105 protein-coding genes, 5 tRNA genes and 3 pseudogenes (1 of these 113 only partly in view) are annotated in these 115,343 nt (G+C 34.2%); 43 read left to right on the plus strand and 70 right to left on the minus strand.

All coding sequences use genetic code 11. The features are described from left to right. A protein-coding gene (locus tag ABWU64_RS00300) for a hypothetical protein (protein WP_015588029.1) crosses the window boundary here: on the minus strand, positions 1–228 show its start. Its footprint begins 510 nt before the window's first position; only the first 228 of its 738 coding nucleotides appear in the window; it begins with the start codon at positions 226–228; the stop codon falls past the left edge of the window. Between the two features lie 176 nt (positions 229–404). Beyond that, positions 405–1,832: a sensor histidine kinase gene (locus ABWU64_RS00305; protein ID WP_341815572.1), complete on the minus strand. Its 1,428-nt coding sequence runs from the start codon at positions 1,830–1,832 to the stop codon at positions 405–407. Between the two features lie 64 nt (positions 1,833–1,896). Between ABWU64_RS00305 and ABWU64_RS00310 the strand changes: the two genes are divergently transcribed. Beyond that, complete coding sequence (locus ABWU64_RS00310; protein WP_353279596.1) at positions 1,897–3,066, plus strand: aspartate aminotransferase family protein; 1,170 nt, start codon at positions 1,897–1,899, stop codon at positions 3,064–3,066. On the opposite strand, the gene ABWU64_RS00315 is transcribed toward ABWU64_RS00310, so the two are convergent. Continuing rightward, positions 3,063–6,761 carry a DEAD/DEAH box helicase gene (locus tag ABWU64_RS00315; RefSeq protein WP_341815570.1) on the minus strand — a complete coding sequence of 1,233 codons (3,699 nt, stop codon included), beginning with the start codon at positions 6,759–6,761 and terminating at the stop codon, positions 3,063–3,065. The genes ABWU64_RS00310 and ABWU64_RS00315 overlap by 4 nt on opposite strands. A 97-nt stretch (positions 6,762–6,858) precedes the next feature. Here ABWU64_RS00315 and rimM point away from each other — a divergent pair, with 97 nt between their 5' ends. From rimM to ABWU64_RS00330, 3 genes are read left to right on the plus strand one after another with little or no spacing between them, the layout of a single operon-like run. Further along, positions 6,859–7,359 (plus strand): ribosome maturation factor RimM, encoded by a 501-nt coding sequence (gene rimM / locus ABWU64_RS00320; protein WP_353279598.1) that lies wholly within the window; start codon positions 6,859–6,861, stop codon positions 7,357–7,359. Between the two features lie 59 nt (positions 7,360–7,418). Further along, positions 7,419–7,985, plus strand: a complete 567-nt coding sequence (gene efp, locus ABWU64_RS00325) for an elongation factor P (protein WP_108784257.1) — start codon at positions 7,419–7,421, stop codon at positions 7,983–7,985. Continuing rightward, positions 7,986–8,678: an inositol monophosphatase family protein gene (locus ABWU64_RS00330; RefSeq protein ID WP_353279600.1), complete on the plus strand. Its 693-nt coding sequence runs from the start codon at positions 7,986–7,988 to the stop codon at positions 8,676–8,678. A 287-nt stretch (positions 8,679–8,965) separates the two neighbouring features. Here ABWU64_RS00330 and hemA read toward each other — a convergent pair whose 3' ends face one another. The 15 genes from hemA to priA all read right to left on the minus strand — a co-directional run bounded on the left by hemA (position 8,966) and on the right by priA (position 25,663). After that, positions 8,966–10,162 (minus strand): 5-aminolevulinate synthase, encoded by a 1,197-nt coding sequence (hemA, locus tag ABWU64_RS00335; protein WP_341815568.1) that lies wholly within the window; start codon positions 10,160–10,162, stop codon positions 8,966–8,968. Positions 10,163–10,226: 64 nt separating this feature from the next. Then, positions 10,227–10,544, minus strand: a complete 318-nt coding sequence (locus tag ABWU64_RS00340) for a hypothetical protein (RefSeq protein ID WP_353279601.1) — start codon at positions 10,542–10,544, stop codon at positions 10,227–10,229. A gap of 126 nt (positions 10,545–10,670) precedes the next feature. Continuing rightward, positions 10,671–10,862 carry an ankyrin repeat domain-containing protein gene (locus ABWU64_RS00345; protein WP_353279869.1) on the minus strand — a complete coding sequence of 64 codons (192 nt, stop codon included), beginning with the start codon at positions 10,860–10,862 and terminating at the stop codon, positions 10,671–10,673. Then, entirely contained in the window at positions 10,796–12,061 is a 1,266-nt protein-coding gene (locus ABWU64_RS00350; protein ID WP_353279602.1) for an ankyrin repeat domain-containing protein, read from the minus strand. Before ABWU64_RS00350 ends, ABWU64_RS00345 begins: the two co-directional genes overlap by 67 nt. 150 nt (positions 12,062–12,211) lie before the next feature. Next, positions 12,212–12,433, minus strand: coding sequence for a hypothetical protein (locus tag ABWU64_RS00355; RefSeq protein WP_353279604.1), 222 nt, complete (start codon positions 12,431–12,433; stop codon positions 12,212–12,214). After that, a complete protein-coding gene (locus ABWU64_RS00360) occupies positions 12,400–13,986 on the minus strand; it encodes an ankyrin repeat domain-containing protein (RefSeq protein ID WP_353279606.1) in 1,587 nt (528 codons plus the stop codon). The genes ABWU64_RS00355 and ABWU64_RS00360 overlap by 34 nt, the downstream gene beginning before the upstream one ends. A gap of 69 nt (positions 13,987–14,055) precedes the next feature. Continuing rightward, positions 14,056–14,688 carry a hypothetical protein gene (locus tag ABWU64_RS00365; RefSeq protein ID WP_353279608.1) on the minus strand — a complete coding sequence of 211 codons (633 nt, stop codon included), beginning with the start codon at positions 14,686–14,688 and terminating at the stop codon, positions 14,056–14,058. Between the two features lie 211 nt (positions 14,689–14,899). After that, on the minus strand, positions 14,900–15,487 hold the full coding sequence (locus tag ABWU64_RS00370) for a hypothetical protein (protein ID WP_353279610.1): 588 nt from the start codon (positions 15,485–15,487) through the stop codon (positions 14,900–14,902). A gap of 39 nt (positions 15,488–15,526) precedes the next feature. Beyond that, positions 15,527–17,431: a molecular chaperone HtpG gene (htpG, locus tag ABWU64_RS00375; RefSeq protein ID WP_353279612.1), complete on the minus strand. Its 1,905-nt coding sequence runs from the start codon at positions 17,429–17,431 to the stop codon at positions 15,527–15,529. 158 nt (positions 17,432–17,589) lie between these two features. Beyond that, positions 17,590–18,792 carry a P-loop NTPase fold protein gene (locus ABWU64_RS00380; RefSeq protein WP_341815564.1) on the minus strand — a complete coding sequence of 401 codons (1,203 nt, stop codon included), beginning with the start codon at positions 18,790–18,792 and terminating at the stop codon, positions 17,590–17,592. Positions 18,793–18,964: 172 nt separating this feature from the next. Beyond that, positions 18,965–19,720: a hypothetical protein gene (locus ABWU64_RS00385; protein ID WP_353279614.1), complete on the minus strand. Its 756-nt coding sequence runs from the start codon at positions 19,718–19,720 to the stop codon at positions 18,965–18,967. A gap of 120 nt (positions 19,721–19,840) precedes the next feature. Further along, a complete protein-coding gene (gene recR, locus ABWU64_RS00390; RefSeq protein ID WP_179948599.1) occupies positions 19,841–20,428 on the minus strand; it encodes a recombination mediator RecR in 588 nt (195 codons plus the stop codon). Positions 20,429–20,559: 131 nt separating this feature from the next. Continuing rightward, positions 20,560–21,966 carry an ankyrin repeat domain-containing protein gene (locus ABWU64_RS00395; RefSeq protein WP_353279616.1) on the minus strand — a complete coding sequence of 469 codons (1,407 nt, stop codon included), beginning with the start codon at positions 21,964–21,966 and terminating at the stop codon, positions 20,560–20,562. Positions 21,967–22,530: 564 nt separating this feature from the next. Next, a complete protein-coding gene (locus ABWU64_RS00400) occupies positions 22,531–23,340 on the minus strand; it encodes a hypothetical protein (RefSeq protein WP_353279617.1) in 810 nt (269 codons plus the stop codon). A 115-nt stretch (positions 23,341–23,455) separates the two neighbouring features. Next, positions 23,456–25,663 carry a primosomal protein N' gene (gene priA, locus ABWU64_RS00405; protein WP_341815561.1) on the minus strand — a complete coding sequence of 736 codons (2,208 nt, stop codon included), beginning with the start codon at positions 25,661–25,663 and terminating at the stop codon, positions 23,456–23,458. A gap of 127 nt (positions 25,664–25,790) precedes the next feature. On the opposite strand from priA, the gene ABWU64_RS00410 reads away from it, so the two are divergent. From ABWU64_RS00410 to ABWU64_RS00420, 3 genes are all read left to right on the plus strand, one after another. Then, on the plus strand, positions 25,791–26,684 hold the full coding sequence (locus ABWU64_RS00410) for a hypothetical protein (protein ID WP_353279619.1): 894 nt from the start codon (positions 25,791–25,793) through the stop codon (positions 26,682–26,684). Between the two features lie 79 nt (positions 26,685–26,763). Beyond that, positions 26,764–30,180 (plus strand): ankyrin repeat domain-containing protein, encoded by a 3,417-nt coding sequence (locus tag ABWU64_RS00415; RefSeq protein ID WP_353279621.1) that lies wholly within the window; start codon positions 26,764–26,766, stop codon positions 30,178–30,180. 288 nt (positions 30,181–30,468) lie between these two features. Then, positions 30,469–31,629, plus strand: a complete 1,161-nt coding sequence (locus ABWU64_RS00420; RefSeq protein WP_353279622.1) for a hypothetical protein — start codon at positions 30,469–30,471, stop codon at positions 31,627–31,629. A 24-nt stretch (positions 31,630–31,653) separates the two neighbouring features. Here the strand turns inward: ABWU64_RS00420 and ABWU64_RS00425 are convergent, their stop codons facing one another. From ABWU64_RS00425 to acpP, 6 genes are all read right to left on the minus strand, one after another. Continuing rightward, complete coding sequence (locus ABWU64_RS00425; protein WP_353279624.1) at positions 31,654–31,794, minus strand: hypothetical protein; 141 nt, start codon at positions 31,792–31,794, stop codon at positions 31,654–31,656. A 204-nt stretch (positions 31,795–31,998) separates the two neighbouring features. Further along, positions 31,999–32,832 (minus strand): FAD-dependent thymidylate synthase, encoded by an 834-nt coding sequence (gene thyX / locus ABWU64_RS00430; protein WP_341815556.1) that lies wholly within the window; start codon positions 32,830–32,832, stop codon positions 31,999–32,001. Further along, entirely contained in the window at positions 32,825–34,111 is a 1,287-nt protein-coding gene (gene murA, locus ABWU64_RS00435) for a UDP-N-acetylglucosamine 1-carboxyvinyltransferase (protein ID WP_353279625.1), read from the minus strand. The genes thyX and murA overlap by 8 nt, the downstream gene beginning before the upstream one ends. A 4-nt stretch (positions 34,112–34,115) precedes the next feature. Further along, complete coding sequence (locus tag ABWU64_RS00440) at positions 34,116–34,253, minus strand: hypothetical protein (protein ID WP_158307661.1); 138 nt, start codon at positions 34,251–34,253, stop codon at positions 34,116–34,118. An 86-nt stretch (positions 34,254–34,339) separates the two neighbouring features. Further along, entirely contained in the window at positions 34,340–35,611 is a 1,272-nt protein-coding gene (fabF, locus tag ABWU64_RS00445; RefSeq protein WP_015588005.1) for a beta-ketoacyl-ACP synthase II, read from the minus strand. A gap of 6 nt (positions 35,612–35,617) precedes the next feature. Next, positions 35,618–35,878, minus strand: coding sequence for an acyl carrier protein (acpP, locus tag ABWU64_RS00450; protein WP_015588004.1), 261 nt, complete (start codon positions 35,876–35,878; stop codon positions 35,618–35,620). A 127-nt stretch (positions 35,879–36,005) separates the two neighbouring features. Here acpP and ABWU64_RS00455 point away from each other — a divergent pair, with 127 nt between their 5' ends. Continuing rightward, the gene (locus ABWU64_RS00455) at positions 36,006–36,788 is read left to right on the plus strand and encodes a polyprenyl synthetase family protein (protein ID WP_353279626.1); all 783 of its coding nucleotides are present in this window, start codon (positions 36,006–36,008) and stop codon (positions 36,786–36,788) included. Further along, the gene (locus ABWU64_RS00460; RefSeq protein WP_353279627.1) at positions 36,781–37,653 is read left to right on the plus strand and encodes an FKBP-type peptidyl-prolyl cis-trans isomerase; all 873 of its coding nucleotides are present in this window, start codon (positions 36,781–36,783) and stop codon (positions 37,651–37,653) included. The genes ABWU64_RS00455 and ABWU64_RS00460 overlap by 8 nt, the downstream gene beginning before the upstream one ends. 70 nt (positions 37,654–37,723) lie before the next feature. On the opposite strand, the gene hslU is transcribed toward ABWU64_RS00460, so the two are convergent. Together hslU and hslV are read right to left on the minus strand one after the other, a co-directional pair. Further along, on the minus strand, positions 37,724–39,175 hold the full coding sequence (gene hslU / locus ABWU64_RS00465; protein WP_353279628.1) for an ATP-dependent protease ATPase subunit HslU: 1,452 nt from the start codon (positions 39,173–39,175) through the stop codon (positions 37,724–37,726). Between the two features lies 1 nt (position 39,176). Beyond that, the gene (gene hslV, locus ABWU64_RS00470; protein ID WP_015588000.1) at positions 39,177–39,731 is read right to left on the minus strand and encodes an ATP-dependent protease subunit HslV; all 555 of its coding nucleotides are present in this window, start codon (positions 39,729–39,731) and stop codon (positions 39,177–39,179) included. Positions 39,732–39,810: 79 nt separating this feature from the next. Here hslV and gshA point away from each other — a divergent pair, with 79 nt between their 5' ends. Then, a complete protein-coding gene (gene gshA, locus ABWU64_RS00475; protein ID WP_015587999.1) occupies positions 39,811–40,965 on the plus strand; it encodes a glutamate--cysteine ligase in 1,155 nt (384 codons plus the stop codon). 3 nt (positions 40,966–40,968) lie between these two features. Here gshA and ABWU64_RS00480 read toward each other — a convergent pair whose 3' ends face one another. The 3 genes from ABWU64_RS00480 to ABWU64_RS00490 all read right to left on the minus strand — a co-directional run bounded on the left by ABWU64_RS00480 (position 40,969) and on the right by ABWU64_RS00490 (position 43,603). Then, positions 40,969–41,772: a hypothetical protein gene (locus ABWU64_RS00480; RefSeq protein WP_015587998.1), complete on the minus strand. Its 804-nt coding sequence runs from the start codon at positions 41,770–41,772 to the stop codon at positions 40,969–40,971. A 62-nt stretch (positions 41,773–41,834) separates the two neighbouring features. Further along, on the minus strand, positions 41,835–42,797 hold the full coding sequence (gene hemH, locus ABWU64_RS00485; RefSeq protein WP_341815552.1) for a ferrochelatase: 963 nt from the start codon (positions 42,795–42,797) through the stop codon (positions 41,835–41,837). After that, on the minus strand, positions 42,794–43,603 hold the full coding sequence (locus ABWU64_RS00490) for a hypothetical protein (protein ID WP_353279629.1): 810 nt from the start codon (positions 43,601–43,603) through the stop codon (positions 42,794–42,796). Before ABWU64_RS00490 ends, hemH begins: the two co-directional genes overlap by 4 nt. Before the next feature lie 114 nt (positions 43,604–43,717). Here ABWU64_RS00490 and ndk point away from each other — a divergent pair, with 114 nt between their 5' ends. The 6 genes from ndk (at position 43,718) to folD (ending at position 48,490) form a co-directional block, all read left to right on the plus strand. Beyond that, on the plus strand, positions 43,718–44,137 hold the full coding sequence (ndk, locus tag ABWU64_RS00495) for a nucleoside-diphosphate kinase (protein WP_015587995.1): 420 nt from the start codon (positions 43,718–43,720) through the stop codon (positions 44,135–44,137). Positions 44,138–44,259: 122 nt separating this feature from the next. Then, positions 44,260–45,438 carry an aspartate aminotransferase family protein gene (locus ABWU64_RS00500; RefSeq protein WP_341815551.1) on the plus strand — a complete coding sequence of 393 codons (1,179 nt, stop codon included), beginning with the start codon at positions 44,260–44,262 and terminating at the stop codon, positions 45,436–45,438. Positions 45,439–45,506: 68 nt separating this feature from the next. Next, positions 45,507–46,784 carry an HlyC/CorC family transporter gene (locus ABWU64_RS00505; RefSeq protein ID WP_353279630.1) on the plus strand — a complete coding sequence of 426 codons (1,278 nt, stop codon included), beginning with the start codon at positions 45,507–45,509 and terminating at the stop codon, positions 46,782–46,784. Between the two features lie 9 nt (positions 46,785–46,793). Further along, positions 46,794–47,051 carry a DUF2312 domain-containing protein gene (locus tag ABWU64_RS00510; RefSeq protein WP_006014634.1) on the plus strand — a complete coding sequence of 86 codons (258 nt, stop codon included), beginning with the start codon at positions 46,794–46,796 and terminating at the stop codon, positions 47,049–47,051. Beyond that, positions 47,044–47,619: a UbiX family flavin prenyltransferase gene (locus ABWU64_RS00515; RefSeq protein WP_353279631.1), complete on the plus strand. Its 576-nt coding sequence runs from the start codon at positions 47,044–47,046 to the stop codon at positions 47,617–47,619. Before ABWU64_RS00510 ends, ABWU64_RS00515 begins: the two co-directional genes overlap by 8 nt. Further along, positions 47,603–48,490 carry a bifunctional methylenetetrahydrofolate dehydrogenase/methenyltetrahydrofolate cyclohydrolase FolD gene (folD, locus tag ABWU64_RS00520; RefSeq protein WP_353279632.1) on the plus strand — a complete coding sequence of 296 codons (888 nt, stop codon included), beginning with the start codon at positions 47,603–47,605 and terminating at the stop codon, positions 48,488–48,490. The genes ABWU64_RS00515 and folD overlap by 17 nt, the downstream gene beginning before the upstream one ends. Positions 48,491–48,589: 99 nt before the next feature. On the opposite strand, the pseudogene ABWU64_RS00525 reads toward folD, so the two are convergent. From ABWU64_RS00525 to ABWU64_RS00580, 12 genes and pseudogenes are all read right to left on the minus strand, one after another. Beyond that, positions 48,590–49,338, minus strand: a pseudogene (locus ABWU64_RS00525) (cell envelope biogenesis protein OmpA). Positions 49,339–49,448: 110 nt separating this feature from the next. Next, positions 49,449–50,132: a hypothetical protein gene (locus ABWU64_RS00530; RefSeq protein ID WP_353279870.1), complete on the minus strand. Its 684-nt coding sequence runs from the start codon at positions 50,130–50,132 to the stop codon at positions 49,449–49,451. 120 nt (positions 50,133–50,252) lie between these two features. Further along, positions 50,253–52,712, minus strand: a complete 2,460-nt coding sequence (gene leuS, locus ABWU64_RS00535; protein ID WP_353279633.1) for a leucine--tRNA ligase — start codon at positions 52,710–52,712, stop codon at positions 50,253–50,255. Between the two features lie 4 nt (positions 52,713–52,716). Further along, complete coding sequence (locus ABWU64_RS00540) at positions 52,717–53,307, minus strand: murein hydrolase activator EnvC family protein (protein ID WP_015587989.1); 591 nt, start codon at positions 53,305–53,307, stop codon at positions 52,717–52,719. A 52-nt stretch (positions 53,308–53,359) separates the two neighbouring features. Then, positions 53,360–53,686: a MerR family transcriptional regulator gene (locus ABWU64_RS00545; protein ID WP_010402982.1), complete on the minus strand. Its 327-nt coding sequence runs from the start codon at positions 53,684–53,686 to the stop codon at positions 53,360–53,362. Beyond that, the gene (locus tag ABWU64_RS00550) at positions 53,683–53,982 is read right to left on the minus strand and encodes an integration host factor subunit alpha (RefSeq protein WP_108784330.1); all 300 of its coding nucleotides are present in this window, start codon (positions 53,980–53,982) and stop codon (positions 53,683–53,685) included. Before ABWU64_RS00550 ends, ABWU64_RS00545 begins: the two co-directional genes overlap by 4 nt. A gap of 38 nt (positions 53,983–54,020) precedes the next feature. Then, positions 54,021–55,217: an MFS transporter gene (locus ABWU64_RS00555; RefSeq protein WP_135352970.1), complete on the minus strand. Its 1,197-nt coding sequence runs from the start codon at positions 55,215–55,217 to the stop codon at positions 54,021–54,023. 1,109 nt (positions 55,218–56,326) lie between these two features. After that, the gene (gene uvrB / locus ABWU64_RS00560) at positions 56,327–58,261 is read right to left on the minus strand and encodes an excinuclease ABC subunit UvrB (protein ID WP_353279634.1); all 1,935 of its coding nucleotides are present in this window, start codon (positions 58,259–58,261) and stop codon (positions 56,327–56,329) included. 86 nt (positions 58,262–58,347) lie between these two features. Further along, a complete protein-coding gene (locus ABWU64_RS00565) occupies positions 58,348–59,112 on the minus strand; it encodes a cytochrome c1 (protein ID WP_341815545.1) in 765 nt (254 codons plus the stop codon). Then, a complete protein-coding gene (locus ABWU64_RS00570) occupies positions 59,112–60,338 on the minus strand; it encodes a cytochrome b (protein ID WP_353279635.1) in 1,227 nt (408 codons plus the stop codon). Before ABWU64_RS00570 ends, ABWU64_RS00565 begins: the two co-directional genes overlap by 1 nt. 129 nt (positions 60,339–60,467) lie before the next feature. Continuing rightward, the gene (locus tag ABWU64_RS00575; RefSeq protein WP_353274437.1) at positions 60,468–61,649 is read right to left on the minus strand and encodes an ankyrin repeat domain-containing protein; all 1,182 of its coding nucleotides are present in this window, start codon (positions 61,647–61,649) and stop codon (positions 60,468–60,470) included. A 266-nt stretch (positions 61,650–61,915) separates the two neighbouring features. Further along, entirely contained in the window at positions 61,916–63,043 is a 1,128-nt protein-coding gene (locus tag ABWU64_RS00580; RefSeq protein WP_353279637.1) for an ankyrin repeat domain-containing protein, read from the minus strand. 53 nt (positions 63,044–63,096) lie between these two features. Here ABWU64_RS00580 and ABWU64_RS00585 point away from each other — a divergent pair, with 53 nt between their 5' ends. After that, complete coding sequence (locus ABWU64_RS00585; RefSeq protein ID WP_157072273.1) at positions 63,097–63,273, plus strand: hypothetical protein; 177 nt, start codon at positions 63,097–63,099, stop codon at positions 63,271–63,273. Positions 63,274–63,297: 24 nt separating this feature from the next. Here the strand turns inward: ABWU64_RS00585 and ABWU64_RS00590 are convergent. Together ABWU64_RS00590 and ABWU64_RS00595 are read right to left on the minus strand one after the other, a co-directional pair. Next, positions 63,298–64,282, minus strand: a pseudogene (locus ABWU64_RS00590) (hypothetical protein). Positions 64,283–64,372: 90 nt separating this feature from the next. Continuing rightward, positions 64,373–64,624 (minus strand): J domain-containing protein, encoded by a 252-nt coding sequence (locus ABWU64_RS00595; RefSeq protein WP_225416266.1) that lies wholly within the window; start codon positions 64,622–64,624, stop codon positions 64,373–64,375. A 169-nt stretch (positions 64,625–64,793) separates the two neighbouring features. Here ABWU64_RS00595 and ABWU64_RS00600 point away from each other — a divergent pair, with 169 nt between their 5' ends. Both ABWU64_RS00600 and hisS read left to right on the plus strand, forming a co-directional pair. Beyond that, positions 64,794–65,366, plus strand: coding sequence for a NifU family protein (locus ABWU64_RS00600; protein ID WP_006015115.1), 573 nt, complete (start codon positions 64,794–64,796; stop codon positions 65,364–65,366). Continuing rightward, positions 65,363–66,586: a histidine--tRNA ligase gene (gene hisS / locus ABWU64_RS00605; RefSeq protein WP_341815540.1), complete on the plus strand. Its 1,224-nt coding sequence runs from the start codon at positions 65,363–65,365 to the stop codon at positions 66,584–66,586. The genes ABWU64_RS00600 and hisS overlap by 4 nt, the downstream gene beginning before the upstream one ends. Here hisS and surE read toward each other — a convergent pair. Continuing rightward, positions 66,583–67,353, minus strand: coding sequence for a 5'/3'-nucleotidase SurE (gene surE, locus ABWU64_RS00610; RefSeq protein WP_353279638.1), 771 nt, complete (start codon positions 67,351–67,353; stop codon positions 66,583–66,585). The genes hisS and surE overlap by 4 nt on opposite strands. A gap of 213 nt (positions 67,354–67,566) precedes the next feature. Continuing rightward, complete coding sequence (locus tag ABWU64_RS00615) at positions 67,567–69,009, minus strand: hypothetical protein (protein WP_353279639.1); 1,443 nt, start codon at positions 69,007–69,009, stop codon at positions 67,567–67,569. 136 nt (positions 69,010–69,145) lie between these two features. Between ABWU64_RS00615 and ABWU64_RS00620 the strand changes: the two genes are divergently transcribed. Together ABWU64_RS00620 and ABWU64_RS00625 are read left to right on the plus strand one after the other, a co-directional pair. After that, positions 69,146–70,420, plus strand: a complete 1,275-nt coding sequence (locus ABWU64_RS00620; RefSeq protein ID WP_341815539.1) for an APC family permease — start codon at positions 69,146–69,148, stop codon at positions 70,418–70,420. Positions 70,421–70,490: 70 nt separating this feature from the next. Beyond that, positions 70,491–71,777 carry an APC family permease gene (locus ABWU64_RS00625; RefSeq protein ID WP_353279640.1) on the plus strand — a complete coding sequence of 429 codons (1,287 nt, stop codon included), beginning with the start codon at positions 70,491–70,493 and terminating at the stop codon, positions 71,775–71,777. Positions 71,778–71,805: 28 nt separating this feature from the next. Here ABWU64_RS00625 and ABWU64_RS00630 read toward each other — a convergent pair whose 3' ends face one another. Then, positions 71,806–72,231, minus strand: a complete 426-nt coding sequence (locus tag ABWU64_RS00630) for a hypothetical protein (RefSeq protein WP_015587974.1) — start codon at positions 72,229–72,231, stop codon at positions 71,806–71,808. Between the two features lie 138 nt (positions 72,232–72,369). On the opposite strand from ABWU64_RS00630, the gene ABWU64_RS00635 reads away from it, so the two are divergent. Further along, positions 72,370–73,392 carry an aspartate-semialdehyde dehydrogenase gene (locus tag ABWU64_RS00635; RefSeq protein WP_015587973.1) on the plus strand — a complete coding sequence of 341 codons (1,023 nt, stop codon included), beginning with the start codon at positions 72,370–72,372 and terminating at the stop codon, positions 73,390–73,392. Between the two features lies 1 nt (position 73,393). Here ABWU64_RS00635 and ABWU64_RS00640 read toward each other — a convergent pair whose 3' ends face one another. Further along, entirely contained in the window at positions 73,394–74,470 is a 1,077-nt protein-coding gene (locus tag ABWU64_RS00640) for a 5-(carboxyamino)imidazole ribonucleotide synthase (protein WP_135353027.1), read from the minus strand. Between the two features lie 106 nt (positions 74,471–74,576). Here ABWU64_RS00640 and apaG point away from each other — a divergent pair, with 106 nt between their 5' ends. Next, complete coding sequence (apaG, locus tag ABWU64_RS00645) at positions 74,577–74,981, plus strand: Co2+/Mg2+ efflux protein ApaG (RefSeq protein ID WP_010402892.1); 405 nt, start codon at positions 74,577–74,579, stop codon at positions 74,979–74,981. A gap of 202 nt (positions 74,982–75,183) precedes the next feature. On the opposite strand, the gene ABWU64_RS00650 is transcribed toward apaG, so the two are convergent. After that, entirely contained in the window at positions 75,184–76,782 is a 1,599-nt protein-coding gene (locus ABWU64_RS00650; protein WP_341815537.1) for an ABC transporter permease, read from the minus strand. A 130-nt stretch (positions 76,783–76,912) separates the two neighbouring features. Here ABWU64_RS00650 and ABWU64_RS00655 point away from each other — a divergent pair, with 130 nt between their 5' ends. Beyond that, positions 76,913–77,758: a rhodanese-related sulfurtransferase gene (locus ABWU64_RS00655; protein ID WP_353279641.1), complete on the plus strand. Its 846-nt coding sequence runs from the start codon at positions 76,913–76,915 to the stop codon at positions 77,756–77,758. Here ABWU64_RS00655 and ABWU64_RS00660 read toward each other — a convergent pair. Continuing rightward, positions 77,755–78,168: a hypothetical protein gene (locus ABWU64_RS00660; protein WP_341815535.1), complete on the minus strand. Its 414-nt coding sequence runs from the start codon at positions 78,166–78,168 to the stop codon at positions 77,755–77,757. The genes ABWU64_RS00655 and ABWU64_RS00660 overlap by 4 nt on opposite strands. 137 nt (positions 78,169–78,305) lie before the next feature. Here ABWU64_RS00660 and ABWU64_RS00665 point away from each other — a divergent pair, with 137 nt between their 5' ends. Then, positions 78,306–78,464, plus strand: coding sequence for a type II toxin-antitoxin system RelE family toxin (locus tag ABWU64_RS00665; RefSeq protein ID WP_353279642.1), 159 nt, complete (start codon positions 78,306–78,308; stop codon positions 78,462–78,464). 538 nt (positions 78,465–79,002) lie between these two features. On the opposite strand, the gene ABWU64_RS00670 is transcribed toward ABWU64_RS00665, so the two are convergent. The 5 genes from ABWU64_RS00670 to ABWU64_RS00690 all read right to left on the minus strand — a co-directional run bounded on the left by ABWU64_RS00670 (position 79,003) and on the right by ABWU64_RS00690 (position 82,598). Next, positions 79,003–79,089 (minus strand) — tRNA-Ser (locus ABWU64_RS00670). 31 nt (positions 79,090–79,120) lie between these two features. Further along, positions 79,121–79,918 (minus strand): DUF2163 domain-containing protein, encoded by a 798-nt coding sequence (locus tag ABWU64_RS00675; RefSeq protein ID WP_353274431.1) that lies wholly within the window; start codon positions 79,916–79,918, stop codon positions 79,121–79,123. 48 nt (positions 79,919–79,966) lie between these two features. After that, complete coding sequence (locus ABWU64_RS00680) at positions 79,967–80,176, minus strand: type II toxin-antitoxin system RelE/ParE family toxin (RefSeq protein ID WP_353274429.1); 210 nt, start codon at positions 80,174–80,176, stop codon at positions 79,967–79,969. A 66-nt stretch (positions 80,177–80,242) separates the two neighbouring features. Then, complete coding sequence (locus ABWU64_RS00685; RefSeq protein ID WP_341815532.1) at positions 80,243–80,467, minus strand: TA system antitoxin ParD family protein; 225 nt, start codon at positions 80,465–80,467, stop codon at positions 80,243–80,245. 118 nt (positions 80,468–80,585) lie between these two features. Further along, positions 80,586–82,598 (minus strand): porin, encoded by a 2,013-nt coding sequence (locus ABWU64_RS00690; protein WP_353279644.1) that lies wholly within the window; start codon positions 82,596–82,598, stop codon positions 80,586–80,588. Positions 82,599–82,932: 334 nt separating this feature from the next. Here ABWU64_RS00690 and ABWU64_RS00695 point away from each other — a divergent pair, with 334 nt between their 5' ends. Beyond that, positions 82,933–84,246 carry a lipase family protein gene (locus ABWU64_RS00695; protein ID WP_353279645.1) on the plus strand — a complete coding sequence of 438 codons (1,314 nt, stop codon included), beginning with the start codon at positions 82,933–82,935 and terminating at the stop codon, positions 84,244–84,246. A gap of 42 nt (positions 84,247–84,288) precedes the next feature. Here the strand turns inward: ABWU64_RS00695 and ABWU64_RS00700 are convergent, their stop codons facing one another. The 4 genes from ABWU64_RS00700 to ABWU64_RS00715 all read right to left on the minus strand — a co-directional run bounded on the left by ABWU64_RS00700 (position 84,289) and on the right by ABWU64_RS00715 (position 86,666). Further along, positions 84,289–85,116: a 3'-5' exonuclease gene (locus ABWU64_RS00700; RefSeq protein WP_341815529.1), complete on the minus strand. Its 828-nt coding sequence runs from the start codon at positions 85,114–85,116 to the stop codon at positions 84,289–84,291. Continuing rightward, positions 85,109–85,993 carry a GTPase Era gene (gene era, locus ABWU64_RS00705; RefSeq protein WP_015587961.1) on the minus strand — a complete coding sequence of 295 codons (885 nt, stop codon included), beginning with the start codon at positions 85,991–85,993 and terminating at the stop codon, positions 85,109–85,111. Before era ends, ABWU64_RS00700 begins: the two co-directional genes overlap by 8 nt. A gap of 44 nt (positions 85,994–86,037) precedes the next feature. Next, positions 86,038–86,493, minus strand: coding sequence for a hypothetical protein (locus ABWU64_RS00710; protein WP_341815528.1), 456 nt, complete (start codon positions 86,491–86,493; stop codon positions 86,038–86,040). A gap of 100 nt (positions 86,494–86,593) precedes the next feature. Further along, a tRNA-Gly gene (locus ABWU64_RS00715) sits at positions 86,594–86,666 on the minus strand. A 150-nt stretch (positions 86,667–86,816) separates the two neighbouring features. On the opposite strand from ABWU64_RS00715, the gene ABWU64_RS00720 reads away from it, so the two are divergent. The 4 genes from ABWU64_RS00720 (at position 86,817) to ABWU64_RS00735 (ending at position 88,794) form a co-directional block, all read left to right on the plus strand. Then, a complete protein-coding gene (locus tag ABWU64_RS00720) occupies positions 86,817–87,437 on the plus strand; it encodes a ribonuclease D (protein ID WP_353279646.1) in 621 nt (206 codons plus the stop codon). Positions 87,438–87,516: 79 nt separating this feature from the next. Continuing rightward, complete coding sequence (gene trxA / locus ABWU64_RS00725; protein WP_007302120.1) at positions 87,517–87,843, plus strand: thioredoxin; 327 nt, start codon at positions 87,517–87,519, stop codon at positions 87,841–87,843. A gap of 39 nt (positions 87,844–87,882) precedes the next feature. Further along, positions 87,883–87,959: transfer RNA gene (locus ABWU64_RS00730), tRNA-Ile, on the plus strand. A 553-nt stretch (positions 87,960–88,512) separates the two neighbouring features. Continuing rightward, positions 88,513–88,794: a hypothetical protein gene (locus ABWU64_RS00735; RefSeq protein ID WP_015587959.1), complete on the plus strand. Its 282-nt coding sequence runs from the start codon at positions 88,513–88,515 to the stop codon at positions 88,792–88,794. 15 nt (positions 88,795–88,809) lie between these two features. Here the strand turns inward: ABWU64_RS00735 and ABWU64_RS00740 are convergent, their stop codons facing one another. Further along, positions 88,810–89,931 carry an alpha/beta hydrolase gene (locus ABWU64_RS00740; protein WP_135352986.1) on the minus strand — a complete coding sequence of 374 codons (1,122 nt, stop codon included), beginning with the start codon at positions 89,929–89,931 and terminating at the stop codon, positions 88,810–88,812. Between the two features lie 181 nt (positions 89,932–90,112). On the opposite strand from ABWU64_RS00740, the gene ABWU64_RS00745 reads away from it, so the two are divergent. The 7 genes from ABWU64_RS00745 to ABWU64_RS00775 all read left to right on the plus strand — a co-directional run bounded on the left by ABWU64_RS00745 (position 90,113) and on the right by ABWU64_RS00775 (position 94,137). Further along, positions 90,113–90,772 carry a CADD family putative folate metabolism protein gene (locus ABWU64_RS00745; RefSeq protein ID WP_015587957.1) on the plus strand — a complete coding sequence of 220 codons (660 nt, stop codon included), beginning with the start codon at positions 90,113–90,115 and terminating at the stop codon, positions 90,770–90,772. Between the two features lie 70 nt (positions 90,773–90,842). Then, positions 90,843–91,202, plus strand: coding sequence for a dihydroneopterin aldolase (locus ABWU64_RS00750; protein WP_353279648.1), 360 nt, complete (start codon positions 90,843–90,845; stop codon positions 91,200–91,202). After that, the gene (folP, locus tag ABWU64_RS00755; RefSeq protein WP_135352987.1) at positions 91,168–92,421 is read left to right on the plus strand and encodes a dihydropteroate synthase; all 1,254 of its coding nucleotides are present in this window, start codon (positions 91,168–91,170) and stop codon (positions 92,419–92,421) included. Before ABWU64_RS00750 ends, folP begins: the two co-directional genes overlap by 35 nt. Beyond that, positions 92,418–92,897 (plus strand): dihydrofolate reductase, encoded by a 480-nt coding sequence (locus ABWU64_RS00760; protein WP_341815524.1) that lies wholly within the window; start codon positions 92,418–92,420, stop codon positions 92,895–92,897. The genes folP and ABWU64_RS00760 overlap by 4 nt, the downstream gene beginning before the upstream one ends. Before the next feature lie 275 nt (positions 92,898–93,172). After that, entirely contained in the window at positions 93,173–93,508 is a 336-nt protein-coding gene (gene cutA, locus ABWU64_RS00765; protein WP_341815522.1) for a divalent-cation tolerance protein CutA, read from the plus strand. Then, positions 93,499–93,573: transfer RNA gene (locus ABWU64_RS00770), tRNA-Gln, on the plus strand. Before cutA ends, ABWU64_RS00770 begins: the two co-directional genes overlap by 10 nt. Before the next feature lie 135 nt (positions 93,574–93,708). Further along, on the plus strand, positions 93,709–94,137 hold the full coding sequence (locus tag ABWU64_RS00775) for a hypothetical protein (protein ID WP_341815521.1): 429 nt from the start codon (positions 93,709–93,711) through the stop codon (positions 94,135–94,137). On the opposite strand, the gene ABWU64_RS00780 is transcribed toward ABWU64_RS00775, so the two are convergent. Then, positions 94,134–94,424, minus strand: a complete 291-nt coding sequence (locus ABWU64_RS00780) for a hypothetical protein (RefSeq protein ID WP_341815520.1) — start codon at positions 94,422–94,424, stop codon at positions 94,134–94,136. The two genes, ABWU64_RS00775 and ABWU64_RS00780, sit on opposite strands and share 4 nt — an antisense overlap. A 524-nt stretch (positions 94,425–94,948) precedes the next feature. Further along, the gene (dapE, locus tag ABWU64_RS00785) at positions 94,949–96,145 is read right to left on the minus strand and encodes a succinyl-diaminopimelate desuccinylase (RefSeq protein ID WP_353279649.1); all 1,197 of its coding nucleotides are present in this window, start codon (positions 96,143–96,145) and stop codon (positions 94,949–94,951) included. Between the two features lie 42 nt (positions 96,146–96,187). On the opposite strand from dapE, the gene ABWU64_RS00790 reads away from it, so the two are divergent. After that, a complete protein-coding gene (locus ABWU64_RS00790; protein WP_353279650.1) occupies positions 96,188–97,462 on the plus strand; it encodes an iron-containing alcohol dehydrogenase in 1,275 nt (424 codons plus the stop codon). 554 nt (positions 97,463–98,016) lie between these two features. On the opposite strand, the gene ABWU64_RS00795 is transcribed toward ABWU64_RS00790, so the two are convergent. The 6 genes from ABWU64_RS00795 to dnaE form a co-directional block, all read right to left on the minus strand. Next, positions 98,017–98,088 (minus strand) — tRNA-Met (locus tag ABWU64_RS00795). Then, complete coding sequence (gene purB / locus ABWU64_RS00800; RefSeq protein ID WP_353279652.1) at positions 98,079–99,380, minus strand: adenylosuccinate lyase; 1,302 nt, start codon at positions 99,378–99,380, stop codon at positions 98,079–98,081. The genes ABWU64_RS00795 and purB overlap by 10 nt, the downstream gene beginning before the upstream one ends. A 128-nt stretch (positions 99,381–99,508) precedes the next feature. Beyond that, positions 99,509–100,063, minus strand: a complete 555-nt coding sequence (gene rplI, locus ABWU64_RS00805; protein WP_353279653.1) for a 50S ribosomal protein L9 — start codon at positions 100,061–100,063, stop codon at positions 99,509–99,511. A gap of 3 nt (positions 100,064–100,066) precedes the next feature. After that, positions 100,067–100,345, minus strand: a complete 279-nt coding sequence (rpsR, locus tag ABWU64_RS00810) for a 30S ribosomal protein S18 (protein WP_015587948.1) — start codon at positions 100,343–100,345, stop codon at positions 100,067–100,069. Then, positions 100,345–101,118: a 30S ribosomal protein S6 gene (gene rpsF / locus ABWU64_RS00815; protein ID WP_015587947.1), complete on the minus strand. Its 774-nt coding sequence runs from the start codon at positions 101,116–101,118 to the stop codon at positions 100,345–100,347. The genes rpsR and rpsF overlap by 1 nt, the downstream gene beginning before the upstream one ends. Positions 101,119–101,166: 48 nt before the next feature. Then, on the minus strand, positions 101,167–104,487 hold the full coding sequence (gene dnaE / locus ABWU64_RS00820; RefSeq protein ID WP_353279654.1) for a DNA polymerase III subunit alpha: 3,321 nt from the start codon (positions 104,485–104,487) through the stop codon (positions 101,167–101,169). A 200-nt stretch (positions 104,488–104,687) separates the two neighbouring features. Here dnaE and ABWU64_RS00825 point away from each other — a divergent pair, with 200 nt between their 5' ends. Further along, complete coding sequence (locus ABWU64_RS00825) at positions 104,688–105,608, plus strand: ankyrin repeat domain-containing protein (RefSeq protein ID WP_353279656.1); 921 nt, start codon at positions 104,688–104,690, stop codon at positions 105,606–105,608. A 218-nt stretch (positions 105,609–105,826) separates the two neighbouring features. Here the strand turns inward: ABWU64_RS00825 and ABWU64_RS00830 are convergent, their stop codons facing one another. Both ABWU64_RS00830 and lipB read right to left on the minus strand, forming a co-directional pair. Continuing rightward, the gene (locus ABWU64_RS00830; RefSeq protein ID WP_015587944.1) at positions 105,827–106,801 is read right to left on the minus strand and encodes an LD-carboxypeptidase; all 975 of its coding nucleotides are present in this window, start codon (positions 106,799–106,801) and stop codon (positions 105,827–105,829) included. Continuing rightward, the gene (gene lipB, locus ABWU64_RS00835) at positions 106,801–107,418 is read right to left on the minus strand and encodes a lipoyl(octanoyl) transferase LipB (protein ID WP_214241490.1); all 618 of its coding nucleotides are present in this window, start codon (positions 107,416–107,418) and stop codon (positions 106,801–106,803) included. Before lipB ends, ABWU64_RS00830 begins: the two co-directional genes overlap by 1 nt. A gap of 239 nt (positions 107,419–107,657) precedes the next feature. On the opposite strand from lipB, the gene ABWU64_RS00840 reads away from it, so the two are divergent. The 4 genes from ABWU64_RS00840 (at position 107,658) to ABWU64_RS00855 (ending at position 112,416) form a co-directional block, all read left to right on the plus strand. Continuing rightward, positions 107,658–109,235 (plus strand): hypothetical protein, encoded by a 1,578-nt coding sequence (locus ABWU64_RS00840; protein ID WP_353279657.1) that lies wholly within the window; start codon positions 107,658–107,660, stop codon positions 109,233–109,235. A gap of 291 nt (positions 109,236–109,526) precedes the next feature. Further along, entirely contained in the window at positions 109,527–110,702 is a 1,176-nt protein-coding gene (locus ABWU64_RS00845) for a phage portal protein (protein WP_353279658.1), read from the plus strand. Positions 110,703–110,754: 52 nt separating this feature from the next. Then, positions 110,755–111,756 carry an ankyrin repeat domain-containing protein gene (locus ABWU64_RS00850; RefSeq protein ID WP_353279659.1) on the plus strand — a complete coding sequence of 334 codons (1,002 nt, stop codon included), beginning with the start codon at positions 110,755–110,757 and terminating at the stop codon, positions 111,754–111,756. Positions 111,757–111,870: 114 nt separating this feature from the next. Further along, complete coding sequence (locus ABWU64_RS00855; RefSeq protein ID WP_015587941.1) at positions 111,871–112,416, plus strand: ankyrin repeat domain-containing protein; 546 nt, start codon at positions 111,871–111,873, stop codon at positions 112,414–112,416. Positions 112,417–112,458: 42 nt separating this feature from the next. Here the strand turns inward: ABWU64_RS00855 and ABWU64_RS00860 are convergent. Continuing rightward, a pseudogene (locus tag ABWU64_RS00860) lies at positions 112,459–114,988 on the minus strand (AsmA-like C-terminal region-containing protein). Positions 114,989–115,343 lie beyond the last annotated feature (355 nt).

A 115,343-nucleotide genomic window follows, 5' to 3' on the forward strand; every position in this document is an offset into this window, starting at 1 on the left:
ATACTTATTTAAACCAGAAGAACGAATTGTCTTACACACTCCCTCTTCCATATCCACTAATCCTTCTTGATATATTTCAAACGAGAGTCTATTTTGCTTTATTAGTGACAAAGTGAGGTTTAATATATTTCTAAACTTCTCAAATTGATAGAGATATTTGACATATTGTATTACGTTTTCACTATTTCCTACTTGAGTTGCTTGTTTTATTAAGTTCCTGATTAGCATGCTTCATTATTAAAGGAATTTTCTTTATGCTCAAGAATTATAAAGTGTTTTCAGGAAGTATAGCTAAAAAAGTTTAATTTACTTACATTCCGCTGCTTATTATTAGCCAAGAGGTATCACGTCAGTATGACTTAGGAATGTACTAGATATAAAAGTGCAATATCAAATATATTTTACTAAAAATCAATCAACTTTTCACATGTTTGCTCTTCATAAAAGAAGCTCAATATTATCGTAGTACCAAGTTTTGCTTCACTTTGAATGTTGAAAGTCCCACCCATTAACTCTACTAATTTCTTGCTTAGAGGTAATCCGATACCTGTGCCTTCGTTTCTATATCCCGAATCTGCTTGGCCAAAAACGGACATAACTTTATATATGTCCTGCTGCATTATCCCTATTCCATTATCATGAAACTCAATAGTTAATAAATTTTTTTCTATATTCTCTTTAATAATCATTCTTATTAAACCACCTTGAGGAGTGAATTTGATTGCATTTGATAACAAATTTATTATAACTTGCTTCATTCTTTTGGGATCGGCGATAACTAATAATTGTTTATCAGATATCTCTTTCTTTAAACTAATACCTGTTTCTTTTAGTTTAGGTGATAACATTTTTAAGCACGAATCTATTATCTTATTCAGATTAAACTTCACTTTCTCTACTGTTAAACTACTTGATTCAGCTTTAGAAAAATCGAGCACATCATTAATCAAAGCAAGTAAATGTGTACCAGCATTATATATATCGTCTACGTATTCCTTGTATTCAGAGTGATCTACCGAACCTAAAGTTTCATTTTTGATCAACTTTGCAAATCCAATAATAGCATTAAGAGGTGTACGCAACTCATGTGTAACACTTGCAAAAAATTTTATCTTATTTGCATTTTCTTGCTCTAATGCCTCTTTAACCCTTTGTAATTCAATATTAGTTTTATGCTGCTTGGCTAGCATTTGGGTGTTGGAAAGGTGCAAATAAAGCATTATTAGTATTAAGATAACTAGTAATAAGCCCATTAATATTGAAAATAGACTATATACCATAATATAAGAGTCATTATAGCTTTGAATGATCTTCAAAAAAAATGAAGGCTTAATGTCATCTTCATGAAATATAGGGAAAGTAGAAGTTAATGTATTTCCTGTAGCGTAAAATATTTCTTGATTGCTTAGCAATTTATCAATTTCATCATTTGTAAGCAACTGCTCATAGTCATGACCTTGAGTATTAAAATTACTGAAAATTACTCTGGCATTTTGATCATACAGTATTAAGCTAAAATTTCTTGCTTTGCTTACTGATTGTAACAATTCAGCACGCAATTTTACCAACTGGTTTATGTAATCAAAACTGTTATATTTAATATGATGTTTTTCTATTAGTAAATAATGATATTTTTTTATTATACTATTTTCCAATAGATCTTTTAAGTTTGCATTTGAATTGCGGTAAAAAGAAAGAAAATTATTCTTTAATGAATAATTGCGGTATATTGTGCCCAATAAAACCACAAAAATTAATAAGAATAGTGAGATAATTTTTGTATATCTATTTGTTTTTAGTGTAATAAACATTGATTTACTTAATTTATACATATTCTTCTCATTGTGAAATAACGTCTTTTATGGTATTAATAAAAAATTAGCATATCATACTTTTATGACAATTTCTCCTATCTTCCCAGTTTATTCTCCTATTAACATAAATTTTTCTTATGGCAAAGGTATTTACTTGTATGATATCGATAATAAGCGCTATATAGATTTTCACTCTGGAATAGCTGTTAGCAGTTTAGGTCATGCCAACCCACGATTAACTGATGTCCTAAAATTACAAGGAGAAAAACTATGGCATATATCAAATACCTATAATATATCTACTGCCAACAAATTTGCAGAAAATTTAATAAACAATAGCTTTGCTAATACTGTATTTTTTGCAAATTCTGGATCAGAAGCAGTGGAATGTGGACTTAAAATCGCTAGGGCCTATCAAAATGGAAAAGGTAATAAAAATCGCTATAGAATTCTAACATTTCATGGTGCATTTCATGGAAGGACATTTTTAACTTGTGCAACAAACGATAGACAGAAATTTTCTGAATTACTGAATCCTTATATTGACTGGTGTGATAACATAGAGCCCAATATTGAGAGTGTAAAGAAAGCAATTTCTAATGGCATGGGTGTTATATTAATAGAACCAATACAGGGACAAGGTGGTATTAAAGTAATGAGTGAAGTCTTCATGAAAGAGCTAAGAGAACTATGTAACGAAAACGACATACTGCTATTTTTTGATTGCGTTCAGTGCGGTGCTGGTAGGACGGGAAAGTTATTTGCATATGAACACATAGGAATTAAGCCTGACATACTTGCTCTTGCAAAAGGAATAGGAGGAGGTTTCCCTCTGGGGGCTTGTCTTGCAACTGAAAAGGTTGCTAAGTACATGGCGGTCGGTATGCATGGTTCTACTTTTGGTGGTAATCCACTTGCAACTTCAGTAGGTAATGCTGTATTGGATGAATTGCTCAGCCCTGGCTTCTTAGAAAATGTTGAAATTAGAGGTAAGTCTTTAAAAAATAAACTAGAGGACTTAGCAAGCAAGTTTCCAATGATAGAAGAAGTGAGAGGAAAAGGGTTGATGCTAGGAATAAAAGTAAAAATGAATAATCAAAAATTTGCAGAAGAGCTAAGTCACCGCGGTTTACTTACTGTTGGAGTAACATCAGATAACGTTGTAAGAATCTTGCCTCCACTCATTATCACTGAAGAAGAGATTGACGAAGGCATTGAAATCCTCACTCAGTATTTATCTGAAAAGTTCTAGTTAAAAACTAAACCTTCCTGCTCACTAGTTGTTGGCTGTATCAAAATTGCAGATAAAGCAGTAGCTACAACTTTATCAGCTACTTCATTTGTACACTTTGCCTTTTCCTGTTCTCTTATCAGTGTAAGCTCATTTATATCACTTAATGAATCAAATTTTGTTGCATCTTCAAATATAAAAGATTGCACGGCACTCTTCTCAACACCTAAGAAAGCGCCGTTACCAAACGATAATGCCACATCTAATAACTTCTGCATTAAACTGTTTTTAACAATGAATTTAAATAGCTCCCCTAACACAACTGGCACTCCAAAAGTAAAAAATGCTCCTCTCACTAAATAGGTCGTTATTTCATATAACAATGCACCACACAAGAATGTCAGTGGTCCAAATACTATAAAACCGCAAAGTAAAGGCAATGGCATGGTCTGACCTGATGATATTCTACCTATAAGCTCCATTGAAATTATAAACCCAATAAGTAACATAGCTCTACCTAGATATGTCCTTTCTTTAGAGCGTTTGTTAAAGTTTTTCTCACGTAACTTAGAAAAATCATTGTTAACTCTGACTTCAAAAATATTATGATTGGTTTTTAATTTGAGTTCCCAGTCCTCTATTCCATGATGCCACTTATGACACCTTACAATTTCATCAATTATCGTACTGACTTGATTATTGATTTTGTATAATTTGCTTTCTTGATATAAGTTGCCTTGATAATACTTTTCTCTAAATTCCACGCAGTTTAAATTCTTTAAATCACATAAAAAATCTTTAATTTCTTGTGCCATTTTATCAGTATTGCCTATGTAGCCTATAGCTTTTAAAATTGTTACCAAGTGTTTATTTTCAATTTGAGCAATTGTTCTATCTAATGCACGTATATATTGCTTAGATTGAAAATATGAGATGATTTTTTCTTTACATCTATCCTCATTGCCTTCGTACAAACTATTTCTTTTGAAACTGCTGTCATGTTCTTTGGCAATTTCTAATGCATGAGCCAATACATTTTGCGCCTTCACACTACTTTCACAGTGACAGTTTCTGATTATGTGTACATACGCTCTTGCACTGGTATCTCCAGATTTATCTATATTGTACGCTTTAGCCAAAAAGACTAAATAGTCAAACCCTGCCCAAAGATAATACATTACCTTTGTTATAGCACTCCCCACAAAAAATAAAGCTGAGCGTGTGCAAGATAATGTACCGTTGTTTTTAATTCTGTTCTCATATGAACGAAGGTATGCCTCTGTACTTTTTAAAATCCTATGTAAATCTTGTTCTGTCTTTTTGACATCAAAATCATTTATATCATGAATTTTTTCATACGTTTCTTTTATCAAATCACTAGAAAACTTCTTCAGAGCTAAATCATCAATATTTCCTAATGCATCAATATTTTTACTAATATAGATTTCTATTTTTCTTCCAAGTTCTTCTCCCATTCTATTTTTTAGCAACTTATTGTATTTATTAGTAGCTGGAAACAAAACTTTCTGACAAAATTTCTGTGGTTCGTTTTTAAAATTTGCTAAGATCTTATTCACAAATAGCTCAACTTTTTCACCTGCAGCAACGAAAAACCATGATTGTCTGCTCTCATTACGCTCTCTATTTCTTCCAAGATTCTGTAGGGCTTCAGATGGATTATTGAACTGACTAACCGAATCTGCAAATATTGATGCAACATGATTATATTCACTATCAAATCCACGACCTTTCGATCCATCTATAACCGTTGTCAACGCATATTTAGCCAATGAATCAAAATCTCTTTTTTCATAATCACAATAAAGAGTTCGATATCCACCTATCTGATTATGTATTATCGCTGAAAAGGGTCTGTTTTCTCCAATACCAAGATCATTTTTCCCAATTCCTGCAAAGATACATTTATTTTGTTTGCAGAAATCAATGAGACTATGTAGTATACCTTCCTCTCTTTCCATAAGGTCATGGAGCTCTTTGCTTAAGCGCCAATTATCAACTATTAACCTGCATTGCTCATTATCACCTTGACGCAATGCTTTAATTACTAACTTGATTTGCGGTAAGAGCTTGTTTCTAGCAAATTGCTCACTAAAGCCTTTTTCCTTTAGATAGCTTATAATATTGTTATCGTCAGTAGTGCTAACATTTATGAGCCTAAATAGGTAGTTTATACTATTGATAGTAGTACTAACATTACTTTTAACATCTTCTATTAACCCACCTAAATCTTCTCTCCTTTTTTTATCTAAGGTAATATTATCACACTTCATTAAATATGAGAGAGTAAGATCGATCATTGAATGCGTTACTCTATATTTTAGATATTCAGCAGTACTACTGAAATCCACCTTTTCTTTTAATTCAGATATCTGCTTTTCTGTCAAACTAGGATGTTGCTTTTTAACGCAGTTTATAAAGTTTAATTGACGTAATTGGAGCCTGTAGTCTTGATACGACATCCCTTCAGGCTTAAATTTATTATACACTTCATAACGCGTACCACCTTCATATACTAGATTATCCTTACCCTGCAACGCAAAGTTAAGATTAACCATACTATTCACATCATCAGCTAAAAGCAGAGCACTTTCTCCAATTGGGCTTTGCACATTCCATCTCATAGAAGTTAATAAATCATCGGTATCAACAAGCTTATTGTAATTAAAAACTTCTTCGCTTTCTTCAACATACTCATGAGCTGGGCTCGATTTTTCTCTAGTAAATAAGCTACTCACGTTAGCAAGAAATCTAGAAAGCAATTCTCTTGACTCTACCCCAGTTACTTTAGTTAGCGTCCACCAAACTGGCCACATTACCATACCAAATATAAACATAGAAATTGTATAATATAGGTTTCCAATCAAAGCAAAATAGAGCCAATAATCTGAAGTTAGACCAATTACAGCAGCAACATTACTATTTATAATAGGAAACAATATAGCTAAAGATATGATGGAGGTAGCAATGTTCACTACAAGTGCTTGATTGAAATTTGTTATCCTATTGGTTTTTGCAATAACACTTGCTGTTTCGATGGCGTTTGCAATACAACGTCTACTCAATCTTGTCGGGCTGATAACTTTTCCGCATCTATTTAAAATCCTTCTCTTTGGTGTTGCAGTGAGGTAAGTTGTAGGATATTCCTCATCAAGCTTGCACATGTTCTCAAAATCCTGCTGCTTGTTAATACTGTCTGCTTCATCAACACTAATCCACAACTTGGTATTTTGGTCTTTAAATTTACGATCATTTTCTTGCTGCAATAACAGGTCATGTGTCACTATAATTGTTGTAGGTTTAGTTGCCTTCAGTGCATTTTTAATTTCCTCAGCAGTTTTAGGTGTCCTAATGTTTACAGTAAATGCACTACTCATCATTTTTTTAGCTTGATTCACTAGGTCACTACTTGGTACTGCAACCAGATGATGAAACCCTGCTTGGGCTAGTACATGACTCCACAATCCAATATCATAAGTCTTGCCAAATCCAGTTTCTGCATCGATCATAACATTACAGTTAGTAGTGCAAGAGTTGCGTAGATGTTCTAATACCTCTTCAACAACAGGTTTACGACGTGCTACTATTATAGATTCCTTTGTATCATCAAGTTTTATAGATTCACCTTGCAAATTACAGTTGATTTCTTCTAAGCCACTTATAATACTTTGCTTTTCTTGATTGCTGATAGAACTCACACATTACCCACTATAATTATCACAATATTAATTGTATGTTAATTCAGTAAATTGTCAATTCTATAGACAAAAAGCTGATTTCAACTATCATATTAATATGAATATATGCCTCGGAATAATTACTTCTCCCCATGGAATCAAAGGAGCTGTTAAGATAAAAACCTTTACTGAAAAGCCCGAAAATATTTTCCTATATGGCGAACTAATAAGCGGAAGTGAAAATTATAAAATAAGCTTGGTGTCTGTTGTCAGTAATAATTTAGTAATAGCAACAATTAGCGGTGTGAACTCCCGTAATGAAGCAGAACTTTTAAGAAATAAAAAGTTATATATAGAGAGAAATAAGCTACCACAGTTAAATGATGAGGATGAATTTTACCAAGATGATCTTGTGAATATGGAAGCAAGACTAGAGAGTAATGAATTATATGGTTATGTGAAGTCTGTGCATAATTTCGGCTCGGGGGATATATTAGAAATTTTGGTTATCAGCACAAAAAAAAACATTATGTTATCTTTTACTAAAGAAGTATTTCCATACATCAACATGAAGGAAAGGTATATAGTAATCAACATGCCAGAATTCATTGGCCAATAAAAATTTTGATATTTGTATAAAGTTATTTATAATCATCAGACTAAATTAAAAGTGTAATTATGGCAGAAAGGGCTAATGATATCAGGCCAGGTCAGGTACTAGAACATAACGGTGGGTTGTTTTTGGTTGTAAGTATTATGCATACTCAACCTGGTAAAGGTGGTGCATATATACAAGCTGAAATGAAAAATATCCAAACAGGAGCAAAGTACTATGAGAGGTTTCGCTCTGATGCAACAATCAGAAGGGCAATTTTAGATGAAGAGGAATATGTTTATCTTTTTACTGAAGGGAATATCGTAAATCTTATGCATCCAAGTAGTTACGAGCAGATTGTTATAAATTTAGACTTATTAGGGGAAAAGAAGGCTTATTTGCAAGATAATATGAAAATTAAAGTAATAACTTATCAAGATAAAATAATTTCTGCACATGTGCCTGATCACGTTACACTAACTGTAAAAGAAACAGAGTCTGTTATCAAAGGGCAGACTGTTACTGCTTCTTATAAGCCTGCAATTTTGGAAAACGGAATACGTGTTAACGTGCCTCAATTTATAAAAGAAGGGGATAAAATTGTAGTACATACTCCTGATAACAGCTATTACGAAAGAGTAAAAGAGTAAATGGCCATTTCATCACCACGAATCAATGTGATGCTTGATTCTGTACGCAGTGCCTCCAAGCAGCTTATACGTGATTTTAATGAATTGCAAATTTCAAGCGTTAAGTCAGCAGACTTTATCAATAAAACTTATTCAAAATCCAAGCAACTTATATACGATTGCTTGAAAAACTACAACCAGAACTATGGCTTTATTTTTGAAGATGATGGGGGCCAAGATCTAAAAGACGGCGGTTATACTTGGTTTATTATGCCTATAGAAGGCAAGGAAAACCTTTTTAGTTGTATGGTTTATTTTGCAGTATCAGTTTGTCTCATTCATAAAAACAGAGTTGTAGCAGCTGTGATTGATGCTCCAGCCCTTAGAGAAACTTTTTGGGCAGAGGAAAAGAAAGGAGCTTTTCTTGAAGATTTCAAATCTCGCCATGTAAAAATGCGGATGAAAGCTCGTGAAGGGGGAATAATAGACATAAGTGGTAATTTGTTAAATAAATTACCACTTGACAATAATAATCTGCGCTCCCTTGGCTCAACGGTACTAGGTTTTGCATATCTTGCTGCCGGAAGATACAATGGAATAATTTACTCTGGAATTAATAAATATAAAACTTCACTCGGTAGGCTTTTTCTGCAAGAAAGCGGTGGGAGATTAAAGGAAGATAACGCGCTTGTCATTGCTGGAGATATAAACTAAAGTTCATTCAAAAGAGCAAAAGTCACGAGTGAAAATAATAAATGGTCTTACCTACCCCTCATTGCAGCAGGGTGGCAAAATAAGATAGACGAGAAAAGACAACTATAGGAACAAATAGTCAGTGTGTGACAATGGCATCTAGTCCTTTTGCACAAAAAACGTTGTAAAGTGTTTACCAATTTAGTTGGATACCCAGTGTCAGCTACTTTCATGACAAGAAATAAAGCACTGATTTTGTACATTAACCATGCTTTTAAATAGATACCTTATTCTTGGCAACTTTAAACTCAACAACAGACACAAACAGATAATTTCTCAAAAACTTTTACAAGAGACTCTGTTAAATTCTCTATCATTTCATTTGTATGGTAAGGCGTAGGGGTAATACGGAAGCGCTCAGTCCCCTTTGAAACTGTTGGGTAATTTATATGTTGTACATATATTCCATACTCATCAAATAACAATTTTGATGCTTTTTTAGATAACTCGGGGTTACCAATTATGATTGGAATTATATGAGTTTCTGTTTGCATAAAATCCACTCCTGCATTTCTCAGTGAGTCTTTTACTTTTTGGGCAGCCTGCTTTTGCTTCTCTCTTTCAACATTGCTTGATTTTAAATGTTCAACGCTTGCCTTTGCTGCTGCTGCTAAAACGGGTGACATTGCAGTGGTAAAAATAAATCCTGGAGCGGAACTTCTTATTACATCTACCAAGTTCTTTGAAGATGCTATATACCCACCCATCACTCCAAAAGCCTTTGATAATGTACCCTGAATAACAGTTATTCTATCCATCAAACCTTCTCTTTCTGCAATTCCGCCACCGCGCGGTCCATACATACCAACTGCGTGTACCTCATCCAAATAGGTAATTGCATTATACTGATCTGCTAGATCACATATCGCTTCAAGCGGTGCTACATCACCATCCATTGAGTATACAGATTCAAGTGCTATTATTTTCGGCGTTTTTATATCTATAGACTTTAGCAACTGCTCTAAGTGATCAACATCATTATGCCTAAATATGTGCTTCGGTCTTTTTCCTGATTTTATACCTTCTATCATTGAAGAATGATTTTTCTCATCTGAAAAAATTACCACACCCGGAATAACAGACGACAAAGTGCTAAGCGTAGTTTGGTTGGCAAGGTAGCCACAAGCAAAAGTTAAAGCAGCTTCTTTTTGATGCAAGTCAGCCAAAGACTTCTCGAGCTCAACAACTTCTTTTGTTGTACCTGATATATTTCTTGTTCCTCCAGCACCAACAGATGAATTTTGAATCGCAGCAATGACACTATCGTTTTGTGACATTCCCAGATAATTATTACTGCACCAGACAATAACCTCTCTATTTCTTTCATAATCCATAATATAGGGAAGTTTGCCAGGTAATGATGCAAAATGTGTGAATTCACGATAGCGCCCTTCTTCTTTTATATCTTTGATTTTACTTGAAAATATCTTTTCGTAGTCTACCAAGTTCTTATCTATTAATAATCAATACAATTATAATAAATTATTAAGTGATAGACTACTATATTTATTACTTAGACGGATATTCTTCTGTCTGCATAACCTTTTTGACCTGATTATCCTCAACTAAGCTTTTAGGCCTATGGCAGTACGTAATTGTAGCTGCAATAAGACAACAAACTGCAACTGCTATTCCTATTGCTAACATTTCCAAGTAAACTGCAACAGCTCCTCCTAAGGCAATACCAGTTATTGCAAGTGCAGAAGCAGCTACGACATACTTTTTTGTGTTTTGTGGATCATTCTTTGAATTGCTTGGTACGGTTGCTGAATAGCCTAAAGATGACGTAAATTCCAAAAATCCCTTATTTCCTCGTTTTTTTGCCATATCTAAAGAGCTTCCTTTCAAAAGAGTATCTAATGGTTTATTAATAATTGGATCGTTTTCTAAATACGGGCTTGTACCATTGTCTATTAGCAATTTTGCAGATTTTTTATGCCCTTCATTTATTTTTCAATTATAAGCTATAACATGCAACGCAGTACCAATATTATTGCTTTGCATATTAACATACCTTTCTTTATCTTCTGCTGCACTTATTAAGATGGCAACTACATCAGAATGACCATTATTAGCAGCTAAGTGCAATGCAGTTTCACCATTATGATGTTGTAAATAAAGATCTGCCTTTTTTTTAAAAGTAATTCCACCATTGCCGAATTACCTTCTGCAGAAGCATACATCAAAGGAGTAAGATTATATCGTTCTTTAGCATCAACTGTTGCACCGCGCTCTATTAGCAATTCCGCAACATCTAAATGTCCACTATATGCTGCTTCATGTAAAGGAGTTACTCTGCTGCCTGTACTGCTCACTGAGTTAACATTTGCACCGCTATCAAGTAAAAGCTTCACAAAATCTTTACGACCATTTCTAGCAGCTAAATGAAGTGCAGTGTCACCACCTACTTTTGTTTTTGATTTAATCTCAATATTTGCACCACATTCTAGTAAACGCCTGCCAAGCTCAACATCACCTTTTTGTGCTGCAACGTGTAAACGAATAAATCCATCATTATCATAATCTGTGAAACGTTCATTAATATCGTCTAGTAAACTTTCCCTACCAGCTTTTAATTCCTCAGGAATGATAAGTGTTACTTTACCATTTTCATACTCTACTTCACCATTATGAAATTTAAGTGTGAATCTAAGTAAACTGTCTAATTCACATATCTCCTTCTCTGGCTCATCAGAATTGCGTGCCACCATTGATGACTTATAGTTAATGCGTACATAATTCTCATCAGAACAATCGATGTACATGATCTTTTTGTAAGAATCGCTAGAAAGTACCTGATATTTTATTAATATACTATATATTCGGATAGCAAGGAAAGCCATATACCCCGCTTGATTACAACTTGTAGTTAATGCCTCTATGAGGGAATCATTCGGAACCTCTGCTTTAGCATGTTTAAAAATTTCCGTAAAAACATACTTTGCAAACAGACGTTTATCATCTCCCTCATTATATTTATCATATAACCCTTTAATGAAACTATTATCTATAGTGCGATCATTGATTACAAAAAAATCCGTTCTATATAGGTCTTGATAAGCTGTGTTACCAGACTTTACATCTTCATTATTCTCATTTGCCTTTACTTGACCCAGCAGAGATTGTGTTAGCTGAAATTCTAACGTAGTTACTGCACTAGATTTAGTATCAGAATTATTAACGCCAGATTCCTCTTGACTTTCATTACCTGAATCCTCAGAACGACGGCGCCCTTTTTCCTCTCGTTCTAAAATTTCAAACCCTTCTTCAGTGCCAGAATCCCTAGAATCTGATTTCTTTAAAATTTTGTTTGATTTCTGTGATACAAAATCTGAACCTAACATGTTTTTCCTCCTAATTAGTAGCTAAGCTAAGTGTAGCATTAAATGGCAATTTTGTCAACTTAGCAAGCATCTCTTCGTAGTCTACCAAGTTCTTATCTATTAATAATCAATACAATTATAATAAATTATTAAATGATAGACTACTATTTCTTAACTTGCTCCTACAGCAGCGTTACGAACAATCTCCTCAACATCTGATCCTTTAAGTGGACCTGAAGGTGCCTTATTATAATAATGTACAGCTATAGCAGCAACTATACAGAAAGCTCCAATACCTGCTGCTACTCCTGCTACTAGCAGACTAGTACCGAGAGCAAAATATGCAGCTGGTGCAGCAGCTAATGCAAGATTCCAGTTACTGCAAACATCCATGTAGCCACAGTAGGCCATTTAACGCTATTCTCTTTTGTGTAAATTTTGTTGCTATTACTAGCTTGCTTATTAGCTACTGATTTTAGTTGTATATTTTCGTTAGCAACTTGTTCTACACACTTGGCGGGTTTATTAGAAGTTTGCTTTTCTCTGTTATTATCAATTGATATTACGGTATTAACACTTTCATTTGCAAAACCTAATGATGATGATTGAGATGGAACAGTAAAATCTTCTTCATTGTGTGCAGTACCACATTGACTTTCGGGAATAGGCGATATACCCTCATCTACAGCTGTAGGTATTGTCAAATTCTGATTATCTTTTTCGTCATTTAGATCATCAGACTTTTCCTCAGTGACCATTGAAGGCATTTCTGCTGCAGTTTCAGGTACTTCTGTTTCAGAAATAATATCAAACGAAGGAGGATCTGAAGAAATTCTAGCAGAATCGTCACTTTCAAGTTTAGAAAAATCATCATCTTCAGAACTCAGTGATGGTGAATCCGGCTCGCTTTCTTTACGCTCCACTACAGGAATTTCTTGGCTACTTGCAGTAGCAGCTATATTACCACTCACTGATAATGCAGCAACATGCTCGAACTCTTTTTCAAGAAATATTTTAATTTTTGCGAGCTTGCTTTGAGATAGTTTATCTTTCTTACCAACTTCCGTCTTATTAGCGTCTTCTAAGGCTTTATTCAAGATTTGCTTTGTGTCTACACTATCGTCCTCTTTCCTTACCTTTTCCACTAAAGACATTACTTCTTCATAATTAAGAGCGAAGATAGCATTAGACAATTTCTCTTCTATATTTTTAGGCATTTTACCCCTCCTATAATTATTATTATCTATAGTTTCTTCTATTGAAACCTTTTTATTATTCATAATATTTTCTTCTTTATCAACAATACTCCTTTGTGGCCGTTGATTATCAATGTTTTTGGATTCTGGATCTTTTTTAATATTTAAATGCAAAGGTGTTTTATCATCTAAACCTTCAAGAAATTTTGTGATTTTTGATTCACTAGAAGATTTTTCCCTGTTTTCTTCCCTTGCCAAATATAAACTTTTCGTTCCTACCAGATCTAAAGCTGTTTTGCCATCTCTATCTTTAATGTTCCGATCAGCTCCCTTGTTTACAAGTAATTTTACTATTTCAAATTTATCATGGTAAGCAGCCCAATGTAAAGCTGTTCTGCCATGCCTCTCATCTTGAATATCAATTTCAGCGCCATTTCCAATAAGCAAGCCCATTAATTCTAAATTATTACGTGCCACAGCCCAATGCAAAGGTGCATGCCCTGAATTGTCTATACTATTAATATCAGCAATTTTATGATTAATAATAGTCTTTGCTACATCTATAAAATCTTGTTGTATAGCATAGTGCAAAAATTTTTCTGACATATCAGAAACTCTAGACCTGGCTTCAGTATCTTTAAATTTATCTAATACCGCTTTCACGCATTCTTGATTACGAATAGACAACGCCCTTCGAAGTTTTTCACATATGTTATTCCAAGGTAGAATAGTACTTCGATTTTTTTCCAAATCTTCTAATAAAAGCTTAGTATAGCGCTGTCCACCAACACCAATAAGTAGCCTATCGAGACCTTCATCTTACGTAAATAATATACTTTTATGCGTTTTTGCATATCTTTCCACAAGCGTATCATTAGCTGCAATGGCTAGTAGTGAAAGCTCTTTTACTGAATAATTATAATAACCATTTGTTTCATCATAACTATTATTCAACAGCACATTGTGCGTATGATCAGTCAAATTAAGCTGTTGAGAGCAAAAATCCTTCAAATTACCACAATTCAAATCAGTAATAAATCTATCGCTTTCCTCTATATTATTTATAGTTTTATCTAAATCTGCATAATCACCATAATTTTTTGCTTTATTTATAACATCTGTCAATTCATCAAAGGTTAAATTTTTAGGAATAATAGTAAATTCTTCCTCATTACGTCTTGGCTCTACACGAATTTGATCTTGAGGCCACAATAATTCCGTTGCTATTCCTGTACCAATTTCTGCAGCACCTATAAATACATTTACAATGTTACCCAAAATGCCTGGATCAGCCACTGCTCTAGTTGTTACTTCACTATTATCAGGTGAACTTTCAGTAATAGACAAATCTTCAGCAGAAAATGACTTAGGTCCTTCATTCATATTTTTCTCAAGAGTCTCTGTAATTCTATTATCCTCATCTTCGAAATGCCTATTTATTTCATCTAACAAACTTTTGCCATCAGCTTTGTAATTCTCTAATTGCTCAGGAATGATAAGTGTTACTTTATCATTTTCATACTCTACTTTACCATCCTGAGATTTAAGCGTAAACTCTAGCTTACTATCAGATTCATATTGTTCTAGTCGATCTGAATTTTTATAACTATAGTATCACTATACTCAACATTGACAGATTCTGCACTATTACAATAAAGACTTATTATTTTTTAGGGATTGTTGGTACTAGACTATGTTGACTAAATATAGGATGAATGTGGCTATACATTGCAAATTCATAACCAGCCTGATTGCAATTAGTAATTAATTCTTCTAGTATATTATCATTTGGAACTTCTGCTTCAGCATATTTAAACATTCCTGTGAAAACTTGTTTAGCAAATGTGCGATAATTTTCATTTAAAATTAAGTAGTTGTGCTGATAATATAACTCGCGCACATACTCTTTACTTATTGTTTGCCCATTAATTGCAAAATCCATTCTTTCTAGATCAAGTTGTGCTTGCTTGCCAGAATTTGCATTCCTATTATTCTCACTTGCCTTTACTTGACTTAGCAAAGATTGTGTTAGCTGAAATTCCAATTCAATTGCTCTGTTAGTATTTTGTCCTTCCTCAACCTCTGAACAATTGCCTGAATCTCCAGAATGACGATGCTCCTTAATTTCTTCTTGTTCTAAAATTTCGAATTCTTCTTCAGCACCTGAATCTCTGGAATGGCGACGCTCTTTTTCTTCTGCATGATTTGTTGTTGGCGGCATGAGCCCACCAAGTAAATTCCAACCACCCATGATTTACCCCCCTGACCATTAGCTAAGTTCATTATAGCATTAAACAGAAATTTTGCCAAGCAAATTATTGAGTCTTTTAGCAAACAGACTTACGTCTTCCATCTCTTCACCTTCCACTATACAAGCTTGATAGAACAATAAGTAAATCATATCTCCAAGTGTTGGATTTTCACCATTTTCAGCGTGAGATTCCATTATGTTTCTTATCAAAGGATGCTTAATGTTAATTTCAAGTACTTTTGGCGTGCGGTAATTTAGCTGCTTCTGTTCACGTAAAAAACGCTCCATACGAAGATCCATAGTTCCTTCATCAACTGCTAGACACACAGGACTGTCGGTTAATTTCTTAGAGATCTTTACACTTTTTACTAAGCTTCCAAGAACTTTGGTGAAGTATTCGAGTATAGAATCCGCGTTTTCTTCGCTTTTGTTTTCATCTGATTTATTTTCTTCATCTTTCTTACCTTCTTCTGAAGAGAATTTTTCTAAATCAACATCAGCACGGGTCACGGACTTAAATTTTTGATCTTTATATTCATGAATCACGCTAGTCCAGAAATCATCAACTGGATCAACAAATAGAAGCGCTTCCAATCCTTTACTGACAAATCCTTCAAGTTGTGGACTGTTTTTTACTGAATCGAGACTATTTCCTGTGAGATAATAGATATGTTCCTGTTCAGGCTTCATTCTGCTTATATAATCATCAATACTAACTAGCTTATCATCGCTGGTGCTATGAAATCTGCAAATGGAAAGCAATGCTTCTCTTTCATCAGTTGGCATAGCTTCGCAAAGACCTTCTTTTAACACCGCACCAAAATTGCCCCAGAATTTTGTGTATTCCTCTAAATTATCTTTTGCTTTTTTGCCGAGCTCTGATACCGCGCGTTTAGTTAGGGATTTCCTAATCTGCTCAACAACGCGATTATTCTGCAGTGTTTCTCTGCTGATGTTGAGAGGCAAATCTGGTGAATCAACCACACCTTTCAAGAAACGCAGGTATTGTGGTATAATTTGTACATTATCTTCAGTAATAAATACTTTATTGACATATAACTTTACAGAGCAGCGTCTATCTGGATGAAACAAATCATAAGGCTTGATAGAAGGAACATAAAGCAAATTCGTATATTCCATTGCACCTTCATTTTTATTATGCAGTATCATCCAAGGCTCACCACCTACATGCGCAACACCGCGGAAGAAGTCGTTGTGCTCTTCTTGAGTAACGTCATTTTTTGGCTTAGTCCAAATTGCAGCTTTGCTGTTTAATTTTTCACTTTTTCCCTCTTCATTTACAAACTCAACGGGAAAATTTATGTGGTCAGAGTAAGTAGTAACAATGTTTTCAATACGGAATTTGTCTAAAAATTCGCTTTCTTCAGGACGCATGATGAGCGTAATTTTTGTGCCACGAGAGATTTGACCATCTAATTTGCTGATTGAATATTCTCCATCTCCTTTAGATTTCCATACCCAAGACTCTTCTTCTCCGGCTTTCCTTGATTCTACTATAACTTCTGAAGCAACCATGAAGCTTGAATAAAAACCAACACCAAATTTTCCAATCAGCTCTACAGCTTGGCTCGAATCTTTATTATTCTTAATTGCATTCAAGAATTTTTGCGTACCAGAACTTGCAATCGTGCCAAGATTATCTATTAAATCTTGCCTGTTCATTCCAATTCCATTGTCGGTTATATACAGCTCATTCTTATCTTTACTGGAGCTAATAGTAATCTTCAACTCATCACTTGAATCTAATAAATCAGCATTTAATTGTGATTCATAGCGCAATTTATCACATGCATCTGATGCATTTGATATTAACTCACGCAAGAAAATATCCTTATTGGTATAAAGTGAATGAATTACTATATTTAGTACTTTGCCTACTTCAGCGTCAAATTTTAAACTTTCAGTTTCTTGTATGTTGTGCATTTTGAGCTCCATTATTAGCTTGCTATTCTAATAATTTAAGTATTGCAACGCGATCTTTCAAGGTCATGTATGCTAAAATTTACGTGAGCCAGCTTATGGTTCCAATGCTAAACTGGAATAAGCACAACCATTGTGTCATGCAAATTAAAAAGAAAGTGCTAGAATATAATATCTCTTATTTGCTTCAAAGATTTGTGAGTCTTTGATTCTTTTTCTTTAAAAATAGTCTCAAGAGAAGTTTTAAGCTTTTCCCATTCTTCCTGATCGTTTAGAATCAAAGCGCTCTCAATCTTCTCCAGTGCTTTCTGAGGTGATGAATATAATTCCTCATACAAATTAGTGTTTACTGACTGTAGTATTACTAAAAATGTAAATAAATTTGGATCAGCTTTCGCATAACATAGCTTTATTTTCTTTATGCAGTATTGTATTGCTTTTAATGATAACGAGAAGCTTTCTGCATAAAATATAAAGCTATCTATAATTAAGCTCTTTGATTTTTTCGGCAATTCAATATTTTGAAACAGCTTTCTTGTAAATTTCTCTATTGGCTGTTTTGGCAAATGCAAAGAGAGATCAGTAAAAGATTTTAGGCTGAAATTTGGTCCAAGTATTGTGCTGATTGCTCTTTGCACGTTACTTTTATCTTGACTAACAGAGATAATGAAAACCAATCCTTCTACATCAAGCATGTACTTTATCGATTCTAAAAAATCAACAATGAATTTAGGGCGGCATACATCAAGATCATCAACCATTATATAAATGTTTTTACCTTTTCTGATTTTGTTAACCACATCTGCTAGTTGTATTTTAAAATCTCTAATGTTCTCTTTTCTCCTTTGGAGAAGATTTAATTCACCCAAGACAAAACCTATGTCTTTCTTATCAGCCTCTTTTGCAGCATCGAGAAATACTGAAAGCATAGCGAGTGGAGATTTACTGATTAGCTTTCCTAATGTATTGAGAGAAAATAGTTCTTGGTTTATGTTTTTAAATTGCTGTATAACACTTCTTTTTACTTCGTATGATGCAAATAGATCCTCAAACAGGAAATGTAAAAAAGAAGGCAATGGTTGATCTATAGCACTAATATCCCATGCGCTGTAATAAGCTGCAATTTCATTTTGCTGCTCTAGATCCTTTACCCATTCTTTCAAAAAAAACGTCTTACCCCATTTATCATATCCTTCTAAGGATACAATAGAAAAAGACTTACCAATTGTCTTGATTATAGAACTAAATTTACTTGCAACTTGTTTATAGCCTAAGCAATCATTCTCCCAAATTATTACCTTGGGCAATTGCTCCTCTTCTTTTTTTCTGAATCTTACTAATGATATAAGTTTTTTAAAGCACATAAGATCCTTATGCTATATTTTACTATAGTATCTTATAAGTTAAGGGTCCAGACAATCATTTACCTATTAAGTAATCCATAACTTTCTATCACTGCATGAATGGAAAGGTTCTTCAAGCTGCTTTCGGGACTATATTGAATATCTATGCCGGTTAATTCTTTCACCCTTCCTTCTATATCTTTTTTAACCTTTTTTCTAAATCATCTATATTGCCGGAACTTACCATTTGCATAACAGGAAATTTTCCATTTGAAATATACTCCTTCTCTATAAGTGGAGATATTTTAATTATCCAACCTAGACTCTCACGATTGTTTATTGATAATTTACCTTCTTCTTGAAGTAGATATAACTTTTCTATCATCTCAGCTCTATTACCGGAGTGATTCCTTACAAGATCCTTTAATAGTTCTCCATGTTCATCTATAGGCACATGAACATACATTAGCCGCAAAAGAAGAACTAAGTCCGTATTATCTTTTGTTATTCCCTTTATTTCATGTGCCTGATTCATTGCATAAAAAACAGGATCTCTTCCACTACCATAAGAATAGCTAAACCCGCGTCCAACTAGATCTTCAATTCTCACTTGAATCACATTTTTCAGATTTTCAATAGATCTATGCTCTTGTTCCATTACTTTAAACATTTTTGAAGAATCTATTTTTGTGATATATGGGTCATATTTGATTTTAAATTTAGGTTCAATATTTATCAGATCTCTTTTTAGTTCATATTTGATTTCAAGTTCAGGCTCAATATTTATCAGATCTTTTTTAACCAGATGATCTTTTATTATATATCCAATTCGTTTACTATCTGCGTATTCTTTGTTAAACAACGCAATAAAATCAAGAGCGATTGATCTTAATTTTTTAATTAACCAATTATAAGTATTATATACTCCATCTAATAAAAAAGTTAACACAACTCCTCATTTTAAAACATTATGTTTTAAGTATACAATATTTTCAATTAGTAAAGCAAGTTTTTAGGCTGAAGTATGTTACAGTGTTTTTAAAGTGTGTTGCTCAGAAGAAATGGAATATTATTTAATATCCTGTCTTGAAGTAAGCGCTATCTTCAGCGTTCCTTCATCTAGGTAGTCAATTTCTCCACCTATCGGTATGCCACAAGCAAGGCGGGATATTTTTACATTTGAGTTCTTTAGCAATTCAATTATATATTGCGCAGTAACTTGGCCTTCTAATGTTGGATTAATTGCGACAATAACCTCTTCAATTTTAAATTCTGTAACTCTTTTGGGAATGTTATCAAGGTTCAGTTCTTTTGGACCTATGCCATTTATTGCTGATAGCCTTCCACCTAAAACATGATACATACCTGAATATATACTCCCTTTTTCAAATGCCCATAGATCACCCAATTCTTCTACTACACACATTAGCTTGGTGTCACGCTTTGGGTTAATACAAATAGAGCATGGCGATTTAGTATCTAGATTCCCACAAATCTTACACTCTATTATAAGATCCGCTAGTTCTCTAATCAAAGATGCAAGGGGTAGCATAACCCTATCTTTGTTTTGAAGCAGATGTATAACTAGCCTTCTTGATGATGATGGACCTAAACTTGGCAATTTAGAAAAAGCATGAACTAAATTCTTTATATTAATGTTCATTCAACAAATTCAGGATAGTGCATAAAATGATAACATCAAACCTTTCGTAAAGAAAGCTTGGTTTGATTGGCTATGAAAAAGATTTTCCACTTTTCTCAGAACTTATCTTAAAAAAAGTAATGTAATCACAATCTACTGCAGCTTGATTCTACTTCAGGTAGAACTGAAATTATCTCAGATATTTGCGTATTTGTTCTAGTATTTCTTTTTTGAAAATGACGCAATTTATTTTTCAACATATTTCTTTCTTCTACATAACTGTTTGATTCTTTATTCAAACTAGAGTTTTTTTCTTCATACTTGGAAAGTATTGTATCGATCAAATAATTAAAAAATAATATTAGACCTGTAGTGTTGGAAAGCAATGCAAGAGAATAATATAACATATCTTCACTCACTTTTTCATTTATTATGTCATGGGAATTTCCATACATTCTAAAACAAGAGCCAAAGGCTGCTAAGCATACACAAGCAAGTTTTGTTTTGCTTAGGACGCACTTAATTCGCGCTAATTTTTTATTATTATCTTCTAATTTTATACGCCACTCACTAATTTTACTACTATAGTGCTTAATAAATAATTCTATTGCCCCTTGGTCATTAGTATAATTAGATGCTTTGTAAGATTCCTTATCTATGAGTTCAGTATCTATATCTCTTGATTTCAGAAGCTCTTTGATTGCTTCACTTTTGCCAAGAAGCACAGCTTCGTGTAGAGGTGTGTACTCACTTTCAACATCTTTTCTTCTGTTAATATTTTTATCAGTTAAGTAGTTAAAAAGAGCTGAAATGCATTCTGAATTATTACCTTCAATAGCCAGAGTAATTGCATCTTTTCCATCCTTGTTCTTAGTATTAATAAATTTGAAAAGCGGCTTTTCATTCTCTTCCTTATGTTCAAAATATTTGTGCTTGTAAAACTCATTCGCACGGTATGGCTCCTTAAGAATACACAAAAGCTTTTTTACAAAATCAGCATGATTTTTTTTAATAGCCACATGTAAAGGTGTGTCCTGATTTTCTTCATCTTGCAACAATAAGGCATCATACAAACAACCCTCTTGATATAAAAAATTAATCTCTTGATCAAAAGAGATATCTTCTTCTCCGTTACAGATATTTAGTAGCCGTGACCCTATACTTTCTCTAGTACTGTAATCAATTGCAGAACTACGTTGCACTTTAGATTGATAAAGGTTTATGTTCATACTACCCCTGCCTTTAAATAACCCAGCTATACCTCTAAACAGCCCAGCTATACCTGATTCACTCCGAGCGGCACAAGGCGTTTCATCTTGAATGTTAATCTCAACGCTTTCATTAGAAAAAAGTTCTAAAACATGCGAGCTGCCTCTTCTACTGGAAAAAGGTACCTCATTCTTTTTATCTTTAGCTTTAACGCTATTCTCTAGCTTTGCATTCGAAGCACTTAGAGGATTAGCTAAATAATCAAGATCTGTAGCATTTTTAGACTCAAAGTCTTCTGCTTGAAAATTTGCTGCAGCGTTTATTTGACCCTCTATTGGTAACATAAAAAACTAATAATTAGATTACAGGTAGGGTATCTCATCTTTAAAAATTTTCAACTCTATTTAAATTTTTTTAAAATAGTTTTTGATAAAAATATTTATGACACTAACTTTTTGGTTCTCTTGTTAAACTCCTACAAGACAGAATTATTAGCTAAAAAATTACTTCCGCATATTTTAAATCTGATTACAATTACAGTTAGAGATATTTATTGAGCTCAAAAATCTATCTTCGGTCTGCAGACTTTTAAATCACACTCACTAAAAATGTAGCGTATCCTCTTCAGAGCATATCTGTCGTATGTGCACTGCATTTTTTCTAATCTTTTTTTCACAGGGGGATCTTATGTTCAGAATTCCAGATACTTGACCTTTACTTTAGCTAATAAAAACCAACTGGTACCTGCGGTTTTTATAGCTACGTTTTCTCAAACAAGGTTTAAATGAATAGATTTCTTGCATAAACAGATGTCATCCCAGTGCTTGACACTGGGATCCAATAAGTAAAATGCGCTGGAACTTTCGAATTCCAGTTATGCAAGAAATCTAATGTTAAAAAACTCACAGTTATTGTTTATCTTTTAGCATTGCTTCATTTGTATAAGCCTTTTTCTGCTCAACGGAAGAGAGTTGAGAATCAACAGCTTTTTCTATCGATTTAGCCTGTTTATAGTCTTGACTTAGTAAATATATAGCCACTCCAACTGCTATTCCAGCAACAAGAGCAGATACTGCGAGTGCGCATAATATAATAGTCATTGAAGGTACTAGAGCACTACCAATACCCAGTCCAACACCAAGAAAAACACCAGGTATGATACCAATCAAACCATTACATCTAGCACTTTCTTTTTTCGATTGAGCTTGGTCTTTCATAGATTTAATGAGTGCTTCTCTTGTTTTTTCTTCTTGAGCTAAATCTAATGGCATTTTGTCTTCTTTATTCCTTATCAAAGAATTTGCGCCATATTTCAAAAGTGCTTCTATTGCCTCAGTGTTATTACTTATAACAGCTTGGTGTAATAATGTATTTCCACTTTGATCTCGAAAATTGATCAATTTATAGAAATCCTCAAGAGTAATATAGTCATGTACTGCTTCATCTAGAATATTCATTGCGTTTTGAAATGACAATATCTCTCCTTTCTTAGACCTTGCACTATAGTGTTTAATACAGTGATGCAAAATAAGGTATATTTGCACTGCTTGTTCATTAATAAAATCTCCTTTTGTAGAGATTACATCTACAATAGCTGCTGAGAATAACTCTTTCTCAATCACAATTTTTCTATCATCAGTAAGATAATCTTTCAACTCTTGAATGTTTTTTTCAAGACTCTCGTTTCGATTATGAATAATCTTAATTAAATCACGCATACCATCTCCTTATTCTAATTATATCAATAATATAATAAATCGTAATAAAAGTCAAACTATTGATTAAAAAATTAATACAATTAATTCTGTGAATGTCAAATAAATTCAAATAACATCAAAAGAAACTCACAGGATCAACATCTATTGTTATTGCAATGTTTGAACTCAAGTTACAGCAATGTTTCAGCTTTTTCTTTATGAATAGACTATGGTTATTGTGTATTTTCAGTAACACTCTATAACGATATTTATTGTTTAAAAAATTTATTGCTGCTGGTGATGGGCCAAAAATTTCAAATTCTTTCAGCGTCAAGTGCTGAAAGGTAGTTGAACATTGATTATGTAAAAAGCTTGTTAGCTCACTTGCTGCTTTCTGCGTTGCAAATTGATCCTTATCACAAACTATAAGCGCTATTAATCTACTAAATGGTGGCATTTTAGCTTTGCGTCTTGACTCAAGTTCAACTTCATAAAACAAGTCCCTTTTTTGCTGCTGTAATGCTCTTATTATTAAACTTTCAGGATTATTGGTTTGCACTATTACCGTTCCTTTTTCGTTGAACCTCCCAGATCTACCCGCAACTTGATGCAATAATTGATACGTCTTTTCTGCTGCCCTGAGGTCAGAATTTTCAAGTCCTAAATCTGCATTTATCACTCCAACCAAAGTTAACTTAGGGAAATTATGCCCTTTGGCAATCACTTGTGTACCGATTATAATATTCACCTCTTCTTTCAACACTAAATCAATGACGTTACCAAGCGACTTCTGATCGCTGCTGATAATCGCAGTTTTTGCATTTGGTATTAATTTCACTATTTCTTCAACTAACCTTTCAATTCCCACACCATAAAGGAGCAATGACTGCTCACTTTGACAATTGGAGCATTTTTCTGGAAGTTTTGATTGATAAGAACAATGGTGACATAAAAGGACGTTCTTTTTCTTGTGGTAAGTAAGCCATACAGTGCAATTTGAGCAGGAAATTTTATATCCACATTTTTTACAAACCGCAAGTTGCGCATACCCCCGGCGGTTTAGAAAGAGCATAACTTGCTGTTTTTTCTCTATGGTTTGTTTTATTCCTTCGAAAAGTTCATTGGAAATCCATTGCTTATTATTTACTACTTTTATTTGTGGCAACTCTGCACCACCGAATCGTTTAGTCAATTTTACATGATTGTAATTCCCCTTTTTAACATGATAAATTGTTTCAAGTAGCGGAGTGGCGGATGACAAAATAATCGGAATATTTTCGAGTTTGGCTAAGATAATGGCCATATCTCGAGCATTATATATAATCCCCTGTTCTTGTTTAAAGGATGAGTCATGCTCTTCATCGACGATAATTAATTTTAGGTTTTTATAAGGCAAAAAAAGCGCTGACCGTGCCCCAATAATTATCTGCGCACTTCCATTTGCGATACTGAGCCAATTATTTCGGCGAGCTTTTGGAGTAAGTCCTGAATGCCACTCAGCTATATTTCCAGATGTCTGACTGCGAACGCGATTTACCAATTGTGAAGTTAGGACAATTTCTGGCAGAAGGATAAGGACTTGTGCATTACCTCCTTCTGTTGTCATTCCAGTGTGTAACCTTTTGGTGTTTGAACATTTGCAGGTAGTTTTAGTAGTAGATGATGTCATTCCAGTGCTTGACACTGGAATCCAGTCTTTATCGTACAAATGCTTAGTGTACTGATTTGAAATTAAGTTTTCTGGATCCCAGTGTCGGGGCACTGGGATGACATCCTTTTTGGTAAAAATTACTCTTATATTGTAACATTCGTCTAGTTGTGTATTGAACGCTGGAATATTCTTAATTAACTGTGCAATCACAGAGAGATAAACTTCCGTTTTTCCAGACCCGGTTTCACCGTCAAGTAAAGTTACTGAATACTCATTCAAATTACTTATTATTTTATCTCGAGCTGCTTGCTGCTCAGGGTTTAATTGGTAATCTATTTCACTTATTTCCTGCTTTTGTTTAGTGCAAACTAACTTATCTATTTGATTTACCTTTAATACTCCTCCCATTATCACTTTGGCAAGCATACCAATAGGTATTACATTATATTGAGCAACCCATTCTGCAAATTCGATCAGTTTTGGTCTGATGCTCGGCAAATCGACCTTTTGTTCAATAAATTTTAATTCTCGATCGCTTTTGCTACTTTTTCTCCAAACTATTCCAATCAAGCGTTTTCTACCAAACGGTACTACTACGTAATCTCCAATTGAAATTTCAGTGTTTTCTTCAACTATATAGGAAAATAGCTGATCAATTGGAAGTGGTAGTAATACATCAACTGCTTTCCTCATAGTAGCCTAAACTATTTTTGTAATTTTCAAATGAATCAGAAAAATCAGATACACAAAAAGACCTTAATGCTTTTTTCATAGTACACAATTTATAATCATAAATATTGGAAATGTGAGGAAATTCTGTATGTTTAGCGATAAAATAGTCCTAGACTTTGAAATAGAAAAAGGTGACCGAATAGATCGGTGTTACTTCTCTACACGCACCAAACTTACAGATAAGAGCAAAAGTTTTCTATGTGAAAAGCTCGGTAAACCTAACAATTTAGATGATTACTTTAATCTTAATCCTGAGAATTTTTATATTTATTACAACAAATATAGTGGTCACTATGGTATAAATGAGCTATATGTCAGAGATGATAATGGTAGATATTTAGCTACTAAACTTCCACTTGATCAGAGCGGATTTTCCATAAAGTCATCATTCGATGAGGTGAATTATGGTTTTTATCCTCTCTATGCAATCTATAACCCTAATCAATATGACAAAAAGCAGGAAAAGAGCTTCGAAGATAACGGTGAATTGCAGCCACTTGTGTCAAGTGTATTGGATTACTTTCTAAATGGCTTAACCATTCAAGATATGTTTTTGCAAATACAAAATGAGCTTGTCGAAAAAGAAACAAAATTAGAAGAAGACAGAAGAAAAGCAGAGGAAGAATTAAATCAAAAGAATGAAAAGTTAAGAGAACTCATAGAAAATGATGAGATTAAAGTACTTAAAGTAATAAAAGGCCATAGTATTGGGAATGGACGTTCAGCAGCAATTTTACAGCTTAATGGTGATCTTGATGCAAGTAAATACTACATAGCAGAGTATGAAGGCAATGAATACTTACATTGCACGAGCTCTGGTTATGACATATTGCTTGACCAGAGCGATTTATTTTTTGTTCTGAATAGCAGCTCTTATCTTGAACTTGCAAGCGGTTTTTACTCAATACCTGCTGCTGGCAGCTATGCTAAATATCTCAATACTAAGAATCGGCTTTTCAGCGATATCTCAGCAGTTATGTAAAAATCAAGTAAGGGCTGAATCTATGGTTAACACATTGTTTCCAAGACTTATTTATAGTGAAAATTTTTAAGAGGTGAATATGAAGTTCAAAATAAATTCTGGATCTGACAAATCACAGACGTTGATTAAAAATTTATTTCCAAATACAGAGAGTATAGTAATAAATGATCAGCTTACGATAGAAGTAAAATATGGGGGATTAGCTAGTTATACCCCTGAGTATATAAAACAAACTGTAAAAGATGCTTACGGAGCCTGGTCTGATAATTTCTATTCACAAAAAAGCGTTCATTCTGGTCCAGTAAAATTGCAGCTTTATGTGCTGAAAAATTACGATGATTACAAAGCTCACATCAAGGAACTTTCGGGTGGTAAGGACCATAGAGAATTATGGGGTGGTGGAACAGTAAGAGCACACGAAGCTGACGGCACGATAGCAAAGACTTTTATTGTTGGAGATGTAAATGGCTTACTTTGTGCAAAATCTAAAATTTTAATGGAAAAAATGAGCGATGCATTTCTTGAGTACTCTACCGGTAATATGGATACAGTACCTGAAGTTTTACGTACCGGTATGAAGCTTTTCATGTGGAGCTATGATGCAGCTAAAAAAGAAAGCACTCGCGATATGCATTATACAAAAGAAGCATACAATAAAATGCAGGAATCTGGTCATGATACACCATATAAAATAGCAAGTATGTCTAATGACTATAGAATGTCAGATTGCTTAGTGACATTCCTACAAGAAAAACATCCTCAATTCATAAAGCAATTACTTACTGAGATGTCCTTCAATAGAGTAGAAGCGATATCAAAATTCAAGCATCTTTTGAATAACTCAGAAGTTGAAAAAGAATTTAAGCAGTGGATGGATGTAAAAAGTGGCAATAAAATTGTGGCAGATCTTGTGCCCGATAGTGAAGTTATGACTTTCGGCGAACACAAGCTTCAAATAAATATAAAATATGATGATGAGGAATTAACTCAGAGCAAATTGAGTAGTGTAAAAAATGCTATCGAGAGTACTATAAAAGATTTTGATTCAGCATTTGGCATTAATAATTCTCAGCCTTGGCACAACATACCAAATAAAGTTAATGTTTTCGTATTTAATACAAAGAGTGACTACGAAAATTATCTTAAGGAGTTGAACGTTAACTATAAAGACGCTTCTGGCTTAACAGTTCAAGGGCGTGGCTCAGAAATTCATGTTTATTTTTATTTGCAGGACCAATTCAATGACTCATGTAAAACTTTAAAACACGAAATGGGGCACGCTTTAACTATTATTAACTCCTATTATGGTACAGGTGATGTCTTATCTAAGGCCATGCATGAAGGGGTTGCTAACTATATGGCAAGTTTGGAAGATGGTCGGCATGTCAATGATCACGGAGATAAAGAGGCCTTGATTGCAATAAAGAATAAAGATCTCAAACTAGATGAAATATTGCGCAATAATATTAGCAATAACAAAGGAGAACATTATCATTCAGATGCTGAACAAGTGATCAAATTTCTTGAAGATAAACACCCAGATATGATTGATAATTTGCTCAAGAGCCTTTCTAAATCTGGTGCAAATAGGTCTCAAGGTAATAAATTATTTGAGGATTTTTTGGCTGAGCTGAAAGGTTATGATCAAGAATTTAAACAATGGGTTAAGGCTGAGCTGAGTGGTGAACAACATATGGAATATAATGTTGTTGAATCTAACAGTGTTGAAAGTTCAACAAGCCAACAAAGTGCAGGCAAGGGTATATATGGTTACAGTCCAGTACATCATGTAAGTGGTACCAAGATAGAAAGTATCAGTAGAGAAGATGCTATGCAATCTGCTAAAAAAGCGAGTGCAGACGAACAAGGAAAAGCTGTTACAACAAAAGTTGTGAAGTATAATAAACAGCCTTTCTTAAAGGTGAATATTGACGACAATAATGTAGAAAACACCATAGGAAAAGTAAACGAGATAAATAAGGTGACTAGTTTACATTCTGCTGCTTCATTGGGAGATTTAAGCAAAGTAGCAACGCTTCTAAAACACAATGCATATATTGATGCAAGAGACCATAATGGACAAACACCACTACATTATGCCATTCAGTCAGGAAATACGGAAGTAGCAAAATATCTTATTGATTATGGAGCAAATCTCAACTCTCAAGATACTTACTACGAGGGAACTAATTACTCTTGCTTCAAGACACCTTTGCACTATGCCGTAAAATTGGGAAATATGGGAATAGTTAAGTACCTAGTGGAGCATGGTGCAAATTCTAATATTCCGGATGCTCACAATCTCAGGCCGCTTGACTATGCTATAAAGAATACAGCTTTAGTAAAATATCTTATAGATAACGGTGCAGATATTAATGTATGTAATCCGATATTTCATTTTGTTAAGGTAGGTGATCTAGATATGGTAAAATATTTAGTTGAGCATGGTGCAGATCTCAGTATCAAGAACACGTCAGCTCAAACGCTGTTGCACTATGCAATCGAACTAAAACACACGGAAATTGCTAAGTATTTAATAGATCATGATGTAGATATTGATGCCCGTGATATTAGCTCTGGTAAATCTCCACTACATTTTGCCATGCACATGAAAAATATGGAAGTAGTTAAATATCTCATAGAGCATAATGCGGATATTGATGTTCAGGATAGCTACGGCTTAACGCCTTTGCACCTTGCTGTTGATCTTGAAAATAAGGAAATAATAAAACATTTAGTTGAAAAAGGTGCGAATGTTAATGCACAGGATAATGATGGTTGGACACCTTTAGTTCATGCAGTGAGGCATGGAAAGTTAGATACAATAGAATATCTAATAAAAAACAAAGCTGACGTTGATGTTGTAGGCAAAGATGGCAGGACACTTATTGAACATGCTGAGTTATGGGCAGAAGGGAAAGGGCTAGAAAGAGATGTAATAGATAGCAAAGGCGATAATGATTCTTATTATCGTGAGCTTTCAAAAGAGGCTGCAACTTGGGAAAAAGCTGGAAAGGATATGCTTAGCTATCTCAAAAAAATTACTATGCAAGAGAACGATATAGACCAAATGCCAGCAGATCAACCTACAAGTGAAGAAAGGAATAAAAGGTCGCTAATAGGAGACGAAGAGAAGCAAGAGGAAACAATTGTTATAGATAATGTGAAAGAAGAATCACAACATCCTTTAAAAATCAAAGTGGGTGAGGCTGTTGAAATAGGGAAATATAAGGTAGAACTGCAAGTTACGTATGATGATGTAAGAAATTTTTATGACACTATACGTGGTAAATATCATGATGGTAGTGGATACAATTATGAGCAAGTAATGGTTTTGTACAATGAAATTGTTAGGCCAGCATCACAGCATCATGATGAACCATTTACTCTTGCTGAGTCCTATATTGCAGATGGGCATCTATTTATTAAAAATCAAGATTTTGGAATTTTGAATGATTTTAATGAGATGTTCTATAAAAGTGATGAGTTTATGTAACATAAAAGGTGGATGAGAATTAATTGATATAAGGAATGAAATCTTCTCCTGTCATCCCAGTGCTTCGACACTGGGATCCAGTTTTTCATATAATCTCATCACAAACGTTTATTTTAATTTAAGACCAATACCTAATTTAGAATCAAAATTCCTGGATAAGCACTGACCATCCACTATGTAATTTACTTTTTTATATAATAAATAATACTAATTTACTAATATATTAATTGACAAGTGGTGTGGGTTATACTATTATTAAGATATATAGTTAATATCTTAATAATTAATATGCCAAAATATGTTAATCGCATTGCTGAATCTATTGTATTAAAAGTCTATACTGACAAGAAAAACGCTAAAATTAGAGTGTTTTCTAAAACTAAAGATGGAGAAGTTGAAAAAACACTTTCAAAACAGGAAATTGCGGAGTTTTTAAATAAATTTGCCAACAGAGGAAAGCATAAAACTGCTATCAGTAAAAATGTAGAACAAGGTATAATTAAAGATATAGAAGGTATACATAGAGAAAATGATAGATATGTATATAAAGCACCAGATTTATCAGCTGAAGAACAATATAATAAATTATTTGAAAGTGAGCAAGCTATTCAATTTGATTTGAATGCTTTTATGTCAGAGAATATATCTAAAATTGCACAATTAAAAAATAGATTTGAAGAAATTTTAGATTTTGATCCCGAAGAAGGGTTATGTCACTCATTAAATTACTTTATTACCTTTATAAGATTAGAGAGTAGGAAAGATTTTGTTCAATTCCTCGAGTCTGGTAATATTATATCTGAACAAGATTTTATGGACTATATTGATGGAAGAAAAGAACAAACGATTGAGTTATTAATGATGCAGTTTTTATCGCAATTCTTACCTATTATTGATGTTCAGAGTATTAAAAGGCGAGAAGGAGCTCTATTTTATTTTGATGAGAAAATGCATGAGCAATGGTGTGATGGTTTATCTTCAACAAAAGTATGGATAGATACTGACCAAGAACAAATCAAACGTGTCTTAAATGATGTGGAGATAGGATGCTACTTGGAATTTAATTCTTTTTATCTTGCTAATAATGGAGCGGATTTCAAGGATGCTGGACATTCTATGTTGTTGTATAAAGCAGAGAGTGATAAATACATATTTTTTGACCCTAGTAAAGGAGCGGTTGGCTTTTGTCCTAATACAGGAGCTGCTAATTTTACATTAGAGGAAGTTAGTAGGGCAATAGAACTTGCTGTAAACCATTATTCATATAATATGTATGTTGAAAATTCTCCAGATTATTGCGAAATTTGTATTACGCTTAGAAATGCAACACTAATGTTAAAGAAAGCTAAAAAGCTTTATGAAACAATGGAAAGAACAAATTCAAGAATAATTGATATATCAGTTGATAAAGGTATGAATAAATTGTTGCTCACACCTGCAAGTCTGTGAAAGGACATAACTTGATCTTAAGGACTAGATTCCAGTATCAAGTACTGACCATCTACTATGTAATTTACTTTCAAAAATAAATGTTCCAGTGGTTTCATCTCCTCTCATCCCAGTGTTTCCTTCTCTTGTCATCCCAGTGCTCCGACACTGGGATCCAGTGTTCATATAATCTCATCACAAACGTTTATTTTAATTTAAGACCAATACCCAATTTAGAATCAAAATTCCTGGATTCCAGTGTCAAGCACTGGAATGACATCATCTACTATGCAAATTACCAAAATGTTTGTACAGCTGTGACTGGTTTGGGTTTTGTACAGCTATCCTGCAAACGCTATGTAAATAACAACTATACATTTATCTTCAAGATTATTTACCAAGTATAGACATCAGCTCATTCCATTCTCTTTTACCAATGCCACTTTCTTCTCTCGTAACATTTTCTCCTTTTATTAGCTTGCGAATTATTTCAAGACCAGTTTTTGAAATGCAGGCTGATTTTAGCGAGTATTCAACAAAAGCATTATAGGCCAGCGGGACCCATTTCTTTACTATGTCCAACATAACTTCTGCATAGACTCTAATTTCATATTGGGCGTGCTGATCAGCTCTAAGCCTTAAAAAGTGAAAAAGGTTATGTAAATCTATTTTCCAATAAAACTGAGTATAGTAATTAAGTGTTAGATTAGTTCGGGCAATTTCCCTTGCAAGGCCCTGTTCAATAAATTTCTCATAATGAGAATATACTAAATGAGAATCATTTATTAGAGAATCTATTATTTCTTTTGAAGTACTTGAGTCAAAAGCTTCACCGCTGCCTTGTTTATTATTATCAGATTGTTTTGCAACCTGTTCTGGTATATAAAATTCATTATCAAGTATCGAATACCTTCCGGAATATTCATTCACATTTGCAGTTCTGTGTCTTATCCACTGTCTTGCAATAAAAATTGGAAGTTTCACGTGAAACTTAATTTCACACATTTCAAATGGAGTTGTATGATGATGCCTCATCAAATACTTTATAAGCGCTTCATCTTGATTTATCTGTTTTGTTCCTTTTCCATAAGAAACACGAGCAGCTTGAACTATGGCGCTATCAGAGCCCATATAATCAATCACTCGAACAAATCCATGATCTAACACCTTATGTTCTTCGTATAGAATTTCATCTATCTCTTTTACTGTAGTTCGCTTATTCATAACATGTCCTCAAGGAAATATCGGCTCCACACGAATTGAGTTTTTCGTCCATTGCTTCATAGCCTCTCCATAAATGATGTGAGTTATTTATTATAGTTTCTCCTTTAGCCACCAAAGAAGCAAGAATTAAAGCTGCGGTTGATCTTAGGTCATTAGCATGCAGATTAGCTCCAGATAGACTCTTTGTTCCACTTATAGTAGCTTTACTTTTTTCGATGCTGATATTAGCACCTAATTTTCTTAACTCATTCGCATGTGCAAATCTACTTTCAAAAACATTCTCTTCAATGATTGATATTCCATCTGCAATGCACATAGCAGACATTAGTTGTGGTTGCATATCGCTGGGAAAGTCGGGGTATGGATTTGTTGTAACGTGAATAGATTTAATAGAGCCATTTTTTCTAGAAATAATCATACCATCGTCACATAACTCAACTCCGGCTCCTATAGTCTTCAATTCATTTGCAATACATTCCATATCAGACAAATTTACTCCTTCTAACTTTAGCTCGCCGCCGGTAATGACAGCAGCCAGAGCATAAGTACCGGCCTCTATGCGATCTGGTATTATTTTATGCTCACACCCATTTAATGCTTCAACACCTTCTATTGTGATTTTTGTATTATTAACTTCAATATTGGCACCCATACTCTTCAGAAATTCTATTAAATCAAGAACTTCCGGCTCAATTGCAGCATTGTTTATTATTGTTACTCCCCCTGCAAGTGTTGCTGCCATTATTATATTTTCTGTTGCACCAACACTCACTTTTTCAAATGTTATTTCTTTGCCTTGCAATTTCCCCTTTGTTGTTGCAGTTATATTACAGCTATCAATTTCAATTTTAGCTCCCATTGCTTCAAGTGCCTTAATATGAATGTCAACAGGACGTTTTCCAATATTACATCCACCAGGAAATACTGTTGAAACTCTACCAAATCTGCTGAGCATTGGACCTAGCATTAAAAAAGATGCTCGCAGTCTGCTTGCAATTTCATGTGATATTAAATAGTTATTGATATTGCTACAGTCAATTTCCAAAGTGTGATTTGCTTTATAGTCTTTATTGCATATAAAATTTACTTCTGCACCAAGACTCTTAAGCAGCTCAGACATCAAATTCACATCAATTAAATCAGGTACGTTATGCAAAGTTATTGAAGAATTACTAAACAAGCTTGCCGCCATTATTGGCAAGACGGCATTCTTTGAACCATTAATCTTGATTTTTCCAATTAAGGGCTTATGGTTACTTCTTACTAATATTTTATGCATTTAATCAAGCGATAGAACTTATCAAGTAAGTATAATAGGTTAGCGGTAAAAGACAAAATTTTGCTTTTTCTTCTTCTGTCATTCGAGTAGCTGACACTGGGATCCATTTCTTCATCATCATCAAAATGTTATATTTCAACATTACTTTTATGCTGACCAATTTAACTGGACTCCAGTTTCAGCTACTCGAATAACATTTTCGTAGTCGATTCAAAATAGCATAATTAACTACACCTTTCCAAAGATGAGAGACGCGTTGGTACCACCAAAACCAAATGAATTAGAAAGCGCATATTGAATTTTATGCTCTTGAGCTTTAAGTGGTACAAAATTTAAATCACACCCTTCTGAAGGTTTGTGTAGGTTTAAAGTTGGTGGAACAATTCCATTGTTTAATGCAAGGATACTAAATATTGCTTCAACACTTCCTGCGGCACCAAGTAAATGTCCTATAGAAGATTTAGTCGAGGAAACAGGTATTTTATAGGCATAGTCACCGAATAACTGCTTCATTGCTATTACTTCAACTTTATCCCCAAGTGTTGTTGAAGTTCCATGTGCATTGATATACCCAATTTGACTTGGGCTTACTTGTGCACTCCTTAAAGCAAGTTCCATTGCCTTAAGTGCGCCTCTTCCTTCTGGATGTGGTGCTGTGATGTGGTGCGCATCTCCTGTGAGTCCATATCCAGTGAGTTCTGCATATATTTTTGCTTCCCTTTTTTTTGCGTGTTCATATTCTTCCAGAACTAATATACCTGCCCCTTCGCCCATGACAAATCCATCGCGTTCTTCGTCCCATGGCCTTGAGGCCTCTTCAGGCTTATCATTGAATTTAGTTGATAGCGCCTTCATCGATGCAAAACCTGCAATTCCAACTCTGCATAACGCACTTTCTGCTCCGCCTGCAATCATAATGTCAGCTTCACCGAGTTTTATAGCTCTTGCTGAGTTTATAATCGCATGCGCACCTGTTGCACATGCAGTTACCGCTGAGTCATTTGGACCTATAAATTCGTATTTAATAGAAATATGACCAGATATCAAATTTATTAGACTTGCAGGAACAAAAAATGGGCTAACACGTCTAGGCCCCTTCTCCTGCATGGTAATTACATTTTCCTGAATTGATGGAAGACCACCTATACCAGAACCAATAGCTACACCTATTCGCTCTTTATTAATATTTTTATTTTCCAAAATTAGTGAATCTTCTACTGCCTGAACAGCTGCTGCAATTCCGTAGTGAATAAAACGATCTGTTCTTTTTAGGTCTTTTTCAAAAATATAATCTGGTGGATTAAAATAATGCTCAATGTTATCGGATTGCACAGGCACCTGCCCTGCAACCTGACAAGCAAGATCAGAAGAGTCGAACCTATCTGTATTGATTGCTTTGATGCCAGATTTACCTTCTTTCAGCTTTGACCAGGTGTTATTAACATCTGCTGCTAGTGGAGTAATTAAGCCAACACCGGTAACTACTACTCTTCTGCTCATTCAACATCAATTGTTTGCTTTGTTTACTACATATTCAACTATCTGTTCCATAGTTTCCATTTTTTGCGCATCTTCATCAGGAATCTCTATACCAAATTCTTCTTCAGCTGCCATGATTATTTCAACTGCATCTAAACTATCTGTGCCATGGTCTGAAAGCTTTGAAGAACTACCAAATCCCTCTACATCCTTACTGATGTGCTCTAGTATAATCTTCTTTACTTTTTCTTCTATATCTTCCCTAGTGCTTTTTGCCAATTCGTTCATTTCTTACTAAAAAATAACCTATTCTCTGATGTTATAAGAAATTTTGATGTTTGCAATAGCTTTTATGATTATATAAACTATTAAAAACTTCCTATCTCATAGCACTCGATAGTTAATAGATTTAAAAATGCTAGACGAAACAACAAAAAATTTGCTTGTTGTAGAAGTGAATAAGCTCTTACCTGAAAATAGTGAGAATAAACTTATATCAGCTATGCGTTATGTGCTTCTTGCTCCTGCAAAACATATACGTTCTTTTTTAGTTATAGCATCTTCGTCGATATTCAACATAAAGGTTGAAAAAGCAATAACAACAGCAGCAGCAATTGAATTTATTCATGCTTACTCCCTAATTCACGATGATCTGCCATGTATGGATAACAGTGATACCCGCAGAGGCCAGCCAAGCTGCCACAAAAAATTTGGTGAAGCAACAGCAGTACTGGCCGGAGATGCATTACTTACCCTGGCTTTTGAGATATTATCTGTGTTAAATTGTGAGATCATAAAAGTGCTCTCTCAAGCAACAGGAATGAAGGGAATGGTGGGAGGGCAGATTTTAGATATAGGTGCAGATTTTGACAAAATAAAAGAAATTCATTTGATGAAAACTGCAAAACTATTTGCAGCTTCATGTGAAATAGGGGCTATAATAGGAGGCGCTACAGACAAGGAGCGGGAAGCATTATATAACTATGGAATAAATCTAGGGCTTATTTTTCAAGCCAAAGATGATATCGAAGATTATGAGCAAGATAAAACAAACAATTTAATGTCCATGCTTGGAAAAAATGAAATGGAAAACTATATAGATAGTCTCTTTAAACAGGCCTCAGATAATTTAAGTACGCTTTCAGGGAATACTAATGACTTATATGATTTATTGAATCAAGTAAAGAAGGATGGTTAGAAAAATTATATTACAAATGTTTATCTCTGTAGTAATGATTCTCACTTTAGCTTCTGCTTTTATAATTACGATTGTTTATATAAACAAAGATAAACCAGAGAAAAGGGAAAAGCTTTACGAAATAAATGCTACACATGGTGGTTTGACACAGATGATAGCAAGTTATTTGGTCAGGCCGATACTTGAATCAGCTCTTGATCGTTATATTGAAAAGCATGGGTTAGCAGAATACTTAGAAGAAATAACACAGCAAAAAGAAGAAGAGATGATAAACTTTTATGAAATTACTGAAGGCAGTGGCAGTAAAGTTTTCTGTGGCCAAGAAGTTCTGCTACAAATGTACAAAGTCTCCAACAACCTAGCAACGCTACTTCCGACTGATGTCAATTTGAAAATAGGTCAGGATTACTTAAAAGAAGTGAATTTAGGGGTAATAGGTATGAAAGAAGGCGGAGAGCGTGTAGTTACTATTGCTGCTGATGACAACAAAATGAGTTTTAACTCTTATTACATCAAACTGATTGAAGTAAAAGATAAATATCCCGATTCAGTAAATAACCTGATGATTTTTAATGATTTAATTAACAAAACTGGAAAACGAGTAAAATGTGGCGATGAGATATCAGTTCAATATAGCATAAAGAGACATAATGGTGAGTATATAATCAAAGATCAAATAGTGCAGTTTAAGGTTGGTGACAAAAAAATACCACTTGCTATAGAGCTTGGAGTTGTGGGAATGAGAGCTGGTAATAAAAGAACAGTTCTTTCTCCACCTGACCTTTTAACTGATGTATTAACAAAAGACATAGATTTTGATATTGCAATAATTGATTTAAGCTTGAATTCTACTATTGAAAAATAGCTTAAAGAATTACGAAGTAAGAAAAAATAAAACCTCTTGAATGCTCTATATTACTTAAAGTAGGCTTCCTCTAAAGTATAAATTTAGATAAATCAAGCTGCTTTGAAATTGACTCTAGTTTATCTCTTACATATTTGCTATCTATAACAAATTTTTCACTATTTTTTTTAGAAGCGATAAAACTTATTTCATCCAAAAGCTTCTCCATGACAGTATGAAGTCTTCTTGCACCTATATTTTCCACTTCTCTATTAACTGTAAATGCTATTTCAGCTATAGTCTCTATACCATCATCAGTAAACTCAAGTGTTACATTTTCCGTTTTCATTAACGCTATATACTGTTTTAACAAACTAGATTCTGGTTCCTTTAATATTTTTATTAGATCCTCTTGAGTAAGCGCCTTAAGTTCCACTCTAATTGGCAATCTACCCTGTAATTCTGGTAAAAGATCAGATGGCTTAGATAAATGAAAAGCACCAGATGCAATAAATAATATATAGTCTGTTTTTACGGGGCCATACTTAGTTGAAACAGTTGTTCCCTCAAGTAATGGTAACAGATCGCGCTGCACTCCTTCTCTGTTGACTTCACCTTTTATTTCTGTACGTGCTGCAATTTTATCTATTTCATCTAAAAACACTATGCCTTCATTGCTAACAAGATCAATCGCTTCTTTAATTATCTTGTCTTCATCCATTAACCTTTCGCTTTCTTCATTAATCAATATTTCACGTGCTTCTTTCACTTTAACTGTAATAGTTTTTGTTTTTTTGCTCCCATTAAACATCTTGCCCACGATTTCTGTTACGTTCATCACACCAATTTGCCCACCTGGCATACCAGGTATATCAAAAGTGGGTAGCATACCCTTGCTCTCCCTGACGTTAATAGAAACTTCTCCATCTTCAAATTCCTTATTTCTCAGTCTTTCTCTGAAAACTTTTTTGCTTTCCTCGGTTGCATCTTCACCAACCATGGAGTTGACTATTATCTTTTCAGCCAAACCTAAAGCTTTTTTAGTTAAGGCTTTACGTGCTTTTTCCTTAACTAAAACTATTGCTGCGTCAACTAAATCACGTATTATCGAGTCAACATCACGTCCAACATATCCTATTTCAGTAAATTTCGTTGCTTCAACTTTTATAAAAGGTGCACCAGCAAGCTTTGCTAAACGGCGAGCTATTTCAGTTTTACCAACTCCCGTATGGCCTATCATGAGTATATTCTTAGGTATAATCTCTTCACGTAGTGGAAGTGGGACTTTATTTCGACGCCAACGATTTCTGAGTGCAATAGCAACAGCGCGCTTTGCATCATTCTGCCCGATTATAAATCTGTCTAATTCTTTAACTATCTTCTGTGGTGGTAGATCATCTAATAAAGCTTGTGAGCTTTGAATGCTGCTACTTCCTGTACCTTCATTTTCATAGAGGCTATTTTTCTCATTACAGTCATCATTATTATCAAATTGACCTACTACAGGTTGACCAGAAGAATTGGTACACAAAGTTCTTGACATATTACTCCTTTATTTTTTCAATAATTAGATTATGGTTTGTATAAACACATATATCGGCAGCTATCTTCATAGCCTTTTTTGCAATCTCCTCTATTGATATTCCTTCAACGTCAATCAAAGCTTTTGCTGCAGATAAAGCAAAATTTCCTCCAGAGCCAATGGCTGCAATGCCATCCTCAGGTTCAAGAACATCACCCGTTCCTGTAATGACCAATGAAATGGACTTGTCTGCCACGATCATCATAGCTTCTAATTTTCTTAGATATTTATCCATTCTCCAGTCTTTTGCAAGTTCAACACATGCCCTCATTAACTGTCCTGGGTGCTTATCAAGTTTAGATTCTAGCCTTTCGAAGAGAGTAAATGCATCAGCTGTTGCTCCAGCAAAACCGGCAATTACGGAGTCACCAGAAAGACGCCTAACTTTTTTTGCTCCAGATTTTATAACGGTATGGCCTAGCGAGACTTGCCCATCACCTATTACTACTACATTTTTGTCTCTTCTAATTGACAGTATAGTAGTACCATACATTTTACTGCTGTCATGATTAATCATTTTTTGTTATTTTAATTCGTTATATTATATAGATTATAACTTATAATATAGTACTTTTCTTATAACATTTAAAGTGTAGATGCAAAACATAATTCATCCAAATCTGGAAAAAGATATAAATAATTGGTTTGAGGCAAAATTTAACGGCCTTACATTGCCATTTTATAGCTCTATAGATCTTAGAAACTCCAGCTACAAAATTGCTCCAGTAGACGCTAATTTATTTCCTGCAGGTTTCAACAATCTGAGCGAGGTATCGAGAGTAACAGCAGCAAAATTGATAAAAAGCTACTTCGAAACAAAACAATATAAGAAAGCCCTTATAATACCGGAAAATTACACACGAAATAAAATGTATATAGAAAATGTATTTGCCATAGAAAAGGTGCTTCAACTTGCAGGTTTCGAAACTAAAATTGGTCTCTTTCACAGTGAAGCATATAATTTAATAGAATTATATGAGACTATTGTAAAAGAAAATTCTTTGTTAAAGACAACTTCAGGATTTGTACCCGATGTTATTATACTGAATAGAGATATGACAAGCCACATTCCAGATATTCTCAAAAATGTAAAACAAGAGATAATACCGAGCCCACTGTATGGTTGGCACAGTAGACAGAAATTTAAGTATTTTGAAATTTATCAAAAATTAGCGTCCGAATTTTGTAGCGGGTTTAAAATAGACTCATGGCTCATTTCTGCACTTACAGAAAATTGTAATGAAGTAGATTTTAATGATGATTCATCACTAAAAGCAATAGCGGTTAAAGTTGATCAAGTATTGTCTCTAATACAAAGTAAATATCAGGAATATAAAATAAAAACACAACCTTACGTTTTTATCAAAGCAAGCAATGGCACATACGGAATGGGTATCATAACAGTGACAAGTGGTGAAGAAGTGTTAAACCTCAACAAAAAAAAGCGCAGTAAAATGAAAAAGGTAAAGGAAGGTATAGAAGTAAGTAGTGTTATTATACAAGAAGGTGTACCAACTATCGATGTATTTAAGTGCAGTCCTGCAGAACCGCTGATATACTATGTAGGGAATACGCCTGCGTGCTACTTATATCGATGCAATAATAGAAAAGATACATATTCTAGCTTGAATTCCACTGACTGTGAATTTTATGACATCAGCCAAGAAAATAAAACTCTGCCACTTTGGAACATTGTTAGCAAATTAGCAGTATTAGCATTGGCAGTAGAAATAAAATCTTTTCACCTCTAATCCTTACATTCCCACAGCGTTGCCATCGGGCAGATCATTACCATCATTACCGGGCTGAGTATGGTGAGCATGATAGAGTCCAGTAGAAGGATCAGTGCCATTACTAGGTTGATTAACAAACTTATCGATGTTTGATATCAAGTATGCTATGCTTAATATTAAGCTAACTGTTATGCTTAAGTTGAAGTTATAGATTATTCCACCACCCAAGTCTATCGGTATAGTTGCAATTTCCATTCTCTTTAATGTAAAGCTTAATAAGCCTAATGACAAGGTTATCGTGCTGAAAATAACATCTTTTCTACATTCAGCAGATTTTTCAGGATTCTTATTATCCAGATACTTCTTCCATGTATAATAATAGCTTATAAATTCTGAAAATAGAAACAGAACTGCTGATGTTAAGCTAATATAACTTATTATATCTTTATTGTTCCCAGCTAGGAAATGAATGATTTTTGTCTGCATCAATATTCCTATTGTACAATTTGCCAAGAAGGCTAAGCTACCTATAACCTGTGCTGGTTTTTTAGGCTCACCTTTATCGTCCTGAGATTTATATCCAGCTAACTTGAGCCCAGAATGAAGAATGAGTAATGTTGATGTTGGTAATTTTATGAACTTGGCAATATCTAATATAGTACAAATATTGGATCTGTTGTTATCAATAAACTCGCAACAGAATTGCAATGAAATTTTACACAATATGCCTGTTAAACCTACTGCAATACAATACATCTTTCTAATATCATGATTGTGAGCATCATGTATACTGTGTATAAATGTATTTGGCTTACCTTTTGGCATAAGTAGATAATAAAATAATAACTTTTTAATGTTATACCATAAAAATCTTAAAAGATAAAGTGCTATAAATCAGGACCTTGAGAATGATCTAAACATAAATCTGCCAAGCATTTGATAAATAAGAGATCAGTACTGAGAGTTGGTACGCGAAAATAATATCCGTCTTTGATAATTGCTTTATACTCTATATCAAGTTCAACCAGTGTTTCCGAATGTTCAGACACAAAAGATATAGGTGATAAAACTACGGGTATATCATCGGCTTTTGCGCGTGACAATTCACTTTCAGTGCTAGGCTCCAACCATTTTACTGGGCCAACCTTACTCTGATAACATATTCCCCAATCAAGATCTTCAATATTCAATTTTTTTACTATTAACTTTACTGTTTTTTCTATCTGTGAAGCGTAAGGGTCGCCTTTTTTAATGATACTAAGAGGCAAGCTATGAGCTGAAAACAGTACTCTTGGCTTACCGATTTTGCTAGCTAACTTGTAGTACTTAGCTGTCAGATTGGTGTAAGCTTCAATAAAGTCTTCATTGTCATAATAATTATTGATTATTGTTGTGTTACATTCTAGGCTATGTTTTTTGGCATTTTTTTGCCAATTCTCGATGGATGATAGAGTTGTGGTGGTTGAATATTGTGGATATAGTGGTAACAGAATGATTTCGTCAGGGTCGAATTGCTTTACGCTTTTAACAACTTCATCAGCAAATGGATGCCAATAACGCATGCAGATGAATATCTTATACACATGGTTTCCATCTTCATTTAATTTTAGTTCTAAAGCATCAGCTTGTGCTTTTGTATTCTCCAAAATTGGAGACTTACCTCCAATGTGCTCGTATATTTCTTGTGCAGTATTTTCTCGCCTTTTGGAGATAAACTTTGCTAAAAGAAAGCGGAAAGGATTGGGTAGATTGACTATTCTTCTATCATAAAAGAGATTAAATAAAAAAAGACGAACTGCACTCAGTGAATCAGGCCCGCCTAGGTTAAATAAGATTACTGCCTTCTTCACTGACAACACCTTGCTTCAGGTTTGCCTATAAAATCAGCTACACACTCATCAAGTTTAGTTACAGGCACTAAATTTCTCACACTAGCATACAATAGATGGCCAGATCTCTTCACGTTACTCTGTGTAGATACAAAGTTTCTATCAAAAACCACATCAACACAGAAACTTGGAACTGCTTCAAGAAGCTCAACAGCAGCCAAAGATATCATTATGCAGCTTTGTAGGGCCTTCAGAAGAATAGTAAGGGGAAAAAGTAAAAACCTAACAAAGAGAGAGGGAGGACTTTCATTCATTAGTTGTCCTGGATTAGGAGAATTATACTCAATATGCTGTCTGTTTTTATCAAAGATAGGAAATTTTATAATGTCTTTCTTAAATTCCTGCTCTATTTGTTTCTCGGTATAATTTTCATTATTAGTCATTTTTTTCAATAACTTTTCACGCAAGTGAAAGGTTCTTATAACAAAACATGTTGCAATCATCAATGCAGCGCATGTAAGTGCACACTCCTTAAGACTTATACTACCTATCATAGGTAATGCAAGACAAATAAATGGCACTATGATTGTCATTTCAAGCAATGGAATGACGTTCTTTATTATTGCAAAAAAAGCGCCTTCTTTTAATTTTGTATTACGATATGCGCTATACTCCAAATAACTCAAACACGCCAAATTAAAAGTTAAAAATCCCTTTGTTCCACAAAAAATTGATGATTTTAAATTATTAACAAATGTTTTAGCAGAAGATTCAGTTTCAACCGGTTGTTTGGTAGTAGATTTAGTTTTTTTACAACAAGCATGCATACAATACTCTCTTGATGGTTTATTCTTAACTATAAGTGAAAAATTGCTTTTATCAAATCAAAGTTTATAATAAAATAAACCTATAAATATACGATCTTAATATAAGGAAATAATATGGCAATTGAGAGAACGCTTTCGATATTAAAACCTGATGCAGTAAAAAATAATATTACAGGCAGTATAAATTCTTACATTGAAAAATCTGGACTAAAAATTATAGCACAGAGAAAGATGCTGCTGACAAAAAAACAAGCAGAGCTGTTTTATGAAATTCATAAGGATAGGCCTTTTTTTGAAGAGTTGGTGGAATTTATGACTTCTGGGTCTGTGATAGTTCAAGTTTTAATTGGTGAAAATGCAGTCAGTAAATACAGACAAATCATGGGTGCTACAGATCCAAAACAGGCAGATAAAGGTACAATTAGGGGTGATTTTGCTAATGATATTAGTGAAAATAGAGTGCATGGTTCTGATAGTCTAGAGAATGCTCATAGAGAAATAGCTTTCTTTTTTGCTGAATGTGAATTGGTGTAGTTTTACTTTTTTACATATTAAATTTCTGAATTTTATGTTGAACTGTATAATATTAGCCCAATTTTTAGTTGAAGCAATATTAAGGGAAAGCTTTTTCATGCACAGTATAGATAATATTTAAAATGGATCATGTTGTTAATGCTTATAATAGATCTGAAGCTTCTATAGTTAGAGGAGAAGGAGTATATCTCTTCGACAAGGATGGTAAAAAATATTTAGACTTTGCTGCAGGAATTTCTACAACCTCTCTAGGGCATTGTCATCCATACATTACAGATAAACTGAAGGAGCAACTGGATTCATTATGGCACTGCTCTAATATTTTTACTATTCCCCAGCAGGAAAGGCTTGCTCAGCGGTTAACAGAACTTACCTTTGCCGATAAAGTTTTTTTCTGCTCAAGTGGACTTGAAGCAACAGAAGCTGCAATTAAATTTATTCGCCGCTATTTCTACTTAAATGGACAAGAAAAGCGCAGTCACATCATTACAATTGAAGGAGGTTTTCATGGCCGCAGTATTGCTGCAATTTCAGCTGGGGGAAATGAAAAATCACGCGAAGGTTTTGCTCCACTCCTTTCTGGTTTTGATAAAATTCCAAGAAATAACATTGAAGCATTAGAAAAGAAAATCAATAGCGAAACAGCTGCCATATTTTTAGAGCCCATACAAAGTGAAGGCGGAGTACATCCATTGGATGTAGAGTATCTTAAAAAAGTAAGAGAGATAACAAAAGCTCAAGGAATAATTTTATGCTTTGATGAAGTGCAATGCGGATATGGACGGATTGGCTCTCTATTTTACTATCAAAATATAGGAGTTGAACCTGATATGCTCACTTGTGCGAAGGCTATGGGTAATGGATTTCCTCTGGCTGCATGTTTAGTAAAAGATTATATAGCAGAAGCAATCACTCCAGGAACTCATGGGTCAACTTATGGAGGTAATCCACTTGCTATGACTGTTGGTAATGCAGTACTCGATGTAATGCTAAAGGAAGGCTTTTTTGACCACGTTAAGAAGGTCAGTAAATATCTAAAAGAAAAGTTGTTGCCTTTGACTGAAGAATTTCCGAAGATCGTTTCAGAAGTTCGTGGGGAGGGTTTATTGATAGGGATAGAGCTTAGAGTACCTTTGGCTGATAAAATTGTTAAACAATCTCTTGACAAAGGCTTAATAATGACTAAAATTTTAAATAATAGGGTAATAAGAATAACTCCTCCACTTGTTGTTGAGAATATGCATGTGAATGCAGTGTGTGATATATTTCATGATTTATTTTTTTATATTAAAGATATATAGACTTGCAAATGCTTCTTACAACATATAAAATCAACTTTGTTTCTATATCGCAATAACATCATACTTTAATGAATTGGTTATTGATTTCAGTATTGTCAGCAATTTTTTTCTTATTGATTTTATCGTTTTTGTTCTCAGGAGCAGAAATGGGGTTAACCTCAATTAGCCGATCCCGAGTGAATAAACTAAAGCTAGAAGGTAACAAAAGAGCCAAGATAATAGAGCTTTTGTTAGGTAAAAAAGAATTAACAATAGGAACAATATTAGTATGCAACACAATTATTAACATTACTTGCTCTGCTTTATTTACAGCAATATTTATAAATTCTTTTGGGAGCGAGGGCATACTTCTTGCAACATTTATGATGACGTTTTGTATTTTGCTATTTTGTGAAGTTTTACCAAAAACTTACGCCATGCAAAATCCTGAAAAATTTACATTACTTTCTGCTTATTTTATGCTGTTTTTTGTCAAGGTTCTTTCTCCATTGACATTAGGCATTCAGTTTATTGTCAATATCATTCTGAAGTTATGTGGGCTTCATAAGAATAGGGAGGTAATATCTGCAGCAGATGCAATGCGTAATATGATTACTCTTCACCGCAGTGAGGGCACTATGTTACAACAGGATTTAGATATGCTAAATAGTATACTTGATTTGGCTGAGACAGAAATATCACAAATTATGACCCACAGGAGAAACTTATTTTCTCTTGATATAGATCGAAACAAAGAAGAGTTAATAAGAGAGATTTTAACCAGTAGCCATAGCAGAGTACCTTTATGGCAAAAAGAACCAGATAATATTGTTGGAGTGGTTCACGTGAAAAATCTAATAAATGCCTTGCGTGAAAAGGATAATAAAATAGAGATTGCCAAAGTTATGTCAAAGCCTTGGTTTATACCAGAAAGTACGCCACTCAGTGTACAACTTCACAACTTCCGTAAAAACAGGAAACACCTTGCATTTGTTATTGATGAGTATGGAGCACTACAGGGAATCGTAACTCTTGAGGATATACTGGAAGAAATAGTTGGAGAAATTTCAGATGAACATGATTTGATCACAGAGAATTTTATAAAAAAGATATCCGATAATATGTATCACATAGAAGGAAAATCTACTATTAGGGATATTAATAGACAGTTACATTGGGATCTTCCCGATGAAGAAGCTACAACTCTAGCAGGTATGATTGTAAACGAGATAGAGCGCATTCCTGAAGAAAATGAAGAGTTTTCCATGTACGGTTTTTACTTTAAGATTTTAAAAAAAGATAAAAATATTATTACTATGATTGAAGTACAAGTAAAAACTGATAATACTGTAGTAGCAATTAATTAGTTGGGTTCTATGGAAGATACAGTAAAAATAACGGCTGAAGATTTGAAGAGCTATATAGAGAGAATCGAAAAACTTGAACAAGAAAAGAGGGATGTGCAAGATCACATTCGTGATGTATATGCAAAAGCTGCAGATGAAGGTTGGGATATAAAAGTGATGAAACAGATTATTAGGCTAAGAAAGATGGATGATGATGACAGGGAGGAACAGGAAATATTACTTGATACCTACAAACGTGCATTGGGAATGAATTACGAAGGTGAATAGTAGGATTGTAATTGGAATAAGTGGAGCATCTGGTTCTATTTACGGTGTACGGATTCTAGAGGCACTAAAAAATACCAATCATGAAGCTCATTTAGTGATCAGCAGTGCTGGAAAAATAACTATAGCTCATGAGATTAAAGAAAAACTTGAAGATATTATATCGCTTGCAGATTTTTACTATTCTGAAGAAAAAATAGGAGAAAAAATAGCAAGCGGCTCATTTAAAACCTCAGGTATGGTTATTGCTCCATGTTCTATGAAAACAATGTCTGAAATAGCATCGGGGGTGACTTCCAATCTATTAACAAGGGCTGCAGATGTAACTCTAAAAGAAAGAAGAAAATTAGTTCTTATGGTGCGAGAATCTCCACTACATCTTGGACATCTCCGAAATATGTTAAAACTAACGGAGATGGGAGCAATTATTGCTCCGTCGATGCCTGCTTTTTATATTAAACCAAAATCTTTGGATGATATTGTAAATCATTCCGTTGGTAAAGCATTGAATTTATTTGATATCGCATTACCTGACTTCAAGGAGTGGCAAGGAAATGTCAATTATTATTAACGGTAAAAAAATAGCAAATGATCTCTGTGAGGAGCTATCAAAAAAAATTGATATTTTAAAGAAAGAGTATAATGTTTTTCCTTGTCTTAAAGTAATTCTTGTGGGTAGCAATCCAGCAAGTCAGGTCTACGTTCGTAATAAACAAAGAAAAGCAGAATCAATAGGCATAAGTTCTGAAACTATTGTTTTGCCTGATAGTATCTCAGAAGATGAATTGATTAAAAAAGTCAATACATTAAATGAAGATCCATCTGTGCATGGAATTTTAGTTCAGTTACCTTTACCAAAGCACATCAGTGCAAGCAGAATAATTAATACAGTAAGTGTTGAAAAAGATGTAGATGGCTTTCATGATGAGAATGTTGGCAGGTTAGTTAAGGGTGAAAAAAATTGTCTGATACCTTGTACTCCCAAAGGTTCTTTGCATTTAATTAAGTCAGTTGAAAATAATCTGTCCGGTAAAAATGCGGTAATCATTGGCAGATCAAATATTGTGGGTAAGCCAATGTTTCACCTATTGTTGCAAGAAAATTGCACTGTTACCATTTTGCATTCACAAAGTAGGGATTTAGCTGATTATTGCTCTAAGGCGGATATAGTAGTTGCAGCAGTTGGAAAGCCAAATTTTGTTCAACCAGATTGGATAAAAAAAGGTGCAATAGTGATTGATGTTGGCATAAATAGCATTAACATAGGAAATCAAAGTAAGCTTGTGGGTGATGTTGACTTTGAGAGAGTAAAAGAAAAAATCAAAGCTATTACTCCAGTGCCTGGTGGAGTTGGCCCGATGACAATAGCATTTCTTATGATAAACACTGTAGTTGCTGCTTGCTTACAGCGGGAAGTTGATCCTTCTGATTTTATTGCTTAAGGTTTAGCTTAATGTTAGCATAAACAGAGTACCCTTGCAAATAGCACATATATAGCACCGAGCATACAACTGTGTATAAGGATTCAAAGTGTTCATAGCTTAAAAATTATAACGTATACCTACTTCTATGATTGTGTCTGGTTTTTTCATCGGTGGTTTAAAGCCACTTAATTGACCACTTGCAGCAATAGCAACTGTGCCAACTATCTGCGGAATAATTTCACAATCAACACCTAACTTTACTTTATAGGAAATAGAACTCAGTATTTTATCTACTAAAGATGAATCAGCAGTTGTATCAGCTCCATCATCGTTATTAGATTCATCAGCAAATTGTGGAACTTTTTGTGGTGCTTCAGCTCCATTGTCATTAGCTGTATCATTAACGCCAAAGCCAAAAGGGATTATTTGGGGATACCCACCTAAACCTACACTGGCATATAGCCTAACGGGATCAATTTCAAGATCAGGATAGTAAAGGTAATTTGCCAATAAACTAGCTACTACTTTCCTTTTTCTTTATCAGTTATATCACTTATGTCAGCAAGAACCTCAAGTTCAAACTTAGAATTTTGATTATGGTGATAACCAAAAACAACGCTAGGTTTCAATTTAAAGCTTTCACCCCATCGAGTCCCAAAGTTTAAACCGACATAACCTACATAGTACTGATCTTCGTACTGGTCTTCATATCGATCTTCGTATTGATCTTCACAATGATCTTTGTGTTGATCTTCATACTGATCTTTGTACTGGTCTTCTAACTCACTTGCACCATTACCAGCCGTACTTGCTAAAGCAACCAATACAGCGAGCACTTTCATCGCTCTCATATAATTCATACACATTACTTCCTTAAAACAGACTGAAATAAGTGTTCAAACATACTAGCAGCAAGTTTTGAGCATTGCTTGTGGTTACACCTAACCATTAAACATGTACGCAATGTTATCCAGCATTAAAAATTATAACGTATTCCTACTTCTAGCATCGCGTCCGGTATTTGTAATGGTGGTTTAAAACTATTTAGTTGCCCACCCGTGGTCATACCAGCTGTACCAATTATCTGCGGAGTAATTTCATAATCAACACCTAACTTTACTTTATAGGAAATAGAACTCAGTATTTTATCTACTAAAGATGAATCAGTAGCTGTATCAGTTCCATCCTCGGAAATAATGTCCTCAGCAAATTGTGGAACTTTTTGTGGTGCTTCACCTGGACCTATATCGCCCTCTTTGTCATCTTTTTGAACTTCACCTTCACCTTCACCTTCATCAGCTGTATCACTAACACCAAAGCCGAAAGGTACTACTTGGAGATAACCACCTAAACCTACACTAGCATATAACCTAACGGGATCAATATTAAGCCCAGGATAAAAGCGATAGTTTGCCAATAAGCTAGCTCCTATGCTCTTTAATGACTTAACATTACTGAGAACCTCAAGTTCAAATTCAGAGTTTTCGTCATGATGGTAACCAAAAACAACGCCAGGTTTCATTTTAAAGCCACCACCCCAACCAGCACCAAAGTTTAAACCTGCATAATATTTATCTTTCAACTCACCTATAGGATCTCCTGCACCTGCTAGAGATGAAGTGAGCAACACAGCTAAAACGCATAATCCCTTTATTTTCATATAACTACCCATACAAAAAAATATATAATGCACAAGTATATATCCTTTATATTAAAAAAGATATAACTACATATTAAAAAAAGTATACCTATGAAATTAGGAACATGCTACTCAAAATTTTTATATAACTATATTTACTATCCTATTTGGTACAGCATATACGGCGCGAATTTCGCTTTGACCAACTTTATTAGATATAGAGTCTATTGCTATTTTCTTTAATTCTTCTTGAGGTAAATCAGTTGCCACTTCAATGGTCGCACGTAACTTTCCATTGATCTGCACTGCTACAGTCACCATATTATTAATTAGTAGTGATTCATCAGCTTTTGGCCAAGGTTGCATATATAGCATGCCTTCGCCTCCTATTTTTTGCCATAAATTTTCAGCCAGGTGTGGCATGAATGGCTCAATTACTCTGATTAGTATGCATATACCTTCATCAATAAGAGATTTTCCAGTTTTTACGTCTATTTCAGCTATTAAATTTGTCATTTCACGGAATTTCGCTACCACACAGTTTAATCTGCAGTTTTCCAAGTCATCTGTAAGTCCGCGTAAGAGTTTATGGATTTTTTTTCTATATTCTAGAAGTTTGCCTGTAACTCCTTCATTATCATAGTGTATGTTTACGGGCCTTAGCTGAATTACCATACGCCACAATTTATTTATATAGCGAGAACAGCCTTCTACGCCATCATCTGACCATTCCATATCTTTTTCTGGAGGAGTGTCAGACAATACAAACAAGCGAGCAGTATCAGCACCGTACTTCTCTATGATAAAGTTTGGGTCAACTGTATTCTTCTTTGACTTACTCATCTTTTCGACTTTTCCAACTTGGATCTTAGCACCCTTCGCAACCAACTCTTTTGCTTCTTCGGGAAAGAGCCATTTGCCATTCTCATCTTTATAAGTTACATGACAGACCATTCCTTGAGTGATTAAAGTAGAGAAAGGCTCTTTAACATCAAAATAGCCACATCTAGTTAAAGCACGGCAGAAAAACCTTGAGTAAAGCAAATGTAGAATTGCATGTTCTATTCCACCTATATAATAATCAACAGGCATAAAACGATTACAAGCATCTTTATTAATCGATTTATTTTCACTGCAAAATGCAGCAAAATACCAAGAAGATTCAAAAAAAGTGTCAAATGTATCAGTTTCACGTTCTGCTTGCTTTCCGCACTTTGGACAATCAACAAATTTCCAAGTTGGGTGCTTATCCAGGGGATTACCACCACTTGTAAATTCTACATCCGTTGGTAGAACAACAGGGAGGTCTTTTTCTGGAACTGGAACAATTCCACAATCTTTACAATGTATAATAGGTATAGGACATCCCCAATAACGTTGCCTTGAAATTCCCCAATCGTGTAGACGATAGTTTATTGTTTTCTTACCTATTCCTTTTTCTTCAAGCTTTTTAATAATTACTTCCTTTGCCTCATTAATCATTAGTCCGTTTAAGAATTCAGAGTTGAACATCACTCCATCACCGAAGTACGGTTCTTTTAAGATCTCTGTGCTCTCTTCACAAACTACAGGAATAATCGGTAAACCATACTTCTGCGCAAATTCAAAATCACGCTGATCATGTGCAGGGCAACCAAAAATCGCACCTTCTCCATACTCCATCAACACAAAATTCGCTACGTACAGTGGCAACTCTTTATCAAGAAATGGATGTTTGACATTTAATCTTGTGTAAATCCCGATTTTTTCATCATTCTCTCCCTTTGCCTTCACACTGTCGATAAAGCCTTGTATGTCTTCGTCCTTAAGATTTCGCACAATAGGATGCTCTGCTGCTATTGCAAGAAAAGAAGCTCCAAATAAAGCATGAGGACAAACTGTAAAAACCTTTAATTTCTTATTCAAGCCAACTATTTCAAACTCTATAGTTGCCCCTTCAGATTTTCCTATCCAGCGCTCTTGCATAGTTTTGACTTTTTCTGGCCAGTTTTTTAAACTTTGCAGACAATGAAGCAAATCTTCAGCAAAATCAGTAATCTTTAAAAACCACTGAGATAACTTACGTTTTTCAACAACTGCACCTGATCGCCATCCTTTTCCATCAATCACTTGCTCATTTGCAAGCACTGTTTGATCTACTGGATCCCAATTAACCCACGACTCTTTTCGATAGGCAAGCCCATGCTTTAAAAAATCCAGAAAAAATTTCTGTTCGTGTTTGTAATAATCGGGATCACATGTGGAAAGCTCGCGATTCCAATTATAGGAAAGACCTATAGATTTTAGCTGTGCACGCATATTGTCTATATTCTCTTTTGTCCACGCCGCAGGGTTAATCTTGTTGTCTCTTGCTGCATTTTCAGCTGGTAATCCAAACGCATCCCAGCCAATTGGGTGCAAAACCTCAAATCCACGAGCTCTCTTGTAACGTGCTATTACATCCCCTATTGCATAATTGCGCAGATGCCCCATGTGAATCTTACCAGATGGATATGGAAACATCTCCAACACGTAACATTTCTTCTGTTTACTATCTTTGCTTACAGAAAAATTCCACTTATTTTGGTAGAATTTTTCAACGTTTTTAAAATCATATTTCATAAATTCAATCACAGTTTATATGTACTAAAGGATCGACCGCTTGACCATTATGACGTATTGTGAAACACATCTGCGGATCTTTATCTTGCGTGCTTGATTTACCTGCAGATCCAATAACCTGGCCTTGTTTCACTTTATCACCAATTTCAACTTGTATGTTTTTTAAATAGGAGTACATAGTCATGTAATTATCTTTGTGTTCCACTATAATTAAATTTCCGTACCACCTCAGGCCTTTGCCTACGTATATCACTTTGCCAGGCGCAGAAGCAATAACCTTTGTTCCACTTTGAGCAGTAATTTTTATGCCATCTTGACATATCTTATCAGAAGAAGTAACTACACCTTTAACCGGTATTACAAATTTACACATGCTTTGTGCATTATTGTTATATACCTTATCTACGAAGGCTTTTCTACTTTCTTTTTGCAGCGAAGAATCAACATTTTCTTTAATCAAATGATACTCCCTTGTGTACTCTAGGTCTCTTTTTCCATAAAATTCTTCGCCTTTAAGTAGTACAGGTGCAGGTTTTTGCAGGCCACAGCTTATCAGTATTGCTGATAATATAAAGAACAAGGCTATACGACACATACACTTATCTCTAGATATATCAACTTTCACAAAACTTTATAGTGTTTTTCGTCTATTTATTACTTTCTTCATTTATTTTATCAGTCAAATAGTCTCTTAAATCGGTAAGTTCTTGCAACAAATTTCTTGAATAATGATCAATTCTTACATCGTTACCAAATTCCTTTTGTACTCCTTTTATTGTATATCCTTTGTCATATAGCATATATTTTATTTTCTTTATTGCCTCTATACACTTATGATCATATAGTCTTCTTCCCTTCCGTTTTATGGGTTTAATTTGATGGAATTGACTTTCCCAAAATCTTAAAACATGCTGCTCCAAATGTAGTTCTTCAGCTACTTCTCCAATTGTGTAAAATAATTTTTCCTTATTCATCGATTATTTATTAATCTCTTTGTCATTTTTGAAGGTCTAAAAGAAATGGATTTTCTTGCTTGAATTACTACCCTTTCCGATGTCTTTGGTATATTTCCTGGTCTTTCTTTCTTGTTTTTAACCAAAAATGTTCCAAATGAAGATATTTTTACTATTCCATCCTTTGCTAAGCTCGTTTTTATCTCATCCAATATATCATCTATTATTGCAATAGAGTCTTCTTTCGATAATCCAATTTCCTGGTTTATACATTCAGCTATTGTTGCCTTAGTTACTGTTGTGTCTTTTATTGTCATAATTTATTACAGTATGTTAATATAATATAACAATCGACTCAAGATTCAGCTACTTTATTTTTATAGTATGTTTCTTTTGTAGCATAATTAAAAATACTAGCAAATGTTAACATTGCAAATATTGTGAAAAGCACCATTTGATGATCTGAAAAAAGCGCTAAAATTGACACTAAAATTCCACTCATAACAAACATAAACCCATTGATAACGGATGATGATGTGCTAATATACTTCTGCTCCACAATCTCACTGCCAACAGTAAAATTAAGCATGTGTCCTCCTGCAAAAAAACCAAACATTAACATACAAAAGTATACGATATGAACTGTTAAATGGCCGTATAGTAAAATAATAACTGAAATACCTTGCAATAGAGCAAAAGCAGAGATTATGTGCCTTCTATTTTTAAATAGATTTGAGATTAGATCTGCAATTGGAGCACCAACTGCAAGACCAAGCCATAATATCGCAGTTGCCACACCTGACTCCGTTGTATTGAGCTCTAAGTTGATTAGCAACCTTGGTGCCCACAACATATTAAGCGCTAAAAATGTTCCAAAAGTAATAGCACCCACTATTGAGGTTATCCAGATATCTCTTAATTTTAGCACCGTTAGTACAGAGCATACTACTGTTTTTAGAGAGCTTTTTATTGTGTATCCCCCCAAACTTTTTTTTGAAAATCCTTTCGGATAAAAAAACATAAGCACAAATATTGACACGCCAAATAATATTACGCATACAATCAGATTCTTCCAATCTGCACCTTCAGAAAGAAAGCTAGAGAACAACATTTGAATCATCAAAGCGGAAAGACTTGAAATTGTCTGCACTAATGAGAACATCAGTCCAAATTGGGTGAGGGGAAAGTATGTGCTACTTATATGAGCGGCGCCAATAAAACCAAACGATGCTCCAATTGCAATCAAGAATTGAGATAAAATTAGATGGACAAAACTGTCACTACTAATAAGGATAAAAAATCCAAAGATCATAATCGACAACGAGAAAAAATAAATTTTTTTGCTGGAAAAAACATTAAACATTGCCCCACTAAAAAATTGTGAGATAGCAAAAGTCCAAGTATATGCTGAATTAGCTAGTGCAACTTGCGCAATCGTGAGCCCAAGTTCTTTTTCAAGATTCACACTTATAAAGGTGTAGATTATCTGCATATTGCTGAATATAACAATTAAGTTGCTGATCAGCCAAATGAACCAAGCTCTACTTTCCATAAGATTTTATAAGTAATCCATTAATAACAAGCCTCTTTTAGGCTCTGATTAATGTTAAAACAGTTGCAATTATAGATTATATAAAAGCCATGAAACAACAAATTTGTTGTGAGATTTTAATTGTTAGAATCTGTATATGATCTCAAAAAAAGAATAGATTTTTGCTTTTTATCCCCTGTTATAAAGGAGTATACAGCGTACGGTGAAAGGCCTGGGTAAAGATGATATAATTCCAACAAGAGAGATACCCTTCAGATCATCTTCCATTGAATGTAATGGTTGATGTCACAGTTGAACAGCACAAGCAAAGACAATTAGAGTTATAAAATCTTGTTTAATACACATTAAAGTGGACCTATGTTTTGCCACTCAGAACGTGTCTTGAAAGGAAAAAAAAGAATAAAGCAAGAAATAGGAGGGTAACAAGTGATATAAGTGACAAGGCCAAATGTTGCACAAGGAGCAATAGGGAGAGCAAAAACATAACAATTATTAATGCGATAAAATATATAATGAGGAGTAGTTGCTGGTGCTAACCTTTAATATAGTTATGCAAGAGGCCTAATTTAAAATATTAACGTAAAAAATTGCTTCCATATATTTTAAATCTAATTATAATCACAGTTAGAGATATTTTAAGAGCTCAAAATCTATCTTTGTCTGCAGACTGTTCAGTCAAATTTTTAATCAAAAGGCGTAGCGTATCTTCTTTAGTGCATGTTTAATCTCTGTCGTATGTGCGCTGCACTTTTTTCTAATCTTTTTTACACAGGGGGATTTTATGTCCAGAATTCCAGATACTTGACCTTTACTTTAGCTAAAAAACAATAGGCGCCTATGGTTTAACGCTAATTAAAATAAAAATTTTTCTAATATATAGAAGAATTACAAAATCACTGTTTACTGAAAACGGGCCAAGGAAGCTGCTAATGTCACGGAATTTTAGGTAAACGTTGTTTGCTTGACGTATGAGTGTGCTCTCCTTACTTCAAGAACTCTTTAATATTTAACCACTTAAGTCCTTTCAAGATATGTTCTTAGATAATAGTTTTTCAAATCTTTGGTAAATCAAAGTCAGCTTAACTATTAATTATTTATCTTTTTTCTAGTTATGCAACGGGCCTATTATTAAATCTTTCAATAATACCTTTTATTTTTGCCGCCTCTTCAAACTCTAAATTTTCAGCATGCTTCAACATTTGCTTTTTCAAACTGTTTAGATCATCCTGACTAAAATTCTCAATTACCACTTTTTCCTGTAAAGTATTTGATATAGGCTTTATTATAGTTTTTGGTACAATATTATGCAGTGTATTATGCTCTGTCTGTTTCTTTCTTCTCCTTTCAGTTTCTTTCAGTGCACGATCCATAGAATTAGTAATTTTGTCTGCATATAAAATTACTCTGCCTTCAACGTTGCGTGCAGCACGACCTATCGTTTGAATGAGCGAAGTCTCTGATCGTAAAAAACCTTCTTTGTCAGCATCCAAAATTGCAACCAACCCACACTCGGGAATATCAAGACCTTCCCGCAACAAGTTAACGCCAACAAGAACATCTATTTCTTTAGATCTTAATTTGCATATAATTTCAATTCTTTCCAGTGCACCAATATCTGAATGTAGGTAAGTTACTTTCATACTGAGCTCACTCATATGCTCAGCTAGCTTTTCAGCCATTTTTTTTGTCAATGTGGTAATTAGAATACAAAACCCTTTTTTTATCGTCACTTGTGCCTCATGAATCACATCATCAACCTGACTCTCTGTTGGTTTTATGGTGCAGATGGGATCTGTCAGTCCTGTTGGGCGGATAACTTGCTCTATAAATGCGTGATTTGTCTTTTCTAATTCATATTTTCCTGGAGTAGCCGAAACGTAAATAGTCTGTGGCCGTATTGCCTCCCACTCTTCCGATTTTAATGGACGGTTATCAAAAGCAGAAGGTAGCCTAAAACCATAATCTATCAATTTCTTTTTACGTGCTTCATTACCGCTATACATTGCACCTATCTGGGGAACGGTTACATGGCTTTCATCAACAAATAAAATTACATCTTTAGGTAAATATTCAAATAAAGTAGGCGGTGGATCTCCGGCTTTCATTCCGTAAAGATAACGCGAATAATTTTCAATACCTTTACACACTCCCGTTGCCATCATCATTTCAATATCAAAATTAGTACGCTGCTCAAGGCGTTTTGCTTCAACAATTTTGTTCTGTGAATAGTAATAATCCAAGCGTTCATGTAGTTCTTTTTTAATCAACTGAACTGCTTGCAAAAGAGTCTCACGTGATGTAGTGTAATAGCTGTTTGGAAAAATGGTGACTTTATCTATACGTCTGATAATATTGCCGTTCATGGCATCAATCTCAGAAATTTCCTCTATTTCATCACCAAACAATGATAAACGCCAAGCTTTATTTTCATAATAGGCGGGAAATATATCAATAATGTCGCCGCGCACTCTGAAATATCCTCGCTCAAATCTGACATCAGAACGTTTATATTGGAGATTAACTAAATTATTCAGAAAGTCATTAACATGAATCTTATCTCCAGCACTTAAAGTCAAGGTCATGCTGAGATAGCTCTCAGGCGAACCAAGACCATATATACAAGAAACACTCGCAACTACAATCGTGTCCCTACGCTCCAAAAGAGAGCATATAGCAGAATAGCGTAGCATATCAATTCTTTCATTTATTAAAGAGTCTTTTTCAATATAAGTGTCTGTTTGTGGCGAATAAGCCTCAGGCTGATGATAATCATAATAAGAAATGAAATATCCAACAGCATTGTGGGGGAAAAATCCTCTCATTTCCTCGTAAAGCTGCGCCGCTAAAGTTTTATTATGTGCCATAATTAACGCAGGCCTGTTTGTTCTTGCAATAACATTTGCCATAGTAAAAGTTTTTCCAGAGCCAGTTACTCCAAGTAAAACCTGATCTCTTTTTTTGTTATTTAGTCCTTCAACTAAACTATCTATTGCTTGTGGTTGATCCCCAGCTGGCTGAAAATTTGTAACTATTTGAAATGCCATAATCCCTATACTTTCATAATATGTTTATCATTACATAATACACATGATATTATGAGTAAGGTATAAAAACGAGCGTAAATGAAGTTCTATTTTCCTTTTTTATAGAGTTGGCTCCAAACTCTATTGTTAGTGAGAACAAAAAATACCGTCAAAATTATAAAATATGTCACTATTTTTAGCCCAAGTTTATGTCGGCGCTCCAGTTCTGGCTCCGCTGCCCATTGTAAAAAATTTACCACGTCATATGCCATATTTTCAACTGTGGCTTGTCTTGCACCATCATATTCTACCATTCCTTCAGAGAGTGGTGGTGCCATAGCTAACCTGCCTGTTGAAAAATATGGATTAAAATATAAACCTTTCTCATCCTGCTCGCCGTTTTGATAGCCTATCAAAAGTGAATAGACGTAGTTTGCACCATCGTGCCTTGCTTTGATAATGAGTGATAAGTCTGGTGGAATTGCACCATTGTTGCTTGCTGCAGCTGCTTCTTTCGTATCAAAAGGTGCAATAAAATAATCTGATGGTATTCCAGGTCTATCAAACATTTCACCCAAATCATTCGGACCATCTTTAACTTGATAAGAGGCTGCAATTTGTTTTACGTCCTCTTCAGAAAAACCAACATCTTGCAAATTACGGAACGCTATTCTATTCATTGAATGGCAAGCAGCACAGACTTCCTTGTATACTTTATAGCCACGCTGAATTGACTCTCTATCGAAAGATCCAGTAATTCCATCAAAACTCCAGTCCATCTTCTTATTTGGTGATGGCGTGAATTCTTCCGCACATACATAATTAGCAAGAAATAATGCACAAAATACAGCAAATATATTTTTAACCAGCATTACTTCATCTCCGGCGCAGAATCACTTGTGGTTTTTGGTAATTTTTTTGGTTTCTCATACTTACTCAGTAAAGGTAAAATTATCACAAAATATGAGAAATAATAAAGAGTTGAAAGCCTACTTAAAGTAATGTAAGGCTCTTTAACTTCCTGACCTCCAAGCCAAGCAAGAAATGCAAAATTTACTGCAAAAACCCAAAAAAATTTCTTAAACAATGGACGGTAAGCGCCACTTTTAACCTTTGATTTATCAAGCCAAGGCAAAAGAAACCACACTAAAATAGATCCAAACATGGTAAGTACACCAATAAGTTTATTTGGAATTGAACGCAACATCGCATAAAAAGGTAAAAAATACCATTCTGGTACTATATGTACTGGAGTTACCATAAAATCAGCTTCTATATAATTATCAGGGTGCCCAAGATAATTAGGAGCATAGAAAACAAATGCAAACAAAGCTATAAAAAACAGGCCAAAAGTTATGCAGTCCTTTGCTATATAATAAGGATATAGTGGAATAGTATCCTTACTTGATTTCACCTCCACTCCACTTGGATTACCAGAGCCAAATCTGTGTAGAGCAATAACATGCAACATAGCTAAAGCAATAATAATGAAAGGCAGAAGATAATGCAGTGCAAAAAAACGATTGAGTGTTGGGTTATCAACGGAAAAACCACCCCACAACCATATAACTACTTTATTGCCAATTAAAGGTATGGCTGAAAATAAGTTAGTTATAACTGTTGCACCCCAAAAGCTCATTTGTCCCCATGGAAGAACATACCCCATAAAGGCAGTTGCCATCATCGCAAAAAATATAAATATGCCAACAAACCACACCATTTCTCGCGGTCTCTTATAAGATCCGTAATATAATCCACGCATGATATGAACATAGACCACCATAAAGAAGAGTGATGCCCCAACAGCATGAGTATAACGTATCAGCCATCCATAACTTACGTCACGCATTATACGCTCCACACTATTAAATGCATGATCAACATGCGGAGTATAGTGCATAGCAAGAAATATACCTGTTATTATTTGTAAAATCAGCGCTATACCAGCTAAAGAACCAAAATTCCAAGCATAATTTAAATTTTTTGGTACCTGATAAGAAGCAGTATGTTTTAGAAAAGAAAATATGGGCAGCCTATACTCTATCCAACCAAATATACCTTTTTCTTCTATTATTTCTTTTTTGCTATCATCTTCCATAACTTAAAGCTTTTTCATCTTAACTTATTTTATTGTAACAACTTACCTACAACGTACAATAAAAAGTTTGAATTTAAAGAATAGATTTCAAAAATAAGCACTCAAGTTTGAGTGCTTATTTTAACTGATTTAGAGGGGCTTTTGATGACGCACGCCTTTAGATATTGTTAAGTTGCTCAGTAAGCTTTCAGGACATTGATAAAGTTTTTCACAATTACTAAGTGCCATCTTGACATTTCTTTCTATAGCACTAACTTTTCTTTCTTTAATTTGCTCCAATGTCAAAAGCGAATTATCCAGTGGCATTGAATATCTTTCCCCTGTGAATTTACTGATTGCTATAGCAGTTAGCAGAATTGCTCCATTACAATCAACTTGTGAAGAACCAATTGAGCTTCCAGTTGAATGTGCAATAGATTGCTGTGCAGGAGGTAAAGCAGGGGCACTCTGAAATAAGCTACTGAGTGCAGCAGTTGTTGAAGTTCCCATCCAACTAAATACACTATTAATAAAAGAAGAAGGTCTTACTGCACTACTTGGTGCAAGAGTAGTATCACCTGGATTTACATTGGCACTCTCTGCTTCTGCAACAATCTCTTTTATCGTTTTACCGGGATAAAATAACTTAACATAATCTGATGGTGTCTCGTTCCTTATATCCTTAACATTATCAATATCAGCACCACTATCGTATAACAGCTTCATTATTTTTGGACGTTTTAAACTAATAGCCAAATATATAGGTGTGTGCCCCCGTCTGTTTTGAACATTGACGTCAGCATGATATTCAATAAGAAGCTCTACTATTTTTTGGTAATCTTTCTGAGTGGCAATATGTAGACACGAATCTTGCGAAGAATCATTAAAATCAAATTTGCCATCTGGACTAGCACCATGCTTAAGTAGGACCTCTACTTTTTCCGAACTATTTTTATCTATAGCCCAGCCTATAAGAGTACGTCTTTCACCAGCATATGAAAAATAACCACTAATGCTAGCCTTTTTATCGATTAGAAGCTCTATCATTTCTTTGGTGCCCTTTGTAACAGCATAGTATATAGGAGGCACACGAAAAAAGTCCTCAATATTAACATCTGCACCATTCTCAATTAAAAACCTCATCATTTCTAAATCTTGTTTACTAACAGCAATCGATAAAGGTGAGTTACCATTTCTATCTTTAGAGTTAATAACATTAGTAGTATGTGTCTTTCCTTCTCTAATATACTCCTCAGCTTTTTGAAAATCACGTTCCTTTACTGCAGAACGTAACCCATCTCTCCATTTTTTAACTTCTGTTTTTGTAACCACAACCCTCCTAAAGGATAAAATTTTTGCCCTTATACCACATAATTTGGGCATATGCTAGTGGAATTTATATGTAAAATTAAAAAAATTTTACAACGCAAGAGATTGTTATTTCATCACGTGCTACATTTAGTTTTTGTACAAAACACCATAAACCTCCTTAGTTTACTTAAATTGCGTAGCAGCTTATTCCCAACATATAAGAGCTTAAACTTAAAGAGGATTATACGAAAATAAGCACTCAAGCTTGAGTGCTTATTTTAACTGATTTAAAAGGACATGTGATGCATGCCTTTAGATATTTTTAAGCTGCTGAGTGAACTTTCAGGACACTGATAACGTTTTTTACACTCACTAAGTGCCATCTCGACTTTTTTGTCTATAATATCAATTCTTGTCAGAGGTGGATTGTCCAGTGGCCTTAAATATTGTTTTCCTTTAATATAATTTACTGCCATAGCAATTAGCGTAGCTATTCCATTATAGTCAATTTGTGAAGAACCAATAGGGCTAACAGCCAAGTGATCAACAGATTGCTGTGCAGGAGGTAAAGCAGGAGCACTGCTGAGTGTGGCAGTGGTTACCCAACTAAATATACTATTAATAAAAGAAGAAGGTTTTACTGCGCCGCTTGTGATGCTGCTAGCTTCTTTAAAATCTGCTCTGGTAGGAGTGGAGGAAGAGTTCACTGTGCTACTTGCCAAGTTTTTGGTATTACTAACTTCCAATTCTATCTTAATTGCTTTGGTAGGGAATAATTGAAGACTCGCTGCACTACTTACAAAATCTGTGCTGTCGTTAGCGTCTTTAATACCTGCTTTTATAGAAGTTAATTCTGCTTCACAGTCAGCTTCAGTAGCATTGCTCAATACAGATTCTATTTTTTGAATTTCACTACTACTACATTCATCTTTTCTAGCATCTCCAACAACATCTAATGCTGTTTTGCCGTAACGACTTTGAATACTAGCATCAGCACCTCTACAGAGTAGGAGTTTTACCATATTTAAATGACAATCGTTAGATGCTAAGTACAAAGGTGTACAGCCTTGATAATTTTTAGCATTGATGTTAGCACAACTATCAAGTAAAAACTTTGCTATTTCTAGTCTGTTATGTCTAGCAGCGATGTGCAAGGGAGTACTCAAATATCGATTACTAATAGTAGTATTAACATCAGCACCGTTTTTACATAAAAACCGTAATATCTTTAAATTACCGGAGAGAGTAGCATGATGTATAGGTTTCATATAGTATTTTTCATAATTCAAAACCTCATTTTTTATTTGTTTATGCTCTATCTCTTCAATACACTCTTTAACTTTTTGAAAATCACCTTTGCCTATAGCAGAAGCTAATTTTTCCCCAAATGTCTCAATTATTTTTTGTCTTTCCATCAAATACCTACTAAAGTACAACATCCTTGGCTTTATATCACACAATTTAGTATGTGCAATTGAAATTTACAGGAAAAAATTTCAATAGTGAAGAATTAGGTCTTCCAACAACCTATCATTTTAACTTTCGTACAAGACATGCTGAGCTTCCTTATTCAAATTTTTTTGCTCTTAATAAGAAGCAATCTGCTTTAGAAGAGGAAATAAGGGATAGAAAAATAAGCACTTAAATTTGAGTGCTTATTTTAACTGATTTAGAGGGACTGTGATGATAAAAACCTAGATATTGTTGAATCGCTAAATGAACTTCGAGGACATTGATAACGTTTTTCACAACTACTAATTGCCGTCTCGAGTTTTTTTTCTATAATATCAAGTCTTGTCAGAGGTGGATTGTCCAATAGCCTTGAATACTTTTTCCCTGTGAACTTTTTGACCACTACATCAACTAGTAGAGCTGTTGCATTAAAATCAACTTGTGAAGAACCAATTGGGCTAACAGCCAAGTGATCAACAGATTGCTGTGCAGGAGGTAAAGCAGGAGCACTGCTGAGTGTGGCAGTGGTTACCCAACTAAATATACTATTAATAAAAGAAAAAGGTTTTACTGCACTGCTTGGTGCAGGATTTGGAGTATCACCAGCTTCTAACTCTAATTTAGTATTAATTCTAGCAGAAAGTAATAGTTCTGTACAATTATTTTTATGAAATCTTAACACAGCTAAGAATATTTTTCCTATGTCACAGCCATCACTGCAAAGACTTTCATAACCTGGGATAACCTCAAATGCCGTTTTGCCATTTGCATTTTTAATATTAATATTAATAGTATTATTATTGAGCAGAAGATTCGCGATATCTAATCGACAATAAAAAAAAGGCTAAGTGTAAAGCTGTAAAACCTTGCATTACTTGGGAAGTGGTACTACTAGTACAATGATATATCATTTCTTTTATTTCTGCTTTGCTATTCATGGCAGTAACGTACGAGCAAGGAACAAGACATCCATCACTAACAGCATTAATATTAGCATTATTTTTAAGCAAAAACCGCACTATCTCTAAGCTACCTCTATAAACAGTAAGATGTATAGGTGCCATACCATCTTTTTTACCATTAATAATCTCTTTTTCTTTATTTATATATCTTGCCTTTTTAACATATCTTTTAACTTTATTAATATTAAGCTCATCTATAGCCGCAAATAAATTCTTTCTAAATCTCTCAAGTTTTTTCATCAAATACCTCCTAAAGAATAATGTTTCCGGTTTTATATCATGCAACTTAATATGTACAAGCAAAATTTACAGAGAAAACAATGGTTAAAATTAGGTCTTCATCAACTTATCACGTGCTGCGTTTAACTTTTGTGCAAAATATTCCGATCCTCCCTTGTCTGGATGGACCAGTTTCATTAAATTTTGGTATGCCTGATTGATTTCATTTTGGCTTGCCTCGGAATTCAGCCCTAGTATTTTTAATGCTTCATCTTTGGACATATTATCACCAGTGTAATTTTTGGTGTAACTTTTACTGCTGTTAAATTCGTTCAAAAACTTACTTAATATAGAGTTCATCATAAAACTTATGTTATTTCTCTTTGCCAAAAAGAGAAAGAATACAACAACGCTAGGTAAAACAAACGTGATTATTGTGAATATCAAAAAAAGGAAGAAGATGAATGACATGTATATTTTTTTATCATTTTATGATTAAATAGTAACAATTATAATTGTCATGGTAAATAACATGTTTATCCAGATTGAAGAAACACCAAACCCAAACACGCTAAAATTTCTTCCTGGTTTTGAAATTCTGAGCGAAGGAGAAACAGCTGATTTTTCAAATGCAGATGAAATAAAGAACTCTAAATTAGCAGTAAATCTTTTTCAAATAGAACATGTTGTAAGAGTATTTTTTGGTCATGATTTTATTTCGGTAACAAAATCAGATAGAATGAATTGGGATATAGTAAAGGTGGAAATTTTAACTACAATTATGGATCACTTTACTTCTGGTGGAAAAGCATTTGATAAAGAAGGAGTAAGTGATAATAAAATGCTAGAGGAAGAATTCTTTAATGAAAATGATATAGAAATTGTAAATAGAATAAAAGAATTGATGGAAAGTTATATTAAACCTGCAGTTGCTCAAGATGGTGGTGATATCAAGTTCCGTGGCTATAAAGACGGAATAGTTTACGTTGAACTGCAAGGAGCTTGCTCTGGGTGCCCAAGTGCTGCAATTACCTTAAAACAAGGAGTGCAGAATATGCTAAGCTATCACATACCAGAAGTTTCAGGTATAGAGACTATGCTATGACTAATCAAACAGTTAAAGGAACGAAAGATCTTCTGTTTGATGAATGGTATAAATTTAAATACATAGAGCAAACAGCAAATAGAATCTCAAGTTTATACGGCTTTTTACCTGTTCAAACTCCGATATTTGAATACACAGAAGTCTTTACGAAGACTTTAGGTGATAGTTCAGATATCATAAATAAAGAGATGTATACTTTTATTGATAAAGGAGGAAAGAGCATAACTCTACGTCCTGAATTCACAGCAGCGATTGTCAGGCTACTTATTGAAAAAAAACTGCAAACACCGATAAAATTATTCTCAACAGGACCTGCATTTCGCTATGAAAGACCACAAAAAGGACGACAAAGACAATTTCATCAGATAAATTTTGAGGTTTTTGGTATAGAAAATCCAAAAGCTGATATTGAATTGATATCACTCGCTCAGCATTTGTTAACTGAATTTGGCATCAATGAGAATGTAAGACTGGAAATCAACTCTTTGGGTGATAGTGAAACAACAAGTAAGTATAGAGAAGCTTTGATATCGTATTTAAAAAAGTTTCAAAATGACCTATCAGAAGATAGTCAAAATAGATTGATTAAAAACCCACTCAGAATACTAGACTCTAAGGATAAGACAGATAAAGAAATAATCTCTGACGCACCAAAAATCAGTGATTATTATACAAAAGAATCTTCATATTTCTTTGACCAGGTGTTAAATGGACTGCAAGCTCTTGGCATACCTTACACTGTAAATAGCAAATTAGTTCGAGGTCTAGACTATTATTGTCACACAGTATTTGAATTTGTCACAGAAGATTTAGGTGCACAAGGAGCAGTTTTTGCCGGTGGAAGATACGATAATCTAGTATCTTCAGTAGGTGGAAAACACACTCCAGCGATAGGATTTGCAGGAGGTATTGAACGCATAATGGAGTTAATCAATTATTCTCCGAAAGAAGAGCGACCTATTTACCTAATTCCAATCGGTGGAGAAGCTGAAGAACATGCTCTAACACTTGCAAGTGAATTACGCAGAAATGGTTTATATGTGATTTACGAATATAGTGGAACTCTAAAAACCCGCATGAAAAAAGCAAATCAAGCAAATGCAAAAGTTGTATTAATCTTTGGTGATGAAGAGCTAAGCAGTAAAATTTTAAAAATTAAAAACATGGACACGGGTGAAGAAAAAATGATTGCTCGCGATAAAATCGTAGAAAATATCTAATCAGAAGCAATAGGAGTATTAGCTATAGAAGAAAATTCCTCTGCACAAGAATTTTTCATAGCATTTAATATATCATAATCTGTAAAATCTAATTTTATCGGTGTAATAGTAATAAAACCTCCTTTTATTTTATCTACACTACCACTGCCTGAGTGTTCCCGAGACCAATTTAAGCTCAAAGAACCATTCAAGTTTTCAGTAAAAGTTAAATCACCATCAATGTTATATTCACCTTGTTCAGCAAATTCGACCCCTTTCACTTTTTCTGTAGCAGGAAAATTTATATTCATCACTATATCTTTAGGCCAACCAACTTTCATTAGCTTGCTGATAACCTTTGGTGCAAAAACTTTTGTATTGTTCCAGTCTATTTTATCATGATAAACTTGGCTCAGCGCAATAGAAGGTATAGATCTTGCAGCACCTTCCATTGCAGCACCGATTGTGCCTGAATAACAAATATCATCGCCGACATTTGATCCAATATTTACTCCAGATAATATTAAGTCTGGTTTTTTATTCATAATTTTATTTAACGCGATAATGACACAATCTGCGGGAGTACCAGATACACTAAACTCTCTTTCACTATGCCGATTTATTTTAATAGATTGCTTCACTGGATAATTAAGAGATCTTGCAGCTCCACTCCTATCAGTATCTGGTGCCACTATCCATATTTCTGATGCAAAACTATGTGCAATCTCTTTGAGTAATCTTATTCCTTCACTTTCAAAGCCGTCATCATTTGTTATCAGTATTATCATATTCAATACTCATCCATCAAAGTATACTGATGAGATTTTAAGTTTCTTTTCATAACCATGGACTTTAACAAAGAATCTGCTACAAATCAATAAGGAAAAATTAGAAGTGCTGCCAGGTTACTGCTGCTTAGCTTGCTGTGAGTTAACCATAAACACCAATCCTTTTAGCTTCACGCCTAACTCACAATCAAAGCTTAGGCAAGTCTCAGAGCTCTAAGTAGTAGAGAATCTTGTATGCCCTGCAAAAAATGCTTTCATCTTTTCAAGATAAGTAGATGGTTTTTCAGGTATTGCTACCTCATCTATCTTACCAAATATTGCTGCATCTATGACTTCATCTGTTATTAATTCTCTCAGCCTTTGTTTTATTTGCCCTCTTCGAATATGTTCTCCATAGTCATTATAAAACTTCACATATAACTCTTTAAATACAAATTCTTTTATAGCACTTCTCATATGAGAAATCCCATCCTTTACTTCATCATTTGCATTGCTCAAATCCACTCCAGAACCCGGTGAATATAAGTCATCAAAATTTTCTTTTAAAATCTTGATTTTAAAGTAGTGCTTATCTACAGATTGCTCAAGAAATCTTTTAGTAGAATTACCTGCCAACCCTCCTGTTATCTGAGGTTCTAGTTGAGCTGCAAAATTATTTTCTGCTTCAAGGCCACTTAATGCATAAATGATACGATTAAGCATTCCAGGACCACACTGGCGATTACTTTCCTCAAAACGAACCAGCAATACAGATTTCAATAGCTCTACATCTGCATTTTGTTTTCTTGCTGCAATTAAAACTAAATTTATGGCTTGTGTTAATGTCAGTCCGGTTTTGGAATCTACCCACCTTACCCACTCTCCTTCTCTATAATTATCTAGCTTCAAATAAGGTGCTATCAATTCTTTCTGCTGATTTGTCAACCCGCTTATATAACTTTTAAACTCTTCATCCAGCTCATTTGACGGAGTACCATGTTCTTCCTTTAATTTTTTGGCACACTCAATAACGCTTTGCTGAAAACTTCTATTATGGACACTCTGACTGCCAGTGCCTACATCACTTACATTAAACAAGAAGCTAAGTTGCTTTACATTCAAACCCAAAGGTGAAAAAAGCTTTACCAATGGGTACTTTATTAATTCGAGAAGTGCTACTGGAATTAGCAGTGTATAATTTAACAATAATAAACCAAAATTGAATATAAGAAATCCACGTAGAGCTGATATTTTTGATGCAACGTACAAAAATGGAAGCTGTAGATAATATATTAAGTGTATATTGAAAAATAAGATTTTGTCCTTTAGTTTTATTGTCGGATCATTATAAATCTCAAATAACGTGTTATTACTATCAATGTTGTCATTTTTAAATGAGTTATAGTTGTTTATGATTTTCTCTTGCAAAGGCAGGAGCATTTTATTCAGGCAAATAAATGCAGCGATAACAATAAAACCTGTAGCAAAGAACGCTAATGCAGGACTAGAGGTACTTGTAGATAAGTAGGTATAAAGATTACGAATTAAGTCATTACAAGGACGAACTAGAATTGGATCAAGGATATAGTTAACGAAAAGACTTAAATAATGATAAATAAAAGGTAAGAATAAAATAAAACTACAAATAATCAAAAAAGCTTTTAACCTTGGATTCATGCTACCTCTTAATAATCTATTAATATACTTTTAATTATATGCTTAAACTAAAAAAATGCAAATTTTTTAAAGACCAATTGAAATTTCTGAGCTTCAACTATATTGTTAATTATTCAGATAAAAATTAAACATTGTCGTGTCAAATAAAATAGGCTTTTTTGCTATTTTTGCCTTGGTGATTAGTAGCCAAATTGGCTCTGGAATTTTTATGCTTCCAATTAGCCTTGCACCTTATGGCGCTTATAGCCTCATAAGCTGGGTGATATCAGGATTTGGCGCTATATCTCTTGCTTTAGTTTTTGCTGCATTGTGTGCAAAATTTCCAGAAACGGGTGGTCCTCATATTTATGTGAAACATGCCTTTGGCTCTACAGCAGCTTTTTTTGTTGGCTGGACATATTGGCTAAGCTCATGGGTTAGTTCAACAGCTGTGACAATTGCAAGTATCGGTTATTTAGCTCCGCTTTTTCATAATGATATACAAGATATACGTTTGCTTTTAGAAATAACATTAATTTTAGCTATCATGCTAATAAACTTAAGAGGGGTAACTACTGCTGGGTATGTTGAGCTTCTTCTGACCATTGTTAAAATTATCGCACTTCTTGCAATACCCATAGCAGGGCTATTTTTCTTTGATAGAAATAATTTTATTGTAAGTGAGGAAGTATCAAACTTTACAATATCGCAAACTCTTGCTCGTTCTACGCTCCTTACTTTATGGTGTTTTATTGGGCTTGAATCAGCAACGGCACCTGCAGGATCTGTCAATAATCCCTCTAAAACAATACCAAGGGCTATAGTGCTTGGAACAGTCTGTGTTGCTGTGATATATTTCATCAATAGTCTTTCAATTATGGGATTGATAAGTGGTAATGACCTAGCTAGTTCAAAAGCACCATATGTTGATGCGATAAAAATTATGTTTCCAGGTAATTGGCATTTAATTATTTCTGTTGTTGCCTTTATCGTTTCTGTAAGTAATTTAAATGCTTGGTTTTTAGCTGATGGACAGGTCACCTTAGGCCTTGCAAAAGACAAGTTAATGCCGCAATTTTTTGGCAAAAAAAATAAGCATGATGCTCCATTATGGGGAATAATACTAAGTACTTTGGGGGTGTTAGTTTTACTTATCCTAACGTCAAACAAAAGTTTTGCTGAGCAAGTAACTTCAATAATTGATATCTCTGTGGTGTCATTTTTGTTTATCTACTTAGCATGTAGCCTTGCTTTTCTCAAAGTTAATATACAAGACAAAAGCTACTGCAAATTTTTAATTGGAGGTGTGGCTGTATCTTTTTGCTGTTGGATAATATACGAGACTTCTATAAAAACATTGTTAATATCAAGTCTATTCCCTTTAAGCGGAACACTTATTTATCTACTTTGGTATCATAAACTAAAAACTTAACTTAAATTTTTTATTTGCTAAAATTCTTAAGCTATACTACTGGCTTACATTAATAGAATTAAGAGGTATTGTGTCAAATAAAATAGGTTTTTGGGCTGTTTTTGCTTTAGTCATTAGTAGTCAGATCGGCTCTGGGGTTTTTATGCTTCCAATTAGCCTTGCTCCATATGGCGCTTATAGCCTTATAAGCTGGATGATATCAGGAGCTGGTGCTGTGTCTCTTGCGCTAGTTTTTGCTACGTTATGTGCAAAGTTTCCAGAAACAGGAGGTCCTCACGTTTATGTGAAACATACTTTTGGTCCTGCTGCAGCGTTCTTTGTTGGTTGGACATATTGGGTAATCTCATGGGTTAGTACAACAGCTTTAATAGTTGTGGGTGTTGGCTATCTTACACCATTTTTCCATGAAGATATCAAAAGTATGCGTTTATTTTTAGAGCTGTTGTTATTTACAATCATTACATTAATAAATTTAAGGGGAATAGCTGCTGCAGGGCACGTTGAGTTTCTGCTCACGATTGTGAAGGTTGCTGTATTGCTTGCAATACCTGTAGCAGCGTTGTTTTTTTTCGATAGAAATAATTTTATCATAAGTGAAGAAATATTAAGTCTTACAATATCGCAAATTCTTGCCCGCTCTACACTCCTTACTCTATGGTGTTTTATTGGACTTGAATTGGCAACAGCACCTGCAGGGTCAGTTGATAATCCAGCTAAAACTATACCAAAAGCTGTAGTGCTTGGCACAATTTGCGTTGCTATTATATATTTTATCAACAATTTTGCGATTATGGGATTGATCAATGGCAACAATTTAGCAAGTTCAAGAGCACCATATGTTGATGCGATAAAAATTATGTTTTCTGGTAATTGGCATTTAATTGTTTCTATAGTTGCATTCATTTTTTGTGTTGGCAGTCTAAACGCTTGGGTTTTATCTAGTGGACAAGTTGCTTTTGGTCTTGCAGAAGATAGACTAATGCCAAAATTCTTTTCTAAAAGGAACAAGCATGGCTCTCCTTTTTTGGGAATAACAGTTAGTTCAATTGGAACTGCAATTTTACTAATTCTCACTTCAAACAACAATTTTGCCCAGCAGATTACGTTGATTATTGACTTTTCTGTAATTTCATTTTTGTTCGTTTATCTTGCGTGCTGTTTTGCCTTTCTAAAGGTTGTTATACAGGAGAGGAGTTGTTATAAGCTTTTAATTGGTGGTATAGCAACAACCTTTTGTTGTTGGGTGATATTAGAAACCCCTGTAAGCACCCTGCTGATTTCGAGCCTGTTCACTGTAAGTGGCATGCCTATTTATTTATTTTGGTATCGCAAAACTTCTGTGCAACAAATTCAGTAATGAGAGATACCCTTTAAATGGTTGATATTTATGGGCCAAGATTTTTTTTCTCTTTATCTACTTGTTCAATATTACCATTCTCAAGTTTACTACCTACTTCTTCTGTGCGTTTATTATCTATGTAGATCTCATTTTTTGCTTTATTAGAAAGACCTATTTGCGATTGCAGTTTTTTATACTCTTCTTTTTCAGGCGTGAAAATTTTCACTAAAAATCTTCCTATTATTGGTATTGAACTTAAAAAATCTCTTAATCCAAAAGATTCTTGCTTCTTGTTTGAAAGATGCTGGTCTATCTTAGAAATTTTCACACCATACTTTTTATCATCAAAATTTATCGCTGGCTTGCTTTTTTTCGAAAGAACATTTTGAATCTCTAATCTATTGACTTTTTCAGGCTTTTGAAATTCAGATACTGCAGGTTTGACCTTAGTGTCATCATGTTTTTTACTCATTTCATTCTACCATGCAATATTACTAGTATCTTATAATTATAACTAAATTATGGTTAATTGCAAGGTAAAAATATTAAAGTAATTGTAAATTTTATCAGTAAAAATATAATATAGCTTTAAAGTCAGAGGTTTATCTATATGGGATATAAAATTGCTGTTATTGGAGCAACAGGAAGAGTAGGGCGTGAGGTATTAAGCACGCTTGCCGAGTTTCAAGACGAAGGAAAAATTTCAATAGACTCTGTTGTTGCTTTTGCATCGAAAAAATCAAAGGGAAAAAAGGTGAGTTTTGGTGACAAAGAGTTAACAGTTTTATGTCTTGAGGATTATGACTTCGTTGGAACTAATATAGCCATTTTCTGTGCAGAATCTCATGTTTCTCAGAGATACGTACCAATTGCAACTGAGGCTGGGTGCGTTGTGATAGATAACACTTCCTATTTTAGGATGAAAGAAGGCGTGCCACTAGTTATTCCAGAGATCAACAAAGATAAAATTACGGAATATAAAAACCATAACATAATATCTAATCCAAACTGTACTACAATACAAATGTTGCTGGCATTACATTTATTACACCAAAAAGCAAAAATAAAGAGAATCGTTGCTTCAACTTATCAATCAACTTCTGGTGTAGGTAAAGCAGCAATGGATGAGCTTTACAATCAGACAAAAAAAATCTTTATGAATGAAGCTAAAAAACCTGAAATATTTCCTAAGCAAATAGCATTTAATTGCATTCCTCATATAGGAGAGTTCATGGAAGATGGTTCTACAAAAGAGGAGTGGAAAATGCAAGAGGAGGCAAAAAAAATTTTAGAAGAGGATATAAAAGTAACTGCAACTTGTGTCCGAGTACCTGTTCTTGTTGGTCATGCTATAGCAGTAAATGTAGAATTTGATCAGCATATAACTGAAGAAGAAGCTCGTGAAATGCTCAGTGAAGACGATGGAGTTTTAGTGCAAGATAAGCGCGAAGATGGTGGATATATGACTCAGATTGATGTTGTGCAAGAGGATGCCGTATACATATCGCGTATTAGACAAGACGATACCGTTAAACACGGATTAAATATGTGGATAGTAGCTGATAATCTACGCAAAGGTGCAGCACTAAATATAGTGCAGATCTTGGAGATCTTGATCAAAGAGCATTTATAGCTCAATAACTTAAATCTATATTGACATGTCCCATTTTACGCTTGTCCCTAACCTCTTTTTTCCCATATATGGTTAAACTAGCTTTTTCATTGCTCAAATATTTGTGAGAATTATATATATCATTACCTATTATATTTTTTGTCATGCAAGGAAAGCGTAATACTACTTCCTGCATAGATAGCCCGCATATTATCCTAACTAGCTGCTCGAATTGACTAACGTTGCATGCATCCAAGCTCCAGTGGCAAGAATTGTGGGGTCTTGGGGCCAGTTCATTAACTAGTAATTCATGATTTTGAGTGATGAAAAATTCAATAGCTAGAATTCCTACTACATCAAGCGCAGTTGCTATTTTCTCTGCAGTTTTTTGTACCTCTTGGGCTAATTTATTATCTATTTTAGCTGGTGCTATTGAAGTATTAAGTATTCCGTCAACGTGGTGATTCTCTGCTATAGGAAAAAAAGCTACTTTACCGTTTTTATCTCTTGCAACGACTATTGAAACCTCTTTCAGTAAATCAACACTTGCTTCAAGAATGTACTCTTTATTCCAATCGAAGGAAGCAAATTGCTTCAGTTCAGAATCATTTTCAATCACATATTGTCCTTTTCCATCATAACCCATTTCTGTTGTTTTTAGCCTCACTGGATAGCTAAAAGTTTCACTACTTTCTAGTAGCTGATTATAATTTTGTATACTTTTGTAATCAGCAGTTTTTATGCTTAAATCTCTAATAAAATCTTTCTCTCTCAGCCTATTTTGCGAAATGTGTAACGCCTTTTTGCCTGGATAAAAATCTGTATGCTGCGACACAATATCAATTGCACTACATGGAATATTTTCAGATTCAATAGTGACTAAATCCACACTCTGTGCAAAAGATTCAAGTGCCCTCTTATCACAGAAGTCTGCTATTGTTAAATCATCAGCAATAGAACAAGCTGGATCGTTTTTAGCACTGGCAAAAATATGCGTTTTGTGCCCAAGTTTTATTGCAGCGATAGCAGTCATTTTACCTAATTGCCCACTTCCTATTATTCCTATCACTTTTTTATCCAGTGGATCTGTTTTGTTCATCATGTAGATTAATATTTCCTAGTTAGAGTACGATAATATGCTTGGAAAATCTATGAAAAAAGTGTATAATTGAAGTGTGTTAAATTTTTATCATGAACACTTTACGATGACCATGAAATACACACTTATTACTAATTCTGTTGAAGTTACAGTTTTGCCAATTTATATTGAAGAGCAATCCATTCCTTATGAAAATTGTTACGTATGGATGTATAATGTTAAGATAAAAAACAAAAGCTCATCAACTATTCAATTATTAAGTCGCTATTGGCGAATAATAGATCATAAGGGTAAAATAAATGAAATTGCCGGAGTTGGTGTTATCGGAGAACAACCTGTAATAAAATCTGGAGAGGTATTCAAATATACAAGTGGAACATACTTAAATACACCATCAGGAATAATGCAGGGTAAATATGAATTTCTGAACGAAGAGAGCATAAAAACCTTTGATGTTATGGTACCACCCTTTTCTTTAGACAGTCCATACGTTAACACTAGACCTCATTGATCGTCAAGATAGTGTATTTGTTCAAGTGCATCTGAAACCAATGCTTCTTGTTTTATCATTTGAGCTTCCATAATGTCATCCGAGTAGCTGATACTGAGATCCAACTAAGTTGATAAACACGAAAGCACTGACCATTTGCTTCTATAGTTGTCTTTTTTCGTCTATCTTATTTTGTTACTCTGCTGAACAGATGCAAAATAGTTTATTTTTGATTCTTATCATCAAGTGTGAATAAGATTATTGTAGAGGTTAAACCTATAATAACTATCATTAACGAAAATGGGGCAGCTTCTCTGTAACGCTCATCGCTGACAAGTTCATATACTCTAGTTGATATAGTTTCAAAATTAAATGGTCTGATAATTAGTGTTGCCGTGAGTTCTTTTACCGTATCCATAAACACGAGCAGAAATCCCGATAGTATGCTTTTCTTGATAAGGGGAATATGAATATTCAGGCACGTGGAAATAGGCCCATGACCCATAGTATATGCAGTCCATTCAATTTCATTTGGTGTTTTTTTGAGTCCCGACTCTATCGCCTTGAAAGATATAGCAAAAAAACGAAATAAATATGAGTAAACTAATGCGCCAATAGTTCCTACCAAGCTAATTTCTACAATATATTGAGTAATGAAAGAAGATATTCTGCTTAAAAACATTATTATGCTAATTGCAATAATTGCATTTGGAATTGCATATCCAAGAGAAATGAGACGTGCTATATTGCTTATTACCTTATTTTTACGTGCTGTATATCCAATAATTATTGCAATGCTGATCGAGATTAGCGCGGTAATAAATGATAAACTAATACTGTTTGTTATTATATTATAAAATCTTGCTTCGTATATGAAAAAGCCTTTCTCTATGCTCCAATATATAAGTGGAATCATTGGTAAAATAAAGCCTATTAATATCGGCAATAAACACATAAGATAAGAAAAGATCAACGATATAGAACCGTTTATACTACGTTTATTGTGATAATCTGCATTAGTATTGATTGAAGAGTAAGATATTTCTCTTTTTTGTAGTTTTTTCTCGATAACTATTAGTATTGCAACGAAAATCAGTTCTGCAACTGCCAAAACAGTAGTTGAATATTTGTCATGCAATAAAAACCAAGTACGGTATATTCCTGTCGTGAAAGTATCGATAGCAAGAAACTGTGGTGTGCCGAAATCTGTAATTACTTCCATTAGTACCAAGGATAACCCAGCTATAATTGATGGACGTATGGAGGGTATGATGACAGAAAACAGACTCTGTAATGAGGAGAACCCAAGTGTTGATGCAATAGTGACTGAGTTACTAACGCTCTTTAGACTTGAGCGGACCAACATATAAACGTATGGATATAGACTAAATCCCATTACTAATATTCCACCACCTAGGGATTTGATCTCGGGAAACCAATAGTTACCTTTGCTCAATTGAAAAGTATCTCTTAACAAGCTCTGAATTGGACCTGAAAACTCTAACGTGTTTACATAAACAAACGATACTATATATCCAGGAATTGATATCGGAAAGAATAAGGCAATCTCAAAAATTCTACTTCCGGGAAACGAAAAAAATGTAGTAAGCCAAGCTGGAATTACTCCAAATATAAAGGATATTAACCCTACTCCTACCATCAAAATCAACGTATTGAGTATATATTCAGGAAAAAGTCTACTAATTACCCATCCAGAGTTTGCTGATTCTGTAAATAGAATCGATATTAACGATAGTATAGGGCAGACAAATAATACACTTACTAAAAACAAGAATATATTTTTAAATACTCTCAGAAACATTAACTTGAATCTATATTTGATATTAAAATGTTATATGCAAAAACTAAAGATATCCAGTAATTAACAGCCGTCCTATTGAATATCTTCATAATTTTATATATTATGTTTTAAATCGATAAACTAATTAATTATGAGTTTTGTCATTGCAACTTTCTATCATTTTGTAAAACTCTCTAATTATTATGACATGAAAGACGAAATAAAAGTTGCATGCGACAATGTTGAATTAAAAGGCACTATACTTCTTGCAGAAGAGGGTATCAATGCAACCATATCTGGAGAAAGGAGCGCAATTGATAAAATATTTGATTTTCTACGTTCTGATGACAGGCTGAAAGGTCTTGCGTGGAAAGAGAGCTCGGCAGAATATCAACCATTTAGTAAGATGAAAGTAAGATTAAAAAGAGAAATTGTAAATCTTGGTGTAAGTAATCTCGATATTTTCGTTAGAGGTCAGTACATTGATCCAGAATATTGGGATGATTTTATCTCTCAACCTAACGTTTTAGTAATAGACACACGAAATGAATACGAAGTAAAATTAGGCAAGTTTAAAAATGCAATCAATCCACACACTCAACGTTTTCGCGATTTTCCTCGGTGGGCAGAGTCATTTTCTGAGAGTAAAGACCCGAAAGTAGCTATGTACTGTACTGGTGGAATCAGATGTGAGAAATCTACAGCATATATGAAAAGCGTTGGATTTAAAGATGTTTACCATCTTAAAGGCGGTATTCTTTCCTATCTTGAAAAAACTGGTAATAAAAGTGGTAATTGGGAAGGCGAGTGTTTTGTTTTTGATGATAGAATTGCTGTTGATCACTCACTCGCCCCAAGTGATAAAATAAAATGCATATTCTGCTCAAGTAAAGTTTCAACTGATGAGCTGAAATCAGTTCCACGTGGCCAAGTGGTTTGCTCTGATTGTAAATCTTTAAGTATTGAAAGAAATTCAGAATATAACACGAACCTTTAACAACTTATTGCTTCTTGCATATTTGTAACCTTAATTTTGTCAAGGCATTTACCTACGACATAGCCCGCTCCAGCTCCAAGTAATGCACCAACTATAGCAAATGCAATCAACACTACACCAGAAACGCCAATAAGAGCTAAAGTTTCTTGCCCTAAACAACATCCTGCAACTAGACCAGCAACTAAACCAATTCCTACACCTATGCATATAGGTTTCATATTATTACTAATATTTCTACCTTTCCTATATTGTATACTATGATCAGTATCATCATCTTGAAAAGCGAATTCTTTGATATCTTTTCTTTCTTTTATAAAATCGATAAGCTTACATATTTCTTTGTTACTTGTGTCGTTACGCAAATCATATAAATTTATAATACCATCGTTTACATATTTTTCAAAACCCATTTTATTTTTCCATACTATTAGAATATGTTTTTACTACACTGATTATCTTAATAATTGGTAAATTTCCATACAAGAATAAGTAGATAATCTTACCACTATAGGTGAGACTAAAGCGCTATAAGATTAAATTCCTGAAAATGTTAGTAAGAAGAGCTTTTCCAAAAACAATAAAGTTAAGAGTTGAAGAGATAGTAAAAGAGCGACTTACAGTTAATCCAATTGATTTTGATGAATCGTTTTGTTACAAACTCAAAGGATACAGAAGACTGAGAACTGGCGATTATCGTATCATGTAAATGCTGCAAAGTATGAAGTGTTTCAATAAAACACAGAAAAGACATTTACGAATCTGAGGCTCCATACTAATATCCTTCCAGTATTAATTTACTGTAACCTTTCCGTATGATCTAAGTTCTGAACCATTTGATCCAAAAAAGACAATAAAGGAATCATATTTGGATGAATACGATTACATGTCTATTTAATAAAAAAGTTTTATTTTTTCCTAAAATTTTCAATAAAGAATTATGTTGACATATTATGGTAGGTTGGATATATACCATCATTGGCTTTTGCTGATGTTAGGGAGAAATGACACATACTAAGTATAGTACTGCAAGATATTGTTAGGAATAGGGAAGGTATGCTGGCTACTGGATTGTATTTCTACTACTCTTCTTCATCAAAAATCAAGAAGGCTCTGCAACTTGATAACTCTATTCTTTTATTGACGTAGATGACTCTGAAAAATTGCGGAGCTGAAGTGCTAATGCTATATGGTTATTACGCTCAAGAACAAAACGGAAAATCCTATGTTATACTAGAAATAATGTGCGGAAAGGGGGGGATTCGAACCCCCGACATATTTTCATATGTGCACGCTTTCCAAGCGTGTGCTTTAGACCGCTCAGCCACCTTTCCATACTTATTCATAATATTAAAAATTATGCTGCTAAACAACTGGTATATATGGTTCGCCACGGAAATTCACAGTATTGTTAAACTTGTTTTTGCACGTTAAAAACGCTTTATCACAACCTGCAAGTATCAAATATTTATCTCCGGTAGAAATTTGATATGGAGGAGAAGCAAATAATGTAACTACTTTATTTTTGTATTCTTTAACTACAACTTCAAATGTTGCTGAACTAAAGAATTTTACCACTCCGTGCTTATAATATCCATCACTTTCGATTAAATTAGTGTCTTCAAATCTTCTTTCATCTATCACTTTAGTAATTGTGCTTATTCTACTAAACTTTTTAGCATCAGCTTTACATCTATCATCGCAAAATTGTGCCCTGCATACAGGAGAATATAGCTCTGTTATGCTTCTCTCAAGCTTTGTCGCAAGACCTCTAATTTCAGCGATAAACCTCCCGCTATTTAATGTTACTTTGCCAAAAGTTCCTGCATGCAAATTCATAATTCCCTGACTCAAATCTTTATAGTTCACAAGAAATATTTCAATATTTGCAAAGTCATACCTTCCTGATAAAACATCTTTTTCTTTAATATCAGCACTATTTAATATTCCTTCAATTTCTAGATTATCAGTTCTCAAATCGCTATTTAATATTATACTGCTGGCTATAAAACCGCTTGAAGATTTATAGAGTATATTATTGAGATTTAAATCTTCATCATAGTCAGTAAATCCCATTACTTCTCCACCTACAAGTGTTAATTTCCAGCAAGTAGCGATGGTAAGTAATTCTCCAGCTAAATGACTTTTTAATTTGGTTTGCATAGGGGCCTCCTATAAATAATGGTAGAAAAGAAACGGCTGCTATGTTGACTAAACTCGCTTCTTCAGATCTCTATAAAAATTCTCATGTGGAGCAAGGGCAAGAAGTGTTAATTCATTATTTTGTTCATTATAAAAATAAGCTAACAAAGTAAGTTGATTAAAAATAGAGAATTTGTATACACGAACACCTGCAAGGTCACCTGACTTTAGTTCTCCGATACATGGATTATCTTTATATTTGCTTGATAGCTTCTTCAAGTTTAGGTAGTTGACTGTTATGCAGCTTTTTCATTGACCGCTTAAAAGTGTTGGTAAGAAGAACCTTCAAAATTTTGTAGATTTATACTCCTCAACATCACCTGATTTTGCATCTTCGGTGCCTGAAAGGATTTCTTTAATGATGTTATAGCTTAGCTCAGGGTTATCTTCAACAACTTGACCAATTTTAGCCCAATGCTCAATTTGTTGTGGTACGGAACGATTTTGTAACATGGAATGAGATTGTACTATTTTCTCAAATTCTCCATCAAGATTTACTGTTATATCCATGATATTGTTACTTCTACTCTAAGCTATTATACCATATATTGGAAATTTTTTCAATATAAATAATTTTCATCTGGAAGTACACACCACATTAAATTGTGGTGTGTATTACTAAGACTAATTAGAAAGAAAACTTCACACCAGTAAGTAAAAGAACTCCTTGGTTAGAAGGTACATCAGCTTTATTTTTATCTTTCACTGCGCCTTTTTCATCAGTTCTAAAGTAATGAAGAGCTGCATAAGGAACAAACTTGCTCTTATTGCAAGAAGATAGATCATATTGAACACCAAGTGCAACATCATGAAGCATATCTCCATCATTCATTCTACTGCCAAAGTATGTCAAGCTTGTGTAGACATTTTCATATTGATAACCAGCCCCTGTAGTCCAATACATGGTATTGTTATCGAATTGAGCTAAGCCTGCAATTCTTTTATACTCTTCATTATCTTTGCCTTGAACATCCTTTTCAGGAATTTGTTTATAGCCATTACCACCATCTTTGATTTTAATATCCTTTGGTTGACCAGACTTGCCCAAATATGCAAAAGAGGCAGCAAATTTTACGGCTTGATCTTCATCAATCTTATAATCAGCGCTTGCACCTAAGTTAACACCCATCAGGTCATTGTACTCCACAAATTCCTTATAAAGATGCTTATCTTTATTTGGTTTTTTTGCCTTACCATACTCACCAACTACAGAAGTTTTAACTTTTATATTATGCTGACTAAAATCATATTCATACGATGTACCAGCACTTACTATATGCTCATAATCCGGTCCAACATGTCTTACATCATTCTCTTCTTTCACAATGAATAAATTATTATCATAGCGAGGTGAGTAGCTAAGACCAAATCTTGCGCCCATATAACTTGGTGAGTAGTAAGCAACTCTAAACGGCAATGTGGTCATAACCTCTTTGTTATACTTTCCTGCCATACGGAAGGAGAGTTTTTCGCTCTCGCTCGAGAAGCTTTCAGTATAAAGACGTGGTGTTACGTAAAATGGAAAGTTTGCAGCACTTCCTTCTAAATTCACTTTTCTAAACCAATCACTATCTGCAGCTCCGTCAACGGTTGCAACTCTTGTTGCATCAAGTCTCATCAGAGACTCAGGACCAAATTGATAGCCAAGTTTCAGATCACCATATTTTGAGTTCAAAAACACATGTGCACTTCTACCTCTTGCAGCATTCACACCTTGTGATGCTCCTTTACCTTCAGTAACTGGAACATGAAATTGCACATTGGCGCCATAAACAAGTCCTAAGTCTTCGTTTTTGTTTTCAGCTCTTAAGTGCAATATTGCATCTGAAATCATGCCCATGTTTTCGCTGTAATCACCAATATTTCCTATCCCTTTAGGAAATATTAGATTTGCTCCTTTTATACTATCTTCAGTATTATTAAAATAATCTGTATATTTTCCCGGCATAATATTATAATGCTCATAGCCACTTAGCCCATAGTTACCATAACCTTGAGAATCAATAACACCACCGAAAGTTATTCTTAAACCATCCCCTTGATTAGTATTGATAATATCAACCCCACCAACTGAAACAACAGGACTTGCCTTACCTTTTTCCCCTGTATTGCTGTTAACAACTTTTACATCCTTTTTTATATCTTTAGCTTCAATTTTAGCATTCTTAGTTTTAGAACCCTTAATTTTTGACTTTTCTACATTAGAATTTTTAACTTTCAGGGCTTTCGCTTTTGAAGCTTCTATAAGTTTTGCTTTTTTCTCATTTGCTAGCCTAATTTCTTCTTTTTTCTTTTGTTCAGCTGCTAATTTTAGTTCTTCTTTCTTCTTCTTTTGCTCAGCTGCTAATTTCAACTCCTCTTTTTTCTTCTGCTCAGCTGCTAATCTTAATTCTTCTTTTTTCTTAAGCTCTTCAGCTTTTTTTCTTGGATCAGCATTACATATCCTGTCCATTTTTTCTTTTAGTTTTTTATTTGACGTCTTCATCACTTCCATCTTTCCAGAAGCTTTGATTGACTCGTTACTCTCTTGCTTTTTTACTTCCTTTATACTCTCGTCAGAAAAGTCACCAGCAAAGCCACTGAAAGAACATAAAGTTAATAGAGAAACTAGAGCAGTTCTAGTATAAATAGATTTTTTCATGAAGTGCCCCCAAAAAATTTCAAAATCATAACATAAATAGTATAAAAATGTTGAAAATTCAACTTAAAGCAACCTTATAGCGAAAATAAAAGTAAAATGCAATACTTTAAAAGCAACTTTCTTAATACGCTCAACTTGTATATTAACCAAAATTTAGCACAGAGGTTTGCTTGTTAGTGTATTATAACTCTATACTTATTCTATTTCTATGGAAGTAAAATTTACTCAAGTGAAAGTACACAAAGGTTAAAATATTAATATAACTATTGACAATAATATTAGTTTATATTATAATTAGTGAATTATTGTTTTATTTTTAATAATCAAGGTATTTATGGATTTTAGTTTTTTACGAAATTGGTTTAGCACTACAGGTGCTGCTACAGGCTCAGAGCCAGATAATACTGAACAGCCAGACTCTATTTCAGTAGATGATGGCAAATACGAGATGAAAGAATATGACGATGAATTTGAGATCATTGAAGATTATGAATTTATAAATCGTGCTGATCCAAATGAGCCATGTTCTTTACCTTCTGACTATAAAACAGATGAAAGTATTATAAAAATTGCAGGATTTGATAGAGAGAAATTATTAGAAATGGGTAATTTCTGCAAGATAAGCTATGGCGATGATGATGGTAAATTAAGTAAAAAAAGATGTAACAACCTAGCTCAAAGAGTATACAAAACTGAATTTGAAATTGTAGAAGATTTTGAAATTGTTCCATCTACTGAAAAAATGTATAAAACTAGAGCTGAACTTATCAGCGAAGGTTATGAAATTACTCCATTTGGTAATAGCTTTGAAAAAGATGCTGGTCATGTTTTTATAAAAGGTAAAGAAATAACAATAGCTTACCATGGTACTCGTTTGAGCCATGGTGTAAACGATGGAATCACTGATATAAATGTAGTTTTTACTACTTCAGAACTTTTATCTAACGGTGGAAGAATGCATAGAGGATTTTATAATTCATTTGTGGATTCATGGCCTAATCTTTATGGCATTTTGAAATCTCATGCTGAAAAACAGGGATCAGAAGTCAAAGATCTTAAAATTAATCTCACAGGTCATAGTATGGGAGGAGCTATTGCTAAGATAGCTGCTTTATCCCTCAATAAAACAGAAGGAGCTGAAGATGTTCATGTTGCAACTTTTGGTGATCCACGAGTTTTTGATCTTACTGCTAGTGAATTTTATAATGATGTTCTTCAAGAAAAAACCATTAGAGTAACTCAACATAGACAAGACCCAGTACCAGCGGTATCACCTGGTATTTGTGGTTATGCTCATGTAGGTGCACAATTGAGAATATCAGCACCTGAAGGATATTTTGTTCATCAAGTAGATGGTTATCATGAAGCCATTAAAATAATGGATGAAAATGACTTCCGGTCAAACAATAATGTTTCTCTCTTTTACTACCCTTCGAGAATATTAAGTCGAATTAACTGTGCAGTTTTAGGTAATGCTCAATATTATGCTGCTAATTTAGGTGATTATATTCTTGGTAAGCAAAATTTTTTCGAGAAAGTAAAAAAGGAATACCAAGATAAAAACTTAGAAAATTTTTCTAAGTTTGAACAAGCAGAAGTTAAGCAGATGGCATATCAAAATGTCTTTTCTACTACAAGGAGTTTATAACTACTATATGGAGCAATCATTAGATTGCTCTATAGCATCTGTTCATTTAAATTCAATATAAAAATTTTCACCAGAAGTTATTTTCCATTCTTCTTTAAATTTCTTTAGGTGTTCTTTTTTTTCGCATTCCAAAAGCAGTTCTTCTATGCTCTTATTATAGCTTTCTGTAGTAATTCTTCCTTGATGATGCATGAATCTCAAGTAAATTAAATAAGTGTTAATCACATCTGTTTCACAATAATCGCGAATCTCTTGTATTTTGCCACTATCGTATAAGCCCATAACTTGTGACCCATCGACTCCAATCTTACCAGGAAGATTAAATGCTGCGCAAACTTCGTTCATCTTCATTCTTGCAGAAGCTCCAAAATCAGAGAGAGATTCAAGCAAATCACAATGCCAATCACTACTGTACCTCTGATTGTAACTATTCCACTTATCGCCAGCTTTGTGAAAATATTCTGCTTGAATGCCATGAACCATAGCACGGTACTTCAGTACCGGTATATCAAAAGTGCGTCCATTGAACGAAACTAGTCTTGGCTTTTTCTCTGATATGTAGTTAAAAAATCCCTTTACTAGCTCTTTTTCATTGGAGTTTACTGTGCCTCCAGATCTTATTTCTTGTAGTGTGAACATTTCATAACCGCTCTGGCGTGTTATATTACAAAGTAAAAAACTAATGACTACAACAAGGTGGAAGGGCTGACGCAGAAAAGAGTTTTGCCCGTTTGTTATTTCAAGATGATATTTTGTTAATGCGTCCCTCTTTTCTTCTACACTGCTATCATCACTAATATTTAGTAAATTCTTACAGGAATTTACATCTGGTATAGTTTCAATATCAAATACCAACAAAGAATTAAGCATTACTTATATATTCCTCAGGGCGATCAGTCCAAGGTCGCACTTTTACGAACAAAAAGAGATGAACTTTGCACTCAAATAACTTTTCCAATTCTGTACGCGCCTCGATATTAATTTTTTTTATGCTACTGCCGTCTTTTCCTAGCACTATTTTCTTATGATTATCTTTCAATACAAATATGATCTGTTTTATGACTAAACTCTTATCTTTTTTTTCCTCAAATTGTTCAGTTATAACAGCTGTAGAGTATGGCAATTCTTCACGTAGGTTCAAGAATAACTTCTCTCTTGTAATTTCTGCTGATAAAAAATCAGCTGAGGAATCGGTTACTTGATCTTCTTCATAGAACCAAGGGCTTATCGGTGCAATTTCAGATAAGTAATTCATCAAATTAGAAAGTCCATCATTCTTCAGTGCCGATATCGTAAAAATTTTTTCAAACTTATAAAGCAAATTTAGGTGCTCATGTGCCATCTTGAGCTCTGATTTCTTTACTAAATCAGTTTTATTGATAACCAAAATGCATCTGCCTTTTGTGCGCTCCAGTCGTGCAAATATCGTTTTTATTCTTTCTATATTTTTTAGGTAATTGTTTACATCAACAAGCAACAAAGTAATGTCACTATCCTTAACTGCTCCCCATGCAGATTTGACTAAAGCTTTTTCAAGATTTGTTTCTGCTGAAAACACTCCTGGAGAGTCAGTAAAAACAATTTGCGCATTGTTGCATATAGCAACACCCCTTACCTGCGTCCTTGTTGTCTGCACTTTAGGGGTGACAATTGCAATTTTCTTGCCTACGATACTGTTAATTAGCGTTGACTTTCCAGCATTTGGCAAACCAGCTATCGTTACAAATAAGCACTTTTCTTCTTTCACAAAGAAAATTATAAAGAAAACCGAATGCTAACGTCAATTGATTATTATATAACTTGCTCTTTCTCTTCCCCTTTTGAAGAAAAACATTCAACTACAGGTGATATAATATACTCATTCACTTTTTTAGCTATTGGTTCAATAATATAAGCTATTGCAATTAACCCTGCGATTACTGATATGGGTGCTATCAACCCACCCGCTAAAGCTGCCGATCCCATTCCAAGCATTGCACCAGGGAAAATAGCCATTGCAGCTGCAGCAAGACCAACTCCAATTGCAGTACCTACAGCACAAAAACAAGCAGTCTGAAAAAAGACTTCTTTGGAGAGTCCTCTATTAGAGATTATCCGACATGCAAGTAAGGCTGCCGGAATCGCAGCAACAATTCCACCCATTACTAAAGGTGATAGAGCTGTAAAACTGAGTCCTAAACCTGTAAGTGCTCCTATTGTTGTAGCTATACCTAATCTAAATAACATTCTTTTAGTATCATTGTCCATATAACCCTCTTAAATAATAATTTTCTAAAAAGCTTTTAGCTACTTTAAGCATGGCTGAACTAGTTGAATAAGTGAAGCAATTTTTTTATGTTAAAAGAAGAGCGGGAGAAGGGGTTCGAACCCTCGACCTCAACCTTGGCAAGGTTGCGCTCTACCAACTGAGCCACTCCCGCAATGAAAATTTACTTATTCTTATTATAGGTGCATATCATAATTTGTAAACCCTACATACATGAAAATCATGAGAGCGCGTTTTCTATGATCTTTTCGTATACTTAAACTCATTTTTGATTATTGTATGTGTTATAAAACATATTAAATTTATGAGAATATTTATATATAAAGACGACCTGCCAGCCAGTGCAATACCGAATGATATAAAATCTATAGCTGTTGATACAGAGGCAATGGGTCTACTTCATAGCAGAGATAGATTATGCCTTGTTCAGCTCTCTTTCAATGATGGCAACGCTCACTTAGTTCAATTCAAAAACGATTATACAGCTCCAAATTTGAGAAAAATATTAGAGGATAAAAATATAACCAAAATATTTCACTTTGCGCGGTTTGATGTAAGCGTAATACATTATTATTTAAAAACTTGGGCACTGCCTTGCTATTGCACGAAAATAGCCTCACGTTTAGTTCGCACTTATACAGATAGTCATAGCTTAAAAGAGTTGTGCTTAGAACTACTTGATATAAAATTAAATAAGCAACAACAATCTTCTGATTGGGGAAATGAAAATTTAACAGACAAGCAAAAAAGTTATGCTGCATCTGATGTTTTATATCTTCATAGAATAAAGGAAAAGCTAGATTTAATGCTAGAACGTGAAAATAGAAAAGAATTAGCCGAAAAGTGCTTTGAGTTTCTTCTTACTCGTATTGAGCTAGATTCAATGGGTTGGGGGAATGTAGATATCTTTAATCATCAGATATAATCACTTCACTTGAATCCAAAAAAATTTAGTTGATCAGCTGTTAATTGATACGCTATATTTATAAAAATTTAGGTATTTTATGAGTGATGATATTAAAGCGGTAAATGATCAAAATTTCGAATCTGAAGTTGCTAACCACAAAGGATTTGTGCTGGTAGATTTTTGGGCAGAATGGTGTGGACCATGCAAAAGTCTGATGCCACGTATCGAGCAATTGGCTGAGGATAGAAAAGGCAAGATCAAGATCTGCAAGTTCGACATAGATGGAGAAACTGAGGTGCCAAGTAAGTATGGAGTTCAATCTATACCTACTTTAATCATATTTCAAGATGGTAAGGAAATTGCACGCAAAATTGGCGCAATAAATGATTTACACAGTTGGGTTGATAGTGAAATAAGCGAGTAGACAAATTTCCTTTTGCGTGTATTATAGGTGTTGATAAAAGGGATTGTAGCTCAGTCGGTTAGAGCAGTTCGCTCATAACGAATTGGTCGTAGGTTCGAGTCCTACCAATCCCACCACTATTGATACAATTGCAAGGCCTACCCTCTTACGTAAAATTTTTGCCTTGTTATAGTACGTGGTTGTTAGTGTTTGAAAACTCCATGATATTAGATTCCTTGCATAACTGGAATTCAAAAGTTCCAGCGCGGTTTTCTTATTGGATCCCAGCTGGGATGACGCCTGGTTATGAAAGAAATCTATTGTCAAAAAAAATTACTTCCGCGTATTTTCAATCTAATTATAATTAAAGTTAGAGATATTTTAAGAGCTCAAAAATTTATCTTTGTCTGCAGACTTTCAATTAACTTTTCAATAAAAAACGTAGCGTATCTTTTTCAGCGTATATACACGTCTGTCATATATGCGCTGCATTTTTTTCTAATCTTTTTATACAGGAGGATTTTATGTTCAGAATTCCAGATATTTGACCTTTACCTTAGCTAATAAAAACCAACTGGCGCCTTTGGTTTTTATAAAGAAAATCTAGGAAATAACCAAAAACTGTTTCCAGGCATAAATTTGCCATGTATACCTAAAAAGTAATGATATTAGCATAATGTTCATATTTGTATGCTAATATTAATAGCATTTAAATTGAAGAATATTATGGAACAACAAGCATCAAACAAAGAGAAAGGGATTGAATTTAGATATAATCAATGTAAGCAGAAATGCCATTCCTACAAAGCAAAACGGACAGACCAAAAATGCCTAGATAAATGCTATGAGAAGTACGTTTCTAAACTTTATCCACAAATTAGTGAGAAATTATTAGCTAGTGAAAACAATCTCTATGATGAAAGCACAAAATTATCACTTATGGCAGATACTCTAGATGCAATGTTTTTTTAATCACAAAAGAAACGCTTATTTCAATATTTGCAGAGATGTTAGCTTTTTAGATATACTCTGACTTATTGAATAATTCTTTAAATTGGTAAAATACTGTTTCTTTTCCTCTATTTCTTTTTCACTATTCTTTTCAAATATCACTTCTGTTTTTATCTCCTGATTGAGCGAACCCTTCTTTTTGAAGTAATCATCTGTGAATTCTAAAAAGAGTGAAGTTAGCTCAGGAAGAGTGTATTTGTGTTCACTTGATGAGCACAATTCTGTAATCGGAGAAAAGTGAATATCATCTGCCTTAATAGGTAGTAACGATAGAAACTTATTCCAGCATTTTCTCATTATTCCAACTTCAGGTTCAAGGTTTTTTATTTTAGCTAAGTTGGCATGTTCCATGAAAAACTCTTTGTATTGCTCAAAACCTTCAAAAGTTTCTTTTTTTTGGTAGTTTTTTTTCCTATGACTTTTTTCTATATCAGAAATTTTAGTACCTATATTTGCCTGCTTACTAATAAAGCCATCGTTCTCTAGATTAAAACAAATTGTGTATGGAGTAATATCGTTTACTATTGTATGTGGCTTAAAGTGCCAACCAAAGCATTTGAGTATGAATTTTATTATAGGAGGAAATAGCCATTTAGGTTTTGATATGTGTAGTAATTTCACTACAAGTTTTTTGAATGAGCTAAAGGATTTATTGATAATGCATCTTAAATGAATATTGTCATCTTTTTTAAACTTTTTATAAACCTCCGCAGCTATTGGTCCTCCAGCACAGCTTCCATACAGTACTATATTGTCTGGGTGAATGCCTTGCTTTAGAAGATCTGAAATGACTTCAATTCCTGCATTTACTCGATTTCGACCGTTTAAAGAATGGCCTTTGCTTTTTCCAGAACCAGGAAAATTAATAAGGTGAACATCCATACCTGCTTCAGCTGCCCAATTCCATTCACTTTTGTCTTCATCTGGCTCTTTTTCAAAAGTATATGTAAGCCCTGGAAAGTAAACTATATGCTTTTTCTTTCTGCTATCTGCGCTGCTCTTCGAGTTTGACATCACTATCTTTTGAATTCGCATTCCATTTTGAACTTCTACGAACTCTTCCCTAGTTTTTATTGTGTTTTCTTCTGTTACCTTCATTTTGCGTTTTTCACTACACTGATCTAATAATACATGGAACTTTTAAAAAAATCAATTTTTACTAAAAAATTAACCAATAACGCATCTATCTTTATATGTATTGGAATTAAAGTAGTAGTGAGAAATGCCTCTTGACATTTGATAAACCTAAACGTAGCCTAAAACAATTTAGTGTTTATTTATGACATTTGTTCAATCACTTAATAATCAATTAGATAGTTTTCACTTATTAAAACACCCATTTTACGAGTCATGGAATGAAGGTAGCTTAAGCCTGCAGGCTCTGCAAACCTATGCTAAGGAATATTATCACCATGTTGCTGCTTTTCCTCGTTATATCAGCGGTATACATTCCTTGTGTCCGAATTTGAAAATGCGGCAAGTTTTACTTGGTAATTTAATAGAGGAAGAACAAGGTGACGAGAATCACCCAGAATTATGGCAGCGTTTTGCTGAAGGACTGGGAGTAGCACGTTCAGAGCTTTGTGAAAATGCACAAATTAAGGAGACACGAGAATTAGTTGATGGTTATTTTGACATTGTAAAATCAGATTTTGCAGCAGGTCTTGGAGCTCTGTACGCTTATGAACGTCAAACTCCAGAGGTTTCTAAATCTAAAATTGAGGGTCTGAAAAAACACTATTCAATAAACGACGAACGTCCTCTCAAATTTTTTACCGTTCATATGGAAGCTGATGAGTGGCATTCTGAAGAATGTGCAAACCTTATTGCAGATTTAAGCGAAGAAGAGCAAGAGAAAGTCATGCAAGGCGCTAAAAAAGGAGCAAAACTCTTATGGGGTTTTCTTGATGGCATGATGAATGTTGATGTTTGTCATTAATTATAAGTAGATACTAAATTCAGTGGTAGCATGTAATCTTCTTATATCTGATTTACGGCTTTGGGTTCATTTGGGATGTAGTGCAGAAGAGAAATTTTCTCCCCAATTGGTGAGTATTGATGTTGATTTCACTTTTAAATCTCCTCCTTCAGGGCTTACAACTGATCAACTTAAAGATACTATCTGCTATTTGGAAGTAGTGCAAAATATTCAATCTCTTGTTCAGGGCAAGCAATTTAATTTAATCGAGCATTTAACTCATGATATATACAGGATGATTAACGACCTTTTTATGCAAAAAGAGCATTCTGTCAGGGTGACTACTCACAAAATCGCACCACCAGTTCCTGGTGTGCATGGGGGCGTTTTTTTACTTACTGTAATGAATTGCAAGAATGATCTATATTTCTATTGGATCAAATATAGGTAATCGCCTTTCCCATTTACAAAGAGCTACTGAGTTACTAAAGAAGCGCTATTTAAAAGACTTAAAGTCTTCGATCATTCTAGAAACTAAGGCTATTTTACCAAATGGTGCTCCACCTGATTGGAACAAGCCATTTCTCAACATGATTGTCTATGGAAGTTGTTCTTCTTCTCCTGAGGAGCTACTAAAAGGCTTAAAACAAATCGAATGTGACATTGGTCGTCCACAGACTCATGAAAAATGGGCACCTCGTGTTATTGATTTAGATATTTTGTTATTGGATGACTTAACGCTTGATACGCCTGATCTTAAAATTCCTCACCCAGAATTAGTAAATAGACCATTTTTGCTCCACTTGATGGCAATGGTTAACAAAACCTTTGCTTTCAATGTTCAAGACTGTTTTTCAAAGAGTTTTACGCTTTCACCAAAGCTTATGGGTATCGTCAATATTACCCCTGATTCATTTTCAGATGGTGGTCTTTATTATGATGCGAATCGAGCAACCAAGCAGGCATTGCAGCTGGTATCAGATGGTGCAAGCATAGTTGATCTTGGAGCTCAATCAACAAGGCCTGGAGCTTCAATAAAGACGCCAGAGGAAGAGTATGAACGTCTAAAACCAGTACTTGATAATCTTAGCGACTATATGAAAAATGGTGATATTGAAGTCAGCATTGATAGTTTTTGGCCAGACGTTATTTTAAACGTTTTGAAGCACTACAACATTGCCTGGGTAAATGATCAGAAGGGAGATCTGAATGATCATACTCTAAAAGCGATTGCTAGTAGTGGGTGTAGTGTCGTTATTATGCATTCACTTTCGATACCACCACATAAGGACAATATTATTCCACATGATATTGACCCAATTGATATCATAAATAATTGGGCAGAGGAGAGCATTAATAGGTTACTTGCCCTTGGTTTTGATGAAAGTTCAATAATTATTGATCCTGGTATTGGTTTTGGCAAATCTATGTATCAGAATATTCAGATTTTACGCAGTATAGAAACTTTACAAAATTTTGGCTGCAAGGTTTTAGTTGGCCATTCCAGAAAGTCATTTATTTCCTCTTTTTCCATAGAATCTCCCTCTAATAGAGATTTAGAAACAATTGCTACATCTGCTATACTGCAAAATAAGGTTGATTTCCTTAGAGTGCATAATGTACGCGACCACATGAGATTTTTTGTAGCCCAAGCTGTCTTAAAGGGATGAAGATTATTGGAATTATGGCTGTTGACCCTAATGGGGTAATTGGAATAAATAATGATTTGCCCTGGCGTTATCCAAGTGAGTTTAAACATTTTTGTCAAGTAACCGACAAGCAAGTTATTGTGATGGGAAGAAAGACATTTGAAACCGTGCCTCAGAGCATACTAAAGAATCGTACACCTATTGTTTTCTCCCGTAACAAGTGTTTTAATAGAGGCCCAAAATGTACTGTTGTCTCTTCCATGCAAGAATTTCTGTCAATTCAAAGTAGTTCTCAAGTCTTTGTGATTGGTGGGGCACAAATAGCACACCTTTTTTTAGAGCATAACCTAATCTCAGAATTTATTATGACTGAAATGCATAAAACTTATAAAGGTGATACGTATTTCAATTTAGCACTCCTTGATCAGTGGAATAAAACTATTCTCACTAAAACTAAAGACTATACTATATGCAATTGTGTCCGTTCGGCAGAATAGTAAAATTATTAGCATAAAAGTAATCAACATTTCTAATGAAAGCTGGATTCCAGTGTCAGCTACTTGGATAACATTCCACTATGTCATTCCAGCACTTGATGCTGGCATCTAGATGAAAAAATGGATCCCAGTGTCTAAGTACTGGGATGACAAGAGGAGAGCTACTAAATGACATCTTCAATTTCTGTGTGTCAAGCGCTGAAGAAGTCTCTTCTATTTTCTCTTGATGAATAAATCTAAGTGAAGTATAGTGAAGTGCATTTATTTAGCGTTTGATGAGTAATTTAGTTTTAGTCTATACAACTTTTTCAAGCTTGAAAGAGGCTAAGGCTATTTCTGAAGAATTGTTAAATGAGAAGTTAATTGTGTGTGTAAATATATTTCCTGAGGTAAATTCTCTGTATCTATGGGAAGGTAAAGTTAATAGTAATTGTGAAGTAGTGGCAATTATGAAGAGCAGGAATGATCAAACTGATAAGATTGTAGAAAAAATCGAGGCAATGCATTCTTATGATCAACCAGCCGTTGTGATAATACCCATAGGAAAAGCGAATAAATCTTTTACTAATTGGGTTAATAATGTTATTGATATAAACAATATTGGGGTGTAGCCAAGTGGTAAGGCAGCGGTTTTTGATACCGCCACGCGAAGGTTCGAATCCTTCCACCCCAGCCATATTGAAGTTTGCGTAAAATGATATCACTTTTTTATAAATTAAGGTTATTTAATTACATACTGGGCAGTTTGAAAGATATAGTTGTTAAGCTATTTCTTTTCACTCTGTATCTTTATACATCGAGCATTATGCTCATGTTTCTCACCAGTGGCTTTTGGTATGCTGTAGAATTTAGCTCTTTCAAAAATGCATTTTACCATTTATATCAATATTTAAAATGGTATTATGAAAATAGAGATGATTTGGGTTATGGAGTTTCTATTAGAATATTAGTAGCGTTTCTTACTCCACATTTTCTCTACAAATTATTTCCTAGCACAGGCTGGAAGTCTTTTTTCAAGCAGAAGATAGTTCAGATACTCAGCACAAGAAGAAAAATGAGTAATAAACCAAATGGCAGTAGTTATGGTTATAGTAATAAGAACAGTTACGGTAACAATAATCTTCAAGAGGCAGAACGGAAAGTGAATATGATAAAGCAGCTATTAATCCAAGATATAGATGAAGCTATAGAAAAAAGATTAAATGATATTTTTCTTGGTGAGAGGGGTAAACCTCATTAAAAGGGCTTTATCTTTTTTAAAATTGGCTGTATTTTATTTTTTACGTATAACGGATCGCAGTCAGCCAGTATACATGTTTCAACAAAATCTTGACTAAAGTCTGACAGCCAGGAAGTTGCTTTACGTTTCTCTACCAAGCTTTCTGTTTTTTTACAGTTACTTGCTGCATCAATCGTTGCCTGTGATATCACTGATTGCCACAGTATGAAGTACCTTTGTATATCATCTAAAGTGCTATTTGCTTCATGATGGTGAAAAAATTCTTTGAAATTGAAGTTATTTGACATTATGTACCTCTTTAAGTTGAAAATTAGAATTTGAAGTAGTGCGACGTTATCTTGCTGAAGCGGTCATGCAAGCCTTTATGACAGTCAGACCGGGTTTTGTATGAGCTATAAATGTTTAAGAAATTCTCAGAAGCATCTGGGTAGGTAGAGCCGGTTAGCAAAATAAGGTAGACGAGAAAAGACAACTATAGAAAAAAATGATCAATGCGCGACACTGGAAAATTCATCACAAACAAGACAACATTTTCGATCAAAAATCAGTGTCTGAGCACTGGCATTATAAAGGAACCTATGTCAGCTACTTGCATGACACCGATTTCTCTCTTATACTTTTTTTGTCTATCTTATTTTGCCACTCTGCTGAACAGATACCATATAATTTTCGCTAATAAGCTTTTTACTGAGTTTTTGTTATTGAGCTTGCACAGATCAAAGACAAGTTTTGAGTCAAAAATACCCTTAATATTATAATAAGGGGTTGGTAAAATGTGTCTAGTAAGTTTTCTTCTCTATCCAACTGCACCTCAAGCTAATAATGGACCATCAGGCGTATTACCAATTACATTGATCTGGTTTAATATTTTATTAGTGGGGTAAAAATAATTTTTTATAAACTCCTTATATATAGCTGTTAATTTATGTATATCGTCTACTGATACGCATTCATTTACCTGATGTGCGGTTTTGTTGATCGTACCAAATTCAATTACTGGACAAATATCCTTAATAAACGCAGCATCAGATGTGCCACCATTTGTACTCAGCACAGCATCAATACCAGTAATTTTATTTATCGCATCAAGCATAATATCAGTATTTCTATCAGGAGTAGAGAGAAAAACGTCCCTGCTGCTCTGCATAGAAAGTTTATAATCGTTAGTTACATTGGCGCATATTGCATCAATCATCTTATATAAAACGTCCGGTGTTTGTGTATTGTTATATCGAATATTGAAACCTACTGCTATTGAACTAGGTATTAGATTATTAGTATTATTTCCAACGTCGATAGTAGTAATTTCGCAATGTGAAGGCTGAAAATATTTATTACCAGTATCAAAAGTGGTATCTTTTATCTTACTTAATATCGATATCATTTTATATATTGGGTTATCCGCTAGGTCTGGGTAGGCAACGTGCCCTTGTTTACCATGGCAAATCAATTTAAATGTTGCAGAACCTCTTCTACCTATTTTTATGGTATCACCTAATTTCTCACTACTCGTTGGTTCTCCAACTATACAAAAATCTATCTTTTTTTGCTTGCTTTTCATCCATTCCAAAACGGCCTTTGTTCCATGTTCTTCCGTGCTTTCTTCAGCGCTGGTAATCAGCGCACTGATTGAACCACTAAATCGAAACTTCTCTGCAACGAAATCTACCATTGCAGAAATAAATGCAGCTACTCCGCCTTTCATATCAGCTGCTCCTCTTCCATATAGCATTCCATCTCTAACTTCTGGCTTAAATGGATCAGATATCCAATCTTTTAACTCACCTGGTGGTACAACATCAACATGTCCAGCAAAACACAAGTTTGGTACTCCATTTATATATTTCGCATAAAGATTTTTAACTTTATCACCAAACTCCAAAATCTCGCATTCAAAACCACTTTTCTTGAGAATGGCTGCTATATGCTCTATTGCTCCATCGTCTTTTGGTGTTATACTTTTAAAAGAAATTAATTTCTTAGTTAGTTCTACAGGGTCAATCTTCATATCAATCTTGAAATACTAACATTACCGTATTGTAAACATTCTATGCGATATTTAAAACAAATATTACAGCACACAGAACAAGTGCTTATTAGGGAAGTAACAGTACTTGCTGATAATATCTATGAAATATGTAGACAATACGGAAATGACATTTTTCTGATTGCAGATGAAAATACAGCAAAACTTTTAAACAAAAACATACTTAATAAAGTTTCTCATTTAATTATTCCAGCCACACCTATCATTCCAGAGCGTGACACTGGAATCTATGATGGATCGCAGTGTCACGCTACTTGGATGACACCAAATAGACTGAACAGCGCTGCTTCCCTCCAAGCTGTAAACCTAGTTAGAAATAAAGCAAAAGATAGTGACTTAATGGTTGCATTTGGTAGTGGCGCTGTTAATGATATCTGCAAATATGCAAGCTACCTCGAGAAAAAAGATTATATATCGTTCCCAACAGCCGCTTCCATGAATGGATATAGCTCTGCAAACGCTTCAATATTAGTTGATGGATATAAAAAATCGTTCGGAGCACATCTTCCAAAGGCAATATACATTGATACCGATATAATTGCCAATGCACCACCACGTCTCACATTAAGTGGATTTGCAGATTTCATCTGCCGTTCAACAGTACAAGCCGATTGGCTATTATCTCATCTATTACTTGGCACAGAATATAATGAACTCCCCTTTAAACTTGTTCGCAATCTGGAGGAAATTTTGCTTAGAGAACACCTGGCACTTGCTAAAAAAGATAAAAGAGTAGTTTTATTACTTATGGAAGCCTTATTGATTTCAGGACTCGGAATGGTGATGTCAAAAGGCAGTTACTCTGCAAGTCAAGGAGAACATATGATAGCTCATGCAATTGAGATGGTAACACAGGATTATTCCTCCTCGTTACATGGGGAAAAAATTGCTGTGACAACGATTACCATGGCTAACTTGCAAGAGGAGATATTGTCAATACAAAACCCGATTACCAGACCGATCACTTTAGATGTAAAACATATAACTCAGTGCTTTAGTAATACCGAATTTATAAAAATTCTAAAGCAGAAGCAAATGATGCAGCAAAAAATTCAAGAGATTATTTGCAAAGAATGGAGTAATATTTCTAGTTTAATTAAGCAAAATTTACTATCTGCAAAACACCTGCAGAAAGTATTTGAAGATCTATCAATTCCGTACTTACCGGAGCATCTTAATTGGAACAAAGAGCAATATTGCAAGGTAGTCAATCTTACATTTGCAACAAGAGATAGATTTACCTTTCTTGACCTGGCTGGTTGTATAGAAAAAAGTTAGATTTTGTGTATTCGTTCAGTAGGGTAGCAAAATAAGATAGACAAAAACACAGTAACAAATGGTGTCATGCAAGTAGCTATCCAGCCTTTCTTAACAACAAAAATTTAGCATGACTTTTGTGCTCAAAAAACTTCTGGATTCCAGCATCAAGTGCTGGAATGACATGGTGAAATATTATTCAAGTAGCCTCTGTCCCAGTGCCTATTCGGTGTCATTCAAGTCAACTCTTTTCTTGTCATCCCAGTGCTTTGACACTGGGATCCAGAAAACTTCACTTTAAATGAGTGCATGAGATTGTCTTTATATAGATGCCAGTGTCAGCTACTCGGATGAAATTCATTTAGTTGTCTTTTCTCATCTACCTTACCACTTTCTTGAACGGATACCATTAGCCATTCCCCTGAATAGATACAACAAATGTTGTATCTTTATCACTTCACATACATTATTCCATATACTATATGAACAACTGAAAAAAAACTTCAGTTAATTGACAATGAATCACGTTATTTTGTCAAATGCGCTGCTACCGCCAAACCATAGCTTAGCTTGAGTGGCTGAGGAGGGATTTGAACCCCCGACCAAGAGATTATGATCCTCCTGCTCTACCACTGAGCTACTCAGCCTCATTAAAAACCTTGCTATATATATGATCTATATGTTTCGTATAATACTTCAAATCAAACAAAGATTCAAGTTTTTTAGAGTTAATAACTTCAAGTAAGAATTTATCTTGTTTCAGTTCGGCCAGAAAATCACTATTGTTTTGTTTCACTTTCATTGCATTGCTCTGAACAATTTTATACGCCTCTTCCCTCGCCAAACCACTATTTACCAACCCGAGTAATACTCGTTGTGAAAAAACCAAGCCTTTTGAAGAATTTAAGTTCTTTTCAATATTTTCCTTATTGATCACCAATTTATCTATCAAATCTGTTAATCGCACTAAAGCAAAATCCATTGCTATACAAGCATCAGGAGCAATGCACCTTTCCACAGACGAGTGCGATATATCTCGTTCGTGCCATAATGCAACATTTTCTAATGCAGGAAAAACATAGCTGCGTATTAAGCGTGAGAGCCCAGTCAAATTCTCACTTAAAATAGGATTACACTTATGCGGCATAGCAGAACTTCCCTTCTGACCAGTGGAAAAATACTCAGAAATTTCTCCAACTTCAGTTCTTTGCAAGTGACGTATTTCAACGGCAATATTCTCTATTGAACTTGCAATCACTCCTAAAACTGAAAAGAATATTGCGTGTCTATCACGAGGAATGACTTGAGACGATATGGTTTCAGGTATAAGTCCCATTTCTTTCGCTACATACTCTTCAACAAACGGATCAACATTTGAAAAATTACCTACTGCACCTGATATTTTACAAATCGAGATCTCTGTTTTCGCGCTAATTAATCTCTGATAATTGCGTTTAAATTCAGCATAAAATCTAGCAAATTTTAATCCAAGAGTTGTTGATTCTGCATGCATTCCATGACTGCGCCCAACACAAACAATATTTTTATAGTCCTCAGCCTTTTTTTTCAGTGCTGCAAGTATATTTTTTAAATTTTCGAGCAAAATATCACATGATTCCTTTAACTGAACCGCAAGGCATGTATCTAAAACGTCAGAACTTGTCATTCCGTAATGGAGATAACGAACATCAACTCCCGCTTTTTCAGCAATATATGTCAAAAAAGCTATAACATCATGTTTTACAATGGATTCAATTTCGTTAATACGCTCAATATCAAATTCAATAGCACCAGAGAGCTTTTCAGCAACATCACTTGGAATAACTTTTAATTTTGCTTGAGCTTCACATGCTAATTTTTCTATTTTGAGCCATATGTTGAACTTATTTTTTTCTTCCCAAATAGAAGAGATTTCTTTGCGGCTATAGCGTGGGATCATTTTTGATTTATTCCAATAATGGTGTCATTCCAGTGCATGACACTGGATCCCAGTATCATGCACTGGGATGACACCAGCTTAGCAATGGAAGACATTTCTTTACGACTATAACAAGGGATCATCTTTGATCAGCTATCATCACCATCAGTAGCTTCTTTACTCGCATCTTGCTCTGCCTCTTGTTGCTCAGATTTCTGATTTTGCAACTTTGCTTGCCTTAATTCATGTGCATCTTTCTCAGATCTGACAATGTATATAGTAATTGGCACTATCACTTTACTATGTAATTCTATATTCACTTGATACTCGCCCAAATTTTTGATGCTTATTCCACCCAAAGATAAACTATGATGACTTATATCATATCCTTCTTGTAATAAAGTTTTTGCAATTTCACGTGTGGTTACAGAGCCAAAAATCTTTCCATCCTCTGAAGCTTGTTTTATTAATATAATAAATTTATCATGCAGTGATGATGCAAGCACTTTTGCTGCATTTAATTTTTTGGTATTTTCTTCTTCCAATAATAAACGCTGTTCCTCTAACTTTATTAAATTTTCCTTAGTGGCTTTCATCGCCTTTTTTTGTGGAAAAAGAAAATTACGTGCATAACCTGGCTTAACTTTGACAACTTCACCAAGCTTACCTAAAGTTGTTATATTTTCCTTTAAAATTATTAACATAAATTACCTAACTTTTTTAGTACAGTAAGGAGCAAGAGCTAAAAAGCGTGCTCTTATAATTGCTAAGCGCAACTTTCTTTGTTTTCTTGCGCACACACCTGTTAACCTTCTAGGTAATATTCTACCATAGTCAGAGGTGAATTTGGACAATAAATCTATATTCTTATAGTCTATGTCCTCATCTTTAGATGCAGCAAGAGGACAGACCTTAGGACGCCTAAAGCCAGTTCTGTTATTTACAGACACGTAAGAATTATTAAAACTATTTCGTCTTTTCATCATTATGCACTTTTCTCCTCAATTTGTTTATCCATCATGTAAGATTTACCTTTAAAAAACTCATTAACCCGCACAGACAAGTGGCGAATAATATTCTCATTCAGTTTTACTCTACGCTCAAATTCATCCATAATGCTTGAAGTAAAACTTATACACATCATACAGTAATGACCACTTTTCATCTTATTTATTGGGTATGCAAAATCCAGTAGACCCCAATATTCATATTTTATCAATCCTGAAGCTTCAATATTTTTCAAAAGCACTTCCAGCGTTTTATTCAATTGATTTGAGTCTACTATTTTAAAACTTTTTAAAACCTCTTGAAGGAGCTTTATTAGATATTGTGAAATATTTTCCTTAAAAGCATTTACTACATTATAGATAAATGCACTTTTAGTGTTAGCTCCTGGAAGGTCCATAAAATTTTGTTTTATTCCCGTATCACTTAGTTCATTTTTTAATTCTTTATCGATTCTTGACTTTATTTCTTTTAAATTTGAAAAATCTTCTTCCAATTCAACCCATAAAATTTTTGTCAGAGTTTCTAAAAAATCAGAGTAAACAATCAGACTTTTTTTAATGCTTTCAGTACTTGCCTCTAGCTCTTGTTTTGTAACTGTGCTATGTTCTCTTTCTATGAGACCTTTAACCTCCTGAGAAATAACATCTGCTTTAATATTTTTCAACAAAATAGCCAATTCTTGGACCATTTCTTCTACTTCTTGCTGCAATAAGTTCGGTTGTGCTATAAAAGTAAATTCATAGAGATTCACTATATCTTCCTTTAATATCAATTAAACACTTTATTATATAAAACTTTTTTATATAAGCAAGTTATTTGTATTAATTTCTACGTCTTCAATCCAACTTAAGTGAGATATTTCATAAATAGCTTGGGGGGTGATTGAATATGTACCTGGCAACAAGATGCTGACTTTATGTTTTTCGAGAAGAAACTTTAGCATTATTTTGGTTTTGCCTCCATTTTTCAACACTGCATTCAACTCCTCAGCAACTTTTTGCGAGTCTGCACATACAGCAGTTAAAACTAATCCTTTCATTAGAGAAGTAACCTTTTCTGTAAATTCAGATATGTCCTTTCCTGATAGTCTCGTTGTGTTTTCTGAAATTTCAAGATCAATTATCACAAATGCTCCGGGTGAAAATAGATTCCTTTTTTCTTCTATTATTTCATTATTGTAGAATGCTATTTCAGAAACATTGTGGGGATCAGAAAGTGTTAGGATAACAAATCTTCCACGTTCTGAGGTTCTCATACGCACATTTAATATTACACCAGCAGTTTTTATCGTTTTACTCTCTCCGATAAACCCAATATTTAATTTTTTCAAGAGAGTTCTAAATTTTTCAAGTGGATGATTAGTTAAGTAAAATCCCAATGAAAATAACTCATGCTCTAATTTTTCCTCTTCATTAAAATCTTCCACGTTCTCAAGTTTTGGCTTCAGAATATCAAGATTACCAAATAAAGCAGCTTGATTTGACTGCCTATTTTTATTTGCAAAGTAAATCAATGTGTCTATTGACTCGTATAACTGCTTTCTATTTTTGTGCACACTATCGAATGTTCCAGATTTAATTAAACTTTCTAATGCCCTTTTATTTATTATATGCCCCAAATTTTGAATAAATTCCCATATGTCCTTATAAGGTGCATTTACTATTCCTTCTGCTATAGCAAAACCAACATTACGCAAAGCAGCAATTCCGTAGCGTATGCGCTCACCCTCTATTGAAAATTCAGCCTTAGATTTGCTGATATCAGGCGAAAGAACAGCAACTCCACTGAATTTTGCAGCATGATAAAACAAATTCAGTTTGTCTCTATCATCAATGTTGAGATTCATCAAGGCCGTAAAAAATTCTAGCGGGTAGTTAGCCTTAAGGTAAGCTGTTTGGTAAGATATAATCGCATATGCTGCAGCGTGGGATTTATTAAATCCATAACCAGCAAATTTTGCAACAAGATCAAAAATATAACTTGCCCTGTCGTAATCAACACCGTGTTTTGTTGCTCCTTGAACAAAAAGTTCACGTTGTTTATCCATCTCTTCCTTAATTTTCTTACCCATGGCACGTCTGAGTAAATCTGCTTCTGCGAGGCTATATCCAGAGAGAATACGCGCTATTTCCATTACCTGTTCTTGGTAGATTATTACTCCGAATGTTTCTTTTAACACCTCCTCAAGCAATGGATGAATGTAATCTGGCTTTTCAAGTCCATGCTTTCTTGCAACATAAGTTGGGATGTTATCCATAGGCCCTGGGCGATAAAGAGAAATTAAAGCGATGATATCTTCAATACAGTCTGGCTTTAGTTTGATTAAAGCTTCTCTCATCCCTGAACTTTCAAGCTGAAACACTCCGATTGAATCACCTCTTGAGAGCATTTCATAAGTTCTTTGATCAGCCAAAGAAACCGAGGAAATATCAAATTTTTTTTCATCACGATTAATTAAACGACATACATGATCTATTAGTGTTAGCGTACCAAGTCCAAGAAAATCAAATTTTATTAACCCAGCTTTCTCCACATATTTCATGCTGTATTGAGTGATTGGCAAAGCCGAATTTGGATCATAATAGACGGGAACAAAATTTTCTAACTTTTGATCGCATATCACAACTCCAGCAGCATGAGTTGAAACGTGACGGTATATTCCTTCAAGCTTCAAAGAGATATCAAGGAGTTTTGCAATTACTTCATCACTATCTCGTTCTTTCTGCAGATTTTGATCAAACTCTATCGCTTGTGATAAAGTTACCGGATTTACCGGATTAAATGGAACCATTTTGGATATTTTATCCACCTGAGCGTAGGGCATCTGCAATACTCTACCAACGTCACGCAGCACAGCTCTAGCCTGCAATTTTCCGAAAGTGATTATTTGAGCAACATAACCGTACTTCTTCCAAACATAATCAATAACTAAATCCCTCTTTTCCTGGCAGAAATCAATGTCAAAATCGGGCATCGATATACGATCAGGATTTAAAAATCTTTCAAAGATCAGACCAAATTTTATTGGATCAAGATCTGTAATTTGTAAGCTCCAAGCAACAATCGACCCAGCACCAGAACCTCTTCCCGGTCCAACTGGAATGCCATTTGCTTTGCTCCAACGAATGAAATCAGAAACTATCAAAAAGTAGCCAGCGTAGTTCATCGAAGTTATTACGCTTAGTTCGTAATTCAGCCGATCGTAGTATTGTTTAAGGTCTATGTCCGTTTCATTTGCAATACGCAGCTTCAACCCTGAAACTGCCTGCTCCCTCAGTTCTTCATTCTCAGTTTTATTTTCTCGACAAGGAAATTTAGGTAAGATAGGCTGCCTGCTTCTTGGCATGTAAGAGCACCGCTTAGCTATCACTAAAGTGTTATGAATTGCTTCGGGAATGTCGCTGAACAGCTCCTCCATTTCTGCCACAGATTTGAAGTAATGCTCGGTAGTTAACTTCTTTCTGTTATTCTCCAGGGCATAACTGCCCTCCGATATGCACGTTAATATGTCATAAGCCTCATAGTCAGACTTATTTGGAAAAAACACATCATTCGTTGCAACTAGTGGTATATTGCGCTGATAAGCAAAATCTATTAAAGCTTCTTCAAGCTCTAGCTCTTTATTCAGCCCATGACGCTGCAATTCAACATATAAATGACCATCGAATGCTGAGAGCAGTCTTTTTATCGTTTCTTTATCTTGCTTCAATAACAGTTGAGCCAATATGCCGTCATATCCACCAGTTAAGGCGATTAGGCCTGAACTTAAATTTAATAGCTCATCAAAATCAACGTAAGGAATATCGCTATTATTCTTGCGCTTTTTAAAAGACTCACTCACCAAGGTGACTAAATTAGTGTACCCTTGTTCATTTTTTGCAAGTAGCAGTATTGATAAATTTTGTTCTAAGTGTCGAACGATAATATTGCATCCTATTATTAGCTGTATTCCCCTATTAGCTGCATATTCTGCAAATTCAAGTGAGCCAAATAAGTTACCTGAGTCAGTAACTGCAACTGCCGGCATTTTGTTCTGCAAACAAAGACCAATCAGCTCCTCAATTTTAACCGAACTCTCAAGCAGAGAATAAACGCTATGAACACGCAAGTGTATGAACATAAAAAACTTTAGATTAGCAATAAAAGGATAACATTAATTTGCTCGTAAGGATATGAAAAGGTCTAACACTGAAATAACACCAAATAGGCTATTTGAATCTAATTTACTATTCACAATCCCGGTTATTAGCTTGTTTTAATTGACTTTTTATCATAACTATGTAATAATTAAACATATTGTTTAATATTGAAGGTAGAATTATGACAGGAGAATATGAATTACTGAAAAAAGTACTGAGTACGATTGAGGTTAAGGAAGGCTTAAATCAAGATAATATAATTGAGGAAATACAAGAAGAACTAAAGAAACAGGATCAAGATCTATATCTATATCTAGAGTGGGAGAAAGGTGAATTTGATTTAAATTATGTATTTGGTCCTCTCTTCTCAACGAAGGAGTTTACGTTATTAATGATAGCTGCTGAGAATGGTCACACAAATATAGTAGAGATTTTAGTTGAAAAAGGAGCAGATGTTAATGTGAGAGATCATCATGCTAATACTGTTTTGTATTTAGCTACTAATAATGGTCACGAAGGTATAGTAGAGATTTTACTTGAAAAAGGAGCAAATGTTAATGGGAAAAGTTCTTTTGGTGTGGTTCCTTTGCATTTAGCTGCTAAGAATGGTAACGAAAATGTAGTAAATGCTTTAATTATAGAAGGAGCAAATGTTAATGAGAAAAATATGAATGGTCTTACTGCTTTGCATTTAGCTGCTTCGAGTGGTTGCGAAAGTGTAGTAAAGGTTTTACTTCAAGCAGAAGCAAATGTTAATGCAGTAGATAAAAATGGAAAGACTCCGGTAGATTATGCTAAGAGTAAAAACGTAATAAAAGCTCTATTAGAAGCAGGAGGAGGTTCTTTTTTGAAAGCATCTCGTAAAGGAAAGATTGCCGGTGGAGTAACTGGATTATTAGGCACTTCTATAGCAGTGGCACTTTTTACAACTGGAACAATTACAGCTCAGTTGATACCTATCGTTATAGCAGTGGTTGCAGTTACAGCAGCAGCACTGGTAGTTGGTTATGCTACATATGAATTACTAAAGCCTAGTACTAAAGTTGATGGAGCAGAGAAATCATCTGCCGCCTTAATAAATGGACAGCAGGGAGTTTGCTAGCATTCCTTCATAGTAGAGCGCGTGACGCAGGTTCCTGGATCCCAGTGTCTGGGCATTGGGATGACAACGAAGGGGCTGCTTGAATAACAACGAAGGGTTATTTGGATAATAGCCGTACTTGATCTGGATTCCAGTGTCTAGGCACTGGGATTACAAGAAGGAGGGCTACTTGAATGGTTGAAGGGAAAGTGCTGGAATGAAAGGAGTGTTAGATAAAGCTACTTGTATAACTGTTGCACATCCATAAACTCCTTCTCGTCTTGAACGCTAATGGTAGTGTGAGTGTTGAAAGGTAAAGGGTCATTTGTATGTCCATGACCTACCCCTTTTATTGTAAATACAGGAAAGTTAACACTTTTTGCAAACCTTTCTTTTACAACTTCAACAAGATTATCATTATAACAGTTAATAAAGTCTCCAAAGATTACTGCATCTACTCCATCAAAAATATGAGCTTGTTTTAGGTGATCTAGACTGCGCTCAATTGAATATGGATAAACTTTTATGTCTTCTAAAAATAGAATTTTGTTTTTTGCGTTTATTTGCCAAGCAGTTCCTATGCTATTTTCAACCAAAGTCATATTACCACCGATGATTTTAGACTCTAATCTGCCATTTTTTAGTCTAACTCCATTATTTATCATCTTTAAGTTGTCAAATCTGATAGAGTTGCGTTGGTTAAGAATTAATTCTTTTAATTTTTCAACAGAGCTTTCAGCAACAGAGTTATTTACTATCATCTCTAACATGGTGCCGTGAAGGGTTTGCCAGTCATATTGAACCTGTAGATAGATATGTAAAGCAGTGATGTCACTATAGCCTATAAGAATTTTCTTATTTTTGTTTTGAGCAATTCTTTCTTTTTTATCATTGGGTAACTTTTCTAGATAGGGAATTAGCCGAGAAGCCCCTTCTCCTCCTCTGATACACCAAATTATTTTGCTATCATCAGTGAGCGCATTAACCAAATCATTCGCTCTAAACTCATCAGAGTTAGAATAAAATGGGTTGTCATTACTGTATATTTTCTCCGAAATGTGAGGATTAAAACCCAAAGTTTTTACGTATTCTCTTATAGTAGGCAGATCTGATTCTTTTCCTTTCGAAGAAGGAGCAATAATATCAACTTGATTGATTGTGTGTGCAGGATTAGTGAGTAAAAGGCATAGAAAATAAAGAATAAAGGAATACATTAAAATATCTTATGAAACTCTTGCTTTAATATATCATCTAATTCGCAAAGAGAAACTTTTACTCCTAGTTTTTCCATTGATGTAACGCCGTAATCTTTTAGTCCACAAGGAATAATACCCTTATAGTGGGAAAGGTTTGGAGAGACATTAAGTGCTATGCCATGATAAGTTACCCATTTTCTCAAGCGAATGCCAAAAGCTGCTATTTTTTCTTCTACTCCGTTGTTGTTCACCCAAATGCCTATTCTATCTTCCTTAAATTCCCCAAGTATATTAAAGTGTTTTAAAACATTTATGATCCAATTACTTAGGTCCCTGATATACAGCTTGATGTCACATTTGTTTCTTTTTTTGAGGTTTAGCATTAAGTATATAATGCGCTGCCCTGGCCCGTGATATGTATATTTACCACCCCTACCTGTTTTATATATAGGAAATAATTTTTCAATAATGTCATCATCTGTTGCACCGATTCCTGCAGTGTAAAGTGGAGGGTGCTGGAGCAGCCATACTAGCTCGTCAGATAAATTATTGTAAATTTGTTGAATTTTTGCTTCCATGAATTTTATAGCATGGTTATAATCAGTAAATTGGTTAGAGATTAGCCATTCTGTCATATTCAATTTCTTTTATTTAATTTTATAATACTTACTTGCTTTTCAAGCAAGTTTAGGCTTTTGGTAAGCTTTTAAGGCTTTCCGTATAAAGCTATATAGGGCTTTTGTAACAAAAAAGGAAAGTTATCACCTAATAATAAAGAATTTGACATATATTGCTAGATACGCTAATATTTTTAATAAATACTTAATATTCATGTTAAATTAAAATATTTTAGTTAATTTTGTAGGGGAATTTTATGTTAGGTACAACACAAGAAAATCAAAATGAATTGAGTCAGTTTAATCAAGAACAATGGGATCAATTCGTAAAAGACTTGATTAAAAAGGAAAAGGAAGATTTAGAAGTAGTAAAAGAACAATCTAAGAAAAATAAAAAGGAAAATATAGAAACTCTGGAAAAACATTTCCATGATAGAACAATTCAGCCTATAAGCGAGTTCAAGAAAGTAGGAGAGAAAGAAGCAGGCTGCAGCTCAGGATTTCAAGCAGAGCATGAGTATAGTAACAATGAAGGTGATAAGGCACATTTCATGATTAAGTCTGTTCTAAATCATACGCTTACAAAAGAGGAAGAACAGTCTAAGTTAGCACAATTCAAAGAATCTTTTTACAAAGGATCAAGAAAAGCTACAAAATTGCAAAATCCTTATTTGCCAGATTTTGTAATAAACAATCTTATTGATCAATTATGGCAGCAAGTAGAAAGCAATATATGTCATGATGACCTCAATATTGCTGATTTTATCAGGGAATATGTTGCTGGTGGTTTATATAAGCTGTTTTTATATGACAGAGCTCCAATTGTTGAATTGGTAACAAATAACGATTTGCCAAAGGAAAGATTTGCTAATCGTAATGATCAATTTAAAGAGCACATTGAGAAAGAGAAATACCAGGATAAGCTTTATCTGAGATCAAAGTTTTTGGACAAATTTACAACATTAATGGATCTTCAGGAAAAAGGCAAAAATTACCAAGATGCAAAAGGTTTTGAGAAAATACTGGCTGCTCAAATATTGCTTGGAGAAGTTGACATTACACAATCAGAAAATTTTGGTGTAATAGAAAAGGAGTATGAAAATGCAAAGGGTAAAAAAGTAAAAGAAAAACTCTGGGCAAAAATTGATCATGGTAGATCATTTTATTTGAGCTTTAGTGGCACCAAAAGTTATTTACAAAACTTTTGTGCCTTTCTGATCATATTGAGAGGCTATGGCATAAAAATAGATCTAGAAAAGCTATCAAAAGAGTTAAGAGATTTTATTGACTATTATGATAAGAACAAAGAAAAGCTCGAAGTTTTAATAGATAGAAAGGCAAGCACTTTAAATCATATATTGAATCCTAATATGCAGTTTAACCTTAGGTATATTAATGGATCTAAATTTAATATTAGGAATTTTAAGTGCATGAACGGGGAATTTAAAGGCCAGAAGATGTTTTCTCTTTCAATTCTTGATAACGATTCTCCAAGTACTAGTTTTAGTGATTACTTTAAGCAAAACTTAGAAACCCAGGTTAAAATGGCAAGAAATCTTGCTGGACCATGGAAAAATTTCGATAGAATTGAAAAGATTTATAGTTACGTAATCAAACCTTCATTCTATCTATTTGTTCCAACGTTAATAGCCGCTATATTTACAAGTGGAACTTTAGGCACAGCTTTTACTGTAGCTGCAGCAGTTACAGGGATGTGCATGCTTGTTGGAATAGTGACAAACATTTGTCTTAATGTTTATGCAATGAGTAGCTGCAATAGCAAAATTAACGATCCAAAAATTGAGGGATTGCAAGAAAAGTCTCAGCTTTGTTAACAGCTTATGCCTCCTTTGGATGACGCTAATTTCTTTATGACGGTGTCATCCAAGTAGCCCCTATTTGTCATTCGAGTAGCTGGCACTAGGATCCAGCTTTTCATACAATCTAGTCAAAGGTGTTCGTTCTGGTATAAAACAGCTATGCTCACCAATTAAGTGCGCTATCTACAATTACATTCTTGGATCCCAGTGTCAAGCACTGGGATGACATCATTCTTGTAACACTAATTGATATAATTCAACTACAATTTCAATCTTTTAACACATTCGATTTTTCAGGAGGCACATATGAATTTTAACATTTTTCAAAGAAAGAAAAGTAGTGAATACTCTGCTTTGCAACTAATGATAGAACCAAGTTGGAGTAGGCGCGATTATGCAAGTTTTGCTGAGGAAGGCTACATAAAAAATGTCATTGCCTTTCGAGCAATTAATATGATCGCAAGTGCTGCATCTTCGGTACCTTTTACTCTCTACCAGCTTACTGATCAGGGAAAGTCACAACTAAAAACACATCCTTTACTAAAATTACTTTATTCTCCTAATCCAATGACATCAAAATCGGAATTTATTGAAGGGATTGTGACTTATCGATTAGTTAATGGCAATTCTTATGTATTGATGATTGAGGTGCAGCACAAACCAACAGAGCTTTATCTTCTGCGCCCTGATAGAGTTGAAATTATTCCAGGAAGAAATAACGTTCCTTATGCCTATCGTTATACCGTAAATAACAACAGTTATGACTTTAGAGTTGATAAATTAACCGGGCGTTCAACAGTACTGCATCTTAAAACCTTTAACCCTTTGAATGATTGGTATGGACTTTCACCAATTGAGGCAGCTGCATATAGTATAGATCAGCATAATCAGGCTGGTGCTTGGAATCAGGCAATGCTGCAAAATGGAGCAAGACCAAGTGGTGCAATAGTTGTAAAATCAGAAAAGGATGGAAGTGGTGGAAACTTAAGTCAAGAGCAGTACCAACGCTTAAAAGGACAGATAAATGATCATTACTCAGGTCCTGTCAATGCTGGAAGACCTATATTGCTTGAAGGGGGTCTAGAGTGGAAGGAAATGAGCTTATCACCGAGGGATATGGATTTTATTGAGTCAAAACATAGCTCAGCTCGTGATATTGCGCTAGCTTTTGGCGTTCCGCCGCAGTTGCTTGGCATACCAGGTGATAACACTTACAGTAATTTAGTTGAAGCACGTCTTTCCCTTTGGGAACAGACAGTCTTACCGACTCTAGAAAATATTATTTGTCACTTAAATTCTTGGCTAGTGCTCAAGTTTGGCAAAGATTTATGTTTGTCATATGATAAAGACGCGATAGAAATTCTAATGGAAAAAAGGCAAAAGATGTGGAAATACGTGGAAAACGCAAGCTTCATGACGCTCAATGAAAAAAGAGAAGCTTTTGGCTTGCAACCGTTACCCGGTGGTGATAGGCTGGGTTGATATTATTCTTTTTACATATTAAATTAATTACAATGAAATTGTGGAGTAAATTATGAATGAGAGGGAACAAAGAGAATTGGATGAATTATTAATGAATTCTTCTAAAGGAGAGAATATACAGCAGATTACGGAGTTGATAGAAGCTGGAGCCAATATTAATGCAGTGAAAATTGAGCAAAAGGAGACTCCTTTACATATTGCAATTAGGTATGGTCATAAGGAAGTAGCAGAATTTCTGCTTAATGAAGGGGCAAATATTAATGCCTTAGAAAGGCGAAAGTGGACTCCTTTACATACTGCAGTTAAAAGTGGCAAGATGGAGGTAGCAGAATTGCTGCTTGATAGAGGAGCAAATGTTAATGCAGTAGATAATCTGGATATGACTCCTTTACATTTTGCACTTAAGTATAATCGGGAGGAATTAGTAAGGTTGCTGCTTGATAGAGGAGCAAATGTTAATTCAGTAGACAAGAAAGGAAGGACCCCTTTATCTATTGTAGCTAGTGATGATTACCAAATAGGGTATTGCGATAAACCGATGTTAGTAAGAACTATAATTGCATATGCTGTGGTACATAGTGGTATCACAACGAAACCAGAGTGTATTGTCAAAAATATTGAATTGTCCAAATTTTGGGATGATTATCAGAATGAGATGATGAACATCAAGCTTAATAACAGCAATATATCATTATATCAGTTTCTGCGAGAGAATGATGAGAATAAATTAGCAGGTTATTTGTCTGATAGAGAATATGATGAAATAAGGTATTCTGACAAATTGGAATGTATATCAGAATTTCCTGAACACGCTGATAAGATAGTAAGCCAATTTGATAAGTCATTGGCCAGAAGGGATTTGTTAGATAAAAGTAGAGCAGCTATAGAGAATTCTAATTTGCAGGTGTTATGTCAAGTTTTTAACGAAATAACTTATCACTTAACAGATAAAGAGTTAAAGAACATTATAGAGGCATTTCCAAGTCAGAATTTGGATAATCCAAGTGCTGAACAACTGCAGGGAGCTAGCCAGGTTAGGCATAGGTTCAGTTGATCTACGTGTATTATGAAAAAGGAAACTTTTACCGTTACCAGGTGTTGATGCGTTGAATTGATATTTATATAGTGTAGATATTTATACTAAGCTGTAATAAAATGGGGGTATTTTATGTATCAAGAACAAGAAAATTCAGTAAGTAATTATCGATTTAATCTTCCTCATATGGAATTATCGTTGAGAGGCAAACAAGATGCTAATCCAACAGACAATGATGGTCTTGTCCCTTTACATTATGCTGCTTACGGAAATCGCTTAGAGGAAATGAAATTATTGCTTAAAAACGGAGCAAATGTTAATGCAGTGGACAATTATGGTTTTACTCCTTTACATTATGCTGCTTGCGGAAATTGTAAAGAGGAGGTGGAATTATTGCTTAAAAACGGAGCAGATATTGATGTAAGAAATCGTTTCGGTGCTACTCCTCTATATTTAGCTGTTCAGGGAGGCCATAAGAATGTGGTAAAATTATTGCTTAAAAACGGAGCAAATGTTAATATAGTAGATAATTCTAGCAAGACTGTTTTACATTTATCTGTTTTCAAAGGCTACACAGAGATAACGAGGTTATTGCTTGGAGATATAGAGAGTCCAAGTACAAGCTGCAGTGACATAAGAATTGAAGAGTTGCAAGTAATTAGTCAGTCTTATTGTTAATAAAACACAAATGAACTTGAGGTAGATGAAGCTTACTGCCTCCTAAATTGTATCTGAATAGATATAAAAGAGTTGACTATTTTTCTTGCCAATTAAAAGTGGTAAAGATTTGATCTACGTCAAAACTCATCTTAGGACTCCAAATAGGGCCATCTAAGTGTGCCTCGATATAAAGAGGGCTGTTATGGTTTGGTAGTATGAAAAAAAGTCTGAATATAGAATTTAAGGAGAAGTTAGATAAGATTAAATTAGAAGAGATAGAACCTGATGCTTGATCGATACTAAACTGTGAACTAGTTGAACATATACCATTTTTGATACTTACTTTTCCATTAATATTTTCAAAAAGCGTACTGCCATTATATATATCAACGTAAGCAAGCTTGGAAATTTCAGGTTTATTCTTACTGCTTAACAACTTAGTGATGAATGAATTAAAATCCACATTTGTAAACTCTATTTTCTGTGCTTGAAAGTTTACATTTCCTGATAAGTTACTAGCCCAATCATTAAAGCTTGTCCCTTGAGTTTTGATTTCACCACTTAAGCTTATCTTACCATTTATGTTATTAACTCCTATAACTTCCTTGGTGTCCAAATTTGCAATAGAAAATTTTGTGTGAATTGAGCCTGCTTTTAGATAACCCTGAAAAAACATTTGTCCATGTTCTAGTATGTAACTTATCTGTTTGATGGTGATAGTGTTGTTTCTTATCACTGTATCCAAGTTAAAATCTTTTAAGACGTTTTGCCCAATTTTAAATTCTGTAGTTTTGATTTGCACGTTTGCATCAAAATCTCCTTTCTCATCTAAAAAATTAAGCTGCTTTGTTGACCATTGAATTTGATTTATTTCATTTTTTGAGTTTCTTTTTACCTCTAATAGTTTTGGTAATTTAAAGATATTTCCATTAAATTTATTACCTGTAAGGTTTACGTCTAATAAAGGCTTAGTGTATTTTTGATCCACTAATATTTTTACACTACCGGTAATGTCGAAATCTTCTCCGAATAACTTTATTTTGTCTGCAACTAGCTTGTTCTCTTGTATTTTTAATGAAAAATCCAAATCTTCAATTTTTGTACCATTGAATATAGAATCTTTAACACTAGTTCTTATATTTACATCATACTTAAGGTTTTTCAGCCATTGCACTTTGCTGAATAATGAATAATCATATTTATCTATATTAATGTTATGTATGCTAAATTTGCTATCGATCATATTGTGTTTTTTTGTGTGATTTACCTTAATTGATCCTTGCCAAGATTCTTTGTTATTTAGCAATCTGATATCTGAAAGAGATAATATTCTAGGTGCTAAATATAGTTTAGAACTTGCTGTAAATTGACTTTTCTCTCTTTCTTGCATCTTGATAGAAGGTAAAATATGTGAGATGAACGACTCACCCTTTATCAATATATCACCATTAAATTCAGACAAGTTGCCATTGTTTGAAACTTTTCCTGATAAGCGAGATATATTATTGGTTCCAGGAAATTGAAGAAGAGTATCAGCTTTTATTTCGCCATTAGCAAATTTTAGCGTAGCATGAAATTTGTCCAATATCCTGTTTTGATATTGAATATTTGAAGCTTCCATATTAAAATCCAAGCTCAGGTTCTTTGGCACAACCTCTCTAAAAGATTCTAAAAGACCCTTCATATCTGTTGTTTTGTGTGAGCCGTTTTTTAGGTCGACTTTACTAAAACTAATATTGATATTAGTATGATCACTTTTTCTATCATTTTGTATTATACCAGTGCCTTGCATGCTTTTGGACTCAATTTTTAAATCAGTTGCCGTAAACTCGCTTTCATTGAGATTGATATTGGATGATATCTCAATATTTTCGCTGGGAATCACATAAGAAAGGAAGCTAAGATTAATGATTTTTGCCAAGTCGCTCATAGAATCAGAATTATTATTAATCGTCAATACTAAATTGCCCTTGAGCTCTTCTTGATTTCTATTACCTTTAAATAGCAAATTTGCAAAATTTGAATCAACACTAATGTGTACATTATTTTTTGTTACATTAACCCTTCCAGAAAAATCGTAATTGTTGTCACCAATCTGTACTTCACCAAAAAACTGCTTATTTTTTTTTATAGCAACTTCCTTGATGTTAATAGTATCGGTGCCAAAACTTATTTGGCTGTCCTTTATTAATATATCAACTGTATTATCATTGGCTTTCGTATTCATAATATTAAGTAAATTTTCTTTGTTGCTTTTCATGCCCAAAAATGAGATTGACTTTGGTTGCAATGAAAATGAAAACAACGATAATAGCGATGGCCTTATTTCAATTTTTTTTGCACTAATTAAATCTGATAATTTTTGCTCCTTGTTTTTGTTGTATTGTACATATACATTGTGAATAGTAAGTTTTGGAGTAATGAGCGAAACTTCAATTTTTCCTCCAACATGTACTTTAGCATCATACGTCTTCTCTAACTCTTTTACGATATATTCTCTGTAGCCACTCCAATCCTTAAAAGTTGCAGCAACGTGCATGAGAATTAATAGAAACAAGATTGATGATATGGCGTATAAAGAAAGTTTCATAATAGACCTCTCATTCCAGCATCCCTTCTCTTCTTGTCACCCCAGTGCTTGACACTGGGATCCAGGAAATTTGATTAGACATTAAGTTAATTAGCAAAAAAGTAGCTATTCTTATGTTAAAACATAGCATTTTTACATGAGAAGCTGGTCTGATGAGCACTGGGTTCCTAGTGGAAATTGCTCTCAAACCACAACACTCATACAGTTGTGTGTGTGACGCTGTGATCCAGTGTGACTTAAATAAGGTTTTCCAGATTATATAATCAACAAAATTTCTGGATCCCAGTGCTTGACACTGGGATGACAGGAATAGGTTATGGGATGAAAGGAGTGGATATTGGAATAGTAGCTGAAA

Origin of the sequence: Wolbachia endosymbiont (group B) of Xanthorhoe designata (assembly GCF_964028585.1) — a bacterium.
Lineage (GTDB): Bacteria > Pseudomonadota > Alphaproteobacteria > Rickettsiales > Anaplasmataceae > Wolbachia.

Excerpts from the sequence above, each read along its gene's own strand:
- ABWU64_RS00305 (WP_341815572.1), bottom strand. The coding sequence starts at position 1,832 with ATGTATAAATTAAGTAAATCAATGTTTATTACACTAAAAACAAATAGA.
- ABWU64_RS00310 (WP_353279596.1), top strand. The coding sequence starts at position 1,897 with ATGACAATTTCTCCTATCTTCCCAGTTTATTCTCCTATTAACATAAAT.
- rimM (WP_353279598.1), top strand. The coding sequence starts at position 6,859 with ATGAATATATGCCTCGGAATAATTACTTCTCCCCATGGAATCAAAGGA.
- efp (WP_108784257.1), top strand. The coding sequence starts at position 7,419 with ATGGCAGAAAGGGCTAATGATATCAGGCCAGGTCAGGTACTAGAACAT.
- ABWU64_RS00330 (WP_353279600.1), top strand. The coding sequence starts at position 7,986 with ATGGCCATTTCATCACCACGAATCAATGTGATGCTTGATTCTGTACGC.
- ABWU64_RS00340 (WP_353279601.1), bottom strand. The coding sequence starts at position 10,544 with ATGGCAAAAAAACGAGGAAATAAGGGATTTTTGGAATTTACGTCATCT.
- ABWU64_RS00350 (WP_353279602.1), bottom strand. The coding sequence starts at position 12,061 with ATGTTAGGTTCAGATTTTGTATCACAGAAATCAAACAAAATTTTAAAG.
- ABWU64_RS00355 (WP_353279604.1), bottom strand. The coding sequence starts at position 12,433 with ATGGATGTTTGCAGTAACTGGAATCTTGCATTAGCTGCTGCACCAGCT.
- ABWU64_RS00370 (WP_353279610.1), bottom strand. The coding sequence starts at position 15,487 with ATGGGTGGTTGGAATTTACTTGGTGGGCTCATGCCGCCAACAACAAAT.
- htpG (WP_353279612.1), bottom strand. The coding sequence starts at position 17,431 with ATGCACAACATACAAGAAACTGAAAGTTTAAAATTTGACGCTGAAGTA.
- ABWU64_RS00380 (WP_341815564.1), bottom strand. The coding sequence starts at position 18,792 with ATGTGCTTTAAAAAACTTATATCATTAGTAAGATTCAGAAAAAAAGAA.
- ABWU64_RS00395 (WP_353279616.1), bottom strand. The coding sequence starts at position 21,966 with ATGTTACCAATAGAGGGTCAAATAAACGCTGCAGCAAATTTTCAAGCA.
- ABWU64_RS00400 (WP_353279617.1), bottom strand. The coding sequence starts at position 23,340 with ATGCGTGATTTAATTAAGATTATTCATAATCGAAACGAGAGTCTTGAA.
- priA (WP_341815561.1), bottom strand. The coding sequence starts at position 25,663 with ATGAGGAAAGCAGTTGATGTATTACTACCACTTCCAATTGATCAGCTA.
- ABWU64_RS00410 (WP_353279619.1), top strand. The coding sequence starts at position 25,791 with ATGTTTAGCGATAAAATAGTCCTAGACTTTGAAATAGAAAAAGGTGAC.
- ABWU64_RS00415 (WP_353279621.1), top strand. The coding sequence starts at position 26,764 with ATGAAGTTCAAAATAAATTCTGGATCTGACAAATCACAGACGTTGATT.
- ABWU64_RS00420 (WP_353279622.1), top strand. The coding sequence starts at position 30,469 with ATGCCAAAATATGTTAATCGCATTGCTGAATCTATTGTATTAAAAGTC.
- ABWU64_RS00425 (WP_353279624.1), bottom strand. The coding sequence starts at position 31,794 with ATGAACACTGGATCCCAGTGTCGGAGCACTGGGATGACAAGAGAAGGA.
- thyX (WP_341815556.1), bottom strand. The coding sequence starts at position 32,832 with ATGAATAAGCGAACTACAGTAAAAGAGATAGATGAAATTCTATACGAA.
- murA (WP_353279625.1), bottom strand. The coding sequence starts at position 34,111 with ATGCATAAAATATTAGTAAGAAGTAACCATAAGCCCTTAATTGGAAAA.
- ABWU64_RS00440 (WP_158307661.1), bottom strand. The coding sequence starts at position 34,253 with ATGTTGAAATATAACATTTTGATGATGATGAAGAAATGGATCCCAGTG.
- fabF (WP_015588005.1), bottom strand. The coding sequence starts at position 35,611 with ATGAGCAGAAGAGTAGTAGTTACCGGTGTTGGCTTAATTACTCCACTA.
- acpP (WP_015588004.1), bottom strand. The coding sequence starts at position 35,878 with ATGAACGAATTGGCAAAAAGCACTAGGGAAGATATAGAAGAAAAAGTA.
- ABWU64_RS00455 (WP_353279626.1), top strand. The coding sequence starts at position 36,006 with ATGCTAGACGAAACAACAAAAAATTTGCTTGTTGTAGAAGTGAATAAG.
- ABWU64_RS00460 (WP_353279627.1), top strand. The coding sequence starts at position 36,781 with ATGGTTAGAAAAATTATATTACAAATGTTTATCTCTGTAGTAATGATT.
- hslU (WP_353279628.1), bottom strand. The coding sequence starts at position 39,175 with ATGTCAAGAACTTTGTGTACCAATTCTTCTGGTCAACCTGTAGTAGGT.
- hslV (WP_015588000.1), bottom strand. The coding sequence starts at position 39,731 with ATGATTAATCATGACAGCAGTAAAATGTATGGTACTACTATACTGTCA.
- gshA (WP_015587999.1), top strand. The coding sequence starts at position 39,811 with ATGCAAAACATAATTCATCCAAATCTGGAAAAAGATATAAATAATTGG.
- ABWU64_RS00480 (WP_015587998.1), bottom strand. The coding sequence starts at position 41,772 with ATGCCAAAAGGTAAGCCAAATACATTTATACACAGTATACATGATGCT.
- ABWU64_RS00490 (WP_353279629.1), bottom strand. The coding sequence starts at position 43,603 with ATGCATGCTTGTTGTAAAAAAACTAAATCTACTACCAAACAACCGGTT.
- ndk (WP_015587995.1), top strand. The coding sequence starts at position 43,718 with ATGGCAATTGAGAGAACGCTTTCGATATTAAAACCTGATGCAGTAAAA.
- ABWU64_RS00500 (WP_341815551.1), top strand. The coding sequence starts at position 44,260 with ATGGATCATGTTGTTAATGCTTATAATAGATCTGAAGCTTCTATAGTT.
- ABWU64_RS00505 (WP_353279630.1), top strand. The coding sequence starts at position 45,507 with ATGAATTGGTTATTGATTTCAGTATTGTCAGCAATTTTTTTCTTATTG.
- ABWU64_RS00510 (WP_006014634.1), top strand. The coding sequence starts at position 46,794 with ATGGAAGATACAGTAAAAATAACGGCTGAAGATTTGAAGAGCTATATA.
- folD (WP_353279632.1), top strand. The coding sequence starts at position 47,603 with ATGTCAATTATTATTAACGGTAAAAAAATAGCAAATGATCTCTGTGAG.
- ABWU64_RS00530 (WP_353279870.1), bottom strand. The coding sequence starts at position 50,132 with ATGAAAATAAAGGGATTATGCGTTTTAGCTGTGTTGCTCACTTCATCT.
- leuS (WP_353279633.1), bottom strand. The coding sequence starts at position 52,712 with ATGAAATATGATTTTAAAAACGTTGAAAAATTCTACCAAAATAAGTGG.
- ABWU64_RS00540 (WP_015587989.1), bottom strand. The coding sequence starts at position 53,307 with ATGTGTCGTATAGCCTTGTTCTTTATATTATCAGCAATACTGATAAGC.
- ABWU64_RS00545 (WP_010402982.1), bottom strand. The coding sequence starts at position 53,686 with ATGAATAAGGAAAAATTATTTTACACAATTGGAGAAGTAGCTGAAGAA.
- ABWU64_RS00550 (WP_108784330.1), bottom strand. The coding sequence starts at position 53,982 with ATGACAATAAAAGACACAACAGTAACTAAGGCAACAATAGCTGAATGT.
- ABWU64_RS00555 (WP_135352970.1), bottom strand. The coding sequence starts at position 55,217 with ATGGAAAGTAGAGCTTGGTTCATTTGGCTGATCAGCAACTTAATTGTT.
- uvrB (WP_353279634.1), bottom strand. The coding sequence starts at position 58,261 with ATGGCATTTCAAATAGTTACAAATTTTCAGCCAGCTGGGGATCAACCA.
- ABWU64_RS00565 (WP_341815545.1), bottom strand. The coding sequence starts at position 59,112 with ATGCTGGTTAAAAATATATTTGCTGTATTTTGTGCATTATTTCTTGCT.
- ABWU64_RS00570 (WP_353279635.1), bottom strand. The coding sequence starts at position 60,338 with ATGGAAGATGATAGCAAAAAAGAAATAATAGAAGAAAAAGGTATATTT.
- ABWU64_RS00580 (WP_353279637.1), bottom strand. The coding sequence starts at position 63,043 with ATGGAAAGACAAAAAATAATTGAGACATTTGGGGAAAAATTAGCTTCT.
- ABWU64_RS00595 (WP_225416266.1), bottom strand. The coding sequence starts at position 64,624 with ATGATGAACTCTATATTAAGTAAGTTTTTGAACGAATTTAACAGCAGT.
- ABWU64_RS00600 (WP_006015115.1), top strand. The coding sequence starts at position 64,794 with ATGTTTATCCAGATTGAAGAAACACCAAACCCAAACACGCTAAAATTT.
- hisS (WP_341815540.1), top strand. The coding sequence starts at position 65,363 with ATGACTAATCAAACAGTTAAAGGAACGAAAGATCTTCTGTTTGATGAA.
- surE (WP_353279638.1), bottom strand. The coding sequence starts at position 67,353 with ATGATAATACTGATAACAAATGATGACGGCTTTGAAAGTGAAGGAATA.
- ABWU64_RS00615 (WP_353279639.1), bottom strand. The coding sequence starts at position 69,009 with ATGAATCCAAGGTTAAAAGCTTTTTTGATTATTTGTAGTTTTATTTTA.
- ABWU64_RS00630 (WP_015587974.1), bottom strand. The coding sequence starts at position 72,231 with ATGAGTAAAAAACATGATGACACTAAGGTCAAACCTGCAGTATCTGAA.
- ABWU64_RS00635 (WP_015587973.1), top strand. The coding sequence starts at position 72,370 with ATGGGATATAAAATTGCTGTTATTGGAGCAACAGGAAGAGTAGGGCGT.
- ABWU64_RS00640 (WP_135353027.1), bottom strand. The coding sequence starts at position 74,470 with ATGAACAAAACAGATCCACTGGATAAAAAAGTGATAGGAATAATAGGA.
- apaG (WP_010402892.1), top strand. The coding sequence starts at position 74,577 with ATGACCATGAAATACACACTTATTACTAATTCTGTTGAAGTTACAGTT.
- ABWU64_RS00650 (WP_341815537.1), bottom strand. The coding sequence starts at position 76,782 with ATGTTTCTGAGAGTATTTAAAAATATATTCTTGTTTTTAGTAAGTGTA.
- ABWU64_RS00655 (WP_353279641.1), top strand. The coding sequence starts at position 76,913 with ATGAGTTTTGTCATTGCAACTTTCTATCATTTTGTAAAACTCTCTAAT.
- ABWU64_RS00660 (WP_341815535.1), bottom strand. The coding sequence starts at position 78,168 with ATGGGTTTTGAAAAATATGTAAACGATGGTATTATAAATTTATATGAT.
- ABWU64_RS00665 (WP_353279642.1), top strand. The coding sequence starts at position 78,306 with ATGTTAGTAAGAAGAGCTTTTCCAAAAACAATAAAGTTAAGAGTTGAA.
- ABWU64_RS00675 (WP_353274431.1), bottom strand. The coding sequence starts at position 79,918 with ATGCAAACCAAATTAAAAAGTCATTTAGCTGGAGAATTACTTACCATC.
- ABWU64_RS00685 (WP_341815532.1), bottom strand. The coding sequence starts at position 80,467 with ATGGATATAACAGTAAATCTTGATGGAGAATTTGAGAAAATAGTACAA.
- ABWU64_RS00690 (WP_353279644.1), bottom strand. The coding sequence starts at position 82,598 with ATGAAAAAATCTATTTATACTAGAACTGCTCTAGTTTCTCTATTAACT.
- ABWU64_RS00695 (WP_353279645.1), top strand. The coding sequence starts at position 82,933 with ATGGATTTTAGTTTTTTACGAAATTGGTTTAGCACTACAGGTGCTGCT.
- ABWU64_RS00700 (WP_341815529.1), bottom strand. The coding sequence starts at position 85,116 with ATGCTTAATTCTTTGTTGGTATTTGATATTGAAACTATACCAGATGTA.
- ABWU64_RS00710 (WP_341815528.1), bottom strand. The coding sequence starts at position 86,493 with ATGGACAATGATACTAAAAGAATGTTATTTAGATTAGGTATAGCTACA.
- ABWU64_RS00720 (WP_353279646.1), top strand. The coding sequence starts at position 86,817 with ATGAGAATATTTATATATAAAGACGACCTGCCAGCCAGTGCAATACCG.
- trxA (WP_007302120.1), top strand. The coding sequence starts at position 87,517 with ATGAGTGATGATATTAAAGCGGTAAATGATCAAAATTTCGAATCTGAA.
- ABWU64_RS00735 (WP_015587959.1), top strand. The coding sequence starts at position 88,513 with ATGCTAATATTAATAGCATTTAAATTGAAGAATATTATGGAACAACAA.
- ABWU64_RS00740 (WP_135352986.1), bottom strand. The coding sequence starts at position 89,931 with ATGAAGGTAACAGAAGAAAACACAATAAAAACTAGGGAAGAGTTCGTA.
- ABWU64_RS00745 (WP_015587957.1), top strand. The coding sequence starts at position 90,113 with ATGACATTTGTTCAATCACTTAATAATCAATTAGATAGTTTTCACTTA.
- folP (WP_135352987.1), top strand. The coding sequence starts at position 91,168 with ATGATCTATATTTCTATTGGATCAAATATAGGTAATCGCCTTTCCCAT.
- ABWU64_RS00760 (WP_341815524.1), top strand. The coding sequence starts at position 92,418 with ATGAAGATTATTGGAATTATGGCTGTTGACCCTAATGGGGTAATTGGA.
- cutA (WP_341815522.1), top strand. The coding sequence starts at position 93,173 with ATGAGTAATTTAGTTTTAGTCTATACAACTTTTTCAAGCTTGAAAGAG.
- ABWU64_RS00775 (WP_341815521.1), top strand. The coding sequence starts at position 93,709 with ATGTTTCTCACCAGTGGCTTTTGGTATGCTGTAGAATTTAGCTCTTTC.
- ABWU64_RS00780 (WP_341815520.1), bottom strand. The coding sequence starts at position 94,424 with ATGTCAAATAACTTCAATTTCAAAGAATTTTTTCACCATCATGAAGCA.
- dapE (WP_353279649.1), bottom strand. The coding sequence starts at position 96,145 with ATGAAGATTGACCCTGTAGAACTAACTAAGAAATTAATTTCTTTTAAA.
- ABWU64_RS00790 (WP_353279650.1), top strand. The coding sequence starts at position 96,188 with ATGCGATATTTAAAACAAATATTACAGCACACAGAACAAGTGCTTATT.
- purB (WP_353279652.1), bottom strand. The coding sequence starts at position 99,380 with ATGATCCCACGCTATAGCCGCAAAGAAATCTCTTCTATTTGGGAAGAA.
- rplI (WP_353279653.1), bottom strand. The coding sequence starts at position 100,063 with ATGTTAATAATTTTAAAGGAAAATATAACAACTTTAGGTAAGCTTGGT.
- rpsR (WP_015587948.1), bottom strand. The coding sequence starts at position 100,345 with ATGATGAAAAGACGAAATAGTTTTAATAATTCTTACGTGTCTGTAAAT.
- dnaE (WP_353279654.1), bottom strand. The coding sequence starts at position 104,487 with ATGTTCATACACTTGCGTGTTCATAGCGTTTATTCTCTGCTTGAGAGT.
- ABWU64_RS00825 (WP_353279656.1), top strand. The coding sequence starts at position 104,688 with ATGACAGGAGAATATGAATTACTGAAAAAAGTACTGAGTACGATTGAG.
- ABWU64_RS00830 (WP_015587944.1), bottom strand. The coding sequence starts at position 106,801 with ATGTATTCCTTTATTCTTTATTTTCTATGCCTTTTACTCACTAATCCT.
- lipB (WP_214241490.1), bottom strand. The coding sequence starts at position 107,418 with ATGACAGAATGGCTAATCTCTAACCAATTTACTGATTATAACCATGCT.
- ABWU64_RS00840 (WP_353279657.1), top strand. The coding sequence starts at position 107,658 with ATGTTAGGTACAACACAAGAAAATCAAAATGAATTGAGTCAGTTTAAT.
- ABWU64_RS00845 (WP_353279658.1), top strand. The coding sequence starts at position 109,527 with ATGAATTTTAACATTTTTCAAAGAAAGAAAAGTAGTGAATACTCTGCT.
- ABWU64_RS00850 (WP_353279659.1), top strand. The coding sequence starts at position 110,755 with ATGAATGAGAGGGAACAAAGAGAATTGGATGAATTATTAATGAATTCT.
- ABWU64_RS00855 (WP_015587941.1), top strand. The coding sequence starts at position 111,871 with ATGTATCAAGAACAAGAAAATTCAGTAAGTAATTATCGATTTAATCTT.